Annotated in this window: 88 protein-coding genes, 4 tRNA genes, 3 pseudogenes and 1 riboswitch (1 of these 96 only partly in view); of the genes and pseudogenes, 30 read left to right on the top strand and 65 right to left on the bottom strand. The window is 73.2% G+C overall.

Annotated features, from left to right (window positions below; translation table 11 throughout):
* Window positions 1-105: pseudogene (locus tag AB0P06_RS11945) on the top strand (ABC transporter ATP-binding protein); the annotation flags it as partial.
* 46 nt (window positions 106-151) lie between these two features.
* On the top strand, window positions 152-2710 hold the full coding sequence (locus tag AB0P06_RS11940) for an FtsX-like permease family protein (protein WP_363607013.1): 2559 nt from the start codon (window positions 152-154) through the stop codon (window positions 2708-2710).
* A gap of 229 nt (window positions 2711-2939) precedes the next feature.
* Here AB0P06_RS11940 and AB0P06_RS11935 read toward each other — a convergent pair whose 3' ends face one another.
* The 7 genes from AB0P06_RS11935 to AB0P06_RS11905 all read right to left on the bottom strand — a co-directional run bounded on the left by AB0P06_RS11935 (window position 2940) and on the right by AB0P06_RS11905 (window position 11038).
* Window positions 2940-4310 (bottom strand): NAD(P)/FAD-dependent oxidoreductase, encoded by a 1371-nt coding sequence (locus AB0P06_RS11935; protein WP_363607012.1) that lies wholly within the window; start codon window positions 4308-4310, stop codon window positions 2940-2942.
* A 428-nt stretch (window positions 4311-4738) separates the two neighbouring features.
* Window positions 4739-5680, bottom strand: coding sequence for a Ppx/GppA phosphatase family protein (locus AB0P06_RS11930; RefSeq protein WP_363607011.1), 942 nt, complete (start codon window positions 5678-5680; stop codon window positions 4739-4741).
* Entirely contained in the window at window positions 5677-6354 is a 678-nt protein-coding gene (locus AB0P06_RS11925) for a DUF501 domain-containing protein (protein WP_363607028.1), read from the bottom strand. Before AB0P06_RS11925 ends, AB0P06_RS11930 begins: the two co-directional genes overlap by 4 nt.
* On the bottom strand, window positions 6326-6808 hold the full coding sequence (locus AB0P06_RS11920) for a septum formation initiator family protein (protein WP_363607010.1): 483 nt from the start codon (window positions 6806-6808) through the stop codon (window positions 6326-6328). Before AB0P06_RS11920 ends, AB0P06_RS11925 begins: the two co-directional genes overlap by 29 nt.
* Before the next feature lie 139 nt (window positions 6809-6947).
* The gene (gene eno, locus AB0P06_RS11915) at window positions 6948-8234 is read right to left on the bottom strand and encodes a phosphopyruvate hydratase (protein WP_363607009.1); all 1287 of its coding nucleotides are present in this window, start codon (window positions 8232-8234) and stop codon (window positions 6948-6950) included.
* A gap of 243 nt (window positions 8235-8477) precedes the next feature.
* Complete coding sequence (locus AB0P06_RS11910; protein WP_363607007.1) at window positions 8478-9368, bottom strand: transglycosylase family protein; 891 nt, start codon at window positions 9366-9368, stop codon at window positions 8478-8480.
* A gap of 5 nt (window positions 9369-9373) precedes the next feature.
* Window positions 9374-9545, bottom strand: a riboswitch (cyclic di-AMP (ydaO/yuaA leader).
* Window positions 9546-9769: 224 nt separating this feature from the next.
* Window positions 9770-11038 carry a cytochrome P450 gene (locus tag AB0P06_RS11905; RefSeq protein ID WP_363607006.1) on the bottom strand — a complete coding sequence of 423 codons (1269 nt, stop codon included), beginning with the start codon at window positions 11036-11038 and terminating at the stop codon, window positions 9770-9772.
* Window positions 11039-11194: 156 nt separating this feature from the next.
* Here AB0P06_RS11905 and AB0P06_RS11900 point away from each other — a divergent pair, with 156 nt between their 5' ends.
* Window positions 11195-11617: an SDR family NAD(P)-dependent oxidoreductase gene (locus AB0P06_RS11900; RefSeq protein WP_363607005.1), complete on the top strand. Its 423-nt coding sequence runs from the start codon at window positions 11195-11197 to the stop codon at window positions 11615-11617.
* A 46-nt stretch (window positions 11618-11663) separates the two neighbouring features.
* Here the strand turns inward: AB0P06_RS11900 and AB0P06_RS11895 are convergent, their stop codons facing one another.
* Window positions 11664-12683: a MazG family protein gene (locus AB0P06_RS11895; protein WP_363607004.1), complete on the bottom strand. Its 1020-nt coding sequence runs from the start codon at window positions 12681-12683 to the stop codon at window positions 11664-11666.
* 88 nt (window positions 12684-12771) lie between these two features.
* Window positions 12772-13368, bottom strand: coding sequence for a hypothetical protein (locus tag AB0P06_RS11890; protein WP_363607003.1), 597 nt, complete (start codon window positions 13366-13368; stop codon window positions 12772-12774).
* 197 nt (window positions 13369-13565) lie between these two features.
* Here AB0P06_RS11890 and AB0P06_RS11885 point away from each other — a divergent pair.
* A pseudogene (locus AB0P06_RS11885) lies at window positions 13566-14249 on the top strand (phosphatase PAP2 family protein); the annotation flags it as partial.
* A gap of 90 nt (window positions 14250-14339) precedes the next feature.
* On the opposite strand, the gene AB0P06_RS11880 reads toward AB0P06_RS11885, so the two are convergent.
* The 3 genes from AB0P06_RS11880 to mfd all read right to left on the bottom strand — a co-directional run bounded on the left by AB0P06_RS11880 (window position 14340) and on the right by mfd (window position 20367).
* On the bottom strand, window positions 14340-15035 hold the full coding sequence (locus tag AB0P06_RS11880; protein ID WP_363607001.1) for a response regulator transcription factor: 696 nt from the start codon (window positions 15033-15035) through the stop codon (window positions 14340-14342).
* A gap of 16 nt (window positions 15036-15051) precedes the next feature.
* A complete protein-coding gene (locus AB0P06_RS11875) occupies window positions 15052-16533 on the bottom strand; it encodes a histidine kinase (protein ID WP_363607000.1) in 1482 nt (493 codons plus the stop codon).
* A gap of 204 nt (window positions 16534-16737) precedes the next feature.
* Window positions 16738-20367, bottom strand: a complete 3630-nt coding sequence (gene mfd, locus AB0P06_RS11870) for a transcription-repair coupling factor (protein WP_363606999.1) — start codon at window positions 20365-20367, stop codon at window positions 16738-16740.
* Between the two features lie 585 nt (window positions 20368-20952).
* Between mfd and AB0P06_RS11865 the strand changes: the two genes are divergently transcribed.
* Window positions 20953-22266, top strand: a complete 1314-nt coding sequence (locus tag AB0P06_RS11865) for a nucleotide sugar dehydrogenase (RefSeq protein ID WP_363606998.1) — start codon at window positions 20953-20955, stop codon at window positions 22264-22266.
* 82 nt (window positions 22267-22348) lie between these two features.
* Here the strand turns inward: AB0P06_RS11865 and AB0P06_RS11860 are convergent, their stop codons facing one another.
* Complete coding sequence (locus AB0P06_RS11860; RefSeq protein ID WP_363606996.1) at window positions 22349-22741, bottom strand: beta/gamma crystallin domain-containing protein; 393 nt, start codon at window positions 22739-22741, stop codon at window positions 22349-22351.
* Window positions 22742-23128: 387 nt separating this feature from the next.
* Between AB0P06_RS11860 and AB0P06_RS11855 the strand changes: the two genes are divergently transcribed.
* On the top strand, window positions 23129-23809 hold the full coding sequence (locus AB0P06_RS11855) for a hypothetical protein (protein ID WP_363606994.1): 681 nt from the start codon (window positions 23129-23131) through the stop codon (window positions 23807-23809).
* An 18-nt stretch (window positions 23810-23827) separates the two neighbouring features.
* Here AB0P06_RS11855 and AB0P06_RS11850 read toward each other — a convergent pair whose 3' ends face one another.
* From AB0P06_RS11850 to AB0P06_RS11835, 4 genes and pseudogenes are all read right to left on the bottom strand, one after another.
* Window positions 23828-25087: a hypothetical protein gene (locus AB0P06_RS11850; protein WP_363606993.1), complete on the bottom strand. Its 1260-nt coding sequence runs from the start codon at window positions 25085-25087 to the stop codon at window positions 23828-23830.
* Between the two features lie 253 nt (window positions 25088-25340).
* The gene (locus AB0P06_RS11845) at window positions 25341-27734 is read right to left on the bottom strand and encodes an SUKH-4 family immunity protein (protein WP_363606992.1); all 2394 of its coding nucleotides are present in this window, start codon (window positions 27732-27734) and stop codon (window positions 25341-25343) included.
* Between the two features lie 96 nt (window positions 27735-27830).
* On the bottom strand, window positions 27831-28832 hold the full coding sequence (locus AB0P06_RS11840; RefSeq protein ID WP_363606990.1) for an SMI1/KNR4 family protein: 1002 nt from the start codon (window positions 28830-28832) through the stop codon (window positions 27831-27833).
* Between the two features lie 124 nt (window positions 28833-28956).
* Window positions 28957-29530: pseudogene (locus AB0P06_RS11835) on the bottom strand (DegT/DnrJ/EryC1/StrS family aminotransferase).
* A gap of 807 nt (window positions 29531-30337) precedes the next feature.
* On the opposite strand from AB0P06_RS11835, the gene AB0P06_RS11830 reads away from it, so the two are divergent.
* Window positions 30338-30799, top strand: a complete 462-nt coding sequence (locus AB0P06_RS11830; RefSeq protein WP_363606988.1) for a YwqJ-related putative deaminase — start codon at window positions 30338-30340, stop codon at window positions 30797-30799.
* Window positions 30800-30864: 65 nt separating this feature from the next.
* Window positions 30865-31389 (top strand): SUKH-3 domain-containing protein, encoded by a 525-nt coding sequence (locus AB0P06_RS11825; protein ID WP_363607026.1) that lies wholly within the window; start codon window positions 30865-30867, stop codon window positions 31387-31389.
* Between the two features lie 22 nt (window positions 31390-31411).
* Here the strand turns inward: AB0P06_RS11825 and AB0P06_RS11820 are convergent, their stop codons facing one another.
* Window positions 31412-32680, bottom strand: coding sequence for a histidine kinase (locus AB0P06_RS11820; protein ID WP_363606987.1), 1269 nt, complete (start codon window positions 32678-32680; stop codon window positions 31412-31414).
* Window positions 32681-33016: 336 nt separating this feature from the next.
* On the opposite strand from AB0P06_RS11820, the gene ppc reads away from it, so the two are divergent.
* Window positions 33017-35752 (top strand): phosphoenolpyruvate carboxylase, encoded by a 2736-nt coding sequence (gene ppc, locus AB0P06_RS11815; RefSeq protein ID WP_363607025.1) that lies wholly within the window; start codon window positions 33017-33019, stop codon window positions 35750-35752.
* Between the two features lie 170 nt (window positions 35753-35922).
* Here the strand turns inward: ppc and AB0P06_RS11810 are convergent, their stop codons facing one another.
* The 6 genes from AB0P06_RS11810 to AB0P06_RS11785 all read right to left on the bottom strand — a co-directional run bounded on the left by AB0P06_RS11810 (window position 35923) and on the right by AB0P06_RS11785 (window position 40815).
* Entirely contained in the window at window positions 35923-36231 is a 309-nt protein-coding gene (locus AB0P06_RS11810; protein WP_363606986.1) for a hypothetical protein, read from the bottom strand.
* Window positions 36232-36385: 154 nt separating this feature from the next.
* Window positions 36386-36967 carry an aminoacyl-tRNA hydrolase gene (gene pth / locus AB0P06_RS11805; protein ID WP_363606984.1) on the bottom strand — a complete coding sequence of 194 codons (582 nt, stop codon included), beginning with the start codon at window positions 36965-36967 and terminating at the stop codon, window positions 36386-36388.
* Between the two features lie 111 nt (window positions 36968-37078).
* Entirely contained in the window at window positions 37079-37669 is a 591-nt protein-coding gene (locus AB0P06_RS11800; protein ID WP_363606983.1) for a 50S ribosomal protein L25/general stress protein Ctc, read from the bottom strand.
* A gap of 283 nt (window positions 37670-37952) precedes the next feature.
* Window positions 37953-38930, bottom strand: coding sequence for a ribose-phosphate diphosphokinase (locus AB0P06_RS11795; RefSeq protein ID WP_363606981.1), 978 nt, complete (start codon window positions 38928-38930; stop codon window positions 37953-37955).
* Between the two features lie 201 nt (window positions 38931-39131).
* Window positions 39132-40589: a bifunctional UDP-N-acetylglucosamine diphosphorylase/glucosamine-1-phosphate N-acetyltransferase GlmU gene (gene glmU / locus AB0P06_RS11790; RefSeq protein WP_363606980.1), complete on the bottom strand. Its 1458-nt coding sequence runs from the start codon at window positions 40587-40589 to the stop codon at window positions 39132-39134.
* 155 nt (window positions 40590-40744) lie between these two features.
* Window positions 40745-40815 (bottom strand) — tRNA-Gln (locus AB0P06_RS11785).
* Window positions 40816-41188: 373 nt separating this feature from the next.
* Between AB0P06_RS11785 and AB0P06_RS11780 the strand changes: the two genes are divergently transcribed.
* Window positions 41189-42160, top strand: a complete 972-nt coding sequence (locus AB0P06_RS11780) for a fatty acid desaturase (RefSeq protein WP_363606978.1) — start codon at window positions 41189-41191, stop codon at window positions 42158-42160.
* A 173-nt stretch (window positions 42161-42333) separates the two neighbouring features.
* Window positions 42334-42936 (top strand): TetR/AcrR family transcriptional regulator, encoded by a 603-nt coding sequence (locus AB0P06_RS11775; protein WP_148643184.1) that lies wholly within the window; start codon window positions 42334-42336, stop codon window positions 42934-42936.
* A 44-nt stretch (window positions 42937-42980) separates the two neighbouring features.
* Here AB0P06_RS11775 and AB0P06_RS11770 read toward each other — a convergent pair whose 3' ends face one another.
* Window positions 42981-43772: a trans-aconitate 2-methyltransferase gene (locus tag AB0P06_RS11770; RefSeq protein ID WP_363606977.1), complete on the bottom strand. Its 792-nt coding sequence runs from the start codon at window positions 43770-43772 to the stop codon at window positions 42981-42983.
* Window positions 43773-43883: 111 nt separating this feature from the next.
* Between AB0P06_RS11770 and AB0P06_RS11765 the strand changes: the two genes are divergently transcribed.
* The gene (locus AB0P06_RS11765) at window positions 43884-44381 is read left to right on the top strand and encodes a MarR family transcriptional regulator (RefSeq protein WP_363606976.1); all 498 of its coding nucleotides are present in this window, start codon (window positions 43884-43886) and stop codon (window positions 44379-44381) included.
* A 216-nt stretch (window positions 44382-44597) separates the two neighbouring features.
* Here AB0P06_RS11765 and AB0P06_RS11760 read toward each other — a convergent pair whose 3' ends face one another.
* From AB0P06_RS11760 to AB0P06_RS11750, 3 genes are all read right to left on the bottom strand, one after another.
* The gene (locus AB0P06_RS11760) at window positions 44598-45614 is read right to left on the bottom strand and encodes a response regulator transcription factor (RefSeq protein ID WP_363606975.1); all 1017 of its coding nucleotides are present in this window, start codon (window positions 45612-45614) and stop codon (window positions 44598-44600) included.
* Window positions 45615-45802: 188 nt separating this feature from the next.
* On the bottom strand, window positions 45803-46087 hold the full coding sequence (locus AB0P06_RS11755; protein WP_363606974.1) for a hypothetical protein: 285 nt from the start codon (window positions 46085-46087) through the stop codon (window positions 45803-45805).
* Window positions 46088-46162: 75 nt separating this feature from the next.
* Entirely contained in the window at window positions 46163-46780 is a 618-nt protein-coding gene (locus tag AB0P06_RS11750; RefSeq protein WP_363606973.1) for an NAD(P)H-dependent oxidoreductase, read from the bottom strand.
* Between the two features lie 125 nt (window positions 46781-46905).
* On the opposite strand from AB0P06_RS11750, the gene AB0P06_RS11745 reads away from it, so the two are divergent.
* Window positions 46906-47565, top strand: coding sequence for a TetR/AcrR family transcriptional regulator (locus tag AB0P06_RS11745; RefSeq protein ID WP_363606972.1), 660 nt, complete (start codon window positions 46906-46908; stop codon window positions 47563-47565).
* Between the two features lie 133 nt (window positions 47566-47698).
* Here the strand turns inward: AB0P06_RS11745 and galE are convergent, their stop codons facing one another.
* The 4 genes from galE to AB0P06_RS11725 form a co-directional block, all read right to left on the bottom strand.
* Window positions 47699-48661, bottom strand: coding sequence for a UDP-glucose 4-epimerase GalE (gene galE, locus AB0P06_RS11740; RefSeq protein ID WP_363606971.1), 963 nt, complete (start codon window positions 48659-48661; stop codon window positions 47699-47701).
* A 171-nt stretch (window positions 48662-48832) separates the two neighbouring features.
* Window positions 48833-49501: a response regulator transcription factor gene (locus AB0P06_RS11735; RefSeq protein WP_363606969.1), complete on the bottom strand. Its 669-nt coding sequence runs from the start codon at window positions 49499-49501 to the stop codon at window positions 48833-48835.
* A 180-nt stretch (window positions 49502-49681) separates the two neighbouring features.
* Window positions 49682-49754 (bottom strand) — tRNA-Thr (locus AB0P06_RS11730).
* A gap of 76 nt (window positions 49755-49830) precedes the next feature.
* Entirely contained in the window at window positions 49831-50241 is a 411-nt protein-coding gene (locus tag AB0P06_RS11725; protein ID WP_363606968.1) for a helix-turn-helix domain-containing protein, read from the bottom strand.
* A gap of 163 nt (window positions 50242-50404) precedes the next feature.
* Between AB0P06_RS11725 and AB0P06_RS11720 the strand changes: the two genes are divergently transcribed.
* A complete protein-coding gene (locus tag AB0P06_RS11720) occupies window positions 50405-51010 on the top strand; it encodes a flavodoxin family protein (RefSeq protein ID WP_363606966.1) in 606 nt (201 codons plus the stop codon).
* A 20-nt stretch (window positions 51011-51030) separates the two neighbouring features.
* Here the strand turns inward: AB0P06_RS11720 and AB0P06_RS11715 are convergent, their stop codons facing one another.
* From AB0P06_RS11715 to AB0P06_RS11700, 4 genes are all read right to left on the bottom strand, one after another.
* The gene (locus tag AB0P06_RS11715; RefSeq protein ID WP_363606964.1) at window positions 51031-52371 is read right to left on the bottom strand and encodes an MFS transporter; all 1341 of its coding nucleotides are present in this window, start codon (window positions 52369-52371) and stop codon (window positions 51031-51033) included.
* A gap of 207 nt (window positions 52372-52578) precedes the next feature.
* Window positions 52579-53835 carry a S8 family serine peptidase gene (locus AB0P06_RS11710; protein ID WP_363606962.1) on the bottom strand — a complete coding sequence of 419 codons (1257 nt, stop codon included), beginning with the start codon at window positions 53833-53835 and terminating at the stop codon, window positions 52579-52581.
* 143 nt (window positions 53836-53978) lie between these two features.
* Window positions 53979-55643: a WXG100 family type VII secretion target gene (locus AB0P06_RS11705; RefSeq protein ID WP_363606961.1), complete on the bottom strand. Its 1665-nt coding sequence runs from the start codon at window positions 55641-55643 to the stop codon at window positions 53979-53981.
* Window positions 55644-55686: 43 nt separating this feature from the next.
* A complete protein-coding gene (locus AB0P06_RS11700) occupies window positions 55687-56370 on the bottom strand; it encodes a hypothetical protein (protein ID WP_363606959.1) in 684 nt (227 codons plus the stop codon).
* 258 nt (window positions 56371-56628) lie between these two features.
* Between AB0P06_RS11700 and AB0P06_RS11695 the strand changes: the two genes are divergently transcribed.
* Entirely contained in the window at window positions 56629-58617 is a 1989-nt protein-coding gene (locus AB0P06_RS11695) for an FUSC family protein (RefSeq protein WP_363606957.1), read from the top strand.
* 6 nt (window positions 58618-58623) lie between these two features.
* Here the strand turns inward: AB0P06_RS11695 and AB0P06_RS11690 are convergent, their stop codons facing one another.
* From AB0P06_RS11690 to rsmI, 7 genes are all read right to left on the bottom strand, one after another.
* Window positions 58624-60459: an ABC-F family ATP-binding cassette domain-containing protein gene (locus AB0P06_RS11690; protein ID WP_363606955.1), complete on the bottom strand. Its 1836-nt coding sequence runs from the start codon at window positions 60457-60459 to the stop codon at window positions 58624-58626.
* Between the two features lie 210 nt (window positions 60460-60669).
* Entirely contained in the window at window positions 60670-61596 is a 927-nt protein-coding gene (locus AB0P06_RS11685) for a 4-(cytidine 5'-diphospho)-2-C-methyl-D-erythritol kinase (protein ID WP_363606953.1), read from the bottom strand.
* The gene (gene rsmA / locus AB0P06_RS11680; RefSeq protein WP_363606951.1) at window positions 61593-62561 is read right to left on the bottom strand and encodes a 16S rRNA (adenine(1518)-N(6)/adenine(1519)-N(6))-dimethyltransferase RsmA; all 969 of its coding nucleotides are present in this window, start codon (window positions 62559-62561) and stop codon (window positions 61593-61595) included. The genes AB0P06_RS11685 and rsmA overlap by 4 nt, the downstream gene beginning before the upstream one ends.
* 266 nt (window positions 62562-62827) lie before the next feature.
* A complete protein-coding gene (locus tag AB0P06_RS11675; RefSeq protein WP_363606949.1) occupies window positions 62828-63703 on the bottom strand; it encodes a TatD family hydrolase in 876 nt (291 codons plus the stop codon).
* Complete coding sequence (gene metG / locus AB0P06_RS11670) at window positions 63703-65325, bottom strand: methionine--tRNA ligase (RefSeq protein WP_363606947.1); 1623 nt, start codon at window positions 65323-65325, stop codon at window positions 63703-63705. The genes AB0P06_RS11675 and metG overlap by 1 nt, the downstream gene beginning before the upstream one ends.
* Before the next feature lie 141 nt (window positions 65326-65466).
* Window positions 65467-65892 (bottom strand): hypothetical protein, encoded by a 426-nt coding sequence (locus AB0P06_RS11665; protein WP_363606945.1) that lies wholly within the window; start codon window positions 65890-65892, stop codon window positions 65467-65469.
* 301 nt (window positions 65893-66193) lie between these two features.
* Entirely contained in the window at window positions 66194-67063 is an 870-nt protein-coding gene (gene rsmI / locus AB0P06_RS11660; RefSeq protein WP_363606943.1) for a 16S rRNA (cytidine(1402)-2'-O)-methyltransferase, read from the bottom strand.
* Window positions 67064-67168: 105 nt separating this feature from the next.
* Here rsmI and AB0P06_RS11655 point away from each other — a divergent pair, with 105 nt between their 5' ends.
* Together AB0P06_RS11655 and AB0P06_RS11650 are read left to right on the top strand one after the other, a co-directional pair.
* A complete protein-coding gene (locus AB0P06_RS11655) occupies window positions 67169-69010 on the top strand; it encodes a phospholipid carrier-dependent glycosyltransferase (protein WP_363606941.1) in 1842 nt (613 codons plus the stop codon).
* Window positions 69011-69173: 163 nt separating this feature from the next.
* Window positions 69174-70943, top strand: a complete 1770-nt coding sequence (locus AB0P06_RS11650) for a penicillin-binding transpeptidase domain-containing protein (RefSeq protein ID WP_363606939.1) — start codon at window positions 69174-69176, stop codon at window positions 70941-70943.
* A gap of 45 nt (window positions 70944-70988) precedes the next feature.
* Here AB0P06_RS11650 and AB0P06_RS11645 read toward each other — a convergent pair whose 3' ends face one another.
* The 6 genes from AB0P06_RS11645 to AB0P06_RS11620 form a co-directional block, all read right to left on the bottom strand.
* On the bottom strand, window positions 70989-72398 hold the full coding sequence (locus AB0P06_RS11645) for a glycosyltransferase 87 family protein (protein ID WP_363606937.1): 1410 nt from the start codon (window positions 72396-72398) through the stop codon (window positions 70989-70991).
* Between the two features lie 137 nt (window positions 72399-72535).
* Window positions 72536-74023: an amino acid permease gene (locus tag AB0P06_RS11640; protein WP_363606935.1), complete on the bottom strand. Its 1488-nt coding sequence runs from the start codon at window positions 74021-74023 to the stop codon at window positions 72536-72538.
* Window positions 74024-74272: 249 nt separating this feature from the next.
* Window positions 74273-75790 (bottom strand): penicillin-binding transpeptidase domain-containing protein, encoded by a 1518-nt coding sequence (locus tag AB0P06_RS11635; protein WP_363606933.1) that lies wholly within the window; start codon window positions 75788-75790, stop codon window positions 74273-74275.
* The gene (locus tag AB0P06_RS11630; protein ID WP_363607023.1) at window positions 75790-77136 is read right to left on the bottom strand and encodes an FtsW/RodA/SpoVE family cell cycle protein; all 1347 of its coding nucleotides are present in this window, start codon (window positions 77134-77136) and stop codon (window positions 75790-75792) included. The genes AB0P06_RS11635 and AB0P06_RS11630 overlap by 1 nt, the downstream gene beginning before the upstream one ends.
* Window positions 77137-77259: 123 nt before the next feature.
* The gene (locus AB0P06_RS11625; protein WP_363606932.1) at window positions 77260-77844 is read right to left on the bottom strand and encodes a DUF1269 domain-containing protein; all 585 of its coding nucleotides are present in this window, start codon (window positions 77842-77844) and stop codon (window positions 77260-77262) included.
* Window positions 77845-77996: 152 nt separating this feature from the next.
* Window positions 77997-78131: a hypothetical protein gene (locus AB0P06_RS11620; protein WP_363606931.1), complete on the bottom strand. Its 135-nt coding sequence runs from the start codon at window positions 78129-78131 to the stop codon at window positions 77997-77999.
* Between the two features lie 154 nt (window positions 78132-78285).
* Here AB0P06_RS11620 and AB0P06_RS11615 point away from each other — a divergent pair, with 154 nt between their 5' ends.
* The gene (locus AB0P06_RS11615; RefSeq protein WP_363606930.1) at window positions 78286-79602 is read left to right on the top strand and encodes a VWA domain-containing protein; all 1317 of its coding nucleotides are present in this window, start codon (window positions 78286-78288) and stop codon (window positions 79600-79602) included.
* 2 nt (window positions 79603-79604) lie between these two features.
* Window positions 79605-80495: a peptidase gene (locus tag AB0P06_RS11610; protein ID WP_363606929.1), complete on the top strand. Its 891-nt coding sequence runs from the start codon at window positions 79605-79607 to the stop codon at window positions 80493-80495.
* Window positions 80496-80640: 145 nt separating this feature from the next.
* On the opposite strand, the gene AB0P06_RS11605 is transcribed toward AB0P06_RS11610, so the two are convergent.
* The 8 genes from AB0P06_RS11605 to AB0P06_RS11570 all read right to left on the bottom strand — a co-directional run bounded on the left by AB0P06_RS11605 (window position 80641) and on the right by AB0P06_RS11570 (window position 86922).
* Window positions 80641-80714 (bottom strand) — tRNA-Ala (locus AB0P06_RS11605).
* A gap of 81 nt (window positions 80715-80795) precedes the next feature.
* Window positions 80796-81821 carry a hypothetical protein gene (locus AB0P06_RS11600; protein ID WP_363606928.1) on the bottom strand — a complete coding sequence of 342 codons (1026 nt, stop codon included), beginning with the start codon at window positions 81819-81821 and terminating at the stop codon, window positions 80796-80798.
* 150 nt (window positions 81822-81971) lie between these two features.
* Window positions 81972-82580 (bottom strand): GNAT family protein, encoded by a 609-nt coding sequence (locus tag AB0P06_RS11595; protein ID WP_363606927.1) that lies wholly within the window; start codon window positions 82578-82580, stop codon window positions 81972-81974.
* A 14-nt stretch (window positions 82581-82594) separates the two neighbouring features.
* Window positions 82595-83098, bottom strand: a complete 504-nt coding sequence (locus AB0P06_RS11590; protein WP_363606925.1) for a MogA/MoaB family molybdenum cofactor biosynthesis protein — start codon at window positions 83096-83098, stop codon at window positions 82595-82597.
* Window positions 83095-83535 carry a cyclic pyranopterin monophosphate synthase MoaC gene (gene moaC, locus AB0P06_RS11585; protein ID WP_363607022.1) on the bottom strand — a complete coding sequence of 147 codons (441 nt, stop codon included), beginning with the start codon at window positions 83533-83535 and terminating at the stop codon, window positions 83095-83097. The genes AB0P06_RS11590 and moaC overlap by 4 nt, the downstream gene beginning before the upstream one ends.
* 175 nt (window positions 83536-83710) lie before the next feature.
* Window positions 83711-85054 carry a gephyrin-like molybdotransferase Glp gene (gene glp / locus AB0P06_RS11580; RefSeq protein ID WP_363606923.1) on the bottom strand — a complete coding sequence of 448 codons (1344 nt, stop codon included), beginning with the start codon at window positions 85052-85054 and terminating at the stop codon, window positions 83711-83713.
* 26 nt (window positions 85055-85080) lie between these two features.
* Window positions 85081-86001, bottom strand: coding sequence for a UTP--glucose-1-phosphate uridylyltransferase GalU (gene galU / locus AB0P06_RS11575; protein WP_363606922.1), 921 nt, complete (start codon window positions 85999-86001; stop codon window positions 85081-85083).
* A 51-nt stretch (window positions 86002-86052) separates the two neighbouring features.
* Window positions 86053-86922 (bottom strand): GGDEF domain-containing protein, encoded by an 870-nt coding sequence (locus AB0P06_RS11570; protein ID WP_363606920.1) that lies wholly within the window; start codon window positions 86920-86922, stop codon window positions 86053-86055.
* 60 nt (window positions 86923-86982) lie between these two features.
* Here AB0P06_RS11570 and AB0P06_RS11565 point away from each other — a divergent pair, with 60 nt between their 5' ends.
* Window positions 86983-87561: a 5-formyltetrahydrofolate cyclo-ligase gene (locus AB0P06_RS11565; RefSeq protein ID WP_363606918.1), complete on the top strand. Its 579-nt coding sequence runs from the start codon at window positions 86983-86985 to the stop codon at window positions 87559-87561.
* Between the two features lie 106 nt (window positions 87562-87667).
* On the opposite strand, the gene AB0P06_RS11560 is transcribed toward AB0P06_RS11565, so the two are convergent.
* Window positions 87668-90382 (bottom strand): penicillin acylase family protein, encoded by a 2715-nt coding sequence (locus AB0P06_RS11560; RefSeq protein ID WP_363606916.1) that lies wholly within the window; start codon window positions 90380-90382, stop codon window positions 87668-87670.
* A gap of 316 nt (window positions 90383-90698) precedes the next feature.
* Between AB0P06_RS11560 and AB0P06_RS11555 the strand changes: the two genes are divergently transcribed.
* From AB0P06_RS11555 to mscL, 4 genes are all read left to right on the top strand, one after another.
* A complete protein-coding gene (locus AB0P06_RS11555) occupies window positions 90699-92189 on the top strand; it encodes a potassium/proton antiporter (RefSeq protein WP_363606914.1) in 1491 nt (496 codons plus the stop codon).
* A 402-nt stretch (window positions 92190-92591) separates the two neighbouring features.
* A complete protein-coding gene (locus tag AB0P06_RS11550; RefSeq protein ID WP_363607021.1) occupies window positions 92592-93995 on the top strand; it encodes an MFS transporter in 1404 nt (467 codons plus the stop codon).
* Between the two features lie 136 nt (window positions 93996-94131).
* Window positions 94132-94458 (top strand): FmdB family zinc ribbon protein, encoded by a 327-nt coding sequence (locus AB0P06_RS11545; protein WP_363606913.1) that lies wholly within the window; start codon window positions 94132-94134, stop codon window positions 94456-94458.
* 673 nt (window positions 94459-95131) lie between these two features.
* Entirely contained in the window at window positions 95132-95551 is a 420-nt protein-coding gene (gene mscL / locus AB0P06_RS11540) for a large conductance mechanosensitive channel protein MscL (protein WP_363606911.1), read from the top strand.
* Window positions 95552-95584: 33 nt separating this feature from the next.
* On the opposite strand, the gene AB0P06_RS11535 is transcribed toward mscL, so the two are convergent.
* Both AB0P06_RS11535 and AB0P06_RS11530 read right to left on the bottom strand, forming a co-directional pair.
* Entirely contained in the window at window positions 95585-95818 is a 234-nt protein-coding gene (locus AB0P06_RS11535) for a hypothetical protein (RefSeq protein ID WP_363606910.1), read from the bottom strand.
* 224 nt (window positions 95819-96042) lie between these two features.
* Window positions 96043-97014, bottom strand: coding sequence for a sigma-70 family RNA polymerase sigma factor (locus AB0P06_RS11530; RefSeq protein WP_363606909.1), 972 nt, complete (start codon window positions 97012-97014; stop codon window positions 96043-96045).
* Between the two features lie 462 nt (window positions 97015-97476).
* Here AB0P06_RS11530 and AB0P06_RS11525 point away from each other — a divergent pair, with 462 nt between their 5' ends.
* Window positions 97477-98334 carry a phosphatase PAP2 family protein gene (locus AB0P06_RS11525; RefSeq protein ID WP_363606908.1) on the top strand — a complete coding sequence of 286 codons (858 nt, stop codon included), beginning with the start codon at window positions 97477-97479 and terminating at the stop codon, window positions 98332-98334.
* Window positions 98335-98398: 64 nt separating this feature from the next.
* Here AB0P06_RS11525 and AB0P06_RS11520 read toward each other — a convergent pair whose 3' ends face one another.
* The 3 genes from AB0P06_RS11520 to AB0P06_RS11510 all read right to left on the bottom strand — a co-directional run bounded on the left by AB0P06_RS11520 (window position 98399) and on the right by AB0P06_RS11510 (window position 102084).
* Entirely contained in the window at window positions 98399-100906 is a 2508-nt protein-coding gene (locus AB0P06_RS11520) for an ABC transporter permease (protein ID WP_363606907.1), read from the bottom strand.
* A 332-nt stretch (window positions 100907-101238) separates the two neighbouring features.
* A tRNA-Arg gene (locus AB0P06_RS11515) sits at window positions 101239-101311 on the bottom strand.
* A 428-nt stretch (window positions 101312-101739) separates the two neighbouring features.
* Window positions 101740-102084, bottom strand: a complete 345-nt coding sequence (locus AB0P06_RS11510) for a protease inhibitor I42 family protein (RefSeq protein WP_363606906.1) — start codon at window positions 102082-102084, stop codon at window positions 101740-101742.
* Between the two features lie 599 nt (window positions 102085-102683).
* On the opposite strand from AB0P06_RS11510, the gene AB0P06_RS11505 reads away from it, so the two are divergent.
* Window positions 102684-104174 carry a glycosyltransferase family 39 protein gene (locus AB0P06_RS11505; RefSeq protein WP_363606904.1) on the top strand — a complete coding sequence of 497 codons (1491 nt, stop codon included), beginning with the start codon at window positions 102684-102686 and terminating at the stop codon, window positions 104172-104174.
* A 122-nt stretch (window positions 104175-104296) separates the two neighbouring features.
* The gene (locus AB0P06_RS11500; protein ID WP_363606903.1) at window positions 104297-105283 is read left to right on the top strand and encodes a YhjD/YihY/BrkB family envelope integrity protein; all 987 of its coding nucleotides are present in this window, start codon (window positions 104297-104299) and stop codon (window positions 105281-105283) included.
* 96 nt (window positions 105284-105379) lie between these two features.
* Here AB0P06_RS11500 and AB0P06_RS11495 read toward each other — a convergent pair whose 3' ends face one another.
* On the bottom strand, window positions 105380-107782 hold the full coding sequence (locus tag AB0P06_RS11495) for a hypothetical protein (protein WP_363606902.1): 2403 nt from the start codon (window positions 107780-107782) through the stop codon (window positions 105380-105382).
* Window positions 107783-108080: 298 nt separating this feature from the next.
* Here AB0P06_RS11495 and AB0P06_RS11490 point away from each other — a divergent pair, with 298 nt between their 5' ends.
* The 3 genes from AB0P06_RS11490 (at window position 108081) to AB0P06_RS11480 (ending at window position 110650) form a co-directional block, all read left to right on the top strand.
* Window positions 108081-108827: a GPP34 family phosphoprotein gene (locus AB0P06_RS11490; RefSeq protein ID WP_363606901.1), complete on the top strand. Its 747-nt coding sequence runs from the start codon at window positions 108081-108083 to the stop codon at window positions 108825-108827.
* Window positions 108828-109580: 753 nt separating this feature from the next.
* The gene (locus AB0P06_RS11485; RefSeq protein WP_363606899.1) at window positions 109581-110444 is read left to right on the top strand and encodes a helix-turn-helix transcriptional regulator; all 864 of its coding nucleotides are present in this window, start codon (window positions 109581-109583) and stop codon (window positions 110442-110444) included.
* Entirely contained in the window at window positions 110441-110650 is a 210-nt protein-coding gene (locus AB0P06_RS11480) for a DUF397 domain-containing protein (RefSeq protein ID WP_363606898.1), read from the top strand. Before AB0P06_RS11485 ends, AB0P06_RS11480 begins: the two co-directional genes overlap by 4 nt.
* Before the next feature lie 123 nt (window positions 110651-110773).
* On the opposite strand, the gene AB0P06_RS11475 is transcribed toward AB0P06_RS11480, so the two are convergent.
* A protein-coding gene (locus tag AB0P06_RS11475; RefSeq protein ID WP_363606897.1) for an ADP-ribosylglycohydrolase family protein crosses the window boundary here: on the bottom strand, window positions 110774-111138 show its 3' portion. Its footprint extends 751 nt past the window's final position; only the last 365 of its 1116 coding nucleotides appear in the window; its start codon lies beyond the right edge, outside the window; its stop codon occupies window positions 110774-110776.

Genomic DNA, 111138 nt, shown 5'->3' with positions numbered 1-111138 from the left:
GTCTTCCTCGCCGACGGCCGCATCGTCGACGAACTCGTCAACCCCACCGCCGACACCGTCCTGGACCGCATGCGCCGCTTCGACGCCAAGGGCCGTACGAGCTGACGCTCCGCCGGCAGCCGCCCGTCCCTACCTGACCCCAGGACACCCCATGTATCGCACCGCACTGCGCAATGTGCTGGCCCACAAGGGCCGACTGCTGATGACGGCACTGGCCGTCATGCTGGGCACCGCCTTCGTGGCCGGCACCATGGTCTTCTCCGACACCTTCGGCAAGGCCATGCGGGACAGCAACTCCAAGAGCTACACCGACGTGTCGGTCCAGATCGTCGACCGGGCCGCGGGCTCCTCCGCCAGCGCCCGGGAGAAGAGCGACAAGAGCTCGGCCACCCTGACCGACGCCACGGTCCAGCAGCTCGCCGCGCTCCCCGGCACCGCCCAGGCCCGCGGCGTGGTCAGCGGCTTCACCGGGGTCGCCGACCGCAGCGGCAATCTGATCGGCAAGGCGTGGAGCGCCAAGGGCGCCAACTTCGCCCCCGGCCAGGACGGCAAGGACCCGCGTTACCCGATGGCCGAGGGCCAGGGCCCGAAGACGGCCAAGGAGATCGCGCTCGACCGCAAGACCGCCGACAAGGGCGGCTACAAGGTCGGCGACACCGTCCGGCTCGCCTCCAACGGCCCGGTGATCGAGGCCCGGCTGACCGGCATCTTCACCACCGACGACCCGGTGGTGAACACCGGCGGCACGCTCACCCTGTTCGACCGCGCCAGCGCCCAGCAGCTGCTGCTGGAGCCGGGCCGCTACAGCAGCATCGTGCTCGCCGCCAAGCCCGGCACCACCGAGGACGCGCTGCTCTCCCAGGTCCAGCCGAAGCTCCCGGCCGGCCAGCAGCTCAACGCCGAGACCGGTCAGCAGCTCAAGGACGACGAGCAGAAGATGATCACCAGCGGCACCGAGAGCATGCGCACCATGCTGCTCGCCTTCGCCGGGATCTCACTCTTCGTCGGCATCTTCATCATCGCCAACACCTTCACCATGCTGGTCGCCCAGCGCACCAAGGAGCTCGCGCTGCTGCGGGCGATCGGTGCCAGCCGCAAGCAGGTCACCCGGTCCGTGCTGATCGAGGCCCTGGCGATCGGTGCCCTGTCCGCCGCGGCCGGTCTGGTGGTCGGTGTCGGCATCGGTGCCGGGCTGCAGTCCCTGGTCGGCGCGATGGACAGCGGGATGCCCAGCGGCCCGCTGGTGATCAAGCCGCTCACCGTGGCCGTCACCCTGGTGGTCGGCATCGTGGTGACGGTGCTCTCCGCCCTGCTGCCCGCCATGCGGGCCTCCCGGATCGCCCCGGTGGCCGCGATGAGCAGCGGTGACCAGCCGAGCAGCCAGAAGAGTCTGGTGGTCCGCAACACGATCGGCTCGATCGGCGCCGCCGGCGGCGCCGCGCTGATCGCCTACGGCGCGTCCACCGGCAACGGCGACGGCCGGATGCCGGTCGCGGTCGGCGCCGTGCTGGCCCTGGTCGGCGTCTTCGTCCTGCTGCCGCTGCTCTCCCGCCCGGTCATCGCCCTGATCGGCCCGGTCCTCGGGAAGCTGGCCGGCATGCCCGGCAAGCTCGCCCGGCAGAACGCGGTGCGCAACCCGCGCCGCACCGCGGCCACCGCCGCCGCGCTCACCATCGGCCTGACCCTGGTCAGCGGTCTGACGGTGATCGGCGCCTCGGTCGGCGACGCGATAGACAAGGCCGTCACCAGCTCCCTGAAGGCCGACTACCTGGTCGGGGCCGCCAACGGCATGAGCCTCTCGGACAAGGTCCCGGCCGAGATCGCCAAGACCCCCGGGGTGACCGCCTCCTCGCCGTTCACCACCGTCTACTGGGACCTCAACGGCAAGAACCAGGAGATCACCGGGCTGAACCAGGACTCCTTCGACAAGCTCGTCTCGGTCAAGCTGACCAGCGGCTCCACCGCCGGGCTCGGCCAGGGCCAGATCCTGATCGACGAGGATGTCGCCAAGAACGGCAACCTCACCACCGGCTCGACCGTCAAGATCACCTACCCGGACGAGTCCACCGGCCAGGTCACCGTCGGCGGTGTCTACCAGAAGGGCGGGATGGTCGGCGGGGCCGCACTGGCCAACAGCGAGATCGTCAAGCACGATCCCCAGCCCTACATCAGGAACGTCCTGGTCAAGGGCGCCGACGGCGCCACCGACAAGCTGAAGCAGTCGCTCAAGGACGCCACCGGCGCCAACCCGGTGATCGAGGTCCAGTCCAAGCAGGACGTCCGCGACGAGTTCAGCCAGACCATCACCTTCGCGCTGAACATGATGTACGGACTGCTGGCGATGTCCGTGATCGTCGCGATCCTCGGGGTGATCAACACGCTGGCCATGTCGGTCTTCGAGCGCAAGCGCGAGATCGGGATGCTGCGGGCGATCGGCCTGGACCGCTCCGGCATCAAGCGGATGGTCCGGCTGGAGTCCGTGGTGATCTCGGTCTTCGGCGCCGGCATCGGTGTCCTGCTCGGCTGCTTCATGGCCTGGGCGATCAACGGCACGCTGAAGTCGAGCCTGCAGGGCCTCACCACGGTGCTCCCCTTCGGCCAGCTGCTGCTCTTCCTGGCACTGGCCGGCGTGGTCGGCCTGGTGGCCGCCTTCTGGCCGGCCCGCCGGGCCTCCAAGCTGGACATCCTGGAGAGCATCAAGACCGACTGACCGCCGGCCGGGGAAGGCCGGAAGCCGGGAAGCCGGGAAGCCGGGAAGCCGGGAACAGGAAACGGGAAGTCCCCCGCCGGAGGGTTCGGCGGGGGACTTCCCGTACTTCTTGTACTCCGCCCGGTCGCACGGGCCGGCTGAGCACCACGGAGGTCGTGGTCCGGCGGCGTTGCCGGGCGGAGGGCCTCCGACTCATACCCCGACGCTCCCACGCCGGGGTGTCAGTCGCTTACTTGCTGGCGAGTTCCTTGTCCGCGGCCGGCTTGGCCGCCACGGCGGGCTTCGGCGCGGGCGCCGTAGCCTCCTGGAACGCCTCGAACGGCTTCTCCATCTGCGACAGGCCGACGGCCTCGCGCTTCAGGAACACGGCCAGCGTCCAGTCGGTGAAGACGCGGATCTTGCGGTTCATGGTCGGGACCATGGCGCCGTGGTACAGGCGGTGGAACCACCAGGCCGGACGGCCCTTCAGCTTGTACTTGCCGAAGAGGATCGCCACACCCTTGTGCAGGCCGAGACCGGCCACCGCACCGAGGTTCTTGTGCTTGTACTCGGACTGCGGGAAGCCGCGCATCCCGGAGATGACGTTGTCGCCGAGGACGGCGGCCTGACGGACCGCGTGCTGCGCGTTCGGCGGGCACCAGGCGCCCTCGCCGGCGGCGAGGTCCGGCACCTGGGCGTTGTCGCCGGCGGACCAGACGTAGTCGAAGCCCTGGACCTGCAGGGTCGGGGCGGTGTCGACGTGGCCGCGCGGGCCCAGCGGCAGGCCGAAGTTGGCCAGCACCGGGTTCGGCTTCACACCGGCCGTCCACACGATGGTGGAGGCATCGGCCTCGACGCCGTTCTTCAGCACGACGTGCTGGTCGACGCAGGAGTCCATCGAGGTCTCGATGTAGATCTCGATGTTGCGCTCTTCGAGCTTCTCCTTGGTCCACAGACCGAGGTCCGGGCCCATCTCCGGGAGGATGCGGTTGGCCGCCTCCACCAGGATGAAGCGCATGTCGTCACGGCTGACGGTCCGGTAGATCTTGGCGGCGTCGCGCGCCATGTCCTCGATCTCGGCGATCGTCTCGACACCGGCGAAGCCACCGCCGATGACGACGAAGGTCAGCGCCTTGCGGCGGACCGCCTCGTCCGTGGTGGACTCGGCCTTGTCCAGCTGCGCCATGACGTGGTTGCGGAGGCTGATGGCCTCCTCGACCGTCTTCATGCCGATGCCGTGCTCCGCCAGACCCGGGATCGGGAAGGTGCGGGAGACCGAGCCGGTCGCGACGACCAGGTACTCGAAGGGCAGCTCGTACGAGTCGCCGGCCGCCGGCTGGATGGTGGCGACCTTGCGGGCGTGGTCCACACCGGTGACCGCACCGGTGAGCACCTCCGCCTTCTTCAGGGCGCTGCGCAGCGGGGCAACGAGGTTGCGGGGCGCGACGTTGCCGCCGGCCGCCTCGGGGAGGAAGGGCAGGTACGTCATGTACGACCGCGGGTCGACGACCGTGACGGTCGCTTCGCCGTAACGCATCTTCTTGAGGATGCGCATCGCGGCATACAGGCCGACGTAACCACCGCCGACAATGAGGATGCGAGGACGCTCCGTGGTGCTCATATCCGAAAGTATCCAGCACCGTTCGGAGCAGCCTTCGTGAGCCCAGTCACAAGCTTCTGGACACCCTGTGCTACACTTCGCGGCCCATTTCCCGGCTCAGGAGTACAGCCCCACCACCCACCGGAGCCCCGGGAGAGCACGCGCGTTCGAATGACCCGGCTGAGCAGCAACGATCCGTGCCGCGCCTGGGTTCCCGTGCATGATTTCGATTTTCAAACCCCCAGGGGAGCCTCACCTACGATCCAACGGTCGGCACGTCGGACGGACCTTTGGTCCCATATTTCGGACGGAGTGGGCCAACGACTGCGACGAATGACTGGATCGTCATGTGAAGAAATTCACGAACTTTCCCGCACGGCCCCGGGCGCGCCCCGGCCCCGGAGCCCCGATCGGGGCTCCGGGGCCGGAGAGGTAAGGCCCGCGGAAGGTCAGCGGGCAATACTCCAGGCGATGCCGTCCAGGATGTCGTGCTCGCTGACGACCACCTCGGCGGCGCCCGTCCGCTCCATGATCTCCAGCAGCTCCAGCGCGCCGGCCGCGATCACGTCCACCCGGCCGGGGTGCATCGACGGGATGGCCGCGCGCTGGGCGTGGGTGGCGGCCAGCAGCTCGTCGGCGATCCGCGCCACCCGCTCCCTGGTGATCCGCGAGTGGTGGATCACCTCGGAGTCGTACACGGGCAGGTCCTGGGCGATCGCGGAGACCGTGGTGACCGTCCCGGCCAGGCCCACCAGGGTGGCCGCACCGGTCAGCGGGACGGTCTCCTCGGCCTTGTCCAGCTCGGCCGCGATGTGTGCCCGGGCGGCGGAGATCTGCTCCGGCGTCGGCAGCTCGGCGCCGCCGAAGTGCCGCTCGGTCAGCCGGACGCAGCCGATGTCCACCGAGCGGGCCGCCTGCACGTCCCGCGTGCCCAGCACGAACTCGGTGGAGCCGCCACCGAGGTCGAAGACCAGATAGGGCGCCGGGAACTGACCACCGGTGAACTCCTTGGTGGCGCCCACGAAGGAGAGGTGCGCCTCTTCGTCGCCGCTGACCACCTCGGGCTCGACACCCAGGATCCCGCGCACACCGCTGATGTACTCGTCGCTGTTCTCGGCGTCCCGGGAGGCGCTGGTGGCGACGAAGCGGGTCCGGTCCGGGCCGACGCCGAGCCCGGAGATGACCTCCGCGTACTCGCGGCAGGCCGCGAAGGTGCGGGCCAGCGCGTCCGGGTGCAGCCGTCCTGTCCGGTCCACGCCCTGGCCCAGCCGGTTGATGACCATCCGGCGGTCGAGGTCGGTGATCTCCCCGGTCTCCGGGTCCAGGTCGGCGACCAGCAGCCGGATCGAGTTGGTGCCGCAGTCGATCGCGGCGACCCGGGTGACGCTCATGCGCCGGCCTCCCGGTCGTCCTGGCCGGCCTCCTCGGCGGCGCGCTTCTTCGCGGCGCGCTCCTCGGCCTTCCGCTGCTTGGCGGCGATCACGGCCTCGTGGTCGTGCTCCTTGGCGCGGTTGCGCGCGACCCGCCCACCGGCGGCCTCGACCTCGTCGGCGGAGACGCACGGGCCCTTGGCCCACCAGTCCTCCAGCATGCCGATCGCCTCGTCACCGAGCGGGTTGACGCCCGGTCCGGCCGCCAGCGAGTGGCCGACCAGTACGTGCAGGCACTTCACCCGGTCCGGCATGCCGCCGGCGCTCGGGAAGCCCTCCAGCACCTCGATGGCGTCCCGGCGGGCGATGTAGTCCTCGTGCGCCTTCTGGTAGGCGGCGGCCAGCTCCGGGTCCTCGGCGAGCCGGGCGGTCTGCTCCTTCATCACGCCGTCCGCCTCCAGGGTGCCGATCAGCGAGGCGGCCTTGGGGCAGGTCAGGTAGTACAGGGTCGGGAACGGCGTGCCGTCCGCGAGCCGGGGGGCCGTCTCCACGACGTCCGGGTTGCCGCAGGGGCAGCGGTGTGCGACCGCGCGCAGTCCGCGCGGGACCCGGCCGAGCTGCGCGGCGATGGCCGCGACGTCGGAGTCGGAGACGGTGGGGTGGTTCTCAGTGGTCATGGGGGGAGCTGTCTCCAGCGAGGGCGGGGGCGGGTGGAGAGGGCGGGGCCAGGGCGGCGGTGTCGGCTGTGTCGGCGGCGTCGACCGAGTCCCAGACGCTGGCGTACCAGGGCTTGGCCGCCGTCACCGGGCCGTGGGCCGCGCCCTCGGAGGGGGCGGGCGAGCTGACGGAGGACTTGGTGGCGCCCTGGCCGGCCGGGTCCACCGCGATGTACGGGGTCTCCCCCGGCATCGCGTAGTGCAGCCGGGCGCGGGCCTGCGCCTTGACGTACTCCGGGTCCTGCCAGCGGGCCTTCTCCCGGCGCAGCTGCTCGACCTGCTGCCGGGTGTGCTCGGCCTTCGCCCGCTGGGCGGAGATCTCGGAGCGCTGGGAGATGAACTGGCGGGTCGGGTAGGCGAGGATCGCCACCAGCGAGCAGAGCACCAGGACGAGGACGGTCGCCCGGCTCGTGAACCGGGGACGGGCCGCCAAGCCCGGAATCCTCCAGCCTGCCATCTCCCGATTCCCCTCCTGGTCGCGACGGTGCCCCGCCGTCCACCCTACGGGGTGAACGGCGGGGCACCGGTCAGGCGTGCGCTACCGGACGGCCGAGGGACCGGGCCGGAAGGGCTCAGCCCTCGTGCTTGAAGCGCGGGAAGGCGCCGCGGCCGGCGTACTCGGCGGCGTCGTCGAGGATCTCCTCGATGCGCAGCAGCTGGTTGTACTTGGCGACGCGCTCGGAGCGGGCCGGGGCGCCGGTCTTGATCTGGCCGCAGTTGGTGGCGACGGCCAGGTCGGCGATGGTGACGTCCTCGGTCTCACCGGAGCGGTGCGACATCATGCAGCGGTAGCCGTTGCGCTGGGCCAGCTCGACGGCGTCCAGGGTCTCGGTCAGCGAGCCGATCTGGTTCACCTTCACCAGCAGCGCGTTGGCGGTGGCGGTCTCGATGCCCTTGGCCAGGCGGACCGGGTTGGTGACGAACAGGTCGTCGCCGACCAGCTGGACCTTGTCGCCCAGCTTGACGGTCATGGCCTTCCAGCCGTCCCAGTCCGACTCGTCCAGCGGGTCCTCGATGGAGACCAGCGGGTAGGCGGCGACCAGCTCGGCGTAGTACTCGATGAGCTCGTTGGCCGAGAGCGCCTTGCCCTCGAACTGGTAGGCGCCGTCCTCGTGGAACTCGGAGGCGGCGACGTCCAGGGCGAGCGCGATGTCCTTGCCGGGGACGTAGCCGGCCTTCTGGATGGCCTCGACGATGAGGTCCAGGGCCTCGCGGTTGCTGTCCAGGTTCGGCGCGAAGCCGCCCTCGTCACCGAGGCCGGTGGACAGGCCGCGCTCCTTCAGCACGCCCTTGAGGGTGTGGTAGACCTCGACGCCCCAGCGGACGGCCTCGGAGAAGGACTCCGCGCCGATCGGGGCGATCATGAACTCCTGGATGTCGACGTTGGAGTCCGCGTGCGAGCCGCCGTTGAGGATGTTCATCATCGGGACCGGCAGGACGTGCGCGTTCGGGCCGCCCAGGTAGCGGAACAGCGGCAGGTCGCTGGCCTCGGCGGCGGCGTGCGCGACGGCCAGCGAGACGCCCAGGATGGCGTTGGCGCCGAGCGAGGACTTGTCCGGGGTGGCGTCCAGGTCGAGCATGGCCTGGTCGATCAGGCGCTGCTCGGTGGCGTCGTAGCCGACCAGCTCCGGGCCGATCTGCTCGATGACGGCCAGAACGGCCTTCTCCACGCCCTTGCCGAAGTAGCGGTTCTTGTCACCGTCGCGAAGCTCCAGCGCCTCGAAGGCGCCGGTCGAGGCACCCGACGGGACAGCGGCACGGCCGGTGCTGCCGTCGTCGAGGCCGACCTCGACCTCGACCGTGGGGTTCCCACGCGAGTCGAGAATCTCACGGGCTACGACGACATCGATGGACGGCACGAGGCATCTCCTAGCGGAAGCAGGGGTCCGGCTGACGGTGATGATGTCGGCGGGACGATTGCGGAGTCGTTACGACCAGAGCCTAACCGCACGGGCTCTCAGGGCCACGCTGACCTCGGTCCCGTCTCAGCGTGTGGCCTGCCTACCCACCGGTAGTTCACCTGGTTGCCCCATGGACGGGGCCGGAAGCGGGCGAAGGGGGCCGAATCCGGCCCCCTTCGCCCGCTGTCGCCTGTGCGGGACTCAGCCGAGGGTGAGCACCTGGCCGGGGACGATCAGGTTCGGGTTGCCGCCGACGGTGCCGCGGTTGCCGTCGTACAGCGCCTGCCAGCCGCCGGAGACGCCCTGGGCGGCGGCGATGGTGGACAGCGTGTCGCCGGACTGGACGGTGTAGCCGTGACCGCTCTTCGGCGCGGCGGCCGGGGCGCTCTGGGCGGCCGCCGGGCGGAAGTCCTGGCTCGCGGCCTGGCCGGCGTACTGCTGGTAGACGCTCTGGTGGCTGGTCCAGTACCAGGCGCCGTTGTTCTGGTACCAGTACACCTTCGCGTCGGCGTCCCAGCCAGCCTTGCCGGAGAAGCCCGGGGCCTGGGTGTTCTGCTGCGCGGGCTGGGCGGGCTTCGCGGCCGGCTGCGGGGCCTGCTGCTGGACGGGCTTCTGCGCGGGCTTCTGGGCCTGCTGCTGAACCGGCTTCGGCTGGGCCGGCTTCGGCGTGGCGGGCTTGGCGGCGGCGGAGGTGTCGACCGCGGCCGGGGCGCCGCCCTTGGTCAGGCCGGCCTTCTGGGAGCAGACCGGCCAGGCGCCCGGCCCCTGCGAGGCGAGGACCTTCTCCGCGACCGAGATCTGCTGGGCCTTGCTGGCCTGGTTGGCCTGCGCGGCGTACGCGTTGCCGCCGTACGCCTTCCAGGTGCTGGAGGTGAACTGCAGGCCGCCGTAGAAGCCGTTGCCCGTGTTGATGCTCCAGTTGCCGCCGCTCTCGCACTGGGCGACCGCGTCCCAGGTGGAGGCGGGGGCGGCCGAGGCACCGGAGGCGGTGAGGAGCGGCATCGCGAGTCCGACGCCGGCCACACCGGCGACGGCGATGGCCTTCTCGGCCTGGGTACGACGACGGTGACGGCCAGTTCCAACGAACAGCATGAAGATGTCCCTCTCCGCACGCCTGCGAGGTGAGCTGTCGGGTTCGGACCGGGAGGTGGCCCGGCCGCGTCACGCGGAACGTCTCGGCCCGCGCGGGCGGCTTCACCCCAAGCCGTGGGGGACGGCAACAAACCTGGTTCCCCCGCCCCTGCCCAAGGGTTCTGGTCGATTTCCCGTGACGCGGCGGGCAGGATTCGGCGTCCCGCGCACGAGGTCCGCAGCAGCGGACTCCAGGGAGGTTAGACAGATCATCACATCAATCACAAGCTCATATCGCCCACATCACACATAAATTACGGCCCGTGGTCATGCGCCTACCAACCGAGGTGCTATGTCCGGTTTAATGGTGATTCAGGCCACGTGGAGCGGGTCGACGGCACCCGACTGACGCGCCGGAAACCTCAGTCGACGGTCTCGGACGACGGCCTCTCCGGGGTGAATTCGACCGGCAGTTCACGAAGTCCACGCATGATCAGACCACCGCGCCACCGCAGATTCTCCGGGCTTTCGGCAAGCCGCAGATCGGGCAGCCGGGAGAGCAGCGTGGCCAGTGCGGCCCGGCCCTCCAACCGGGCCAGCGGGGCGCCGATGCAGTAGTGGATGCCGTGCCCGAAGCCGAGGTGCGGGTTGTCCGTCCGGGCCAGGTCGAGGGTGTTCTCGTCGGAGAACCGCGCCGGGTCCCGGTCCGCCGCCGCGAGCACCACCAGCACCGGGTCGCCGACCGGGATGTCCACCCCGCCGATGGTCAGCGGGGTGGTGGCGAAGCGCCAGGTGGCCAGCTCCACCGGGCCGTCGTAGCGCAGGAGTTCCTCGATGCCGGTCTCCAGCAGCGCGGTCTCGCCGCGGACGATCGAGTCCTGCAGCAGGGCCCGCTGGCCGGGGTTGCGCAGCAGCGCGTAGGTGCCGTTGCCGATCAGGTTGACGGTCGTCTCGAAGCCGGCGAAGAGCAGGATGAAGGCCATCGCCGCGGCCTCGTTCTCGGTCAGGTGCTCGCCGTGGTCACTGGCCCGGATCAGACCGGAGATCAGGTCGTCGCCGAGGTCGGCCCGCTTGCGGTGGATCAGCTCCAGCAGATACGCCCGCATCTTCCGTACCGCGCGCCCGACGCCACCGCGCTGACCGCCGCCGTGGCGGATCATCATGCCCGCCCAGTCCCGGAAGTCGTCCTGGTCCTCGGACGGCACGCCGAGCAGGTCGCAGATCGCGTAGATGGGCAGCGGGAAGGCGAACTCGTGGATCAGGTCCGCCGAGCCGCGCTCCGCGAAGCCGTCGATCAGCCGGTCGGTGAGCTGCTGCACCCGCGGCTCGAACTCGGCCACCCGGCGCGGCGTGAACGCCTTCGACACCAGCCGGCGCAGCCGGGTGTGGTCCGGCGGGTCGATGTTCAGCAGGTGCGTCATCAGATCGGCCTGCCGCTCCCCCGGAATGCCCACCCGGCCGGTGCGGTGCGCCTGCCCGCTGTGGTGGGCGGGGTTCTTGGAGAGCCTGCCGTCGGCGAGCGCCTGCCGCGCGTCCGCGTACCTGGTCACCAGCCAGGCCTCCACCCCGCTCGGCAGGGTGGTGCGGTGCACCGGCGCGTGCTCGCGCAGCCACGCGTACGCGGGGTACGGGTCGGCGGCGAACTCCCACGTGAAAAGCGGCGGGCGGGCGGAATCGGGCTGAACTGGCATGGGACGACCGTATCCGGTGGGTAAGTCCGGCCCGGCAGGCGTGAGCCTGGTCACCTGAGGGGTAATCCCTGTTGCGGAGGGTCAGGACGTGCCTACGATCCTCCAACGAAAAAATGTGGGCGACGGTGCGGTGCCGTCCACTGGAAGGAGCGCACCATGCGGGTAGCCGGGGCAGTCGTGGTCATCGCCGTACTCGACGGCGGGTCGGGTGCCGACCTCGCCCGCCGCTTCACCTCCGCCGGCGCCTCCGGGGTGCTCGTCGCCGACCTGCGGGTCGGCATCGCCGAGGACCTCGCCGCCGAGCTCGACCGGCCGGGCTGCCCGGTCGTCGGCGTCTGCGGCGACATCCACCGCCCGAGCGACATCGCCGCCCTGGTCGACACCGCCGAGAAGCACCTCGGCCCGATCGACCTGTTCTGTGTGGCCGGTCCGGACGGCGAGCGGATCATCTCGCTCGCCGAGCTGCCCGACCACCTCGACCTGGAACGGCTCGCCGAGCTGCTCGCCCTGGTCGGCGAGGCGATCGGTGAGGTCGTCCCGCCGCAGCGCCGGCCGGTGGAGAGCGTCCAGCCCGTCTGACCCCTGCCGGGACTGCCCGGGCAGCCGGCCGCCCGGGCAGTCCCGGCTACTCGGGCTTCAGCCCCTCGGCCGCGCGCACCGCGTCCCGGTAGCCGCGCGCCGCCGCCCGCAGCGCGGCGTCCACGTCCACCCCCGCGTCGTGCGCCCGCTGCGCCACCGCGAGCAGCAGCCTGCCCGCCGACTCCGCCGTGAGCTCGGCGGGCAGCTCGTACGGCTCGTCCGGCACGCCCGTGAAGCCCGCCCGGCGCGCCCGCGACACCAGCTTCGCCGCGTACGCCAGCGCGGGCAGCCCGGCCGGCACGCCGTCCAGCACCGACTCGCGCTCGGACTTCTCGGCGGCCTTCAGCTGCTCCCAGTTCGCCTCCACCTCGGCGGCGCCCTCGGCCTCGACGTCCCCGAACACATGCGGGTGGCGGTACATCAGCTTCTCGACGATGTCCCCGGCCACGTCGTCCACCGAGAACGGGTCGGTGGGGTGCTCCTCGGCGATCCGGGAGTGGAAGAAGACCTGGAGAAGGACGTCCCCCAGCTCCTCGCGCAGGGTGTCGCGGTCCCCCTCCTCGATCGCCTCGACCAGCTCGTACGCCTCCTCCACCAGGTACTTCACCAGACTGGCGTGGGTCTGCTCGGCGTCCCAGGGGCAGCCGCCGGGCGAGCGGAGGCGGTCCATCACGGAGACCAGGTCGAGCAGCCGGGCGCCCGGCAGGTCGTACGAGCCGGGCAGCACCTCGATCTCCGGCACCTCGCCCGCGTGCTCGACCGCGAGACGCGCCAGCGCGTCGGTCAGGCCAGGGTCGCCGTCCGGGCCGCCCAGCCAGACCGTCGGGCCCGCGCCGGGCGCCGGCTCGGTCAGCAGCCGGGCGAGGGCCGGCGCCGAGCCGGCCGGCACGAGGTCCACCTCGACCCCGGCCTGGCGCACCGCGGCCAGCTGGGGGTGGTCGGCGTCGGCCGCCAGCACGCGCCCGGCCGTGCGCAGCGCCTCCCAGGCGGGCCAGGCCAGCAGGCCGGGGGCCACCCGGTGGGTGGTGGTGAGCAGGATCAGCTTCGCGGGCGGAGGATTCGTCACCCTCCGAACCTACCCGGCCCCGGTGGCCCGCCGCGTCCCGGTTTCGGGCGGCGGGGCGGCGGGGCGGCGGGGCGGGGCGGGGCGGGCCCTACCGGGCCAGCCAGGGCGGGGCGTCGGGGAGCAGCACCGCCCGCTCCGCGTCCCAACCGCCGTAGCGGGGGTTGACCCGCAGGTGGAGCGTGGTGGCGGCATCGGCCAGCGCCCGGCGGACGGTGGCGTCGCCCGCCGGGGTACCGGCGTCCTGCCCGGCCGCGGCGGCGAGGCCGCGGATACCCAGCTGCCGCCGGTAGTAGGCGTCGGCCCCGGCCGCCGGGACGCCGCGCGCGACCAGCACCCGGGCCAGCGGACCGGCACCGCCGTACCGGCCCTCCTCCGCAGCCCGGACCGCCGCGACCTCGGCGCCGCCGACGGCCAGGCCGCGGTCGGCCACCGCCCGGGCGACCACCGCGTCGAGCACCAGGTCCGCGACGGCCCGCCGCACCAGCCCGTCCGCCTGCTGCCGGACGTCCGTCGACGCACCGCCGGACGCGGCCCGCAGCTGCGTCACCCGGGCCTCCACCGCGCCGACCGGGATCCGCCGGCCGTCCAGGACCACCGCCGTACCCGCCGTCAGGCCGTCGCTCCCGCAGGCGGCCAGCGCCGAGACGGCGAGCAGGACACCCGCGGCGGCGGTCCGACGGTGCATGGCTGGTCTCCGGGGGTGGCGGCGGGCCCGGCCGGGCGTTTCCCCGAGGGTAGGGCGGCCGTGCGCCCGACGCGCGGACCGTGGCCCGAACGGCTCAGCGGAGCGGGAGCCCGGCTGTCAACCCTGACGATCGTCCAGGGTCCCGTCTGACTTTCGGGCCGGGCCTCCGGCGTCGGCCGCTCCTACCGTCGGTGAGCATGAGGAGAACGGTCAGGACGTACACGACCACGACGGGAACGGCCGCCGCCGACACGGCCAGGACGACGGGTGCGACGGGTGCGAGAGTGGCGTCGGCGGTGGCCCTGCTGGGGGCGGGCGCCGGCGTGGTCGGGTGGCTCGCCCCGGCGGGCGGCGGCGAGGAGGCACCGGCCCGGGTGGTCGGCGGCCCGTCCGCCACGGGCTACCGGCGGGTGGTCGAGGCGGTCGCCGACGCACCGCACTGGCTGGGCTCGCTGATGGAGCCCGCCACCGAGGCCGGGCTGCTGGTGCTCGGTCTGCTGCTGGCGCTCCGCTGGTGGACGGCGCGCGGTCGGCGCGCCGCCGGACCGGTCGCGGGGGTCGTGCTCACCGGCCTCGGCACGGTGCTCGCGTACGGCACCAGCGAGGTGCTGAAGCTGATCGTCGACGAGGAGCGGCCCTGCCGTGCGCTGCCCGGGGTGCCGGCCGTCGCCGAGTGCCCGCCGCCGGGCGACTGGTCCTTCCCCAGTAACCACGCGACCCTGGCCGTCGCCCTGGCCACCGGCCTGGTGCTGCTGCGGCCGCGCTGGGCCCTGCTCGTCATACCCGTCGGCGGCGCCACGGCCGCGCTGCGGGTGGCGGCCGGGGTGCACTACCCGCACGACGTGGCCGCCGGGGCCGCCCTGGGCGCCACCGTCACGGCGGCGGTGGTCGTCGCGCTGCTCCCGCTCGCCACCGGGGCGGTGTCCGCGCTGGGCGGCGTGCCGTTGCTGGGGCCGCTGCTGCTGGCGCCGTCAGTCGCGCGGGCCACCCGCGCACGAACCGCCGACGGTCAGGCCGGCCTCGTGCGCGAGGACGGCGGCGGCCGCGCGGTTGGCCACGCCGAGCCGGGCCAGGATGGAGCTCACATGGGCCTTCACGGTGCCTTCCACCACGCCGATCCGGCGGGCGATCTGACCGTTGGACAGCCCGGCGGCGATCAGCGTCAGCACGTCGCGTTCCCGGACGGTCAGCCCGGCCACCTGGTCCCGGGCGGCGGTCCGGCGGTCGGCGGGCCCGCCCGCACCGCCCGCGGCGAGATGGGCGACCACCCGCGCGGCCACCTGGGGTGAGAGGTAGGCGGCGCCGTCCGCCACCGCCCGGACGCCGGCGATCAGTTCCTCCGGCTCGCCGGACTTGATCAGGAAGCCGTTGGCGCCGCCGCCGAGGGCCCGCAGGATGTAGTCGTCCTCGCCGAAGGTCGTCAGGATGACGATCCCGGTGGCGGCGCCGGTCCGGCGGATCTCGGCGGCGGCGGTGAGACCGTCCGCTCCGGGCATCCGGATGTCCAGCACCACGACGTCCGGCCGGTGCCGCCGGACCAGTTCGACGGCGTCCCGGCCGTCCCCGGTCTCGGCGACGATCTCGATGCCCGGGTCGGTGCTGAGCACCGCGCGCACTCCGGCCCGGACCATCGGCTCGTCATCGGCGATCACCACACGAATCGTCACCGCCCGCCTCCCGCGTTCACCGGAGCAGAGCATCGAGCGAGACCAGCACCTGCCCCTGGAAGCAGAGCCGGTACGCGTCGCCCGACCAGTCGACCAACAGATCCGCGGACATCGCGTAGTACTCGCATTCGACTCCCTCTCCCGACGGGGCCGGCGGCACCGCCGCCATGGCGGGCGGCCGGTAGGTGAGCTGACGCTCCGGCAGGACGCCTCGCACGGAGGCCCGGTCCTGACCGACCCGGAGCGACGCGTAGCCGGCCGGGTCCAGCACCGCCTGGCTGGTGACGTGGAAGGCCCATCCTCGCACGGCGAGCACCAGCACCAGGCCGGTCGCCAGCGGCACCAGAACCGCCGCCGCCAGCCCCCGGACCACCCGCCGCCGGGCGCGCCGGAGCTCCCCCGCCGTCTCCGCCGTCCGGGTCTCCGCCACCCGTACGGAGGACGCGGGACCAGGGGCGGAGCCAGGGCTGAGGGCGGAGCCAGGACCGGGGGCGGGGGCGGTGTTCGCGGGGCGGACCCGCGGCAGGCTCGCCACCACCTCGAAGCCGCCGTCGGGCCCCGGGCCGTGGGTGAAGACCCCGCCGGCCAGCCGGACCCGCTCGGCGAGTCCGATCAGCCCGCGCCCACCGGTCGCCGGCGCCGGCGCGGCCGGGGACGGCCCGTTGGCCACCCCGACCCGGGCCCCCTGCGCCGAGTACGCCACCTCGACGGTGACCAGCGCCCGCGGTGCGTGCTTGGCCGCGTTGGTCAGCGCCTCCTGCACCACCCGGTAGGCGGCGTGCTCGGCCGCCCTCGGCAGCCCGTCCGGCTCGCCCGTGACGGCCAGCCGGACGTCCAGGCCGGCAGCCGCGGCCTCGACGACCAGTTGCGCGATGGACGCGTCGGCCGGACCACGGGGGGCTCCCCCGTCGTCGTCCCGCAGGACGCCGATGACCTCGCCGAGCCGTTCCACCGCGACCGCGGCGCCCGCCCGGATCTCCTGGGCGGCCTCCCGGTGCGGCGGTGCCAGGCCGGGTGCGAGCTTGAGTGCCCCCGCCCGCAGGGCGATCAGGCTGAGATCGTGGCCGAGCGCGTCGTGCATGTCCTGGGCGATCCGGGCACGTTCCCGCAGCCGGGCCTGCTCCGCCACCAGCCACTGCTCGCGCTCCAGCCGCTCGGCCCGCTCCCACCCGGCCCGCACCAGCTCCTGCGACTGGCGCCAGAACCGCCCCAGCAGCCACGGCCCCATCGCGACGCACACCGAGAGCAGGACGAACCTCGTCCCGAGCACGAACCACCGCGGCACCACCGCCACCGCCACCAGCCCGACGGCGACCAGCCCGGCGAACACCGCGACGGCCGACCGGGCCCGCGCCGTCCGCCGCCCCGCCAGGAACGCGGCCGCCGTCGCGGGCAGCGCCCACCAGAGACTGAACACACTCCACCCGGTCGCCGCCGCCGCCACCGCCAGCAGCCCGCCGTCCAGCCACCCGTCCCACCGCTGTCCACCTGTTCGCACGGAGACGACAGTACGGAAGGGCGGCGCGGGGCGGATCTGTCGAAAGTCATGCCCGCGGGTGCGGGAGACCGGGGGGCCCGCCGGCAAGTCCCGGTCACTGGAGGAGGGTGCGCACGCGTGCCCCACCCGCGCAACACGCAACGGCGGCCCCGGGCAGTTCGCCCGGGACCGCCGCCCCCCCCGGGGGCAGACCCCCGGCGCCCGCTACTTCTTCGCCCCCGCCAGGTCGTCGAACATCGCCGACAGGAACTCACCGCACCAGCCCAGCAGTTCACGCCCGACCAGCGGCTTGCCGCCGATCCGGCCGGTCGTCGGCCGGGGCACCAGCAACTGCCGGGCGGCGGCCTTGACCTGGCTGCGCGGGTAGAGCCGGTTCAACCGCAGCTGCTGCGACTCGCGCAGCTCCACCGGCCCGAACCGGACGTTGGAACCCTGCAGGGTGATGTCCGAGATGCCGCACCGGCGGGCGTACAGCCGCAGCGCCGCCACCATCAGCAGGTTCTCCACCGCCTCGGGCAGCTTCCCGTAGCGGTCCACGAGTTCGTCGCGGACCTGGGTGATGTCCGCCTCCGAGTTGACCGCCGCGATCGAGCGGTACGCCTGGAGCCGCAACCGCTCGCCCGGCGCGTAGTCGTGCGGCACATGGGCGTCCACCGGCAGCTCGATCTTGACCTCCAGCGGCTCCTCCTCCGGCTCGCCGCCGCCCGCCAGCGACTCGCGGAACTCGGCCACCGCCTCGCCGACCATCCGCATGTAGAGGTCGAAGCCGACCCCCGCGATGTGCCCGGACTGCTCCCCGCCGAGCAGGTTGCCGGCGCCGCGGATCTCCAGGTCCTTCATCGCCACGTACATACCGGCGCCCATCTCGGTGTGCTGGGCGATGGTGGCGAGGCGCTCGTGCGCGGTCTCGGTCAGCGGCTTCTCCGGCGGGTACAGCATGTACGCGTACCCGCGCTCGCGGCCTCGGCCGACCCGGCCGCGCAGCTGGTGCAGCTGCGAGAGCCCGAAGGTGTCGCCGCGCTCCACGATCAGGGTGTTGGCGTTGGAGATGTCGATGCCCGACTCCACGATCGTGGTGGAGACCAGGACGTCGAACTCCTTCTCCCAGAAGTCGACGACGACCTTCTCCAGCTGGGTCTCCCCCATCTGCCCGTGCGCGGTGGCGATCCGCGCCTCGGGGACGAGGTCCTTCAGCCGGGCGGCCGCCTTGTCGATCGACTCCACCCGGTTGTGGATGTAGAACACCTGGCCCTCGCGCAGGAGTTCACGCCGGATCGCGGCCGAGATCTGCTTCTCGTCGTACGGGCCGACGAAGGTCAGCACCGGGTGCCGCTCCTCCGGCGGGGTGGTGATGGTGGACATCTCGCGGATCCCGGTGACGGCCATCTCCAGGGTGCGCGGGATCGGGGTGGCCGACATGGTCAGCACGTCGACGTTGGCGCGCAGCTTCTTCAGCTGCTCCTTGTGCTCGACGCCGAACCGCTGCTCCTCGTCCACGATGACCAGGCCGAGGTCCTTGAAGCGGGTCTCCGAGGAGAACAGCCGGTGGGTGCCGATGACGACGTCCACCGAGCCCTCGAACAGGCCCTCCAGGACGGCCTTCGCCTCGCCGTCGGTCTGGAACCGGGAGAGCGCCTTCACCGTCACCGGGAAGTTCGCGTAGCGCTCGGCGAAGGTGGAGAAGTGCTGCTGCACCAGCAGCGTGGTCGGCACCAGCACCGCCACCTGCTTGCCGTCCTGCACCGCCTTGAACGCCGCCCGCACCGCGATCTCGGTCTTGCCGTAGCCGACGTCGCCGCAGATCAGCCGGTCCATCGGGACGGACTTCTCCATGTCCGCCTTGACCTCGGCGATGGTGGTCAGCTGGTCGGGCGTCTCCGCGTACGGGAAGGCGTCCTCCAGCTCGCGCTGCCACGGGGTGTCCTGGCCGAAGGTGTGGCCGGGGGCGGCCATCCGGGCCGAGTACAGCTTGATCAGGTCGGCGGCGATCTCCTTGACCGCCTTCTTGGCCCGCTGCTTGGTCTTGGCCCAGTCCGCGCCGCCGAGCCGGTGCAGGGTCGGGGCCTCGCCGCCGACGTACTTGGTGACCTGGTCCAGCTGGTCGGTCGGCACGAAGAGCCGGTCGCCGGGGTGGCCGCGCTTGGCCGGCGCGTACTCCAGCACCAGGTACTCGCGGGTCGCGCCCTGCACGGTGCGCTGCACCATCTCGACGTAGCGGCCGACGCCGTGCGCCTCGTGGACGACGTAGTCCCCGGCGGCCAGCGCCAGCGGGTCGATCGCGTTGCGGCGCCGGGACGGCATCCGGCGCATGTCCTTGGTGGAGGACTTCTGGCCGGACAGGTCGGTCTCGGTGATCACGGTCAGCTTGAGCGCCTCGTCGACGAAGCCGTGCTCGATCGAGCCGCAGGAGACATGGACGACGTCCCGGGTGGGCGCCTCGGCGAGGTCGGCGACCAGCCGGGCCGGGATCCCCTCGTTGCCGAGCACCTCGGCGAGCCGGGAGGCCGGGCCGTGCCCCTCCGTGACCATGACGACCCGCCAGTCGGCGGCCAGCCGTTCCTTGGCGTCGGCGATCGCCCGGGCGGTGTCACCCCGGTACGCCTCGACCGCGTGCATGCCGAGGGTCAGCGTGTTGGCGTCGAACTCCAGGACGGAGTCCACCGAGGACTCGCTGGTGGCGAACGGGCTGACCGACCACCAGGGCAGGCCGATCTCCTCGGCGTGCTCGCGCACCTCGGCCAGCGAACGGAGCGAGGCGGCGGAGACGTCGATCGCCTCCAGGTCGATCGGCCGGTCCCCGCCGGCCGCGGCCGCCACCCACGAGGCGTGCAGGAACTCCTGGCTGGTCGCCACCAGGTCGGCCGCCCGGGTGCGGACCCGCTCGGGGTCGCAGACCACGGCGACCGAGCCGAGCGGGAGCACGTCCATCAGCAGTTCCATGTCGTCCACCAGGACGGGTGCCAGCGACTCCATGCCCTCGACCGCGATGCCCTCGGCGATCCTGTCCAGGATCTCGGCCAGCCCGGGGTGCTCGACGGCCAGCGCGGCGGCGCGCGTCCGGACCTCGTCCGTCAGCAGCAGCTCACGACAGGGCGGCGCCCAGAGGCCGAAGTCGGCGATCTCCAGCGAGCGCTGGTCGGCGACCTTGAAGTAGCGGATCTCCTCGACGTCGTCGCCCCAGAACTCCACCCGCAGCGGGTGCTCCTCGGTCGGCGGGAAGACGTCCAGGATGCCGCCGCGCACCGCGAACTCGCCGCGCTTCTCGACCAGTTCGACCCGGGCGTAGGCGGCGGCCGACAGCCGCCGGGCCACCTCCTCCAGGTCGTGCGACTCACCGCGCCGGACCGCCACCGGCTCCAGCTCGGCCAGCCCCTTCACCTGCGGCTGAAGCACCGAGCGGACGGGGGCCACGACGACCTGCACCGGGCCTGCCGCCGGGTCGTCCGCGCGCGGGTGCACGATCCGGCGCAGCACGGCCAGCCGGCGGCCGACGGTGTCCGAGCGCGGCGAGAGCCGTTCGTGCGGCAGCGTCTCCCAGGCCGGGAACTCGGCCACCGCGTCGGGTGGCAGCAGCGAGCGGAGCGAGGCGGCGAGGTCCTCGGCCTCCCGGCCGGTGGCCGTGACGGCCAGCACCGGCCGGCCGCGCTCCCCCGCCGCCTGCGCGGCGAGCGCGCGGGCCAGCGCCGCGACGGCGAACGGTCTGGCGGCGGGCGGGCCGACCAGGTCCAGGTGGCGGCGGCCGCCGGCGGCGGCACCGCTGGCGGTCGCGGCCTCGATCGCCTCGGCGAGGGCCGCGTCCCGCGCGACGACATCGAGCAGTCCGGTCAGGCTCATCTGGAGTCTCTTCTTCGTCCCGTGGCTGGTGCTGCCCCCGGGCGACGAAGGCCCGCCGGGGCAACGCGAACGGCCCGGCACGCCGTGCGGCCGGGGGTCTCCAGCCTACGCCGCGGCGCAGACGCGCACGCGGCGCACGGCCACGGCACGGCCGGGGCGCGGCCGGGGCGCGGACGAACCACCGGCCACCGGGCCGCGCACACGGCTTCGCGATCTGCCACGAACTGGACATACTCCTGTCACTGGCCGTCCATGGAGATCGCGCACCATGGTGAATGTGCCCGCCGCACCCAACCGTGGGGGATGGCTGTGGCGGCACAGTCGCACACCCGATGGGGGTCGGGGGTGCGAGGCCGGGCGACCCTGGGTGGGGGCGCCCGCCCAAGCGCCGGGAACCGTGGCGTCCTTTCCTGGAGGACGCCACGGGTCTCGGCCTCGTCCGCTCCGCGCCGCCGCGCCCGGACCGCCCGCCCGTTTGCCCGAACGCGCACGCCGCCCCGCCACCGCTCCCTACCCTGTTGTGAAGGCCGTGTGGGGACGCTCCGGAGGGGTCTGGGGGCGTCGCGATGGAGGGGGTTCTTCGTCATGCGCGTTGTCATCGCAGGCCAGGGCTATGTGGGGCTGCCGCTGGCGGTCCGCGCGGCCGAAGTGGGGCACCGGGTGGTCGGCTACGACGTGGACGAGCGCCGGATCAAACGGCTGGCGGTCGGCGAGTCGTACGTCGAGGACATCCCCTCCGAGCGGCTGCGCCCGCTGCTGGAGAGCGGCGGCTATCTGCCGTCCGCCGACCCGGCCGACGTGGCGGGCTTCGACATCGCGGTGATCACCGTACCGACGCCGCTGCGCGACGGGGTGCCCGACCTGTCCTGCATCGAGTCCTCGGCCCGGCTGCTCGCCCAGCACCTGCGGCCGGGGGCGACGGTGGTCCTGGAGTCCACCACCTACCCGGGCACCACCGAGGAACTGCTCGCGCCGCTGCTGGAGGAGGGCTCGGGCCTGACCGCCGGCCGGGACTTCCACCTCGGCTACAGCCCCGAGCGGATCGACCCGGGCAACCCGACCTGGCGGCTGGAGAACACCCCGAAGGTGGTCTCCGGTGTGGACCCGGCGGCCCTGACGGCCGTCGAGGGCTTCTACGGACAGCTGGTCGAGCGGACGGTACCGGTCTCCTCCTGCAAGGAGGCCGAGCTGACCAAGCTGTTGGAGAACACCTTCCGCCATGTGAACATCGCGCTGGTCAACGAACTGGCGATGTTCGCGCACGACCTCGGGATCGACGTCTGGGAGGCGATCGACGCCGCCTCGACCAAGCCGTTCGGCTATCTGCGTTTCACCCCGGGGCCGGGCGTCGGCGGGCACTGCCTGCCGATCGACCCCTGCTATCTGTCCTGGCGGGTGGAGCGGGCACTCGGCCAGTCGTTCCGCTTCGTCGAGCTGGCCAACGACGTCAACAGCCACATGCCCGACTACGTGGTGCGGCGGCTCGCCGAGGCGCTGAACGAGCGGCGGCGCTCGGTGAAGGGGTCGCGGGTGCTGCTGCTCGGGCTCGCCTACAAGAAGAACACCGGGGACGCCCGGGAGACGCCGGCCGCCCGGGTCGCCGAACTGCTGACCAGGATGGGCGCCGAGGTCCGGGCCGCCGACCCGCACGTGGTGGTCGGGGTGCACGTCCCGGAGCCGGTGATCCCCGGCCAGCGGGCCGCCGAGCAGGATCCGCACGGCGATCCGTTCGCCGCCGTCCGCCGGGTGGAGGCGACACCGGAGGAGCTGGCGGCGGCGGACGCGGTGGTGCTGCTCGCCGACCACGACGAGTTCGACTACGAGGCCGTCACCACGCACGCCCGGTACGTGCTGGACTGCCGCCGCCGGCTGTCGGGCGCCGCGGTCGAGGTGCTGTGACCGGGCCGGGAGGGCGACCACGGGATGGTGCCGGGCGTCCGCACCCGCCCGGCACCCCGTGGAGGACAACGGCTCGCGCCGGCTACCAGCGGGAGAGGTTGATGTCGTACATCATCACCTGGTGGCCCTGGTTGCCGTTGAAGTCGTACTGCTCCCAGTTGAAGACCGTCCAGGAGCCGAGCCCGCCGCCGAGGTACGTGATGACCCGGTTGTTACCGGCGTCGATCCGGTCGACGTTGTAGATACGGACCGACATCCACCCGTCGTTCGCGAAGCAGAGCTGGCCGCTGTAGCCGTAGTTGTACACCTTCGCGTAATCGGTGTGGTTACCGCAGTCGATCCGGTTCACGGCGTTCGCATCGGCCACCGGCAGCAGCGCGGCGGCGGTGGCGGCCAGAACGGCGAGCACGCCGATCCTGCTCGCCCTGATATTTCCCGTACGGCGATCCTTGCGGGGATTTGTGCGGCGAATCATGAAACCCCTCCATCGACAGCTGTTGCGACTCCAGAGATTTACATGGAGGCCTGCTACCGAACAGCTGTTTTCCGGCCAAGCCGTAGTACCGCGGGTACCCCCGAAACGAACCCAGGGGGAATGCGCTAGGGTCCGATCAGCCTTGCCGGGCCTGAGGAACGGAGCAGAAGCTTGGCACGTCCACCACATTTGGGACGATTCACCGCCATCGCCCTGGCGGCTGCTTTTTCGACCCTTTCGGCAAGTTGCACCGCTTTCCCCGGAGGCGGTTCGGCGGAATCCTCGCCGACGCCGCCGGCGATCGACTCGCCGAAAGCCCCGGAATCCGGTCGCAGCGGAATGACCGGACTGCCGCTCTCCGCTTATCAGGGCAATGACCAGAGCGCCGTGAAAGAGATTCAGGCCAGGAATGCGCTGGTCGTCTCGTGTATGCGGCGGGCCGGATTCACCGCGTTCGGCGGCGACGGCCTCCAGCCCGCGCAGGCGCCGGACAACGCGACCGCCCTGCCGGCCGGCGCCTGGGGGTATCTGGGGGCCGGGGCCGCTGCCGTGCAGGGATTCCACCCGCCGACGCGGACCGCACCCCGGCCGGTCGGGTCACCGGCCGGGTCCGGCGAGGCGTACGACGCCGCCCGGGTGGACTGCGACCGGCAGGCGGCGGAACGGATCGGCTCGCCCCCGGGCAACGGCACCGCACTGGTCAGCCGGCTGTTCGACGAGTCGTTCCGGGCGACCGGCCGCGACGAGCGGGTGGTCGCGGCGACCCGGAACTGGTCCGGCTGCATGGCCGCCGCCGGGTTCCAGGCCGACGACCCGGCGGTCCTGCCCGGACGGTTCCAGGGCGCCCGGGAGATCACCGCGAGCGAGATCGCGACCGCCCGCGCCGACGCCGACTGCACCGCGAGCAGCAACCTCGGCGGCATCTGGTTCGCCGTCCTGGCCGGCTACCAGCGGCAGCTGATCGACCGCAACGCGCAGGCCCTGACCGCCCAGCGGGAGGCGGTCAGGGCCCAGGACGAGAAGCTCGTGCGGCTGCTGGCGGGCGACGGCCCCTCGGCCGCGCCCTGAGGCGGGAACCGCCCGGGGTCAGCGCCGGTGGTAGCCCACGGTGTTCGGGCTGCCGTAGTCGCTGCCGTCGTCCACGATCACGATCTTGGGGATGATCCGGGTCTCCTCCTCCGGCCGCCTCTGCTCGCCGCCGGTCGCGCCACCGGAGGGCGCACCGCTCGGCGGCGAGGCCGGCCGCGGCGGCGCCCCGGCGGGCGCGACCGGCCCCGGGGTGACCGGGCCGGGCGGCACCGGCAGCACCGCCGTCGCCGCCTCGGCGGCGGCCGGCCGGACCCCACGGGCGACCCCGACCGCACCGTCCTTGCGCAGATTCGCCACCGCGATCTCGCCGGTGTCCGCCTCGGAGTCCACCTCCGGCGCGTCCCGCGCCCCGGCCCGCGCCGCCTCGGCGGGGTCGAGCGCGCCCACGGCCGCGCCGGTGAGCGAGGCGAGGGTGGCCTTGATGTGGTCCAGGTGCTGCTGCACCGTCTCCTGGCGGGTCTCGAACTCGCGCTGCTCGCGCTCGCTCGCCGCGTTGATCCGCTCGGCCTCGCGCCGGGCCTGCTCGATCAGCTGGTCCGCCCTGGCCTGCGCCTCGGCGTCCGCCTGCTTGATCTGGCCGAGCACGGTCTCCCGGTGCTGCTCGGCCTCCTTGACCCGGCGCTCGGCGGTCGCCGCCACCTGGGCGTCCGCGGCGTCCGCCTTGGCCTCGGCCGCGGCGAACGTCTCGTCGGCGCGGCGGCGCAGCTCGGCCAGTTTGGCCTCGGCCCGCTCGGAGGCCTCCGCCGCCGCGACCCGCACCTTGGCGGCGTGGGCGGTGGCCGCGTCCCGGACGGACCGGATGTCGCGGTCGGCGTCGGCGCGGATCGCCTCGGCCTCGGCCCGGGTGCGCTCGTCGGTGCGCCGGGCGGCCTGGTCGGCCTCCGCGCGGGTGGTCGCGGCGTACTCCTTGGCGGCGTGGGACAGCGCCTGGCCGGCCTCGTAGACGTCGTCCCGGTTGTCCTCGGCGTACCGCTCGGCGGCGTCGCGGACGGCCCTGGCCTCGTTCTCGGCCATCCTGGCCAGCGCCAGGGCCTGCTCGCTGAGCACCTCGTAGTCCGGCTCCGGGGCGTCGGCGGCGGCCTGCCGGATGTCGGCCAGCCGACGCTCCATCTCCCGGATCCCGGCGCCGAGCACGCTCAGCCGTTCCCACGCCTCGTCGCGCTGTGCGGTGAGAGCGGCCAGGGCTCGGTCGACCTGCTCGGGCGCGTAACCGCGCCGGGCAGCGGTGAAGCCGTGCTGGGGGACGGCGTCGCTCATGGGCTCTTCCCCTCGTGTCGCGGGCTGCGGAGCCCATGATCGGACGGATCGGACGGATCGGGAACCGAGTCTGGAACCGAACGTCTTACGGATCGAAACGCGGTGAGGACCGGCCGAATAGACCCATCCTCTTGACCTATTTTGCGCAGATCGTGGCGAAACCCCAATGAGGCAGAGCCGCAGCAGCACGGCGAAGGGGCCGTTCCGGACAGCGGAACGACCCCTTCCACCTGGGTGGACCGGGGGCGGTCCGCTACAGCAGACCGTCCCAGAACTGCTCCAGCAGCACGGCCCACCAGGTGTCCGCCGACTGGAGGGCCGCCGGGTCGACGGCGGCGAGCTGGGCCTGGAAGTCGGTTGTCCAGCGGCCGGCCTGATCGGGCGTCAGCCCGTACCGCAGCCGCCACATCCGGCCCAGCAGGGCCAGCGCGCGGACGAACTCCGGTACACCGCTGTTGACGAACCGGGGCGGCTCGCCGGTTCCGTCGACGTCCACCGCGACCACGTGCGCTGTGCCGTACTGCACACAGAGCTGGCGGCCGTAGTCGTTGCCGAGCACCAGGTAGCCGCCGAAGTCCGGGCCGGCCGGCAGGCCGCGTTCGACCGCCAGCTCGGCGAGCGTCGGGATCGGGCGGCCCTCCTGGGCCTGCGCCCAGAAGAACGGCCCGAACTCGCGCGGCAGGCCCGCCCACATCAGGGTCTGCGCCACCGGCTCGGGCACCCCCTGCCGGGCGACGGCGCGCTGCTCGAAGCGGAACACGTTCGGGCCGAAGGCCTGGCCGAGCTCCTGGGCGAGCTGCTGCGGTGCGAGCGGCGGCAGCGGCGGGACACTTCCCGGGGCGGGCAGCGGCACCCGGAACGGGCGCACCCGCTGGGCGCCGGAGGCCAGCTGGTGCAGCTCGTCCAGGTGGTCGAGCAGCTGGGCCATGCCGGCCTGCCGGGTGTGGTGGTCCCGGCCGTAGTCGGCGGTGTGGGTCAGCCGGACGTTCGGCCAGGAGGCGGCGATCATCCGGTGGCAGTAGCCGCCCGGAAGGTCGCAGGACTCCAGCTCGGTGTAGAGCTCCAGCACCTGCTCCGGCGGAACGTTCAGCCGCCGCAGGTCCTGGAGGATCTTCCACTCGGGGTGCGGGGTGCCGGGCTCGCTGCGGTGGAGCAGCTTCTGCTCGGAACCGTCCGGGCCGCGGTAGCTGAGCGCCGCGAAGTAGCCCGGGCCGACGGCGGGCACGCCGGGCGGCACCGGGGCGCCCTGCGGAGGGCCGGGGACGGGCGCCGGCGGAGCGGCCGGGGCCGCTGCCGGGGCCGGGGCCGGGGCGGCCGGCGGGGCCGGGGCGGCCGGGTAGCCGTAGCCGGACGCGGGCGCGCCGGGCCCCGCGGCGCCGGGTGGCGGCGGCACGGCCGGGCCCCCGGACGGCGGCGTGCCGGGGTCGCCGGGCACGCCCGGGGCGGCACCGGCGGCCGACAGGTCGATCGCGTTCGCGAGCTGGGTGCGCTCGTACGCCGCCCCGGCACCGGGCGCGGCGGGCGGAGCGGCGGGCGCGGCGGGCGGACCGTCGGCGCCGCGCAGGCCCGCCGGGGGCGGGGGCGGCGGGGCGGCGGCCGGGTTGCGTCCGCCGACGGCCGCCACGGGCGTGCCGCCGCCCGGGGTGTGCCGCAGCTCGCCCGGCGGGGGCGGCGGCGGGGCACCGACCGGGTTACGGCCGGGGACGCCCTGCGGCACGGCGGGCGCGGGCGCGGCGGGCGGTGGCGTCCCGGGCGCGCCGGGGCCTGGTACACCGGGGCCGGGCGCCCCGGGCAGACCCATCAGCCCGGGCAGACCGTCCGGCGAGGCCAGCACCGTCGGCGCGGGCTCCACCGCCGGACCGGCCGGCGGCGGGGACGGAGGCGTCCCGTAGCCGTCGGCGGGCAGCAGCACCGTGGCCGCCTCGGCACCGGGCCGGCCCGCACCGGGCAGACCGGCGCCGTTGGTGCGCAGGCCCTCGGGCAGCAGCACGGTGGCCGCCTCGGCACCGCCGACCGGCGGAGCGGCAGGCGGAGCTGTGGGCGGCGCGGCGGGATCGGCGGGATCGGCGGGATCGGCGACGGGGGCCTGCGGCGCCGGGCCGGGCGGCGGGGCGAGCATGGTCGGCGCGTCCCCGGCGGGCCGCTCGGAGGCCGGCGGCGTGGTCAGCACGGCGGGCGCCGGCGGAGCGGCGGCCTGCGGGACCGTTTGCGCGGCGGCGGCCCGCGGGGCGGCGGCCGTCCCCAGCCGCTCCGCCTCCGCCGCGATCGCCGCGGCGCCCGCCTCCTGGAGCCACTGCGGCGGGCTGAGCAGGAAGGACGTCGCCTCGACCGGCCCGGGCGCGGGCTTCGCCGCACCGGCCGGGTTTGCCGCGACCGGCCGCCCGTACACCTCCTCGTACTGCCGGACCACCTCGTTGACCGGCAGCGCGGGCCAGAGCGTGCTGGCCCCGGAGTCCCGGGCGATCACCAGCCGCGCCTCGCCCGCCGAACCGCCGGTCTCACCCGACGCCCGGTCGGCGGGCTGGACCGCCCAGCAGACGAAGCCCAGGTCGAACTCGCGGACCCGCACCTCACGCTGGAGCGGACGCGGCACCCCGCCGTTGATCCACTCCTCGGCGAGCTCCTGTGCCTGCGCGTACGTCACCACGCCCGGTTCACCCCTGTCCCCTTCGTCCCCGCTTGTTCCGCACCTGTCGCGCCCACCGCGTCCATCACTCCGGACACCGCCACCGCCGGGGCCACGTCAGCCCACCGGCACGGCGCGGGCGAACCCGCCGTCCACCATCAGCTCCGCGACCGTCTCCAGCTCCGGCGGGCTGCCGGCCAGCCGGAGCAGGAAGGCGTCGAAGTCCTCACCGCAGGGCAGCAGCAGCCGGGCGACCCGGTCCTCCGGGGCCTCGGCCGCGCCGTTGTCCCGGGCGTCGTCGTAGAGGCAGAACCAGACCGAGCCGACCCGGTCGCCGCGCACCTTGAGCGCCACGATGCCGCCCTGGGCGTAGGCGATGCCGAGGTAGTCCTTGGTGAGGTGGTCGCGCAGGCACTTGTTGGCGTACACGACGTCCTCGGTGCCGTACTCCTCGCTGAGGGTCAGGAACGGCTGGTCGAGCAGCAGTCCGAGCTCCGGGTCCAGCGCCACGCCGACCGGGGCACGGCCGCCGCCGAGCTTGAGGAAGGTGCGGTACGCGCCGGGCAGCCGGTAGCCGAGGCGCTCCTCGGCGCTCTGCAGCAGGTCCTCGGGGACGCCGATCGGGTCGCCGCCGTCCCGGGCGAGCGAGAAGTGCGCGGGCCGCCGCTCCTGCAGCGGGCGGGTGCCCCGGCGGCTGTGGTCGGCCGAGGAGGTGGCCAGCCCGCCGTGGTGCCGCAGCAGCGCCTTGACCTCGACCGGGACGAGTTCCATCCGCCGCCGGCCGGGCGCGGCCCGGCCGACCGCGTGGTGCCAGGTCCAGCCGGGCGGGGTGGCGACGGCGGTCTCCAGGTCGGCCCAGAGCGGGTGGCCCTGGGTGAACAGCGCGGCGTTGGCCGAGACGTAGTCGGTCAGCCGCAGCTCGTCCACGCCGAAGCCGTCCGGCGGGTCGGCGACCTCGGCCGCGGCGGCCGCGTACGGGCCGAAGTCCGGGTAGCCGTGCTCGTCCACCCGGACCCCGGCGGGGTGCCGCTCCGCGCGGACCGGATCCGGGAACTGCACCACCTGACCTGCGTACGCCGCGTTTGGCGCGGCGGCGACGCCGGGCCGACCTGTCGTCATCTGGGAGCCCCCACTGGCTGCTGCAAATTCTCGGTGCGCTTGCTGGACACCAGGGTAGGGGGTCTGCCCCGGCCCCGGACCCCCGCCCGGGAAGACCGGAACGGGGCCGGCGGCCGGTGGTGGCTCAGGCCGCGAGGGCCTTCGCCAGGGCTTCGGCGACGCGTTCCTGCTGGACCTCGGTGATCTGCGGGAACGGCGGCAGGGTGAGCAGTTCGCGGGCGGCCCGCTCGGCCACCGGGAAGGCCCCCTCGCCGTGACCGAGGTGCCGGAAGGCGGGCTGGAGGCGGACCGGGACGGGGTAGTGGACGGCGGCGCCGACGCCGGCGGCCTGGAGCGCGGCGAGGACGGTGTCCCGGTCGCGGCCCGGACCGATCCGCACCGCGTACAGGTGCCGGACGCGCTCGTTGCCGGGCGCCGTCCGCGGCAGGGTGACGCCGTCGAGGCCGGCCAGCAGCCGGTGGTAGCGCCCGGCGGGCGTCGTTCCGGGCGGGCGGCCGGCGCGGCTTGGCCCGCAGCACCACGGCCTGGAGGGCGTCCATCCGGGAGTTGAAGCCGAACCGCTCGTGCTCGTACTTGCGGCCCGAGCCGTGGTCGCCGATGAGCCGGACGGCGGCGGCCAGGTCGTCGTCGGTGACGGCGGCGCCCGCGTCGCCGTACGCGCCGAGGTTCTTGCCGGGGTGGAAGCCGGCGGCGGAGATCCGGCCGTGGAAGGCGCGGCCGTACTGCCTGGCGCCCTGGGACTGGGCGGTGTCCTCTCCACCACGGGCAGGCCGTCGGCCGCCTCCAGCAGCGGCGCCGTCGGGGCGAGCCGGCCGTTGAGGTGGACGGGCAGCAGCGCGACCACCCCGGGCCGCGCGTCGGCGGCGCGGGCCGGGGCGAGCGGCGGGTGAGCAGTTCGGCGGCGGGCAGCCGCACCCGGGCGGCGCCCTTGTACGGGGCCTCCAGGTGGGCGGCCACGATGCCGCGCCGGGCGGGGACGCCGGCCCCGGCGAGCCGGGCGAGCAGTTCGGCGCGGTCGGGGGCGCCGTCCGGCGGCAGCACCCAGCAGGACTGGTAGTTGGTGGTGCCGTGCGGCGGGTCCGCGACCAGCCGGGCGCCGGTGCCGGCCGGCGCCTCGTTGGCGGTTTCCGTCATCGCAAGATCCCCCTTGCCCGACGCCGGGACGCCCCCGCCACGGCGGCCTCAACGGCCGTGCTGAGCAAAGGAGTTGCCTTGACCGGCCAGCCATCCCCATGGCCCGGCCGCTCCCTCGGCCCGCTGCTGGAACGCTACCGGCCACCGCCACCGGCCGGGGGTGGATTCGGGTCCACCGGGGACGAGTCGTGACGATGGCGTGCGGATCCGGCCACGATCGCGTGCCCGCCCGGCCGGTCACCCCGCGAGCGGCCCTGACGACCACCCACCTCCGCACCCCGGTTGTGCGGATGGCGGGGATATTTGACAGGCTTGCCCCGGACTGACCCCATCAGCCGTGCCGTCAGCGGAAAACAGGAGGAGGACGACGCATGACCACCGGGGAACCGGACGGCCCGCCCCTGCTGCGCCACCACCGCGACAGTCTGCTGCCCGCCGTCGCCGCCGCCCTGTCGCTGCGCGGCGGCGAGGTGCACACCCTGGCCGGCGACAAGCCCGCCCGGCGCCCGGTGCTGCACCCGCTGGTCGGCGAGTTCCTGGACGGTCTGCCGGTCGAGCACCGCGAACGCTTCACCGGCCGCTGCCCGGAGGCCGTCCTGCTCTCCCAGTACCTCACCACCGTGGACGGCAAGCGCTCCAAGCGCGCCTCCCGCAAGCCGATGAGTCTGCACGAGGCCCGCAAGGCGCTCAAGGGGGCGCGGCTGACCACCGTCCGCATCCGCGAGGAGCACGACCCGGCGCACGGCACCCACGCCCCGCCCTGCCGGTCCTGCGTCCCGCTGCTGGAGCACTTCACCGTGCAGAGCGTCGCCGTCGGCCCGCCCGGCCGCTGACCGCGCCCCGCACGCCCCCCGTCCCCGAGCCCCCGGAGCCCGTCCTGAATCCGCCCAGCCCGCCGCTGCCGCCGCCGGCCACCCTCGGCGCGCCCGCCGGCCGGACCCGCCCCCGTTTCCCCGCCGACGTCGCCGCCGAGCTCAAGGCGGCCGGCTGGCACCCCGGCCGCTGGCAGATCCGGCAGGCCGAGGAGTGGGCCGACGCGCTGGTCGCGTACGGCAGTCCGGCCGGCGTCCAGCACGCGGTGTTCCCGGCCGCGGTCGAGGCCTGGGCCGAGTTCGGCGGCCTCGCCTTCGACCTGGGCGGACCGGGGCGTCAGCTCGCCCGCACCCCGTTCCTGGTGGACCCGCTCTGCGGCCTGCACCAGCCGCGCACCCTCGCCGACCTCGGCCGCGCCCTGGACACCCGGCTCGCCCCGCTCGGCGAGGAGACATACGGACAGGCGCTGCTCGCCATCGACGAGGAGGGCCGCGTCTACAGCCTGGACCACACCGGCGAGTGGTTTCTCGGACACGGCATTGACCAGGCCGTCTCCACACTGGTCCTCGGCACCGCCCCCGAGCGGCTGCGCACCGCCGACGAGACCTGACCACCCCGGCCGTGCCCGGCCGTCAGACCAGCCGCTCGGCCCGGACCACCAGCCGGGACGGCAGCACCGCCTCCACCCGGAACCCGCCGTCCCGCTCCGGACCGGCCGAGAAGGTGCCGCCCAGCGCGACCACCCGCTCGCGCATCCCGACCAGCCCGTTGCCGCCGCTGGGCAGCGCCGCCGCGCCCCGCTCCCCGCCCGGGCAGGCGTTCACCACGCTCACCCGCACCCCGTTCGGCGCGTACGCCAGCAGCACCGCGACCTGCGCGCCGCCCGCGTGCTTGTGCGCGTTGGTCAGCCCTTCCTGCACCACCCGGTACGCGGTCTGCTCGGCCTCGCCGGTGAACTCCTGACGGCTGCCGCTGACGGTCAGCGTCACCGCCATCCCGGCCGCCCGCGACTGGTCGACCAGCCGCGGCAGCCCGGCCAGCGAGTCCGGCTCCGGCGCCTGCTCGTCCGACATCCGCAGCACCCCGAGGATCTCCCGCAGCTCGTTCAGCGCCTGCCGGCCGACCTCGCCCATCAGCTTGGCGCTCTGCGCCGCCTTCTCCGGGTCCTTCGCGACGATCCGCTCCAGCGCCCCGGAGTGCACCACCATCAGCGACACCCGGTGCGCCACCACGTCGTGCATCTCCCGGGCGATCCTGGTCCGTTCCTCCAGCCGGGCCCGGCGGGCCCGCTCCCTGGCCTGCTCGGCCAGCAGGTCCAGCTCCGCCTCCAGACCGTGCGCGCGGTCCTGGAGCGATTCGATCAGCCGTCGCCGCGCGCCCACGTACAGCCCGGTCACCACCGGCGGCACCGTCAGCGCGACCGCCACCAGCACCGACAGCAGCACCTTCCCCCAGAGCGGCGGCTCGGGCATCGCCCCGCCGCCGGGCGTCACCATCGACACGAGCATCACGCCGGACGCCTCGACGAACGCCACCACCGACAGCGCCACCATCCGCAGCCGCCGCGACGGCCACTCCCAGGACTCCGCCATCGTGTACAGCGACATCACCAGCAGCAGCACGCCGAACATGCCGGGCACCGTCACCAGCGCCACCATCACCGGCACCGCCGGCCAGCGCCGCCGCAGCACCAGGGTGGAACCCGCCAGCGCCCCGGCCAGTGCGACCCCCACGATCGCCGGCAGCCCCAGGTCAAGCCGGGGTGCCAGGAAGGTGACCGCGCTGACCGCGCACTCCAGCGCCGCGAGCCCGGCCAGCCCGATGTCCAGGAGAGCGCTGCGCCGACGCTCCCACCACCAGAACGACCTGACCGGCACGCGCTCCCCAGGCGACTTGCTCATGGCCGACAGCCTAAGCCGCAACAGGGTCCTCTCCCCACCCGGATACGCCGCGACACTTCACCGGGGCCTCAAGTGGTCCAGACCACATGGGCTGTGTGTGATCTTGTCCGCCATCCGGCCACCTCGCGGACAGCGACCCTCCCGACACCTATGCTGGTCGCGTCGGACAGCGCGGTCCGCACGCGTCACACGCGCCACACGCGCGCGGAACTGTGACGATGAGCCGTTGCCGAACCCCACCACCACAGGGAGCCAGCCGTGACCGCTCCGGTCCCCACCCCGGCGGACAGCCCCAGCCATGTCGGCGCCGCCGGCCCAGTCGCGGACAACGCCGCCCTGCGCGCGGACATCCGCCGCCTCGGCGACCTGCTCGGCGAGACGCTCGTCCGCCAGGAAGGCCCCCAGCTGCTGGGCCTGGTCGAACAGGTCCGGCTGCTCAGCCGCACCAACGGCGAGGCCACCGCCGAACTGCTCTCCGACATCGACCTGGAGACCGCCGCCAAGCTCGTCCGCGCCTTCTCCACCTACTTCCACCTCGCCAACGTCACCGAGCAGGTGCACCGCGGCCGCGAGTTCGCCACCCGCCGCGCCCGCGAGGGCTCCCTCCTCGCCCAGACCGCCGACCAGCTCGCCGAGGCCGACCCCAAGCACCTCGCCGACACCCTGGCCCACCTGGCGGTCCGCCCGGTCTTCACCGCCCACCCCACCGAGGCCGCCCGCCGCAGCGTCCTCAACAAGCTCCGCCGGATCGGCGAACTCCTCGACCGCGTCCACCGCGACCAGCTCGCCTCCGGTCTCGCCGCCGCCGACCCGGCCCGCACCTCCTCCGCCAAGCGCCAGGCCGACCGACGCCTCGCCGAGGTCATCGACCTGCTCTGGCAGACCGACGAGCTGCGCATCGCCCGCCCCGAGCCCACCGACGAGGCCCGCAACGCCGTCTACTACCTGGACGAGCTCTACCGCGACGCCGTCCCCGAGGTCCTCGAGGAGCTGCACGAGGAACTGGCCCGGGTCGGCCTCAGCCTCCCCGACGGCGTCCGCCCGCTCACCTTCGGCACCTGGATCGGCGGCGACCGGGACGGCAACCCCAACGTCACCCCCCAGGTCACCTGGGACGTCCTCAACCTCCAGCACGAGTACGGCATCAAGGACGCCCTCGCCGCCGTCGACGACCTGCGCAACTCCCTCTCCACCTCGGAGCGCCTCGCCGGCGCCTCGGTCGAGCTGCTCGCGTCGCTCAACAACGACCTGCACGCGCTCCCCGAACTCAGCCCCCGCTACAAGCGGATGAACGCCGAGGAGCCCTACCGCCTCAAGGCCACCTGCGTCCGCCTCAAGCTGGAGAACACCCGCGAGCGGCTGTCCCACGGCACCCCGCACATCGACGGCCGCGACTACCTCGGCACCCGCGAGCTCATCGCCGACCTGCGCCTCATCCAGGACTCCCTGCGCGCCCACCGCGGCGAACTCATCGCCGACGGGCGCCTCGCCCGCGCCATCCGCACCATCGAGGCCTTCGGCCTCCAGCTCGCCACCATGGACGTCCGCGAGCACGCCGAGGCCCACCACCACGCGCTCGGCCAGCTCTTCGACCGGCTCGGCGAGGAGGCCTGGCGCTACAACGACATGCCCCGCGAGTACCGGCAGAAGCTGCTCGCCAAGGAGCTCCGCTCGCGCCGCCCGCTGGCCCCCACCCCGGCCCCGCTCGACGCCGCCGGCACCAAGACCCTCGGCGTCTTCAACACCATCCGCGAGGGCTTCGAGCGGTTCGGCGACGAGATCGTCGAGAGCTACATCATCTCCATGTGCCAGGGCGCCGACGACGTCTTCGCCGCCACCGTCCTCGCCCGCGAGGCCGGCCTGATCGACCTCCACGCCGGCATCGCCAAGATCGGCATCGTGCCGCTGCTGGAGACCACCGACGAACTCCGGGAAGCCGACCGCATCCTGGACGAGATGCTCTCCGACCCGTCCTACCGCCTGCTCGTCTCGCTCCGCGGCGACGTCCAGGAGGTCATGCTCGGCTACTCCGACTCCTCCAAGTTCGGCGGCATCACCACCTCCCAGTGGGAGATCCACCGCGCCCAGCGCCGGCTGCGCGACGTCGCCCACCGCTACGGCATCCGGCTGCGCCTCTTCCACGGCCGCGGCGGCACCGTCGGCCGCGGCGGCGGCCCCTCGCACGAGGCCATCCTGGCCCAGCCCTGGGGCACCCTGGAGGGCGAGATCAAGGTCACCGAGCAGGGCGAGGTCATCTCCGACAAGTACCTGCTGCCCTCGCTGGCCCGCGAGAACCTCGAACTGACCATCTCGGCCACCCTCTCCGCCTCCGCGCTGCACACCGCGCCGCGCCAGGCCCCCGAGGAACTGGCCCGCTGGGACGCCGCCATGGACCAGGTCTCCGCGGCCGCCCACACCGCCTACCGCGCCCTCGTCGAGCAGGACGACCTGCCGAAGTACTTCTTCGCCGCCACCCCGGTCGACCAGCTCGCCTCGCTCCACCTCGGCTCCCGCCCGTCCCGCCGCCCCGACTCCGGCGCCGGCCTGGACGGACTGCGGGCCATCCCGTGGGTGTTCGGCTGGACCCAGTCCCGCCAGATCGTCCCCGGCTGGTACGGCGTCGGCTCCGGCCTCGCCGCCGCCCGCGCGGCCGGCCTCGGCGACGTCCTCGACGAGATGTACGGCCAGTGGCACTTCTTCCGCAACTTCCTGTCCAACGTCGCCATGACGCTGGCCAAGACCGACCTGCGGATCGCCCGCCACTACGTCGAGCAGCTCGTCCCCGCCGAGCTGCACCACATCTTCGACCAGATCATCGCCGAGCACGAGCTCACCCTGCGCGAGGTCCTGCGCCTCACCGGCGAGAGCGAACTGCTGGAGCACAACCCCGTGCTGAAGCAGACCTTCACCGTCCGCGACGCCTACCTCGACCCGATCTCCTACCTCCAGGTCGCGCTGCTGCGCCGCCAGCGCGAGGAGGTCGCCGCCGGCCTCACCGAGGACCCGCTGCGCGCCCGCGCGCTGCTGCTCACCGTGAACGGCATCGCCGCCGGTCTGCGCAACACCGGCTGACCGGCCCCGCGACGACGGACGGGCCCCGTGGCATCACCCGATGCCACGGGGCCCGTCCGTCCCCCGCGCGACGCGGGCCCACGGTTCCACCACCGGACGTCGAACACGGTCGAACACGGCGGGGCCGGTGCCCGGAACCCGGACACCGGCCCCGCCGGACACCACGTGCGTTACTCCCCCGGATCGCCCGCACGACGGCGCTTCAGCCAGAGCGCCGCGCCGCCGGCCGCCACGACCAGACCGCCGCCGACCGCCAGCAGGCCCGCGTCACCGCCGACCGAACCGCCCAGCACCGGCCCCAGCTGCGCCGACACCGGCTCCGGGGACACCACACCCGGATCGGGCTCCGCCACCGACTCCGCATGTGCCAGACCGCCACCGGAGAGCAGCACTCCGGCCGCCCCCAGCGCACCGGCCGTACCCACCCGCCGTCCGAGCTGCCTCAGCCGCACCACTCGGACCGGCCGCAATCTCCGCATCGAGAACTCCCCAGGACCCGTTCGCGTACCCTCCCGACGCTATCCGATCGCGCACAGGTTTCTCACACCTATTCAGGTTTGGACGGCCAAGCGTTGTACGACTGTTGCGTACCCGCCCGGCGTGGCGGCCGCCGGGCTGACGCCCGGTCACCGCTCAGGAGTTGTACGTCCCCTGCGCCCGCTCCAGCCCCTCGGACAACAGCGCCTCCACCGCGTCCGCCGAGCGGTCCACGAACCACTCCAGTTCCTTGCGCTCGGTACTGGAGAAGTCCTTCAGCACGAAGTCCGCGACCTCCATCCGCCCCGGCGGACGGCCGATACCGCACCGCACCCGGTGGTAGTCGGGGCCCAGCGACTTGGTGATCGACTTCAGCCCGTTGTGACCGTTGTCGCCGCCCCCCAGCTTCAGCCGCAGCGCCGCGTAGTCGATGTCCAGCTCGTCGTGGACCGCCACCAGCGCCGACGCCGGCACCTTGTAGAAGTCCCGCAGCGCGGTCACCGGACCGCCCGAGAGGTTCATGAACGACATCGGCTTCGCCAGCACCACCCGCCGGCCGCCCAGCCGCCCCTCGGCCACCTGCGCCCGGCTCTTGTGCGCCTTGAACCGCGCGCCCATCCGCTGCGCCAGCAGGTCCACCACCATGAACCCGATGTTGTGCCGGTTCCGGGCGTACTGCTCACCCGGGTTGCCGAGCCCGACCACCAGCCACGGCCCCTCGTACGCGTCCTCGCTCATCCCACGCTCCTCGAACTCGACCCTCGTCGACATCATCCCGGACACACCGCTGCCCCGGCCGCTCCAGTACGGGAGCGGCCGGGGCAGCGGTGTCAGTGACTGGCGGGAGGCTCAGGCCTCGGCGCCGGCCTCGGCCTCCTCGGCCTCCTCCTCGGCCGGGGCGGCCTGGGCGCCGATGACCTGCAGCACGACGGCGTCGGCCTCGACGGCCAGGGTGACGCCGGCCGGCAGGGTGATGTCCTTGGCGTGGATCGAGGCACCGGCCTCCAGGCCCTCGACCGAGACGGTCACGGACTCGGGCAGGTGGGTGGCCTCGGCCTCGATCGGCAGGGCGTTGAGCACGTGCTCCAGCAGGTTGCCGCCGGGGGCCAGCTCGCCCTCGGTGTGCACCGGGATCTCGACGGTGACCTTCTCGCCGCGCTTCACCAGCAGCAGGTCGACGTGCTCGATGGTGCGCTTGATGGCCTCACGCTGGACGGCCTTCGGCAGCACGTACTCGTCCTTGCCCTCGATCGGCACGACCAGCAGGGCGTTCGGGGTCTTCAGCGCCATCATCAGGGCGTGGCTCGGCAGGTTCAGGTGAACCGGGGCGTGGCCGTGGCCGTAGACGACTCCGGGGACGAGGCCGGCGCGGCGGGCACGACGGGCGGCACCCTTGCCGAACTCGGTACGGGTCTCAGCGGCAATGCGGATCTCGGACACGACTGCACTCCTCGTGAAAATGGCGCGGGGGTGCAGGCAACGCGAAAAACCGCCGGGACCACACCCTCAGTACGTTCGGGGGTCACTCGGCGGTGCACGACCTCTGCCGGCCATCGGAAATCCGGCACCGGCAGCGCGTCGATCACGGAGCGGGCACCCGGCAAGCAGGCACACGGCATCCCTCGCCGAGCAGTTTCACGAGTCTAACCGCACCGGCGGCCTCCCGCGAAATCGGCGGCGGCCCCGGCCCGCGAGGGACCGGGGCCGCCTGCGCGGGGCTTCGTCAGTGCACGCCCTCGAAGAGGCTGGTGACCGAGCCGTCCTCGAACACCTCGCGGATCGCCGCGGCGATCGACGGGGCGATCGACAGCGTGGTGATCTTGTCGAGCTGGAGCTCGGCCGGCGTCGGCAGCGTGTTGGTGAAGACGAACTCGCTGACCCGCGAGTTCTTCAGGCGGTCCGCCGCCGGACCGGACAGCACGCCGTGCGTGGCCGCCACGATCACGTCCGCGGCACCGTTGTCGAACAGCGCGTCGGCGGCGGCGCAGATCGTGCCGGCCGTGTCGATCATGTCGTCGACCAGGACACAGACCCGGCCCTTGACGTCACCGACCACCTCGGCGGACAGGATGGTGTTCGCCTGCGTCATGTCACGGCGCTTGTGGATGATCGCCAGCGGTGCGCCCAGCCGGTCCGACCACTGGTCCGCGACCTTCACCCGGCCCGCGTCCGGCGACACGATGGTCAGCCGGTCCCGGTCCACCTTCGCGCCCAGGTAGTCCGCCAGCAGCGGCAGCGCGAACAGGTGGTCCACCGGGCCGTCGAAGAAGCCCTGGATCTGCGCCGTGTGCAGGTCCACCGCCATCAGCCGGTCCGCGCCCGCCTGCCGCAGCAGATCGGCGATCAGGCGGGCGGAGATGGGCTCACGGCCCAGGTGCTTCTTGTCCTGGCGGGCGTAGCCGTAGAACGGCAGGATCGCCGTGATGCTCCGCGCGGAGGCCCGCTTCAGAGCGTCGATCATGATCAGCTGTTCCATGATCCACTGGTTGATGGGAGCCGTGTGGCTCTGCATCACAAAGCAGTCCGCACCACGCGCCGAATCCAGGAAGCGGACGTAGATCTCCCCGTTCGCAAAGTCCAGCGCCTTCGTCGGAACCAGTTCGGTCCCCAGCGACGCGGCCACCTCGCTCGCCAGTTCGGGGTGGGCACGGCCGGAGAAGAGCTTCAGTTTCTTCTCACCCGACGTCGTGATCCCGCTCACTGCACCGTCTCCTCGCGTTGCTGACGCTGAACCCGTCCGCACCGCGGACAGGCACAGGCCCGCTCGCGACAGGGGTCGGGGGAATGTCGGTACGCCTTGACACGGGCGGTAAGCCCTATGGCGCACGTATGTCCCCAAGGTTACGCGCCCGCGCAGAAACCGTCCGCCCCGGGACCGGCCCTCGGAGCCCCGCCGGCCTCCTCAGCGCTCGTCGGCCCCGTCCGTCGCGGCGGCCGCGGCCTGCGCCGACGTGGTGCCCGGACGCTTGCGCTCCACCCATCCCGCGATGTTGCGCTGCTGCGCCCGGCTCACCCCCAGGGCGCCCGGCGGAATGTCTGCGGTGATCACCGAGCCGGCCCCGGTGTAGGCGCCGTCGCCGACCGTCACCGGAGCGATGAACATGTTGTCCGAACCCGTGCGGCAGTGGGCCCCGATCACCGTGCGGTGCTTGTTCACCCCGTCGTAGTTCACCGTGACCGAGGCCGCGCCGATGTTGGTGCCCTCACCGATCGTGGCGTCCCCGATGTACGACAGGTGCGGCACCTTGGCGCCCTCGCCCAGCTCCGAGTTCTTCACCTCGACATAGGTGCCGACCTTCGCCTTGCGGGCCAGCTTCGCCCCCGGCCGCAGGTACGCGTACGGCCCCGCGACGGCGAAGTCGCCCACCTCCGCACCGTCCGTCGTGGCGTTGCTCACACGCGCGCCGGCGCCGATCCGGGTGTCCTTGATCGTCGAGTTCGGGCCGACCTCGCAGCCCTCGCCGAGGTGGGTGGAGCCCTGCAGCTGGGTGTTGGGCAGCACCACCGCGTCCGGCTCGTAGGACACCTGCACGTCGAACCAGGTCGTCGCCGGGTCCACCACGGTGACGCCCTCGCGCATCGCCCGCTCCAGCAGGCGGTCGTTCAGCAGCCGGCGGGCCTGCGCCAGCTGCACCCGGTCGTTGATGCCCAGGATGTCCCGGTAGTCCGCGGCCACGACCGCGCCCACCCGGTGGCCGGCCGTCCGCAGGATCTCCAGGGTGTCGGTCAGGTACTCCTCGCCCTGCACGTTGTCCGTGGTCACCCGGGAGAGGGCCTCGGCCAGCAGCTTCGCGTCGAAGGCGAAGACCCCGGAGTTGATCTCGCCGATGGCCCGCTGGGCGTCGGAGGCGTCCTTCTCCTCGACGATCGCGGCGACCGCGCCGTCGGCCCCGTCGCGCAGGATCCGCCCGTAGCCGAACGGGTCCGGCACCACGGCCGTCAGCACCGTCACGCCGTTGCCCTGCTCGGCGTGCGCCTCGGCGAGCGAGCGCAGCGTCGCCCCGGTCAGCAGCGGCGCGTCCCCGGTGGTGACGATCACCGTGCCGTCCAGCTCCACCCCGTCCGCGGCCAGCGCCTCCAGCGCCGTCCGGACGGCGTGCCCGGTGCCGTTCTGCTCCTCCTGCACCACGGCCCGCGCCGCCGGGTAGAGCGCCGTGAGGTGCTCCCGCACCTTCTCCCGCATGTGCCCGACCACCACGACCAGCTGCTGCGGCGTCAACTCCTGGGCCGCCGCGACCGCGTGGCCCACCAGCGACCGCCCGCACACCTCGTGCAGCACCTTGGGCAGGCTGTTCGACTTCATCCGGGTCCCGCCACCGGCGGCAAGCACGACAACGGCGGCAGGCGAATTGGCACTCACGGGGGGAGGCTCCTCAGTCGGTTCACAGAGAGGGCAGTGCGGGCCGGGGAGCGGATCCGCACGTCTGCGCCCCGGCGCTTCGAGGATAGTGCGGGGCAGCCCGGCGCAACGCCAGCGCGGGTCTGCCCCGCACCGGCCACACGGCCTCTGAGGTGCTCCCGGAGGAGGATTCGAACCCCCATAAGCTGGACCAAAACCAGCTGTCCTGCCCTTAGACGATCCGGGACGGTACCGTCACCGCGCCCCGGTGCCGCCAGGGCGCGCTCGCCCAAGACTACGGGGTGAACGGCGCCGTAATCCACCTCCATTTCCCGACCGCCGCCCCGCGATCCACCGGTAGGGGTCCGCGCCGCCGGGGACGTTGACGGACAGGCACCCGGGCCCGCCCGCCCCGCCGTCGGGCCGGCCACCCCGGCCCGGACGCGGTGATCCGGTGGGCGATCCGTCCGGACACGGGCCCGGTCCCGGGTTCATCCATCCAGTCGAGTGAATTCACTAAAGCGCCCCCGGGTGCCGTATTTCCTTCGTGGCGGAGCGCAACCTACGATGCCGTAAGTTACGCAAACGTAGCCTCCGCCCCCTCCCCCAAGGGACACCCCATGACCATCCAGGCCGGCGAGGCACACGCCGATACCGCGCTCTCCGCCGACACCGCCCCGACCCTGCTCTCCGCCACCCGCGGCGGGGAGAAACAGGGGCTCGCCGAGCGGATCGCGCTCGGGCTGTTCATCGCCGTCCCCTTCACCGCGCTGCTCGCCGCCGCGCCGGTGGCCTGGGGCTGGGGGCTGGGGTGGACGGACCTCGCGATCGCCACCGCCATGTACTTCCTCACCTGCCACGGCATCACGATCGGTTACCACCGCTACTTCACCCACGGCGCCTTCAAGGCCAACCGGGCCCTGCGGCTGACCCTCGCGGTGGCCGGCAGCCTGGCGATCGAGGGACCGCTGGTGCGCTGGGTGGCGGACCACCGCAAGCACCACCGGTACAGCGACAAGGACGGCGACCCGCACTCGCCCTGGCGCTACGGGGAGAGCATCCCGGCCCTGCTCAAGGGCCTCTGGTGGGCGCACATGGGCTGGCTCTTCGACGAGGAGCAGACCCCGCAGCTGACCTATGCGCCGGATCTGGTCCACGACCCGGCCATAAGGCGGATCTCCCGGCTGTTCTGGCTCTGGACCGCGATCTCGATGCTGCTGCCGCCCCTGGTCGGCGGGCTGGTCACGCTCTCCTGGCAGGGTGCCCTGTCCGCGTTCTTCTGGGGCTCGCTGGTTCGGGTGGCACTGCTGCACCACGTCACCTGGTCGATCAACTCGATCTGCCACGCGCTCGGCGAGCGCCCGTTCCGCTCCCGTGACCGCTCCGGCAACGTCTGGTGGCTGGCCGTGCTCTCCTGCGGAGAGTCCTGGCACAACCTGCACCACGCGGACCCGACCTCGGCCCGGCACGGCGTGCTGCGCGGCCAGATCGACTCCTCGGCACGGCTGATCCGCTGGTTCGAGCTGGCCGGGTGGGCCCGCGACGTCCGTTGGCCGGACGCACAGCGGATCGCCGCCCGCCGCGCCGCATGAGGGCTCGCCTGCAGCATGATGTAGGGGTGAACGGGAGCAGCGCAGACAGCACAGGCGGCCACGAGAGCCCGCGGACGGACGCCGCGCCGGGTGCGGCGCAGGCCCGTCCGCGTGCCGCTGCCCCGACGGGTACCACCGCCCCGGCGCCCCGCCGCCGGGGCGGCCGGGTGCGGATGACCGGGAAGCAGCGGCGGGAGCAACTGCTGGAGATCGGCCGGTCGGTGTTCGCGGAGCGCGGCTACGACGGCACCTCGGTGGAGGAGATCGCCGAGCGGGCCGGGGTGTCCAAGCCCGTGGTGTACGAGCACTTCGGCGGCAAGGAGGGGCTGTACGCGGTGGTGGTGGACCGCGAGATGCAGCTCCTGCTGGACATGGTGACGGGGGCGTTGACGGGCGGGCACTCGCGGGAGCTGCTGGAGCAGGCGGCGTTCGCGTTGATGGACTACATCGACACCTCCACGGACGGTTTCAAGATCCTGGTCCGGGATTCCCCGGTGGCGCAGTCGACGGGAACGTTCGCGTCGCTGATCAGCGACATCGCGACGCAGGTGGAGGACATTCTCGGGCTGGAGTTCAAGGCACGGGGCTTCGACGCCCGCCTTGCCCCGATGTACTCGCAGATGCTGGTCGGAATGGTCGCGCTGACCGGGCAGTGGTGGCTGGAGGTCCGCAAGCCGCAGAAGGCGGAGGTGGCGGCGCATCTGGTGAACCTGGCCTGGCACGGCCTGGAGGGGATGGAGCGGCACCCGAAGCTGGTCGGCGAGCGGAAGGCCTGAGCGCCCGGCGGTGGGCGTACCGGCCCCGGAGGTACCGGCGATGCTCAGCGGCGGACGGCCACCGCGAAGATCCGCCGGAACGGGAAGACGGTGCCGTGCGGTCCCGCGGGGTAGGCCTCGCGGAGCAGGGCGCCGTACTCGGCGAGGAAGGCGGCCCGTTCGACGGGGTCGGTGAGCCGGGTGAGGACGGGGCGCAGGGCGGTGCCCTTGACCCATTCCAGGACGGGGTCGGCGCCGGTGAGCAGGGTGCTGTAGGTGGTCTCCCAGACGTCGACGGCGCAGCCGGCGTCGGCGAGGGTGGCCAGGTACTCGGCGGGCCGGTGGACGCCCGCGCGGGTGGCGTTGTCGCCGACGGCGTCGCGCCAGCGGGGGTCGCGGCGGAGTTCGGCGAGCAGGGTGTGGCTGGGTGAGCCGAAGTTGCCGGGGACCTGGAAGGCGAGGACGCCGCCGGGCCTGAGGGCGTCGGCCCAGCGCGGAAGCAGCGCGAGGTGCCCGTCCACCCACTGGAGGGTGGCGTTGGACACGATCAGGTCGGGCGCGGCGGTGGCCGGGTCGTAGTCGCGGGCGTCGGCGAGCCGGTAGTCGGCGGTGGGTTCGCCTTCGGTGCGGGCGGTGGCGAGCATCTCGGCGGAGTTGTCGATGCCGGTGATGCGGGCTTCGGGCCAGCGTCGGCGCAGGACGGCGGTGGAGTTGCCGGGGCCGCAGCCGATGTCGAGGATCGTGGCGGCGGGTTCGTGGGGAACGGCGGGGACGCGGGCGAGCAGATCGCGCAGCGGGCGGGTCCGTTCGTCGGCGAAGCGCAGGTACTGTTCCGGGTCCCAGACGGGGGTGCTCATGATCGTCCTCACAAGTATCTCGACATCAAGATATCCAGGCGCAGCCTCCACGCTACATTTCTCGATGTCAAGAGACTTCACATCGACACATCCCCCGATACACTGATCGTCATGGAGGACGAGGTCGACCGCCTGGTCGCAGCATGGCGCCGAGAGCGCCCCGACCTCGACGTGGAACCACTTGAGGTGCTCAGCCGGGTCAGCCGACTCGCCCGGCACCTCGACCGCGCCCGCCGGACCGCCTTCGCCGAGCACGGCCTGGAGCCGTGGGAGTTCGACGTCCTGACCGCGCTGCGCCGGGCCGGCTCCCCGTACCAGCTCTCCCCCGGCCAGCTGCTCACCCAGACCCTGGTCACCTCCGGCACCATGACCAACCGGATCGACCGTCTCACCGGCAAGGGCCTGGTCAAGCGCCTGCCCGACCCGGACGACCGGCGCGGTGTGCTGGTCCGGCTCACCGACGACGGGCGCGACCGGGCCGATCAGGCGCTCGCCGGGCTGCTCGCCCACGAGCGCGAGCTGCTCGCCCAGCTCAGCGCCGGGCAGCAGGGCGAACTCGCGGGGCTGCTGCGGCAGCTGGTCGCCCCGTTCGACAACATCCCGGGCTGAGCACACCCCCCGGCCGGCCCCCGCGCCGGCAGCCGGCTCCGACGATCAGGGTGCGTAGGCCGGTCGGGGGTACGGCGGCGGCGCTGGGACCGTTCCGGGTCGTTCCGGGCCGGGTGTGAGCCGTTCCGGACCGTATGCGGGCGTGCGGAAGTACGGTGCGGCGACATCTGCCCCCGGTTTTCCCTGACCTGACGAACCTGAGTCGGTACCGGGGTGTCACGGGGAGCCGGCGCCGGGAGCTGTGGTCGAGGCGACGGATGGTGGGGCGCTGGGGACGGCCGGTTCGGACGGGCTGACGCCCGCCCGGCGGGCGACCGCGACGGCGGCCAGGGTGGAGTGCACCCCGAGCTTGCCGAGGACGTTCTGCATATGGGTGCGGACGGTGTGCGGGGAGAGGTAGAGGCGTTCGGCGACGGCCTGCCGGCCGAGGCCGGCGACCATGCAGCGCAGGATCTGCTTCTCCCGCGGGGTGAGGGTGTCGACGAGGCGTTCGCTCTCGGTGCGGTCCCGTCGCGCGGTGGTGAGCTCCCGGATGACACCGGTGAGCAGGGCGGGCGGCAGGTGGGTCTCGTCGCGCAGGACGCCACGGATGACGGCCAGGAGGCGGGCCAGCGAGCTCTCCTTGGCGACCCAGCCGGTGGCGCCGGCGTGCAGGGCGCGGGCGGCGCGGTGCGGGTCGTCGGCGGTGGCCAGGACGATCGCCTTCAGGCCGGGGTGGTTGCGGCGGATCCGGGCGAGCAGGGTGATGCCGTCGGGCGCCGGGGGGACGGGCCGGTGCGGCTCCTGCCGGTACGGTTCCGGCCGCTGGATCTCCTGGCGGCGGAGCTCGGGCCGGTACGGCTCCTGCCGGTGCGGTTCGGACCGCTGCGGTTCGGCCGGGTGCGGGGCCTGGTGCGGGGGCGACGAGCCGGCGGGCGGTGCGGGTGCGACGGCCGGACGGCGGGGCGCGGGCACGCTGGGCGGCAGGCGCCGCCGCGCGGCATCGGGCGGGTCGGCGCCGGGCTGGCGGGGTTTGCGCGCTCCCCCGAGGACGCCCTCGCCGCCGAGGTCGGCGTCGATCAGGACGACGTGGAAGGCGCGGCCCTCGGTGGCGGCGCGCTCGAGCGCGCGCTCGGCGGCGGCCGCGCTGCCGGCGGCGCCGACCTCGACGTCGGGCTCGGCGGTGAGCGCCGCGGCCAGTGCCTCGGCGAAGATCCGGTGGTCGTCGACCACCAGGACGCGGATCCGCCCCATTGCCACTTCCCCCCTGCTAGACCCGGCCCGCGCCCGGGGCGACGGCCCAGACTCCGGTGCCGCGACCTGGGCACTTCTCCTCGGCCCACCCCCCGGACGGCCGGTCGGGCCCAGGCGCCGGCCCCCACCGGTACCGAATTCAGCGTACGGGGTAGGGGGCGGCCCGGCGGGGGTTTGGTGAAGTTTCGTCAGGAGGTGCGAATTTGCTGCAACTTGGCGCTCGGAAGCGGCCCGGGGCCGGTGGTTTCGGGGGTGTCGGTGCCTGGGGGCGTCAGCCCCCCGCCCCGGCCGCCGGCCGGCGTGGTGGACGGCGGCCGGGGGGCCTGGAAGCCCTCGGCAGGGCGGTTGAGGGCGACGTCGACGATCGTGGCGTCGAGGACGGTCACCAGCGAGCCGAGGGCCACGACCGCGGCGGTGCGCGGGCGGGGTGGGGCGGGTGCCGCGGTGGTGGCGGCGGGTACGGCGGCGCTCATCGGCCCCTTGGACGGTCGGGCTTCGGGGGCCCGGCCCGGGTGCGCGGCTCTTGACGGGTGGTCGGGGCGGGCAGGTCAGACCGCGTACGGGCGGGCGGTGCGGGCGTCCCGCAGGGCGTGCGCCCACCAGGTGAGCTGGTCGAGCATGCCCTTGGCGGCCCCGTTCGGGACGGCCGGGTCGACGGGCTCGCCGTCGTCGCCGAAGACGGCCCAGGCGCCGTGGAAGCTGACGGTGTCCCGGACGGTGACGGCGTGCAGCTCGGCGAAGACCAGCCGGAGCTGCTCGACCGCGCGCAGCCCGCCGCCGAGTCCGCCGTAGGAGACGAAGCCGACCGGCTTGGCCTGCCACTCGGCGCGGTGCCAGTCGATGGCGTCCTTGAGGACGCCGGGGAAGCTGTGGTTGTACTCGGGGGTGACCACCACGAAGGCGTCGGCGGCGGCCAGTCGCGGCGAGAGCGCGGCGAGCCGCCCGGCCTGCTCGGCGGTGGGCTCGTCACCCAGGCGGGGCAGCGGGTGGTCGGCCAGGTCGATGACGTCGAGGTCGAGGTCGTCCCGGCCCCGGGCGGTGCGCAGGAACCAGTCGGCGACGGTGGGCGCGAAGCGGCCCTGCCGGCTGCTGCCGACGATGACGGCGAGCCGGTACGGGGCCGTGGCCGGCGTCTCGGGCGTGGCCTGACGAAGGGTCTCGGGCATTGCGGTCTCCAGGGTTGCGACGTTTCACCGGACGGTCGCCGCCCGGCCGGACGGTACGTCAGGTAAAGTACAACGTGTATGGCAATGAGTAAAACGATGACTGCATTTTTCTCGGAGGAGCCTCGATGACCAGCCAGGACGAGACGACGCCACGGCCCCGCCGAGGGCTCGCCGAGAAGCGTCAGGCCATCACCCGGGCCGCCCGTACGGTCTTTGGTCGCGACGGCTACACCCGCGCCGGCATCGACGCCATCGCGGCGGAGGCCGGGGTCTCCACCCGGACCATCTACAACCACTTCGCGGGCAAGGAACTGCTCTTCCAGACCGTCGTCCAGGAGAGCGCGGGGCAGGTCAGGGACGCCCACCTGGAGGTCATCGGGCGCACCCTGGCCAAGGTCACCGACCTGGAGGCGGACTTCACCGCCCTCGGCCTGGCCTGGGTGAGCGCGCTCACGGAGTTCGCCGACCACTTCGCGCTGGTCCGGCAGATCAACGCCGAGGCCGGACATCTGCCGAAGGCCCTGCTGGACGCCTGGCAGCAGACCGGGCCGCGCCGGGCCATGGCCGAACTCGGCAGCCGGTTCGGCGAGTTGGCCGCTCAGGGCCTCCTGGACGCGCCCGACCCGGCGCGCGCCGCCCAGCACTTCGTGCTGCTGACCGGGACCGAGGTCACCCAGCGCTCGTACTGGGGCGCGCATCCGCTCACCGGGCAGGAGACGACGGAGATCATCACGGCCGGCGTACAGGCGTTCCTGCGCGCCTATGCCGCGCGCCCGGCGCACTGACTGCCACGCACTGACGGCCGCGCGCCGACGACCCGCATACCGACGACCGCACGCCGACGACCGGCGCCCGGACATGCCCGAGGCGCCGCCCCCGACCGGTGGGAGCGGCGCCTCGGACCGGAGCCTTCGAGCCTTACTGGCCGTTCTTCTCCAGGGTGAACTTCCAGGCGTCGGCGACGATGTCGTCCAGGTTCGGACGACGCGGGGTCCAGCCCAGCGCCTGGTGGGCGCGCTCGGCGGAGGCCACCAGCACGGCCGGGTCGCCGGCCCGGCGGCCGGAGGTCACCACCGGGATCTCCCGGCCGGTGACCCGCTTGACCGACTCGATCACCTCGCGCACCGAGAAGCCGCTGCCGTTGCCCAGGTTGCAGATCAGGTGCTCGCCCGGCTTGGCCGCGTCCAGCGCCAGCAGGTGCGCCTCGGCCAGGTCGGCGACGTGGATGTAGTCGCGGATGCAGGTGCCGTCCGCGGTCGGGTAGTCGTCGCCGTACACCGCGATGTGCTCGCGCTGCCCGAGGGCGGCCTGGAAGACCAGCGGGATCAGGTGCGACTCGGGGTCGTGCCGCTCGCCGTACGCGCCGTACGCGCCGGCCACGTTGAAGTAGCGCAGCGAGACGGCGGCCAGGCCGTGGGCGACGGCCTCACTGGTGATCAGGTGGTCGACGGCCAGCTTGGTGGCACCGTAGGTGTTGGTCGGCGAGGTGCGGGCGGTCTCGGCGATCGGGACAACCTCCGGCTCGCCGTACACGGCGGCGGTGGAGGAGAACACCAGCTTGCGCACACCGGCCTTGCGCATCGCGGCGACCAGCTCCAGCGAGCCGGCCACGTTGTTGCGCCAGTACTTCTCCGGGTCCGCGACCGACTCGCCGACCTGCGAGGAGGCGGCGAAGTGCAGCACCCCGTCGAAGGAGCCGTCCAGCACCGCGCCGGCGTCCTGAATGCGTCCGGACACGAACTCGGCACCGGCAGGCACGCCCTCGCGGAAGCCGGTGGAGAGGTCGTCCAGGACGGTCACCTGGTGTCCCGCCTCCAGCAGGTGGGCGGCGACCACACTGCCGACATAGCCGGCGCCACCCGTGACCAGGTACTTACTCATGATGAGACCTCCAGCGGGCGATGGTCCGCCGCCTCGGCGGGCCATCGGTGACGTACGTACGACTGGGGCCTATTCTCCCTGGCCGCCGGGGGTGCTCCGGACCACCCGGGAGCCCTTTCCGGACCATCCGGCCGCGACCGTCCGCCGGGCCCGGCCGCCGGAACCGCCCGCTCAGCCCTGGGCCATCCGCTCCAGCAGCCCGGTCCTGGCCGCGACCGCCGCCGCCTCCAGCCGGGTGCGCGCGCCGAGCTTCATCAGCACCCGCTGGACGTGGGTCCGGGCGGTGCTGGCGGCGATCCGCATCCCGGCCGCGATCGCCGCGGTGTCCTCGCCGTCCGCGATCCGGGCCAGTACCTGGACCTCACGGCGGGTCAGCAGCCGCAGCAGCCGGACGGCTTCGTCGTCCGGCTCGGCGGCCGGTCTCAGCAACTGGTCGAAGGCGCCCCGCAGGACGTCCACCGCGACCGCCGCCTCGCCCGCCCGGGCCCGGGCGATGGCCCGCTCGACCACCTCGATCCGCTCGTCGCTGGGCACGTAGCCCGCCGCCCCGGCCGCGAACGCGCCTGCCACACCGCGCAGTTCACCGACCGGCCCGAGCACGATGACGGCCACCTCGGGCCGCTCCCGGCGGATCCGGCGCAGCCCGTCGAAGGCGCCGGGTTCGGCCGGACCGGTTACCCCGAGCAGACACACCTCGGGTCGACGGCCGGCCACCAGGTCGGCGGCCGCGCCGGCCGGCGAGCCCACCGCGAGCACTCGGTGGCCGCGCAGCTGGAGCGCGGCGGCCAGCGCCTCGGCCAGCAGCCGGTGGTCGTCGACCACCACGAGTCGAACGCCCATGACGCCCTCCAGGTCGGGGTCCGGCCCGCGTCCACGCCCGTTGGGGCGGGCGGCCGATGACGCACCATCACAGCGCATTCCGGGCCCGGCCCGCTAGGCCGCGTCACGCCCCCGTACACCCCGACGCCGGTGCGGGGACACAAAAAAGACCCTCGCCGTTGGGCGAGGGCCTTTCACTTGAGCCCCCATGCGGAATCGAACCGCAGACCTTCTCCTTACCATGGAGACGCTCTACCGACTGAGCTATAGGGGCGAACCGGTCGAACAAGGAAGACATTACACGGCTGGCGGGCCGGAAGGGAAATCGGCTCCGGCCGGCCGCACCGGCCTCAGCCGTCGGCGTGCGCCCGGTCGAACTCCTCGCGGGCGGCGAGCATCAACTCGGTGCGCTCCTCGGCCCAGCGCCCGAGCGGCGCCACCAGCACGGCCAGTTCACGGCCGAGCGGCAACAGGTCGTAGACCACGCGCGGCGGCGTCTCGGGGTGCACCGTACGGCGCACCAGGCCGTTCCGCTCCAGGGTGCGCAGCGACTGGGTGAGCATCTTGCGACTGACCCCGTCGACCGCGCGCTGCAGTTCGGAGAAGCGCTGCGGGCCGAGTTCGCCGAGGCTCATCAGGATCAGCATCGACCACTTGTCCGCCAGCTCCGCGAACATGGCCCGGCTCGGACAGAGCTGAGCGAAGACATCGAGCTCATGGGCCCGCTCCGGCCCGGCCGGGGACCGCTCCTGCGTCGTCATGCCCTCCAGGGTAACGGGGAAGGTCTCCGATCCACCCTTGGTAACCAATAGAGACTTGGTCTATATTGGAGACCGTCGGGAGGCCGGGAACGCCGCCCCTTCCGGCCTGCCCTTCGAGCTTTCTCCCGTGCCCCCATCCCTCCCTCCCAGGAGCGCCCACGCCATGACCGCCATCCGCCCGACCGTCGCCATCGCCTTCCACTCCGGCTACGGCCACACCGCCGTCATCGCCGAGGCCGTGGCCCGCGGCGCCGCCGCCACCGGCGCCGAGGTCGTCTCGGTCGCCGTCGACACCATCACCGACGAGCAGTGGGCCCAGCTGGACGCCGCCGACGCGATCGTCTTCGGCTCGCCCACCTACATGGGCACCGCCTCCGGCGCCTTCCACGCCTTCGCCGAGGCCAGCAGCAAGCGCTGGTTCGGCGACGCCTGGCTGGACAAGGTCGCCGCCGGCTTCACCAACTCCGCCTCCAAGAGCGGTGACAAGGCCGGCACCCTGGGCTTCTTCCAGACCCTGGCCTTCCAGCACGGCATGAGCTGGGTCAGCCTCGGCCTCAAGCCCGGCTGGAACTCCAGCACCGGCACCGAGAACGACCTCAACCGCCTCGGCTTCTTCGCCGGTGCCACCGCCTCCACCCCCTCCGACCTCGGCGCCGACGCCGTGCACAAGGCCGACATCGCCACCGCCGAGCACCTCGGCGAGCGGGTCGCCAAGCACACCGCCGTCCTGCTGGCCGGCCGCGCCGCCCTGGCCGCCCAGGCCGCCTGAGCCCGGTCGCCCCACCCGCGTCACGCCGCCGGATCCGCCCCCAGCACGGGCGCCCGGCGGCGTCCGCCGTCCACCCCGACAGCCCCGAGCTCCGCACCGCTGGTCTCCGGCAGCAGCCGCAGACAGAGCAGCGCCACCGCCCCCAGCCCCGCCAGATACCAGCCGACCGGCTCCGCCGTCCCGTACGCCTCGGTCAGCCTGGTCGCGATCAACGGGGTGGTCGCCCCGCCCACCACACCGCCGAGGTTGTACGTCAGCGCCGCCCCCGTGTAGCGCACCCTGGTCGGGAACAGCTCCGGCAGGAACGCCGCCACCGGCCCCAGCAGACACCCCAGCACCACCATCGCCCCCGCCAGGGCCAGGAACATCAGTGGCCTGCGCACCGTCTCCAGCAGCGGGAACAGCACCAGCGACCAGGCCATCGCGAGCCCCGTCGCCATCTGCAGGGTGCGCCGGCGCCCCCACTGGTCACTGCGCCGTGCGCTCACCCAGACCGTCACCCCCTTCCCCGCGGCGCCCACCAGCAGCATCGACAGCAGCAGCGTGCTCGGCACCCCGAGCCCCGTCGTCGCGTACGCCAGCGCGTACGTGGTGGTCAGATAGAACAGCGCGTACCCCACGGTGATCGCGCCGCAGCCGATCAGCACCGTCCGCCAGTGCCCGCGCAACACCTCCACCACCGGCGGTCGGCCCCGCTCCTCCCCTGCCCGGAACAACGGCGTCTCCTCGATCCGCAGCCGGACGAACAGCCCCACCGCCACCAGCACCAACGACGCCAGAAACGGCACCCGCCAGCCCCAGGCGGCGAACGCCCTCTCGTCCAGCACCAGTTGCAGCACCAGGAACACCCCGTTCGCCAGCACGAACCCGCTGACCGGCCCGAGCTGCAGAAACGCCCCGTACCGCCCGCGCCGCCCGGCCGGCGCGTTCTCCGCGATCAGCAGCGCCGCCCCGCCCCACTCCCCGCCCAGCCCCACGCCCTGGCACACCCGCAGCACCACCAGCGCCACCGGCGACCACCACCCCCACACCTCGTACCCCGGCATCAGCCCCACCGCGGCCGTCGACAGCCCCATCAGCAGCAGCGACACCACCAGCATCCGCTTCCGCCCCAGCCGGTCCCCGAAGTGCCCGAACACCACCGCCCCCAGCGGCCGCGCCAGAAACGCCACCGCGTACACCGAGAACGCCGCCAACAGCGCCCCCACCCTGCCCAGTTCGGGAAAGAACACCCCGCCGAAGACGAGCGCCGCCGCCGTCCCGTAGAGAAAGAAGTCGTAGAACTCGATCGCCGTACCGATCAGCGCCGCGGCCGCCGCTCGCCGCAACTGGGCCGCCCGCCGGGCTTCCTGCGTATCCATACCGCCACCCTGACGACCCCCCGGCCCCACTGACAGCACCCACCCGGGTGACACCGGCGCACACCCCCACCCCGCACGCCCACCTCACGCACCCACGCGCACATCAGCCCACCGCGCCCCGGCTCCCCCGCCGGCCATCGACATCCACATCCGACGACCGGCTTCCCCTACCGCCACCGCGTGCACGGATCACCGCCCGACCACCGCCTACCGGGCAGCGGCCCGCCTCCGCACCACGAAGAACACCACCCCGGCCACCAGCACCAACCCGACAACCACCGCCACCACCAGCGGCACCACACTCCCGGAGCCGGACACCCCATCAGCCTCCGGCCGCACGGCAGGCGACCCCACCGGCGTACCGTCCTCGGCCGGCGCCGCACCCGCCCCAGCCGATGCGGCCGCCGAGGGCGTCTCGGCCTGGGACGGAACCACTGAGGCCGATGCGCCCGAAGGCGCTCCAGCCGACTGCTCCGAAATCGGGTTCACATCCGCCGGCCCCGGATCCCCCGGCTCCGTCAAAGCGACTCGGGGCCGGACGATCCCGTACCCAACAGCGTCATTCCGGCTCGACCCATCCGTCGGCTTACCAGCAGTGTTGACAAGGACACGTGCAATCTGATTACCAGTCCAATCGGGATGCACTGCCCAGACCAGTGCCGCAGACGCAGACACAAGTGCCGTGGCGTCGGACGTGCCATGTCCCTTGCAGTAACCAGAATTCGCGGTACAGGCGTTGTAGATCTCAATTCCTGGTGCGGTTAGATCAACCTGCGGCCCCTGCTCGGATTCTGCCGTGGCGAGTCCGTCTCGGTCCACGGCGCCAACCCCAACAACGCCGGGAAGCGCCGCTGGATACTGCACCGGGTTGCCCGATTGAGCAGAGTTCCCGACACCCGCCACCACCAGAGCACCCTTCGTGCTCGCGTGCGCCACGGCGGCCTTGAGACTCGCGATGTCGTCGGCCGATACCCGCACTGCGGATGTCGCCTGGGAAATACTGATGACCTTGGCGCCCTGATCGGCCGCGTAGACGATCCCCTGGCCGATTTGGTTGAGGAATTCCGCGGAACTCACTCCGGCAGCGTTGTCATTGTTCTTGATTTTGATTGGGAGAACCTTGGCCCCCGGCGCCAGACCATAAGCCCCATTGCCATTCAGCCCTTTTCCGGAGCCCACGACAAGGGCAGCCATCTCAGTGCCATGGCTTTCGGTATAGGCACCGACACCACCCGGGAGCCCGCTGAAGTCCTTACCTGGCAGCAATTGCCCCACCAGGTCTGGGTGGTCCAGCTTGAAGCCACTGTCGATCACCGCGACCGTGACACCTTGGCCTTTGCTGATCTTCCATATGTCCGACACCTTCATGGCATCGAGATGCCACTGTTGCTCACGAATCGAATCGGCCGCTGCGGCAGGAACTGCCGCCGGACCGACGACCACAGCCGTTACCAAGGACGCCACGGCGAAACGTCGCCCACGCACCCGCACGCCAGTCCGCCGCATCACAACTCCCTCGTCAGTCTCCCCGTCAGCCGAGGACCGCGCCCCGGACGGATCTGCCCGGCCACCGGGACGGACCCAATGGCCGGGCAGTTGTTCCACAACTACTCAATCACGCCCGGATTGCTCTGCGGAGTACCGCTGGTCCAGGTTTCCTCGTCCTCGTGCAGGTAGTCGGCCCGCTTACGACGGTCGCGCTCGTTCTTGCCCGCGCCACCCGCCATGCCGGGGCTCATCATGCCGTTCTGGCCCGAACGGGCTCCGCCCTCAGCTCCCGCGGCGGCGCCGGCCCGATTGCGCAGGCCGGTGCCGCCGGGCGTGAACTCGCCACCGACAACCGGGCCCTTGCGCCCGCCGACGGTGCCGCCGCTGGTCGAGGTCAGACCGCGCCCGCGCGCGCTGCCGCCCGAGCCGCCGGCACCGTGGCCGCCCATGCCCGGGTGCATACCGCCACCCATACCGCCCGCGCCCCCCATGCCACCGGCCGCTCCGGACCGGCCCGCCTGGGCCTCGCGCGCACCGAAGACCGTTCCACCACCGGTCGGCCCCGGGGCCCCGCCCTTCGCAGGCAGAGCGCCCCCACCGAAACTGCCGGCTCGGCTCGAAATCGAACCACCGCCGCCGCCCTTCGCCGGGACCGACCCGCCTCCGCCGGGTCCAAAGCCTCCGAGAGGAAGCGAACCACCGCCCGGATACCCACCGTCTGCGCCCGGGCCGCCAGGGAAACCGGGGCTGCCACCCGGACCGCTCGGAGGCAGGCTGCCGCCACCACCCGGCACGACCGGACCGGTCTGCCCAGGCAAAGTCGGCACGGACGGCAGGCTGTTGAGGTCGGTGCCGGGACGGTCGGTCGGGTACCAGGGCTGCGGCGACGGCCCGGGGACACCGGGGTCGTGCGGCAGCGACGGCGGCCCGTTGTGCGGCGGAACCGAGTCGATGTGACCCGACCCGTCGGACCCCTGTGGACCCGGCGCAGGCAGGTGAGGGGGAACCGACCCGCCGCTGTAGCCGCCGCCGGACGGGGTGTAGCTCCCACCACTGCCACTACCGCTGCCGCCCGTACGAGGAGTGCGAACGGTACCGCCGGAGCCGGTACTGCCGCCACCGCCGGGAGAGACCTCCTGGCTTCCGCCAATACCGCTGCCGTCGCCTGGCGCCCCCGGCAGGGTCGGCAGCTTCAGCCCGTTCAGTTTGGTCGTCGCCGCCTCGTACGCCTGCCCCAGCTTCTCCATCTGGTGGATGGCCTCCTGGTGCGCCGCCTCGACCCGCTTCTGAGCCGCCTGTGCCTCCGTCGCGGTGACCCAGTTGTGGTTGACCCGCTTCATGATGTCGTCGACGGACGGGGTCGTAGTGGCGCTCCCGAAGCCGTACACGGCCTGCTGAGTGGGCGTCACGTTCGGGCATGGCTGAGTGTTGCGCTTGTCGACCGTCGCGATGTCGGTCTTCGGCACCTCGGGTACGCCGGTCTTGGCGGTGCTGAGCGCCTCGCCGGCCTGGACCATGGCCTCGCCGGCGCCCTTCGAGTACTCGCTGATCATGGCGGCAGACTTGTTCAGGTCGCCAGCCCAGGTCTTGAAGTTGTCGGCGGCCGGCCCCTCCCACTGGATCTGGCCGAGGTGGGCGGCCAGAGCCCGGCTCAGGTCGTCCAGGACCCGACTCGCGGCCTTGAGCTGGTTGCCCCGGCTCGTGACCTTGGACGGATCGGTGTTGGCGACCATGGCCTTGAGATTGCCGTGCTCGAACCCTTCGAATTTCGTTCCGCCTGCCACCACTTACTCCCCGTTTTGCTGAGACTCTCTCCCCGGCCCACCATCAGTACGTACCGCCAACGCCACCCTGCCCCGGCGCCGGCCCGTTCGGTCCGGCCGCCGGGGTGTAGCTGCCAGCGTTCTTGGCCACGGTCTTCGCGGCGGCGGTCTGGTGCTCCTCGTTGGTCCCGTAGTTGCCCGCCGTCCGGGCCACCGCTTCGCTCATCTTCGCGATCTGATCGGCGAAGTCCTTCGAGAGCTGGGCGATCGCCGCGTGCGTCTTCTCGTAGGCCGCCATCAGGTCGGAGGACTCGGTGAACCCCGTCCCGAAGTTCCCCGGTGTCAGTTTCTGTTCCTGGATCTTGTGCTGTGCCGCGTCCGAGCCCTCCAGGGACGCCAGCAGCGCGTCGACCTTCTTCTTGAAGTTCGTCAGCGTGTCCAGCTCGATCTTGACGTCATTGGACCCGAACGCCGTCACCAGGGCGCTGGCGCTGACGTCGGTCTGGACCTGGCTGACCACTCTGCCGATCCAACTGTCATTGAGCGACCACGGCTTCACCTCGCCGTTGGGCCCGTCCGCCCAGCCCGCGCCGCCCGGTCCAGCCTCGCCAGCCACCGCAATCCACCTCTCCCCCGCGCGCGGGGGCGCCCTCTGGGCCGCCGCACCGCGACACACCGTCAACTTCTCGGTCGTACCGTCCTGCTCGGCGAACCGACCGTCCTGTGGGACGGTCGTCGCCCCGGCCATCGTAGTCATCACCTCTGTCGCACCGGCAGGGCCCATGGCACGACCGGGCGCGATCGGTACGAACTTGACACGCGCCCCGGGCCGGGGGGCTCGACCCGGGCCCGGACCACCCCGGGAATGCCGGGCGCCGGCCGGTAGACTGGCCGGGCCCGGTTCGACCGGGTACGACCTCATCTGCCGCGCAATGTCGCACAGCAGCGACCCCCGCCATCGTTCACCCGCACGGGGCGGGCCCAGCAGCGGAACGGACGTGATCACGTGCCTCCCGGGCAGCCCAGCACCCCCGGCCCCAGCACCCCCGGCCCGAGCCCCCGCCGGAGCGCCCCCTGGTGGGCCCGCGCCGCCCGCCCCGCCCGGCCGCCGCTTCCGCTGGCGCTGATGCTGCGCGCGGCGGTCGGCATGGCCGTCCCGCTGACGGCCGGCCTGCTCGCCCACCGTCTGGACCTCGGCGTCTTCGCCGGCCTCGGGGCGATGCACGCGACCATGAACGACCGCATCGAGCCGACCCGCCTGCGCGCCCCCAGGATCGCCTCCGCCGTCCTCGCCTCCGCGCTCGGCATGCTGATCGGGATGTCGCTCCAGGAGTTCCGGGCCGGCGCACTCACCCTCGGCGCGGCACTCACCGTGACGGCCTTCGCCTCCGGCGCGCTGAGCGCCACCGGGCCGCGCGGGTCCGCGGCCGGGATGCTCCTGCTGGTCTCCGCGGCGCTGGGCAGTGGCATGCCGATGGCCCGCCCCTGGTGGGCGGCGCCGCCGATGATGCTGGTGGGGGCGGCGTTCGTGGTCCTGCTCGGTCTGCCGCACCGGAGCTACCGCCGTCCTCGCGGGGATCCGCGCAACCGCGCCCTCGCGGCCGCGTACGACGCGCTCGGGCGCACCCTGGCCGACCTCGGCACACCGCGGGGCGCGGCCTCCCGCCAGGTTCTGACGGCCCGTCTGAACCAGCTCCAGGATCTTCTCCCCCCGCCCCACCCCCGGGTCCCCGAGTCCCCCCGCACCGTCCGGCTCCGCCGGATGTACGAGGCCGCGCTGGCCGCCACCGAGGCGGCGAGCGGGCTGCTCTGGGCCAGGCGGCCCGTCCCGCCGGAGGTCGCCGCGGTCCCCGGCCTGCTGGCCCGCGCGGTGGAGCGCGGCGGCGGCGAGGTGGCGGTGCCCGACTGGCAGCCCGACACGCCGTCCCGGCAGGCCCTGGACGTGGCGCTGCGCGCCGCCGCCGAGACCGTCGCCGGCCGGGAGGCCGTGCTCGGCACCGCGCCGCCCCCGCCGCCCGACCCCTGGCGGCTGCGGGTCCGGCTGCTCTCCCGCGGCTCGGTCCGGTACGGCCTGCGGGTGGCGCTGTGCATCGCGGTCGGCTCGGCGGCCACCGCGGCCTACCCGCTCAGCAAGAGCTACTGGGTGCCGATGACGATCGCGTTCGTCCTCAAGCCGGATCTCGGCTCGGTCTTCCTGCGCGCGGTCAGCCGCTCGATCGGCACCGTGCTGGGGGTGGCGGTGACGGCGGCCGTCCTCTCGCTCACCACCGACGAGTGGGCGCTGACCGCGATCGCCGCGTTCTGCGTGGCCCTGCTGCCGTACGCCACGGCGGCGCACTACGGCCTGAACACCGTCGTCATGACGCCGATGGCGCTGATCCTGCTGCAGCTCGGCGGGCAGAGCAGCGCGGCCGAGTTCTGGCCCAGGGTGCTGGACACCTCGCTGGCCAGTGCCATCGTGCTGCTCTTCGGCTATCTGCTCTGGCCGGAGCGCACGCGCCACCGGATCGAGCCCCGTCTGGTGGCCGCGACGACCGCCCTCCAGGCCTACCTCTCCTCGGTGGCGGGGCTCACCCGGGACGCACCGGCGGACGGGCCCGCCCGCCCCGGTCCGCGGCAGCCCGTCGCCGAGGTCTGGTTGCGCCGCACCGCCTACCGCGCGCTGGCGGAAGCCCACCGGGAGGTGCAGCAGGGGCTCACCGAGCCGCCGCCCACCGGCCGGCTGGCCGAGCAGTGGCTGCCGGCGACGGTCGCGCTGGAGCGCCTCAGCGGCGCGGTGGCGGCGTACGCGGCGCAGATCCGCTACGGCGGACGGGTGCCCGACCCGGCCGAGGTGGCCCGGGTCCGGCAGGCGCTGGACGAGCTCACCGCGGCCGCCCGGGAGCACCGCCCGCCGGCCGGTCCCGCGGTCCGCCCGACCAGGCCGCACGACCCGACGCGCAGCGCGCTGGGCCGTGCGGCGGACGAGCTGGAGACCCTGCTGGGCAGCGGCTGAACCGGGTCAGACCTGCTCGGCCAGCTCCAGCCAGCCCATCTCCAGCTCCTCCTTCTCGCCCCGGACGGCGCGCAGTTGCGCGTCCAGCTCCGCGACCTTGGAGAAGTCGGCGGCGTGCTCGGCGAGTTGGGCGTGCAGCTTGGCCTCCTTCTCGTCCAGCTTGGCGATCTGCCGCTCCAGCTTCTGCATCTCCTTCTTGGCCGCCCGCACGTCCCCGGCCGACATCGCCGGGGCCCCGGCCGGCGCTCCGGCGGAGTCCGCGGCGGCGGCGGACGAAGCGGCGGAGGCGGCAGAGGCGGCGGCCGCCGCCATCCGCGCCCGCCGCTCCAGGTACTCGTCGACGCCGTTCGGCAGCATCCGCAGCTTCTTGTCGCCGAGCAGCGCGTGCACCACGTCGGTCGTCCGCTCGATGAAGAACCGGTCGTGGCTGATCACGACCATGGAGCCGGGCCAGCCGTCGAGCAGGTCCTCCAGCTGGTTGAGCGTCTCGATGTCGAGGTCGTTGGTCGGCTCGTCCAGGAACAGCACGTTCGGCTCGTCCATCAGCAGCCGCAGCAGCTGGAGCCGGCGCCGCTCGCCACCGGAGAGGTCACCGACCGGCGTCCACTGCTTGTCCTTGCCGAAGCCGAACTGCTCGCAGAGCTGCCCGGCGCTCATCTCCCGGCCCTTGCCGAGGTCGACGCGGCTGCGCACCTGCTCGACCGCCTGCAGCACCCGGGTCGTCGGCTCCAGTTCGGCGACCTCCTGGGAGAGGTAGGCCAGCCGCACCGTCTTGCCGACCTTGATCACACCGGAGGCGGGCTGCACGTCGCCCTCGGAGGCGTAGGCGTCCCGCATCGCGCGCAGCAGCGAGGTCTTGCCGGCGCCGTTGACCCCGAGCAGGCCGATCCGGTCGCCGGGGCCGAGCTGCCAGGTGAGGTTCTCCAGCAGCAGCTTGGGGCCGGCCTTGACGGTGACGTCCTCCAGCTCGAAGACCGTCCGGCCCAGCCGGGCGTTGGCGAACTTCATCAGCTCGCTCTTGTCGCGCGGGTCCGGCACGTCGGCGATCAGGGCGTTGGCGGCCTCGATCCGGTAGCGCGGCTTGGAGGTCCGGGCGGGGGCGCCGCGGCGCAGCCAGGCGAGCTCCTTGCGGGCCAGGTTCTGGCGCTTCTGCTCCTCGACGGCCTCGATCCGGGAGCGCTCGGCGCGGGCGAAGACGTAGTCGGAGTAGCCGCCCTCGTACTCGTGCACCGAGCCGTGCTGGACGTCCCACATCCGGGTGCAGACCTGGTCGAGGAACCAGCGGTCGTGGGTGACGCAGACGAGCGCGGAGCGGCGGCCCTGGAGGTGCTTGGCGAGCCAGGCGATGCCCTCGACGTCGAGGTGGTTGGTGGGCTCGTCGAGGACGATCAGGTCCGGCGCGCCGAGGAGCAGCTTGGCGAGGGCGATCCGGCGGCGCTCGCCGCCGGAGAGCGGGCCGATGACGGTGTCCAGGCCGTCGGCGAAGCCGGGCAGGTCGAGGCCGCCGAAGAGGCCTTCGATGATGTCTCGGATCCGGGCGTCGCCGAGCCACTCGTGGTCGGCCCGGTCGGCGATCACCTCGTGCCGGATGGTGGCCTGGGGGTCGAGCGAGTCGTGCTGGGTGAGGACGGCCAGCTGGAGCCCGCCGGAGTGGGTGATCCGCCCGCCGTCCGGCTCCTCCAGCTTGGCGAGCATCCGGATCAGGGTGGTCTTGCCGTCCCCGTTGCGTCCGACGACGCCGATCCGGTCCCCTTCGCTGACGCCGAGGCTGACCCCGTCCAGAAGGGCGCGGGTGCCGTAGACCTTCGTGACGGACTCGATGGTGGCGAGGTTGACGGCCACGTGTGCTGCGCTCCTGGGTTCGGCGGTCTCGGGGCTGGCCCGAAATCTCGGGGTGGACCCCGATCCTTCCCAGCCTAATGCGCCGACACGGGCCCCCTGCCCCGCCGGACGCCGGTCCCCTGCCCGGCACCGGTCACGCCCGTACCGGGCCGCCCCGACAAGCCGCCCGCCCCACCTCGACGAGCCGCCCGGAACGGCCCTGGGCTCCCGTTACGCCGGGACGCCCGCCCCCGCCACCGGCCCGTAGGTGGCGTGCGCCGTACGGCACGCACCGGACGCGCGCAGGGCCTCGGCGACGGCGGCCGCCGAGTCGGCGTCCTTGGCGAGGAAGGCGCAGGTCGGGCCGGAGCCGGAGACCAGGGCGCCGATCGCACCGGCCTCGGTGCCGGCCCGCAGGGTGTCGGCGAGCGCGGGGCGCAGCGAGAGGGCGGCCTGCTGGAGGTCGTTGGCGAGCGCGGCGGCCAGGGCGACGGCGTCGCCGTCGGCGAGGGCGGCGAGCAGCGCGGGGTCGGCGTCGGGGGTGGGCACCTCGGTGTCGGTGGAGCCGGTGCCGGCCTCGTCGCGGAGGCGGTCGCACTCGCGGAAGACGGCGGGGGTGGAGAGCCCGCCGTCGGCGACGGCGAAGACCCAGTGGAACGTCCCGCCGACGGGCAGCGGCTCCAGGATCTCGCCGCGTCCCCGGCCGAGGGCGACGCCGCCGACCAGTGCGAACGGTACGTCGGAGCCGAGTTCGGCGGCGAGTTCCAGCAGGGTCTCGAAGGGGGTCCGCAGGCCCCAGAGGGCGTCGCAGGCGACCAGCGCCGCAGCGCCGTCGGCGCTGCCGCCGGCCATGCCGCCGGCCACCGGGATGGCCTTGGCGATGTGCAGGCGGACGTCGGGGGCGGCCAGTCCGTGGTGGGCGGCGAGCAGCCGGGCGGCGCGGGCGGCGAGGTTGCTGTCGTCGAGCGGGACGGCGGCCGCGTCGGGGCCGGAGCAGCTGAGGGTGACGCCCTCGCCGGGGGTGGCTGCGGTGGCCGTCACCTCGTCGCCGAGGGCGACGGCGAAGAAGACGTTCGCCAGGTCGTGGTAGCCGTCGGCCCGCAGTCCGCCGACCCCCAGCTGGACGTTGACCTTGGCGGGGACCCGTACCGTGATCACTGCTGCTCCGTCTTCTCCGACTGATCGGCCTGATCGGCCCGCTCCGTCCGGCCCGCCGCACCCGCCGATCCCGCTGGCTTCTGCTCGGCGATGGCGGCGAACTGCTCCACCGTCAGCATCTCGCCGCGCAGCTTGTGGTCGATCCCGGCGGCGGCGAGCGCCTGTTCGGCCGCGGCCGGGGAGCCGGCCCAGCCGGCCAGCGCGGCGCGCAGGGTCTTGCGTCGCTGGGCGAACGCGGCGTCGACGACCGCGAAGACCTCCTCGCGGCTGGCGGTGGTGCGCGGCGGGTCGCGGCGGATCAGCGAGACCAGCCCGGAGTCGACGTTGGGCGCGGGCCAGAACACGTTGCGCCCGATGGCGCCGGCCCGCTTCACCTCCGCGTACCAGTTGGCCTTGACCGACGGGACGCCGTACACCTTGTTCCCCGGCTTGGCCGCGAGCCGGTCGGCGACCTCGCTCTGCACCATCACCAGGGTGCGTTCGATGCTGGGGAAGGTGGCGAGCATGTGCAGCAGCACCGGCACGGCCACGTTGTAGGGCAGGTTGGCGACCAGCGCGGTCGGCGCCGGGCCGGGCAGCTCGGTGACGTCCATCGCGTCGCTGAACACGAGGTCGAAGGCGTCGGCCTTGCCGGGCAGCCGGGCGGCGACGGTGTCCGGCAGGTGGCGCGCCAGGACGGGGTCGATCTCGACGGCGGTGACGTGCTCGGCGACCTCCAGCAGCGCCAGCGTCAGCGACCCGAGTCCGGGCCCGACCTCGACCACCGAGTCCTCGCCCGTCACGTCCGCGGCCCGGACGATCCGCCGCACGGTGTTGGCGTCGGTGACGAAGTTCTGCCCGCGCTGCTTGGTCGGCTTCACGCCGAACGCGGCCGCCAGCTCCCGGATGTCGGCGCCGCCCAGCAGGGCGGCCCCTCCGGCCGGGGGCTGCGGGAGGCTGTCAGGGGTGGGATCGGTGGTGCTCACGCGCCAAGGATACGGGCGCGGCGGGCGCTCAGAGTTCGACGACCGCCGCGAGGTCGATCTCCACGGGGTACGGCCACGGAGGTGCGCAGCACCCCTTCGTGCCGGGCGACGGGCAGATAGACGCCCTTCTCCTCGTCCCGGTGGAACTCATGGACGACGGCTCGGCGGCCATCGCCACCTCCCCCACCGCACTCATGCCAACCAGCCTTACAGCGCCACGAGAGTGCCGAACCGTTTCCCCTGAACCGAATATTCGTGCGACCCGCTCAGTAGCCGAAGGCCCTGGCCGTGTTCGCCGCGATCGCCGTCGCGAGTTCGTCCTCGTGCAGGCCGAGCGTCCCGGCCATCGAGCGGACCGTGACCGGGATCAGGTACGGCGCGTTGGGCCGGCCCCGGTAGGGGTGGGGGGTGAGGAAGGGCGCGTCGGTCTCGACCAGGACGCGGTCGAGCGGGGTGGCGACGAGGGCGTCCCGCAGCGGCTGGTTGGCCTTGAAGGTGACCGGGCCGGCGAAGGAGAGGTACCAGCCGTGCTCGGCGCAGATCCTGGCCATCGCGGCGTCGCCGGAGTAGCAGTGGAAGACCGTCCGCTCGGGGGCGCCCTCCTCCAGCAGGACGGCGATGACGTCCTCGTGGGCGTCCCGGTCGTGGATCACCAGGGCCTTGCCGTGCCGCTTGGCCATCGCGATGTGGCGGCGGAACGACTCCTTCTGGATCTCCACGCCCTCCGGGCCGGTGCGGAAGTAGTCGAGGCCGGTCTCGCCGACCGCGACGACCTGCGGCAGCGCGGCGAGCGCGTCGATCTCGGCGAGGGCCGCGTCGAGCGTGGCCTGCCCGCCGGCCGGGCGCTGCTGCCCGGACCAGCCGTCGGGGTCGCCGAGGTAGATCCGGGGCGCCTCGTTGGGGTGCAGGGCGACGGCCGCGTGCACCTGCCCGAACTCGGCCGCGAGGTCGGCGGCCCAGCGGGAGCCGGGCACGTCGCAGCCCACCTGGACGACGGTGGCGACCCCCACCGAGGCGGCCTTGGCGAGGCCCTCGGCGGGGGTGCCGGACTGCATGTCCAGGTGGGTGTGCGAGTCGGCCACCGCCACCGCCAGCGGGGCGGGCAGCGGCGGTGGGGTCGACCGGTCGTCCGTCTTGGCCATCAGGAGGCGGACTTCTCTTCCAGGCGGGGGAACAGGATGTCGCCCTTGGTGACGGTGGCGCCGACGGGCAGCCGGCCCCAGTCCGCGACGGTGGCGACGGTCTGGCCGGCCAGCTCGCCGAGGCCCGCGTCGGCCGCGCCCAGCGAGGCCCAGAGCTTCTCGGCGGTGCTCGGCATCACCGGGTTGAGCAGGACGGCGGTGGCCCGCAGCGCCTCGGCGGCGGTGTAGAGGATGGTCGCGAGGCGCGCCCGGCCCTCCGCCGAGTCGTCCTTGGCGACCTTCCAGGGCTCCTGCTCGGTGAGGTAGCCGTTGACCTGCTTGACGAACTCGAAGATCGCCGTGAGGCCGCCGGCGAAGTCCAGCTCCTCACCGATCTTCCGGTCGGCGGTCGCCGCGGCGGCGGTGAGCCCGTCCGCGACGGCCTGCTCGGCGTCGCCGTGGGCGGCCGAGGCCAGCAGCACGCCGTCGAAGTACTTGCCGACCATGGCGGCCACCCGCGAGGCGAGGTTGCCGAAGTCGTTGGCGAGCTCGGAGGTGTACCGGGCGGTGAAGTCCTCCCAGGAGAAGGAGCCGTCCGTGCCGAACGGGATCGCCCGCAGGAAGTAGTAGCGGTACGCGTCCACGCCGAAGTGCGAGGTCAGGTCGGTGGGCGCGATGCCGGTCAGGTTGGACTTGGACATCTTCTCGCCGCCGACCATCAGCCAGCCGTTGGCGACGATCCGCTTGGGCAGCGGCAGCCCGGCGGCCATCAGCATGGCCGGCCAGATCACCGCGTGGAAGCGCAGGATGTCCTTGCCCACCAGGTGGACGGAGGCGGGCCACAGCTCGGCGAACCGCTCCGGGTCGGCGCCGTAGCCGGCCGCGGTGATGTAGTTCTGCAGCGCGTCCACCCAGACGTACAGGACGTGCTTCTCGTCCCAGGGCAGCGGCACGCCCCAGTTGAAGGTGGAGCGGGAGATCGAGAGGTCCTGCAGCCCCTGCTCGACGAAGCGCAGCACCTCGTTGCGGGCCGACTCGGGGGCGATGAAGCCGGGGTTCTCGGCGTAGAACTCCAGCAGCTTCGGGCCGTACGCGGAGAGGCGGAAGAAGTAGTTCTCCTCCTCCAGCCACTCGACCGGCTTCTTGTGGATCGGGCAGAGCTTCTCGCCCTCGGCGGCGCCGTCCAGCAGTTCGGCGGGGAGCTTGTACTCCTCGCAGCCGACGCAGTACGGGCCGGAGTAGCCGCCCTTGTAGATCTCGCCCTTGTCGTACAGGTCCTGGACGAACTCCTGCACCCGGTCGGTGTGGCGCTGCTGGGTGGTGCGGATGAAGTCGTCGTTGGCGATCTCCAGGTGCTCCCAGAGCGGCTTCCACGCCTCCTCGACCAGCTTGTCGCACCACTCCTGCGGGCTGACGCCGTTGGCCTCGGCGGTGCGCAGGATCTTCTGGCCGTGCTCGTCGGTGCCGGTCAGGTACCAGACCTTCTCGCCGCGCTGACGGTGCCAGCGGGTGAGGACGTCGCCCGCCACGGTGGTGTACGCGTGGCCCAGGTGCGGGCGATCGTTGACGTAGTAGATCGGGGTGGAAACGTAGTACGCCGGGGTCGGGGTCCCGGTGGTGCTGTGGTCTGCAGTGGCCGCCATGGTCGGAAATCTTAGTCGCGTGCGGGGCCGCCCTCGACCGGTCGGTCGAGGGCGGCCCGGCTCCGTCGGCCGCTCACGCCGCTGGACGGTCGCCGCCCGCCGCGGAGGGGGTCGCGGTCGCGGTCGGCGCCGTCGCCGCGGTCAGCCCAGCAGCCGCGACCAGAACCGCGCCCACCGGCCCTGCGGGCGGACGGTGTCGGTGGCCGCCGGGGCCCCGGCCGGCTCGGCGTGCGCGGGGTAGCCGGGGGCGTGCTGCCAGTGCCGTTCGGCGCTGGCCACCCGGCCCTCGCGCATGATCCGGACGGTGTGGCCACCACAGCCCGGGCAGGTCGGCTTGAGCAGCGGGGACGGCACCCGGACACCGTTGGCGTGGTACTCGAACACGACGTGCCCGTCCCGGGCGGGGTGGTGCTCGATGTCGTACGCCTGCTCCCAGCCGTACCCGCAGCTCAGGCACGCGAAGGAGTAGGCCTCCCGAACGGTCTCCACGGGAGTGTGCGGCCGGCCCGCCGGGCCGGGGTCGCTCAGCGCGTTACCACCGAGGGGGCTACCGATCGTCTCGCTCATAGCCGTCTCCCAGCGCCCGCCGGGCGCTCGCCCGGCTGGGTCTTTCCTTCCCAGGAAATGCCCGGACCGCCCCGGCCGATACCCGTCTTGTGAAGACTTGGACGCTGGTTGGGAATCCCTATACGAAAGGAGGGATCCTGTACGAAAAGCGCGCCCAAAGCTTCAGCTCAACGAGTGTTTACCGGGGCCTTCTCTCCAAGGTACGCGCCCTCCCGGCCCCGGGCACTCCCGGTTTCCACCCGTTTTCCGGGGCCCGCTCCGGGCCCCGTTCCCGGCGTTCCCGGCGCGGGTTCCGGCCCGGCTACCCGGCCTTCCCGGCCGGCTTCCCGGCCTCGTTCTTGGCGGCGACCACCGCGTCGAACACCTCCCGCTTGGGCAGCGCGAGCTCCGCCGCGACCGCCGCGATGGCCTCCTTGCGGCGCTCCCCCGCCTCCTCCCGGACGGCCACCCGGCGGGCCAGTTCGGCCGGGCCCAGCTCCTGCGGCGCGGCCGGCGGGGCGCCCGAGACCACCACGGTGATCTCGCCCCTGACGCCCTCGGCGGCCCAGGCCGCCAGCTCGCCGAGCGGTCCTCGCCTGACCTCCTCGTAGGTCTTGGTCAGCTCGCGGCAGACCGCGGCCGGCCGCTCGGCCCCGAACGCCTCGGCCATCGCGGCCAGCGCCTCGGCGATCCGGTGCGGGGCCTCGAAGAAGACCATGGTGCGCGGCTCGGCGGCGACCGAGGCGAGCTGGCGGGCCCGGTCCCCGGTCTTGCGCGGCAGGAAGCCCTCGAAGGTGAAGCGGTCCACCGGGAGGCCGGACAGCGCGAGCGCGGTGAGCACCGCGGACGGCCCGGGCACCGCGGTCACCTTCACGTCGGCGGCCACGGCGGCGGCCACCAGCCGGTAGCCGGGGTCGGAGACGGACGGCATCCCGGCGTCGGTCACCAGCAGCACCCGGGCGCCGCCGAGCAGCGCCTCGACCAGTTCGGGGGTCCGCCCGACCTCGTTGCCCTCGAAGTAGGAGACCACCCGCCCGGCCGGGGTCACCCCGAGCGCCTGGGTGAGCCGGCGCAGCCGCCGGGTGTCCTCGGCCGCGATCACATCCGCGGCGGCCAGCTCGGTGAGCAGCCGGGGCGGGGCGTCCGAGACGTCGCCGATGGGGGTGCCTGCGAGAACGAGTACTCCTGTCACGCCCCCATCCTTTCAGCTTCCGGCCGCCGGGCGCTTTTGGTGACGATTCGGGCAGCTTCGGAGGGAGCCGTTCCCCGGCCGGCGACCGCCCCTACGATGTGGCGGATGAACGGCGACACGGCGGCGCAGACGCCTACTGGTACAGACCACACCGCGCAGGGTGGCGTTGGCGTGCCGGTCCTGACGGACCAGCCGTCCCCCGCCGTCCCCGGCCCCCGCGAGCCCGGACCGGAGCAGCCCGGACCGGACCGGCCCGGTCCGCCGCGCCCGGCCTGGCTGCGCGGCCTGGTCCGGCACGGCTACACGCCCGCGCCCGCGGTCCCGCTGGCCGAGCGGCTGGTGCCGCCGATGCCGGACGGCCCGGGGGTGACGCCCGACCGGGTCGCGCCCTCCCCGCTGCTGCTGCGGCTCGGGATAGCCCTGCCGGACCGGCTCTGGTCCTGGCTCTGCCGCTGGGCGGGCTGGCTGGGCCCGCTGGCGGTGGCGCTGTTCGGCGGGCTGCTGCGGTTCACCGGCCTCGGCCAGCCGCACGCGATCATCTTCGACGAGACGTACTACGCCAAGGACGCCTACGCGCTCTGGCACGGCGGCTACGAGATCAGCTGGCCGGAGGGCGCCAACGAACAGATCATGACGCCGGGGGCGGCGGTGCCGTACCAGGCCGTCGCCAGCTATGTGGTCCATCCGCCGGTCGGCAAGTGGATCATCGGCGCGGGCGAGCAGCTCTTCGGGATGAACCCGTTCGGCTGGCGGTTCTCGGTGGCGTTGCTGGGCACGCTCTCCATCCTGATGGTGGCCCGGATCGCCCGCCGGCTGTTCCGTTCGACCCTGCTGGGCTGCGTGGCCGGGCTGCTGCTGGCGGTGGACGGTCTGCACTTCGTGCTCAGCCGGGCGGCGCTGCTGGACCTGATCGTGATGTTCTGGATCCTCGCCGCGTTCGGCTTCCTGCTGCTGGACCGCGACCGCACCCGGGCCCGGATCGCCGAGCGCCTCGGCGGCGTGGCGGACCCGGCGCTGGCCGGGCGGCTGAACCTGGGCTGGCGGCCGTACCGGATCGCGGCCGGTGTCTGTGTGGGGCTGACCTGCGCCACCAAGTGGAGCGGCCTCTACGTGGCGGCCGCGTTCGGCGTGCTGACGGTGCTCTGGGACGTGGGCGCGCGCCGGCTGGCCGGGGCGGGCCGGCCGCACCTGGCGACGCTGGTCCGGGACGTGGTGCCGGCCTTCGTCTCGGTGGTCGTGGTCTCGGTGGTCGTCTACATCACCTCCTGGTGGGGCTGGTTCGCCAGCAGCAACGCACCCGGCAAGGGCGGCTGGGGCCGGGACTGGGCGGTCGGCCGGGACGGTGCGACCTGGATCCCGGAGGGCCTGCGCGCGCTGTGGCACTACCACTCCACGGTGTACGAGTTCCACACCCACCTGAGCGACCCGCACACCTACCAGTCCAACCCGTGGAGCTGGCTGGTGCTGGGCCGGCCGGTCTCCTTCTTCTACGAGTCCCCGAAGCAGGGCCAGAGCGGCTGCACCGCGAGCGAGTGCGCCCGCGAGGTGCTGGGCATCGGCACCCCGCTGCTCTGGTGGGCGGGCGTGGTGGCCCTGGTCTACTGCCTGTGGCGCTGGGCGGCCCGCCGGGACTGGCGGGCCGGCGCGGTGCTCTGCGGCCTGGCCGCGGGCTATCTGCCCTGGTTCGCCTACCAGCAGCGGACGATCTTCCTGTTCTACGCGGTGGCCTTCGTGCCGTTCCTGGCGCTCGCGGTGACCATGATGGTCGGCGCGCTGATCGGGCCCCCCGGCGCCTCCCGGGACCGCCGGGTCATCGGCTCCGCGGCGGCCGGCCTGCTGGTCCTGCTGATCATGTGGAACTTCCTCTTCTTCTACCCCCTCTACACGGGGCAGGCGATCCCGATGGAGGACTGGCGCCGGCGGATGTGGTTCACCAGCTGGATCTGAGCGCGGGACCGGTACCGGCGTGGTACGCGACACGTACCAGATCCGTCACAAGACCCGGTCATTTCGTCGGCGTACGGAGTCCGTCTGCCTACGCTGAACCCGGAACCCGTATCCGGCCACCGTCGGCTGCGACCTGTCGCCAGACCCCAGGGGGATCAGCACCATGCGCAGAGGCGCGAAGATCGGCATCATCACCGGCGTGTCCGTCGCCATGCTGGCGGGCGGCGGCTACGGGGCGTACAGCCTCATCGGCGGCTCCGACGACGCCGACGCGCCGAAGGCCAAGAAGGCCCGCACCGTGGTCGCCGAGCCGCCCACGGCGGAGCAGGCCTCGGCCGGTGCCAAGGACTTCCTGGACGCCTGGGCCGCCGGTGACATCTCCAAGGCGGCCGGGCTGACCGACGACCCGGCGGCCGCGACCACCGCGCTGAACTCCTTCAAGGACCAGGTCAAGCCGAGCGGGCTGACCCTGACCCCGGCCGGTCCGGCCACCCCGGCCGCCTTCGCGTCCGCCACCGGCACCCCCGCGCCGACCGCCGCCAAGCCCTCCGCCTCCGGCACGCCCTCGGCGACCGGCACCGCGGCGGGCACCGAGTCGCCGTCCGCCGCCGCGGGCCCCGCCGGTGTGCTGATGGGCTTCAAGGCCCGGGCCGAGTTCGAGGGCACCAGCCGGGCCTGGGACTACAACGGCTTCCTCAGTGTCGTGAAGATGAGCGACAACACCCCGGCCGTGCACTGGGCGCCGACGGTGATCCACCCGCACCTGGGCCCGGGCGAGGTGATCGCCACCCAGCCGGTCTTCGCCCCGCCGTCCACCGTGGTGGACCGCAACGGCAAGGCGCTCCAGGGCGCCTCGATCACCCCGGCGCTGCTGAGCGCCCTGCAGGACAGCGCCCGCAAGATCCTCCAGGCCGACCCGACCAAGGACCAGAGCGACGCGGGCAGCGGCGTGGTGATCACCGACGCGGCCGGCAAGGGCGCCTCGGACAAGCTGTTCACCATCGTCGAGCCCAAGCCCGCCAAGCCGTTCAAGGTGACCATCGACAACGCGGCGCAGGCCGCGGCCGAGAAGGCGATGAGCGACCTCGCCGGCAAGTCGGGCTCGATCGTCGCGATCGAGCCGAGCACCGGTCAGGTGCTGGCCTTCGCCAACGCGCCCGCCAGCGGCCAGAACCGGGCCTTCACCGGCCTGCTGGCCCCCGGCTCCACGATGAAGATCCTCACCTCGGCCGCCCTGCTGGAGGCCGGCGTCAACCCCGACACCGTGGTGCCCTGCCCGGCGAAGAGCAGCAACCCGCAGGCGATCCCGAACTCCTTCGAGGACGTCTACCCGAACAACACCCTCAAGCAGGACTTCATGATCTCCTGCAACACCGCCTTCATCAATCAGGGCCTGACCAGCCTCAAGCCGGGCGCCCTCACCTCCACCGCCAAGGACGTCTTCGGCATCGGCCTGGAGTGGAAGACCGGCCTGCCCAACACCGACGGCCGGGTGCCGGACGCGGGCGGCAACAAGGACGAGCAGGCCATGCAGTACATCGGCCAGGGCAAGGTCCAGATGAACCCGCTGGCCATCGCCTCGGTCACGGCCACCGTGCAGAGCGGCGAGTTCAGGCAGCCGATCCTGGTCGCCGACCTGCCCCAGCAGAAGGCCGCCCGCAACCTCTCCCCCGACGCCGCCGGCAAGCTGCGCGACATGATGGCCGCCACCGCCAAGGACGGCACCGCCAAGGCCGCCATGGCCGGGATCTCGGACAACGCGGGCGCCAAGACCGGCTCCGCCGAGGTGGCCGGCATGGCCACCACCAACAGCTGGTTCACCGCCTACCGGGGCAACATCGCCGTCGCCGCCGAGGTCCAGGGCGGCGGCCACGGTGTCGACGCGGCCGGGCCGGCCGTGGCCGCCGTGATCAAGGCGGCCGGCAACCGCTGACGCGGCCCACGGGCCCGTCCGGTCCCCGTCCCGGTCCCGGTGTGCTCAGCTCCGGGGCAGGACGGGATCCGGGCGGGCCAGCAGACAGTTCACCGGGACGGGTCTGCGCCCGCTCAGCCGCCGGGCCGCCAGCCGGGGCCAGATCAGCAGCACCACCGGCAGCGCCAGGTACCCGAAGCGCCCGGCCGGCGCCAGCATGAAGGCGATCGCCAGCCCGCCCGCCAGCAGGTCGGCGGCGGCGATCGCGGAGACCGGCGGCCGGGCCAGCAGCCAGATCGTCACCCCGGCCCCGCCCACCGTCATCAGCGCCAGCGAGACGGTGTGCCCGGTCGGCCCCAGCCCGGCGAGCACCTTGCCGGGCAGCGGGCTGCCCGCCGGGGTGTGGATCGCGGTCAGCCCCAGCGGGAACCGCACCACCTGCTCGCGCAGCGCGTCCGCCCTGGCCAGGACGGACGGGAGGATCACCACCAGGCCCGCGCCGAGCGCGGTGAGCCCGGCCCGGGCGGCCGGCCGCCGCCCGTACAGCCGCCAGAGCAGCAGGACGGCCACCGGCAGCGCCGGCCACGCCGTCCACTTCAGGGTGCAGGCCAGGGCGAGCACCAGCCCGGCGGCGATGGTGCGGTCCCGCTCGGCCAGCGCCATGGCGAGGCAGCAGACCCCGATCAGCGGCAGGTCCACCCCGCCGACCACCAGCGCCAGCGCGATCAGCGGTGAGGCGGTGAGCGCGGCCAGCGGCAGCAGTGGGGCGCGGTCCCGGGACGGCCGCAGCAGCCGCCAGCTGGCCAGCAGGCAGCCCAGGAAGGCCAGCGCGAACCAGATCCGGGCGTCCCCGGCCAGCCGCGCCGCCGGACTGCCGTTGCCGAACAGGGCGCGGGGCATCCCGAACAGCGTCATCGCGGGCAGGTACGGGTCGTAGTCGGTGACCACCGCCGGGTGCGGCAGGTACGGGCTGCCGGTGGTGAGCAGCAGGTGCGCGGAGCGTTCGACCACCATCACCTCGGACTGGTGGCGGCCCTGGAGGGCCAGCAGCACCAGCGGCACCAGGACCGCCCCCAGCAGGGCGGCCACGGCGGCGGCACGGGCGGCGAACCGCCGGGGCAGGACCAGGCAGAACAGCCCGGCGACCGCGTACGCGGGGGCCGCGACGGTGCCCCAGAGCCGCTGGTTGGGCAGGTTCGAGACGAGGGGGAAGGCGGCGGCCCACCCCGCGGCGATCGCGCAGCCGAGCACCTGGACGCGGCGCAGGGAGGCGAGCCGGGCCGGGTTCAGCCGATCGGGCGGCGGGGCGGGGGCGCTCCCGCCGCGCTGGCGGGGGAACGGTCCGGGGGCCAGGCCGCGGCGCAGGCGTCCGTACCTGACCGACGGTCCGGCCGGTGCGGGCGGGGCCGGCGTGCCGCTACGGCCGGTGAAGCGGCCGCGCGGGCGGGAGGTGCCGGGCGTGCGGGTGCTCACCATGGTGGAAGGTTATGGGTGGGGGTGGCACCCTGTCGCCATGTCGGCGCGGGGTGTGTCCACCGGGACGAAAGGGACCGCCGGGGTGTCATGGCGTCCGGCGGTCCCCTCCTCGTGCCCCTACTCGTGGTTCTGCGGCCTCAGCCGGTCGCGCGGTCGGCGAGGGCGGTCTGCTCCGGCCGGTTCAGCCTGGAGTGCTTGACGCTGTACCCGAAGTACACGACCAGGGCGACGGCCAGGGCGATCGCACCGGCCCGGTAGGTGTCGGCGTGCAGGCCGGTGATCAGGTAGACGCAGAAGCCGACGCTGAGCAGCGGGACGACCGGGTAGCCGGGGACCTTGAAGCCACGCGGCAGGTCCGGCTGGGTACGGCGCAGGATGATCACGCCGATCGAGACGACCGAGAAGGCGATCAGCGTGCCCAGGCTGGTGATGTCGGCCAGGACGCGCAGCGGCACGAAGGCGGCGAGCGCGCCGACGCCGAGGCCGACCACGAGGGTGTTCCAGACCGGGGTGCCGGTGCGCGGGGAGAGCTGGGCGAAGCGCTTCGGCAGCATGCCGTCGCGGCCCATCGAGTACAGGATGCGGGTCTGGCCGTAGATCACCACCAGGGTGATGCTGAAGATCGAGACGATCGCGCCGATCGCGAAGACCACCGCGGGCCAGCTCTGGCCGGTGATGTCCTGCAGGATCTGGGCGAGGCCGGCCTCCTGGCCCTCGAACTTCTGCCAGGGCTGGGCGCCGATGCCGGCCAGGGCGACCAGGATGTACAGCAGGGTGACCACGACCAGCGAGATGATGATCGCCAACGGCAGGGTGCGGCGCGGGTTCTTGACCTCCTCACCGGCGGTGGACACGGCGTCCAGGCCGATGAACGAGAAGAAGATGCTGGAGGCCGCGACCTGGACGCCGCCGATGCCCAGCGGCATGAACGGGGTCAGGTTGCCGGAGTGGAAGCCGGTCAGGCCGATCCCGACGAAGAGCAGCAGGATGAGGATCTTGATGCCCACCATGGCCGCGTTGACCTTCACCGACTCGCTGACGCCGCGCACCAGCAGGAGGCAGACCATCGCGACCAGGATGAGCGCCGGCAGGTTGAACCAGTGGCCGCCGCCGGGCGCGCCGGACAACTGGGCGGGGATCTGCCAGCCGACGGTCAGGTCGAGGAACTTGTTCAGGTACTCGGCCCAGCTCACCGCGATGGCGGAGGCGGAGACGCCGTACTCCATCAGCAGGCAGATGCCGACGCCGAACGCGACGCCCTCGCCGAGAGTGGCATAGGCGTACGAGTACGAGGAGCCGGAGACCGGGATCGCGGAGGCCATCTCGGCGTAGCAGAGCGCGGTCAGGCCCGCGGTGACCGCGGCGATCACGAAGGACAGGATGACGGCCGGGCCGGCCGACGGAACGGCCGTGCTGAGCACGAAGAAGATGCCGGTGCCGATGGTGGCGCCGATGCCGATCGAGGACAGCTGCCAGAGGCCGATGGAACGCCGCAGGTGGATGCCGGAGCGTCCGCCCTCCTCGGGCGCACCGGCGGGGAGGGCGTCCCGGCCCTCGCTCTCGGCGATCAGGGTGGCGACGGGCTTGCGTCGCAGAAGACGCGCGCCAAGGGTGTTGCTGGTCAAAACGCGGATCCTTCTAGGCGGGGGAGGGTGTCCTAGGAGCCGGTCACTCGATCTGCCGTGGGGTGACATCAGGGACCAACCGAACAAAGATGGGACAGTACCCCCCGAAAGCACCAGTGTCGCAAACGAACAGTCTCGTCGCGCGCATTGGACGAATCGTCGTGCCAGACTGTACAAACCGGACACTTCGCAGACGGCGGATCTGCCACCGAGCAGCTAAGCGGCAGGTCGGCCGGGGTGCGAAGGCCCTCAGCCGGCCAGGACGGCCTGCATCACCGAGCGGGCGATCGGCGCCGCGAGTCCGCCGCCGGTGACATCGGTGGCGTCACTGTCCGCGATCACCACGGCGACCGCCACCGGCGCCACCTGGTCCGAGCCGGCCGGCCTGGCCCAGGAGATGAACCAGGCGTACGGCGTCCCGCTGTTGTCCACCCCGTGCTGGGCGGTACCGGTCTTGCCGCCGACCACCGCCCCGGCGATCCGGGCGTTGCGCCCGGTGCCGTTCTCCACCACGTCGGTCATCAGCCGCTGCACCTGCGCGGCCACCGCCGGGCTCATCGCCTGCTTGTACCGGGTGGGCCGGCTCAGCCGCACCGTGGTGCCGTCGTTCCTGGTCAGTTTCTCCACAAGCTGTGGACGCATCACCGTGCCGTTGTCGGCGACCCCGGCCGCGACCATCGCCATCACCAGCGGGGTGGCCGCGGTGTCGAACTGGCCGATGGCGGAGAGCGCGACCTGGGACTGGTTCATCTCGGTGTCGAAGTTGGAGCGGGCCGACCGGACCGGGATGTCCAGCCTGGGGTCGTTGAAGCCGAAGTTCTCGGCCATCGCCGTCATCCGGTCCAGGCCGGTCGACACCCCGAGGTGGCCCAGCACGCTGTTGCAGCTGTAGACCATCGCGGTGTCCAGCGACAGCCCGGCCCGGTCGCACGCCGAGGTGTCGTTGACCAGCGGGGTGGTGGTGCCCGGCAGGACGTACGGGTAGGGCGTGTCGGTCGGCGCGTCGATGTCGGTGACCACCCCGTTCGCCAGCGCGGCCGCCGCCGTGACCACCTTGAAGGTCGACCCGGGCGGGTAGGTCTGGCGCAGCGCCCGGTTGAGCATCGGCTGGTCGGTGTCGGCCTGGAGCCGGTTCCAGGCCACCTGGTCGGCGGCGGTGGAGCCGGCGAAGCTCCCCGGGTCGTACGAGGGGGTGCTGGCCAGGGCCAGGATCCGGCCGGTGGCGGGCTCGATCGCGGCGACCGCGCCCTTCTGGCTGCCGAGGCCGCGCATCGCGGCCTCCTGGGCGGCCCGGTTGATGGTCGTGTAGACGTCCCCGCCCGGGTTCTGCCGGCGCGCGACGGCGTCCCAGACCGCCCAGCTCGCCAGCCGGCCGTCGGTGCCGGAGAGCAGGTCGTCCTCGGTCCCCTCCAGCTGGGTGTTGCCGTACGCCTGCGAGGAGTACCCGGTGACGGCCGCGTACAGCGGGCCGTCGGTGTAGGTGCGCTTGTAGTCGTAGCGGCCGCCGGTGGGCGTGGAGCCGGTGACGGTGTCGGAGCCGACCAGGATGTTGCCGCGCGGCTGGGAGTAGCGCTCGATGGTGAGCCGCTGGTTGGCGGCGTTGTGGTCGAGTTCGTCGGCCCGGAACACCTGGATCCGGGTGGCCTGGGCGCAGAGCGCCACGATCAGCAGCAGGCAGAAGGTGCCCGCCCGGCGGCCGGTGACGGAGATCCCCGGCAGGCCCTGGGGCCCGTTCCCGGCGCTCTTCGGACGGGTGCGACCGGACATCAAACCTCCTCCGGGGCCGGGCGGCGGGCGATGTCGCTCATCCGCACCAGCAGGGCGACGATGATCCAGTTGGTGACCACCGAGGAGCCGCCCTGGGCGACGAACGGCAGGGTCATCCCGGTCAGCGGGATGAGGTCGAGCACCCCGCCGGCCACCACGAACACCTGGAGGCCGACGATCGCGGCCAGCCCGATCGCCAGCAGCCGCCCGAACGGGTCGCGCAGCGCGATGCCGGTGCGGAAGCCCCGGGAGACCAGCAGCGCGTACAGCAGGAACACCGCGATCAGACCGGTCAGCCCCAGTTCCTCGCCGATGGTGGCGAGGATGAAGTCGGACTTGGCGGCGAAGCCGATCAGGACGGAGTGCCCGTTGCCGAGGCCGGTGCCCAGTTCGCCGCCCCAGGCGAACGCGAACAGCGACTGGGCGATCTGGTTGGCGCCCCGCCCCGCGGTGATCGAGCCGAGCGGGTCCAGCCAGTCGGCGACCCGGCTGTGCACGTGCGGCGAGAGCCAGCCGACCCCGACCGCCGCCACCGCGGCCAGGAACAGCCCGATGGCGATCCACCCGCTGCGCGCGGTGGCCACGTACAGCATCACCACGAAGAGGCCGAAGAAGAGCAGCGAGGTGCCGAGGTCGGTCTCCAGCACGAGGATGCCGACGAAGGCCGCCCAGATCAGCAGGACCGGTCCGAGCACCCGTCCGGGCGGCAGCCGGAACCTCCACACCCGGCGGCCGGTGAGCGCCAGCGCGTCCCGGTGCACCGCCAGGTAGGCGGCGAAGAAGACCGCCAGCAGGATCTTGGCGAACTCCCCCGGCTGGAAGGAGAGCGGTCCGACGGTGATCCAGATCCGCGAGCCGTACACCGGTGGGAAGAAGATCGGCAGTACCAGCAGCACCAGGGCCACCAGCGCCCCGATGTACGCGTAGCGCTGCAGCCGTCTGTGGTCGCGCAGCAGCAGCACCACCGCGATGAACAGCGCCACCCCGAGCGTCGACCAGAGCAGTTGGGTGGGCGCCGCGCCGGCGCCGGGGGTGGCCCGGTCGAGGCGGTAGATGACGACCAGTCCGATCCCGTTGAGCAGGACGGCGATCGGCAGCAGCAGCGGATCCGCGTACGGCGCCCGTCGGCGGACCACGACGTGCGCCAGCAGGGCGAGCACGCCGAGCGCGGCGCCGTACTCGCCCGCGTCGGCGGGCACCGTGCCGTCGATGTTGACCCCGACCTCGGCGTAGCCGAAGACGGCGATCAGTACGGCGGCCAGGACCAGCGCGAGTTCGGTGGTGCGCCGGGTCCGCGCCGTCCGGCGCGGCCGGCCGGCGGTTCTCGTCGCGGCGGAGGGTGTCACCACGGACCGTCCTGCGTAGGGGTGTCCTGCGGGGGTGTTTCTGCCGGGATGGCGATCGGGGCGGACGGGCGGCGGGCCCGTCCGCCCCGACGTGAGCGGCTGGTCAGGTCAGGCCGGTACGGCTCAGGCGGACGCCGGCGCGGGCGGGGCGGGCGGCGCGGCGGGTGCGGGCGGCGCGGCCGGGGCGGGCGGCGCGGCCGGGGCGGCGGGGGCGGCGGCCGCCCGGGACGCCTCGACGGTCGCCTTCAGCTCGGCCTCCGCGGCGGCCGAGAGCGAGGTCTGGATGATCTGGCCGCCGTACCGGGCCAGCGCCGGAACGACCTTGTCCGCGGTGGCCTTGCGGACCAGCAGGAACACCGCGGCGGTGCCCGGCTGGAGGTGCCGTCCGACCTCGCGCATGAAGTCGTCGTCGACCCCGATGTCGGTGGAGGCGCCGACCGCCGCTCCGGCGGCGCCGCCGACCGCCGCGCCGAGGAACGGCATGAAGAACAGCAGGCCGATGACGCCGCCCCAGAGCGCGCCCGAGGCCGCGCCCGCTCCGGTGGTACTGACCTGCTGGTGCAGCTTGATCCTGCCGTCGTCGCGGCGCTCCACCACGACCGCGTCCTCCAGGTCGATCAGCTTCTGCGTCTGCAGCCCGACCGCTTCGTCGCGCACCGCCCGGGCGGTGGCCAGATCCGGGTAGGCGATCGCGAAGAGGTTGCTCACGTGCTGATCCTTCCAATCAGTCGGACATGCCGGCCGGGTCCGGACGCCGGTGCGGCGGCGCCCATGCCCTGTTCTGCACCCTAACGAGTGCTATCCCCATGTATCGGCTCTTCCGTCCGGTGTGTCCTGTTATTGGCGGCGCCCCGCCATGCTCACTCCGGGCGGCGCCCCGCCAGGGCCAGCAGCCCGGCGGCCAGCAGCAGTTCGGCCCACGGGTAGCCGAGCCGCCCGGTCCGGACCGCGGCGACCAGCCCGCGCACCGCCGAGTTCGCGGGCGAGGCGGCCACCACAGAAGGTCGGCCAGCCCCGGCAGGACCGGCGTGAAGCTCCGCGCCGGGCGCTCGATCTCCCATCGGCGAGCGGGAGTTCACGCCGGATCCGCACCACACGCGCACCTCCCCTCGTTGGCCATGGCGAACTGATGATCCCTAGGATCGGCGGGTGACTACCGGACGACGACCGAAGGCCAGGCTCGGCAGCCTGCTGGCCGCCCTGGCGATAACAGGCGGTGCGCTGCTCAGCGGCCTGCCCGCCCATGCCGACGAACCATCAGCCGGCTCCGCCGGCAAGGAAGCCCCCCGGGTCGACCTCGTGCTGGACGTCAGCGGCTCCATGCGGACCGCCGACATCCAGGGCAAGAGCCGCATCGCGGTGGCCCAGCAGTCCCTGAACGAGGTGATCGACGCGCTGCCCGCGGAGACCGAGTTCGGCATCCGCACCCTCGGCGCCAACTACCCCGGCGACGACAAGAACCAGGGCTGCCAGGACAGCAAGCAGCTCTTCCCGGTCGGCAAGACCAACAAGGTCGAGGCCAAGACCGCCGTCGCCACCCTGCGCCCGACCGGCTGGACCCCGATCGGCCTGGCCCTGCGCGGCGCCGCCCAGGACCTCGGCAAGGGCGAGACCACCCGCCGGGTGGTGCTGATCACCGACGGCGAGGACACCTGCACCCCGCCCGACCCCTGCGACGTCGCCCGCGAACTCGCCGCCCAGGGCATCCACCTGGTGGTGGACACCCTCGGTCTGGCCCACGACGACAAGACCCGCCAGCAGCTGCTCTGCATCGCCAACGCCACCGGCGGCACCTACACCGACGTCCGCACCCAGGAGCAGCTCACCGACAAGGTGAAGCAACTGGTCGACCGCTCCAACGACACCTACACCGTGACGCCCACCAAGACGGCGGGCACCGACAAGTGCGAGAACGCCCCGGTGCTCTCCCCCGGCGTCTACAGCGACCGGGAGAAGTTCTCCGAGCACCGCGTCTACCGCGTCCCGGTGAAGGCCGGCCAGGAGCTGCGCGCCTCGGTCAGCGTCTCGCTCGACCGCGCGGTCGCCCGTGACTACGGCGTCCTCCTCCAGGCCACCAGCACGGCCGGGCAGGAACTGGTCCGCGGCACCGACGCCGGCAACGGCCGGACGGACGTCATCTCCACCGGCCTGCGCTGGTCCACCAACGACTCCAAGGGCTACGTCACCGCGTCGCCGTCCAGCTCCGCGAGCGCCAAGCCGGAGACCACCGTCTGCCTGGTCGTCAGCAACTCGCTCGCGGCCCAGCCCGGCGTCCAGGCCGACCCCGGCATGCCGCTGGAGCTGACGGTCGACCTGGCCAGTGCCTCGTCCGCCCCGGACGGCCCGGCGATGGGTCTCGGCCGCGGCTGGATCCTGCTGCTGGTGCTCACCCTCGCCGGTCTGCTGGCCGGCCTGGTGTTCGGCTGGATCGCACGCTGGCGGATCGCTGTCTGGCGGGAGAACTGACCATGCCCATCTCGACACTTCGCGGCGCCTTCCGCGGCGCGCTCGCCGCGCTCGCCCTGTTCCCGGCCCTCGCGGTCGCGGCCCCGGCCGCCTCCGCCGCCTCGCCGTCCCCCTCGGCGAGCGAGAGCGGGACGCCGGCCCCGGCCACCAAGGCGGGGACGTCCTTCCTGACCGCCATCAACCTCGCCCCCGGCCAGGACGCCAACGTGGCCGCCTCCACCGGCGACTACCTGTACTGGGCGTTCGGCGCCTCCGAGGGCCAGACCGCGACGGTCGGCCTGACCGTCAACCTGGCCCCCACGCCCGACCGGCACGGGCCGCAGACCTGGAGCGTCGAGGTGTTCGACGGGCTGCGCCGCCGCCAGTCCTGCACCGCCGGCACCCAGAACGCCACCGGTGAGACGACCACCACCTCGCTCGCCCTGAGCTGCACCCTGCGCGAGGTCCGCTCCTGGGCCGAGCCGTGGTCCGGCGACCCGCTGCCGGGCACCTACTACGTCCGGCTCTCGCTCTCCGACGCCCCGCAGCCGGACCTCGGCCTCGCCGCCTCGGTCCAGCTGCACGTCAGCGCCAAGGGCGACGCGGACAACGCCCAGCCCGAGGGCGGCGAGCTGAAGGCCCCGCTGGTGCCCCCGGTCGGTGGCGGCGCCGCCACCGCCAAGGCCGCCGCACCGGAGGAGCCCGAGGAGCACTGGTACACCGGCTGGTTCTCCGGCTGGAACAGCCGCTGGTTCTGGACCGTCGGCGGCGGCATCCTGGCCGCCCTGGCGGGCGTCGCGGGCTACACCCTCACCCGCCACCCGCGCGGGTACCGCCCCGCCCGCTACGGGGCCGTCCCGCCCCAGTCCGGCGCCCCGCAGCCGGACCCGTACGCCGGCTCCGGCCGCCCCTGACAGCCCCGCCCCGAGGGCCGGCCGGACCACCTCCGGCCGGCCCTCGGCCGTCCCGCCCCAGCTGACCCCGGGTCACCCACCGCCGCACCCCAGACAACGCAGAAGTCCCGCCCGATCTGATGATCGGACGGGACTTCTTGTTGGGTGGAGCTGAGGGGATTCGAACCCCTGACCCCCTCGATGCGAACGAGGTGCGCTACCGGACTGCGCCACAGCCCCAACGAGAAGAAACTCTAGCACCTTTCGGAGGGGGTCCGTGACCACCCCCCTGGACGCGCTCCTGGTCGGGGGCGGGGCGGCTCACTCGTTGGCGGCGCGGGGGCGGGTCTCGGGGGCGGGGGCCTCGGCGTACTGGTCGAACAGCGGGGTGTTGTTGCGGGACTCCGCCGGGCGGCCGGCGGTCCAGGTTCCGGGGGCCGACAGGTCGAGGCCACGGCTGACCCGGGGAGCCACCGGGGCGGTGACATAGGTCGGCAGCGGGACGGGCACCGGCTCCCACGAGTCCGGACCGGCCGCACCGCGTTCGCGCATGCCGTCCACCCACTCCTCGTGCTCGGTCGCCTCCGCCAGGGCCGAGGCCGAGCCGGACGGACGCGCCTCCGCCGGGACCTGGTCGGCCTCGGTGGCGAGCCGCAGGTGCGAACGGCCGCGCCCGGCCCGGCCCTCGGGGGCGGGTACGGGCGCCGGGGCGGGCGCCTCGGCGCCCTCGGTCTGCCGGGCCTCGGCGCGCTGCCGCTCGCGCTTGCGCAGCCGCTCGGCGGCCTGGGCGGCCCGGGCCCGGTCGAGCTTCACCTCGTACCGCTGGCGCTCCAGCTTGCGCAGGTGGCCGATGTAGAGGGTGAGGAGGATCGCCGGCACGGCCGGGACCCAGAGGAAGGCGAGACCGGCCACCGCCGCGACGACCGCGCCGAGGGCGAAGGCCATGAAGAGGACGGTGACCATCCGGCGCCGGCGGGCCAGCAGCCGCGCCCGGCGCTCGGCGGCCTGGGCGGGCGGGCGCTCGGACGCCGGCTCCGCCGCGGGTTTCTCCTCGGCCCTCTCCTCGGTCCTTCCGTCGGCCCCGCTTCCGGGATCGCTGGAGGCGGCCTCGTCCCGTACGGGAGGACCGTCGTCATTGCTCTGCTCGTCGTCACGCGGTTCGTCGCCCAGGGTCCGGGACGCCCGCCGCTCCAGCGCCGAACGCCCGGCCAGCAGGCGGATGGCGGTGCTGAAACGCTCCGTGGGGCGCGCCTCGTTGAGCTCGTCCTGCCTGCGGAGCCACATTGGCACCAGATAGGCGGCCCAGGCCCCTACGATGACGGCGTAGATAAGGCCGCTACTGCTCACGTTTCACACCGTACGGGCGCCGGGGAAGGCCCGGCAGCAATTTGACACGGCGTGTCGTGCGATCAAGCTGATTCTCCGACTATTTTGCCGCTATTTGTGCCTGTCCGTCGCCACGGCGATGCCATATTGATATTTTTTTCGAACATATATTCAATTACCTGACTCACGGCCCGAACTGATCGCCCGCCACCGCTCCAGCATCCCCTCGGGGACCTCCTCGGCGGTGAGCGCGTACACCAGGTGGTCCCGCCAGTCACCGTCGATGTGCAGATAGCGGGGCCGCATTCCCTCCGAACGGAACCCGAGCTTTTCCACCACCCGGCGGCTCGGGCCGTTCTCCGGCCGGATGCAGACCTCGATCCGGTGCAGCCCCAGGGTGCCGAGGCAGTGGTCCACCGAGAGCGCCACGGCGGTCGGCATGATGCCCCGGCCGGCCACCGCCTCGTCGATCCAGTAGCCGACGTTGGCCGAGCACATCGAGCCCCAGGTGATCCCGCCGACGGTCAGCTGGCCGACCAGCTGCCCCTTGTAGAGGACCACGAAGGGCAGCATCCGGCCCGCCGAGGCCTCGCCGCGCAGGAAGCGGACCATCTGCCGGTACGTCGGGCGCGGACCGGCGCTCCGGCCGGCCGCGCCGGGCGGCACGGTGGCCTCCCAGCGCCGCAGCCAGTCCCGGTTGCGGAGGCTGACCTCCTGCCAGTCGCGCTGGTCGCGGGCCCGGATCGGGCGCAGCGTGACCTCCCCCTCGTGGAGCTCCACCGGCCAGCCGGCGTTCAGTGCGCCCTCCCGGCGGCAGGTGTGTCGGGCCGGGGGTGGTCCCCGCCGCCGAGCTGGTCGACGGCGTGCGCGAGCAGCGGCTCCAGGACCACCAGGCCGTCCTTCACACCGCCGGTGGAACCCGGCAGGTTGACGATCAGGGTGCGTCCGGCGAGGCCGGCCAGCCCGCGGGAGAGCGCCGAGGCCGGGACCTTCTCCCGCCCGTACGCCCGGATGGCCTCGGCGATGCCGGGGACCGGCCGGTCGACGACCCGGGCGGTCATCTCGGGGGTGAGGTCGGTGGGCGAGATGCCGGTGCCGCCGGTGGTCAGCACCACGTCGTAGCCGGCCGCGACGGCCTCGCGCAGCACCGCCTCGACCGGTTCGCCGTCCGGGACGACCCGGGGGCCGTCGGCGGTGAAGCCCATCGCGCGCAGGCCGGCCACCAGCAGCGGGCCGCCCCTGTCCTCGTAGACGCCGGCCGAGGCACGGTTGGAGACGGTGACGGCGAGGGCCCTCATTCCGCGGTCTCCGGGGCGAACCAGTCGCCGCTCTTGCCGCCGGTCTTGCCGAGCACCCGGATGTTCTCGATGGCGGCGGCCTTGTCCACGGCCTTGACCATGTCGATCACGGTCAGGCCGGCCACCGCGACGGCGGTCAGCGCCTCCATCTCGACGCCGGTGCGGTCGGCGGTCCGCACGGTGGCGGTGATCTCGACCGCCTCGTCGGTGACCGTGAGGTCCACCTGGACGCCGGAGACCGCGATCGGGTGGCAGAGCGGGATCAGTTCCGGGGTCTTCTTGGCGCCCATGATCCCGGCGATCCGGGCCACCGCGAGCGCGTCGCCCTTGGGGACGCCCTCGCCGCGCAGCAGCTCGACCACCCGGGGGGCGACCCGGACCCGGCCGGCGGCGACGGCGGTGCGCACGGTGACCGTCTTCTCGGAGACGTCGACCATCCGGGCCGCGCCCTGGTCGTCGACGTGGGTGAGGCGGTCGCCGGGGGGTGAGGTGGTCACGGGTGGCTCCAGGGGGACGCGCAGGTCGAATACCGCGCTACGGTACCCCTCCCCCAGGCCGGTGCGTGGGACGGGCCATGCCGGTGCGCGGGACGGCCCGGGGCAGGTGGGAGGCTCAGCCGCCCAGCAGCACGACGTCGACCTCGCTGCCGGCCGGCAGCTCGACGGCGTCCTCCTCCACGGTGATCAGGCAGTCCGCCCTGGCCAGCGCGCCGACCAGGTGCGATCCCGCCCCGCCGACCGGCTCGACCATGCCGTCGGCGGCCGAGTAGCGGCCGCGCAGGAACTGCCGCCGCCCGGCGGGTGAGCGCAGTGTCACCGGGCAGACGGCCCGGACCACCGGGCGGTGCACGTCGGCGGCGCCGAGCATGGTGCGGATCACCGGGCGGACGAACAGCTCGAAGGAGATGTACGCGCTGACCGGGTTGCCGGGCAGGGCGAGCAGCGGCACGCCGGCCCCGGCGCCGATCCGGCCGAAGCCCTGCGGCTTGCCGGGCTGCATCCGCAGCCGGCGGAAGTCGACCCCGCCGTAGGACTCGAAGACCTCCTTGACCACGTCGTACGCGCCGACGCTGACGCCGCCGCTGGTGACGATGAGGTCGGCCCGGCCGAGCTGGTCCTCCAGGACGGCGCGCAGCAGGGCCGCGTCGTCCGGCACACCGCCGACCCGGTAGGCGATGGCTCCGGCGTCCCGGGCGGCGGCGGTGAGGGTGAAGCTGTTGGAGTCGGGGATCTGGCCGGGTCCGACCGGCTCGCCGGGCTGGACCAGCTCGCTGCCGGTGGAGAGCACCACGACCCGGGGCCGGGGGCGGACCTTCACGGTGGCCCGGCCGATCGCGGCGAGCAGGCCGAGCTGGGCGGGACCGAGCCGGGTGCCCGCGTCCAGGACGCGCGCACCGGTGGCGACGTCGCTGCCGCGGCGGCGGATGTGGGCGCCCTCGGCGACCGGGCGCAGCACCCGGACCTCCTCGTCGGCGACGGGCGCGGTCATCGCGTCGGCGGCGCGGCCGGTGCCGGTGCCGCCGTCGGTCCACTCGACCGGGGCGACGGCCTCGGCGCCGGGCGGCACCGGGGCGCCGGTCATGATCCGGGCGGCCTGTCCGGGGCCGACCCTGGGCAGGGCACCGGCGCCGGCGGCGATGTCGCCGACCACGGTGAGCGCCGAGGGGTACTCGGCGGTGGCGCCCACGGTGTCGGCGGTGCGGACGGCGTAGCCGTCCATCGAGCTGTTGTCGAAGGGCGGCAGGTCGCCGTCGGCGATCACGTCCTCGTCGAGCCGGCAGCCCTGGGCGTCGAGCAGCTGGAGCCCGATCGCGGGCAGCGGGGCGACGGCCGCCAGGACGTCGGCGAGGTGCTCGTCGACCGTCCAGAGCCGGTCCGGGCGGGCGTCCGGTGCCGGGTCCGCGGATTCGTCGCAGCAGGCTGCGGCGGGGCTGGTGCTCTCCGTGGACCCGGTCATCGGCTCACTCACTCTCTGTCGGTGTGTCAGTCCTGCATCTCGGAGGCGACGAACTCACGGAGCCAGGAGCGGAACTCCGGGCCCAGGTCGTCACGCTCGGACGCCAGCCGGACGATGGCGCGCAGGTAGTCCGCGCGGTCGCCGGTGTCGTAGCGACGGCCCTTGAAGAGCACGCCGTGGACCTGGCCGCCGGTCTCCGGGTCACGGGTGGTCAGCTCGCGCAGGGCGTCGGTGAGCTGGATCTCGCCGCCGCGGCCGGGCTCGGTCTCCCGCAGCACGTCGAAGACCGAGGGGTCGAGGACGTAGCGGCCGATGACCGCGTAGTTCGACGGGGCGTCGGCGGTGTCGGGCTTCTCGACCAGGTCGGTCACCTGGAAGACGTCCTCGCCGAAGCCGTTCGCCTTGACGGCCGCGCAGCCGTACAGGTGGATCTGGGCGGGGTCGACCTCCATCAGGGCGACGACCGAGCCGCCGAGCTCCTGCTGGACCTCGATCATGCGGGCGAGCAGCGGGTCGCGCGGGTCGATGAGGTCGTCACCGAGCAGGACGGCGAAGGGCTGGCCGGCGACGTGCTGCTCGGCGACCGAGACGGCGTGGCCGAGGCCCTTGGGGTCGCCCTGGCGGACGTAGTGCATGTTCGCCAGGTCGACGGACTCGCGCACGCGGCGCAGCCGGTCCTGGTCGCCCTTTCGGGCGAGCAGCTCCTCCAGCTCGTAGGCGCGGTCGAAGTGGTCCTCGAGGGCGCGCTTGTTCCGGCCGGTGACCATCAGTATGTCGGACAGCCCGGCGGAGGCCGCCTCCTCGACGACGTACTGGATCGCCGGCTTGTCGACGACGGGCAGCATCTCCTTCGGCGTGGCCTTGGTGGCCGGGAGGAAGCGGGTGCCCAGTCCGGCCGCGGGTACCACGGCCTTGGTTACCGGAATTCGGGTGTTGGTCGTCGTCATGCGTTTACCTTACTAAGGCACGTTTTCGCCTGGCCGAGCGCGGTCGAACGGCTATGGCAGCACGTCGCGGGGCCCGGCCACAGTGGCATGCGTATGGGAAGTGACGGGGGAGGCGAGGGGGTCCCCTCCGACACAGGGCGACAGACTACCGGGCTTTCCCGAACGATCAGGTTCGGTCACGGAGCCGTTGTCCGACCGTGGGGAGACCACTGCGCGCCAGCAGTCGCCGCCCGCCGCGCGGGCCTCGGCGAGGGCCCCGTCGGCGGCTCTGAGCAGGACGGCGGTGTGGGTGCCGTGCTCGGGCAGGACGGCCACCCCGACGGCGGCGGTGAGCCCGTTGCCGTGCGGGGGGCGGCCCTCGCGCGGGCCGGAGGACCAGTCCAGCAGCAGGTGGCGGCGGACCGACCAGACCAGGCGTTCGGCGACCTGTGCGGCGCCCTCGGCCCCGGTGTCCGGCAGGACGATCAGGAACTCCTCCCCGCTGTACCGGCCGAGGGTGTCCGAGCGGCGGATCTCCATGCCGAGGCGCTGGGCGAGGTCCCGCAGTATCGCGTTGGCCCGGCCCCGGCCGTGCTCGGCAATGACCGCGTCGAAGCCCGCGATCTCCAGCAGCAGGACGGCCAGCGGGCGCGGCCCGCCCTGCTGGTCGGTCTGCTCGCCGCGGCGGGCCCGGCCGATCTCCCGGTCCAGGGTGAGCTGGAGGTGCCGGTAGTTCCACACCCCGGTGAGCGGGTCGCAGGAGGCGGTGCGTTCCAGCTCGGCGCAGCGGGCCTCCAGTTCGCCGACCCGTTCGCGCAGCCCGGCCTCGCGGACGGCGGCGGCGCCGTCCCCCCGGCGCAGCCGCAGCCCGAGCACGGTGGTGCCGGCCAGCGCGGGGACGCTGAGCGCGGCCAGGGCCTGGACCAGCAGCGGGGTGGACATCGGGGCGCCTTCCGCGTGTCAGGCTCTGAGCGTCACGGACCCAGAGCTGTGGAGGATCGCATGCACAACGAGAAGAGCGCGCTGAGGACACGGCTGCTGTCCGAGCGGCGTGCCCTGTCACCGCGGGCCCGGGAGGCGGCCGCGGACGCCCTGGCCGGGCACGCCGGGGAGCTGGCCGGGCCGGGTGCCACGGTGGCCGCGTATGTGTCGGTCGGGGCCGAGCCGGGCACCCGGCCGCTGCTGGACGCGCTGCGGGCGCGCGGGGTGCGGGTGCTGCTGCCGGTGCTGCTGGCCGACAACGACCTGGACTGGGCGGAGTACGAGGGGGCGGAGGCGCTCGCGCCGGCCGGGCGCGGGCTGGTGGAGCCGGTCGGCGCCCGGCTCGGCCCGGAGGCCGTCACCGGGGCGTCGCTGGTGCTGCTGCCCGGCCTGGCGGTGGACCGCCGGGGGCTGCGGCTGGGCCGGGGCGGCGGCTCGTACGACCGGGTGCTGGCCCGGCTGGGCCGTGCGGGGGCCCGGCCGCTGCTGGCCGTGCTGCTGTACGAGCACGAGCTGCTGGAGCGGGTGCCGGCCGAACCGCACGATCTGCCGGTGGACGTCGCGCTCACTCCGGCCGGGCCGCACCGGCTGGCGCGGTAGCGGGCGGGTGCCGGGCGAACGGGTGGCCGGGCGGCCGGGTGCCCGGCGGGCCGGAAACGACGGCGGCCCCGCCCGGGGTGGGCGGGGCCGCCGTGGCGGGGCGGGGTCAGCCGGTGGTGAGCACCAGCTTGTTCTTGGTCGCCTTCTCGACCGCGTCCGGCGAGTAGGCCCAGGTCAGCAGCTTGCCCTTGAGCCAGAGGTCGGTCTGGTCGTTGTAGTTGGGGTGGAAGGCGTGCCCGGAGGCGCCGCCGACGTTGACCCACCGCGAGGCGTCGAGGTCGCTCAGGTCGACGACCATCCGCATCGAGGGGATCCAGTCCACCTCGTACCCGGCGGCCGCGTTCCAGCCGGCCGCGTCGACCGCCGCCGAGCCGCCGGAGAGGCGGTACGGGCCGCGGTTGAGCAGCCGGTGGACCGCCCCGGAGGCGAGCGAGGAGTCGTCGGTGCCCAGGGTCTGCTCGCGCAGCGTCAGCTTGTGCAGGCGGCCCCAGCTCCAGGTGGAGACGTCCTTGCTGAGCAGCGCGGTGAGGTCCTGGCGGGCGTTCTTCATCGCCTCGGCGAGCAGGTGGTCGAGGCCCTTCTGCTCGTGGTGCTGCGAGTCGATGTACGTCCACCAGCTGCTGTCGGGCTTCTCCAGCTGCTGGCGCACCACCTCGGTCCAGCGGTCGCCGCCGTCCGGCTGGGCCTTGCCCGGGTCGCGGGTGCCGCACTCGGTGACGATGGGGGCGCTGGTGCCGGTGTCGGGCTTGGTCGGATCCGCCTGCTGACGCACCAGCAGACAGTTGCCCTTGGCCCGCAGGTCGGCCGGGAACTTCTGGCCGAAGGAGAGGCTGAGCAGCTGGCGCCAGACGCCGTTGTAGTAGGCGGCGGCCGCCGAGTCGGCGTCCTGGTGGTAGTTCCAGTCCTTCAGCAGGTCCTGCGCCTCACGCACGTACGGGTCGTCGATCGGCACCTTGAGCAGCAGCGGGACCAGCGTCTTGGCCAGGATGCTGGTGTTGTCGAGCTGCATCTCCTGCATGTCGTCCGGGGAGATCTTGCCGTTGTTCTTGAGCTTGGACTCGATCTGGTCGGTGATCTCCTTGGCCCGGGTGCCGTACTCCCAGTCCTTGGTCAGCAGGTACTTGTACGACGGATCGACCACGGCCTGGTTGGCGGTGACGATGTAGCCGGACGACGGGTTGATGCTGTACGGCAGGGCGCTGAAGGGGACCGAGCCCTTCCACTGGTAGGCCGAGTCCCAGCCGGGCGCCGGGTTGCTGCCGTCGCCCTTGCCGCGGATCGGGATGTTGCCCGGGGCCTGGTAGCCGATGTCCTTGGAGTCGGCGAAGATCAGGTTCTGGGCGGGGACGGCGAAGTCCTTGGCCGCGGCCCGGAACTCCTCCCAGTTCTTGGCGCGGTCCAGCTCGAAGACGGCGTCCATGGTCTTGCCGGGGCTGAGCGCCGTCCACTGCAGGGCGACGCCGTAGCCGCTGGTGGAGCGGTCCGGGGCGGCGCTGCCGTTCGGGGCGTACTTGCCGACGTTCTGCTGCTCGGTGCTCTGGTCGGAGATCAGCGGGGCACCGGTCTGGGTGGTGCGGACGGTGATGGTGCGGTCCTCGCCGCCGGCCACCTTGATGGTCTCCTTGCGCAGCTCGAACTTCACGTCCTTGCCGTCGACCTGGTAGGTGTCCGGGCCGGTGACCTTCTCCAGGAAGAGGTCGGTGACGTCGGCGCCGAGGTTGGTGAAGCCCCAGGCGATGTCCTTGTTGTGGCCGATCACCACGCCCGGCATGCCGGCGAAGGTGAAGCCCGAGACGTCGTACTGGCAGGTCGGCGAGACGGTGCGGCAGTGCAGGCCCATCTGGTACCAGACCGAGGGCAGGCCGGGGCCGAGGTGCGGGTCGTTGGCCAGCAGCGGCTTTCCGGTGGTGGTGTGGGTACCGGCGACCACCCAGGAGTTGGAGCCGATGCCCTGGCCCTGACGGCCGAGCATCTGCGGCATCGCGTCTATCCGGTCGGTGACGTCCTTGAGCATCGCCTTGGTGGCGGCCGCGCCCTGGGCGGTGGTCCCGGCACCGGCCTGGCTGGAGCCGTCGGCCGGGCGGTAGCTGTCGCCGACGACGGTGCCGGTCTTCACGATCGTGCCGTTGCGGGCGTACGGGTACTCCGGGTACAGCTCGGCGATCTTCTCCGGACTGAAGTCCTGGGCGAGCAGCGAGCGGTCGATCTCCTCCTGGAGGTTCCCGGAGAGGTTCCAGGCCATCGCCTTGAGCCAGGCGACCGAGTCGACGGGCGTCCACTGCTCGGGCTTGTAGCCGCTGTTGACGACGCCGAGCAGGGTGTACTCCAGCGAGGCGCTCTGGCCGCCGGGATGCTCGGCGAGCCAGGCGTTGACGCCGTCCGCGTACGCCTGGAGGTTCTTCTTGGTGTCCGCCGAGAGCTGGGTGTCGTACTCCTTCTGCGCCACCTGGCGCCAGCCCATGGTGCGGATGAAGGAGTCGGTCTCGACCTGGCCGTCGCCGAACATCTCGGAGAGCCGGCCGGCGGTGATGTGCCGTCGGACGTCCATCTCCCAGAACCGGTCCTGGGCCTGCACATAGCCCTGGGCGCGGAAGAGGTCCGCGGAGGTGTCGGCGTAGAGCTGCGGGATGCCGTTGGCGTCCCGCTTGACGTCGACCGGCGCGCTCAGGCCCGCCACCTTGACGCTGCCGTCGACCTCCGGGAAGGACGCGCGGACCGCGGCCACCCCCCGGTAGCCGCCGTAGCCGGCGCCGGCCACCAGCAGCATTACCAGCACGATCACGATCAGACGGGCGCGCCGGAACTTCTTCGAGCGGGGCATCTGGGTCCTTGCGGTCCTCGACTGGGGGGCGGGCGGGCGTGTCCAGGGCACTCGGCCATGGCAGGGCACCACATTAGGCCGAGTCGGCTGGCGGGCGTGCACGGGGGACGCTCACCGTGGGATCGGAGGAGGTCAACTGGGAAGCCCCGGACGCCCGATGAAGGCCTGTGTGAGAAGCGAAACTAAAGATATGGCAAAATGTTAGACTGAGTAACGATCCGCAAGGGGAGCATCGACCCTTGCCGGTCGGCTCCCCCTTCGGCCTCACCGCCGTCAGACACCCCGCCCGCCCCCAGCCCGCTCGAGGTGCCCCTGCGTGAATGTCGACCACCTGAACCAGCTGCTCCTCGAGTTCTCCGTGATCCTGCTGGTCGCGGTGGTTGCCGTGCGCATCTCGACCCGATCAGGGCTACCAAGCCTGCTGATCTATCTCGGGATCGGCGTCGCCCTCGGCCAGAACGGCCTCGGCGTCTCCTTCAACAACGCCGCACTGACCCAGGTGCTCGGCTACGCCGCCCTGGTGGTGATCCTGGCCGAGGGCGGTCTCAAGACGAGCTGGCGCGAGGTCAAACCGGTGATGCCGGCGGCCACCGTGCTCGCCACCGTCGGCGTCGGGGTGAGCGTCTTCGTCACCGCCGCGGGCGCGCACTGGCTGGTCGGCCTGGACTGGCGCACCTCCATGCTGCTCGGCGCGATCGTCTCCTCCACCGACGCCGCCGCCGTCTTCTCGGTCCTGCGGATGGTGCCGCTGCCCCACCGGCTGACCGGCCTGCTGGAGGCCGAGTCGGGCTTCAACGACGCGCCCGTGGTCATCCTGGTCGTCGCCTTCGCCACCACCGGCGAGCTGGACTCCTGGTACGTCCTGATCGGCACGATCGCCGCCGAGCTGGCGATCGGCGCGGCGGTCGGCCTCGCGATCGGCAAGCTCGGCGCGTACGGCATCAAGCACGTCGCCCTGCCCTCCTCCGGCCTCTACCCCATCGCCGTCATGGCACTGACCGTGCTCGCCTACGCCGGCGGTGCCCTGCTGCACGGCTCCGGCTTCCTCGCCGTCTACATAAGCGCCGTGATCCTCGGCAACGCCAAACTGCCGCACGGCCCGGCCGTCCGCGGCTTCGCCGACGGCCTGGCGTGGATCGGCCAGATCGGCATGTTCGTGCTGCTCGGCCTGCTCTGCACCCCCGGGACGATGGGCTCCGCCGTGGTGCCCGCGCTGGTGATAGGCACCGTGCTGGTCTTCCTGGCCCGGCCGCTGTCGGTGATGCTCACGCTGACCCCGTTCCGGCTGCCCGGCCGCGAGCAGGCGCTGCTGAGCTGGGCCGGACTGCGCGGGGCGGTGCCCATCGTGCTGGCCACCATCCCGATGGTGGCGGGCACGCCCAGGGCCCAGGACGTGTTCAACATCGTCTTCATCCTGGTCGTGGTCTTCACCCTGCTCCAGGGCCCGACCCTGCCCTGGGTCGCCAAGCGGCTGCGGATCTCCGAGGGCTCGATGGGCCAGGACCTGGGCATCGAGTCCGCGCCGCTGGAGAAGCTGCACGGCCACCTGCTGTCGGTGGCGCTCTCCCCCGCCTCCCGGATGTCCGGCGTGGAGATCGGCGAGCTGCGGCTGCCGGCCGGCGCGGCGGTGACCCTGGTGGTGCGCGAGGGGAACAGCTTCGTGCCCGACAAGGCAACCGTGCTGCGCGGCGGCGACGAGCTGCTGGTGGTCACCACGGACGAGGTCGGCGAGGCGGCGGAGCGGCGGCTGCGGGCCGTGGACAAGGGCGGCAAGCTCGCGGGGTGGCTGAACGGGCGGGGTGACTGAACGGGCGGGTGGCCGGCCGGGCGGTCCCGGGCGGTGGGCGCGGGGGCTTCTCCCCGCGTTCACCGCTGTTCACCGGCCCGGCACCTTCATCCGGCGGGACAGTTTTGGATCTGCCCTGTAAAGTGGGGGTCAGCGCGCTATCTACGCGCGTATACGTATGATGGTTGATACACACCCAGCATCTGCCTGATGCAGAGTTGGCGCGACCGCTCGGCGGCCGCGGCCCGGCCCTCGGCGCACCGCGCCGGCCCGGCCCGGTAACTACCCCGGTCGACGCGCGAGAGGACGACTCTCGGCGCCGTCGGGGCCGTCCCATGTCCCTTCCGCGCTACCAGGCAGCAGGAAGGACCGACCGTGACGGCCCGCCGAACGGTCGACAACACCGCGGACACCCGCGCCGCCCTGGACACCGCGGACGCCCGTACCGCCCCGGACACCGGTGCCGGCGCGCCCGCCCGGATCGGGTACGGCGCGCTGCTGCGCACGCCCGGCGTCTGGACGTTCCTGGCGCCCGCGTTCGCCGCGCGGCTCCCCTACGCGATGCTCAGCCTGGGCATCGTGCTGCTGGTCCTCGACACCCACGGCTCGTACGGCACGGCCGGCAGCGTCGCGGCGGTCTCGGCCGTCGCCCAGGCCCTCATCGGCCCGCAGACCGGCCGGCTGGCCGACCGCTACGGCCAGGCGGCCGTACTGGTCCCGACCGTGCTGGTGCACGCGCTCTCGGTCGGCGCGCTGATCGCGCTGGCGCTCGGCCACGCCCCGGTCTGGAGCCTGTTCCTCGCCGCCGCCCCGGCCGGCGCCAGCGTGCCGCAGGTCGGCGCGATGGTCCGGGCCCGCTGGGTCGCCAAGCTCTCCGCGGACGGCGCGCCCGCCGCCAAGCTGAACACCGCCTTCGCCTTCGAGTCGGTGACGGACGAGTTCACCTTCGTGATCGGTCCGGTGCTGGCCGGCGCCATCGCCACCTCGGTCAGCCCGTCCGCCGGGCTGATCGGCGAGGCCGCGCTGACCGTGGCCGGCGGGCTGGCCTTCGCCGCCCAGCGCCGCACCGCCCCGGCCCGGCACCCGCACCAGCCCGGCGTCCGTCGTGCCTCCGCGCTCGCCTCCCCGGGCGTCCGGCTGCTGGCCGGCGTGTTCCTGGGGGTCGGCTCCGTCTTCGGCGCCATGCAGGTCTCGGTGACCGCCTTCGCCGACTCGGTGGGACGGCACGGGGCCGGTGGCATCGTGTACGGGGTCTTCGCCGGCGGTTCGATGCTGGCCGGTGTGCTGTACGGTCTGGTCGCCTGGCGCAGGGCCGCGAGGCACCGGCTGCTCGCCAGTTACGCGCTGCTGGTGCTCGGCTGCTCGACGCTCTGGGCGATGCCCGACCTGGTCGCGCTGACGGCCGCCGGGCTGGTCTGCGGCCTCGCCATCGCCCCGACGCTGATCACCGGGTACACCCTGGTCGAGACGCTGGTCGCGGACGGCGCCAAGACCGAGGCCTTCACCTGGCTGACCGGTGCCATCGGCCTCGGTCTGGCGACCGGGTCCACGGTGGCCGGGCAGCTGATCGACGGGTGGGGCCCGTCGGCCGGGTTCCTGGTGACGGTGGCCGGTGCCGGGCTGGGCCTGGTGGCGCTGATCGCGTTGCGGCACCTGCTGGTCGCGCCGGGCGTGGCCGGTTCGGCGAACTCGGCGGGCACGCCGGACTCGGCGGGCGCGGTCGGTTCGGTGGACTCGGCGGGCGCGGTCGGTTCGGTGGACTCGCCGGGCGTGGAGGCGTCCGGGCGGACCGCGACGGCGCAGCTGGTGGGCGCGGTCAAGGGCTGAGCCGACCGGTCCGGGCGGTGGTCCGCGGTCGCGCCCCGGCTCATCTCACACCGGAGTCGCTGGACTGATCCAGCGGAATGCCGCATCATTGACCATCGTTAGCACTCATCAGGCGAGAGTGCCAGGAGGAAGACAAGTGCCCACGTACCAGTACCAGTGCACCGAGTGCGGCAACGGCCTGGAGGCGGTGCAGAAGTTCACCGACGAGGCACTGACCACGTGCCCCGACTGCCAGGGGCGGCTCCGCAAGGTCTTCTCGGCCGTGGGCGTGGTCTTCAAGGGCTCGGGCTTCTACCGGACCGACAGCCGTTCGTCCTCCAGCAGTTCGGTGGGCGCCGCTTCGTCGTCCCCGGCGGGGGGCCCGTCCTCGGTGTCGTCCGGCGCGTCGTCCCCGTCGACCGCCGCTTCGAACGGCTCGGCCCCCGCGGCGAGCCCGGCTCCCGCGGCGAAGTCGGCCGGCTGAGGCCGGAGCGGCTCAGGCCGGGTACCGCCGAACCTCTGGCACCCCGGCCGATCCAGGCATTCGAAAGGTCCGTTGACCCGTTTTTTGGCGGAGTCGGCGGGCCTTTCGCATTCCCGTCGCATTCCCGGAAACGGGCAGGCTCACCCGTGTGGGTGTACGAAGTTATCCACAACCCCGGGTTTTCCACAGGATCCGAAAGAGGGGTTCCGTCCGCTGTGGGCGCGGCGCAGAGTGTGGGTCACAAGAGACCGGCCCGGTTGGGGCCGGCGCCCTGCGACCACCGGTGGTGCCCGATGACGACCCCGAGCTTCACGCTCCCCCTCCCCCTCACTCTCCCGCTCTCGTCCCCGCTGCCCCGCGCCCCGCAGTCGGCTCCGGCCCGGAGATACACCGCTCCGCCGCCCGCGCCGGCCGTCCCGCCGCAGCGGGAGGTGCCCCGGTTTCCGCCGATCCGGCGCGGTGCCGGCGGGTGGCACCGGCTGTGGCACCCCGTACGGCGGCGGGGCGGGGTGCCGGTTCTGGTCCTGCTCGCCGTGGTCACCGCGCTCGCCAGTGGACCGGCGCGAGCGGCGCTCTGGCCACCGGGAGCCGCGGCCCTGCACCAAACGGGTTGCCAATTGGGAAAGGAGGAAGATCACCCGTAACCGGACAACGACTTCGTCGTTCACGCGACATGAAAGGCTTCAAGGAATTCCTGCTGCGTGGAAATGTCGTCGACCTCGCCGTCGCCGTTGTCATCGGTGCGGCTTTCACCAACATCGTCAACGCCTTCGTCAAGGGCGTAATCAATCCGATCGTCGGTGTTTTCGGAGCCAAGGATCTGGCGTCCTACAGTTCCTGCCTCAAGGGTCCCTGTGCGGTCAGCGCGACCGGCGAGGTCACCTCCGGCGTCTTCATCCTGTGGGGCTCCGTGCTCAGCGCGGCCCTGCAGTTCCTGATCACCGCGGCCGTCGTCTACTTCTGCCTGATCCTGCCCATGACCAGGTTCGCCGCCAAGCGCAAGAGCCTCGCCGAGACGCAGATCGAAGCCGAGGCCAAGGAGGTCGTCCTGCTCACCGAGATCCGCGACGCGCTGGTCACGCGGGAGCGCTGACCGCCCCCGCCGACGGCGGACCCGTCGACCCCTTCAGTCCCCGTGGTGCGGCGGGCGCTGACTCAGGTACCAGTCCAGCCCCCGTCCGCCACCGCCCCCGGAGCCTGCTCCCGGGCGGTCGCCCCAGCCGGCGTCGGTGTCGTCCCGGGACTGCTGGTCCAGCGGGTCCCGGAAGACCAGCCGGGCCTTCGGCGCCTTCTTGTCCTCGTTCCCGCCCTTGGCGCTCTCGGCGCTCTCGGCACCCCGTACCGAATCCTGCTCGCTCACCGACCCGCCTCCGTTGTTCACTGTCGTCCCGATCCCCTGCCGCTTCTACCCGTACCCCCACCTGCCCCTACAGCCTAGAAGCTCGCCGAGCCGCCGCCGTCGGGAGAGAACGGGCCTTGGTGCGGAGCGCTCCGCAGCACGGCCCGCCACGACGGTCACGGCACGCACAGCACACCCGCACGCGGCCTGCCGGCCGCTCCCCTCGGGCTGGGAGATCAGGCAGCTCAGGCAGCCTCGAAGCCCGAGTGGTCGGCGATCCGCTTCAGCTCGGCCAGCGCGTGCTTCTCGATCTGGCGGATCCGCTCACGGGTCAGCCCGTGCTGCTTGCCCACCTCGGTCAGGGTGCGCTCGCGGCCGTCCTCCATCCCGTACCGCGACCGGATGATCGATGCCGTACGGTCGTCCAGCCGCCCGATCAGACCGTCCAGTTCCTCACGGCGGAGCATGACCATCACGGCGTCCTCGGGGGAGGTCGCTCCGGTGTCCTCGACGAGGTCGCCGAACTGGGTCTCACCCTCGTCGTCGACCGACATATTGAGGCTGACCGGGTCCCGGGCCCAGTCCAGCACGTCCTTGATCCGCGCCTCGGTGGTGTCCAGCTCGGCCGCGATCTCGGCCGGCTCGGCCTCGCGGCCCAGCTCCTTGGACTTCTCCCGCTGCACCCGCCGGATCCGGCCCAGCTCCTCGACCAGGTGGACGGGCAGCCGGATGGTGCGCGACTGGTCGGCGATCGACCGGGTGATCGCCTGCCGGATCCACCAGGTGGCATAGGTGGAGAACTTGAACCCCTTGGCGTAGTCGAACTTCTCCACCGCCCGCACCAGGCCCGCGTTGCCCTCCTGGATGAGGTCCAGCAGGGGAAGGCCACTGCGCGGGTAACGGCGCGCCACAGCGACCACGAGACGGAGATTGGACCGGATGAAGACGTCCTTGGCGCGCTCGGCGTCCTCGGCTATCGCCTCCAGCTCCTTGCGCTTCACGCCTTTCGGCAGTTCGCCCGCTTCCAGCAGGTGCTGGGCGTACACACCGGCCTCGATCCGCAGCGAGAGCTCGACCTCCTCGGCGGCATCGAGCAGGGGCGTCCTGGCGATCTCGTCGAGGTACATACCGACCAGGTCGCGGTCGGCCTCAAGGTTGGTCGGGCGGGCCGCGCGAGTCCGGTCGGCCCTGTCGCGAACGACGGCACGGGTGGCCATGCTTGCTCCCTTTGCTGGTATTGCCGGGGTCTGCCTGCCTGCCCCGAGAGGGCAAGAAATGCGGGCCCCGCAGGGCTCACACGTAACGATCCAACGAACAGATTCCGGACAACATTCCCAAGTCGCTCAGATTCTTCCAGCGATGCAGTATCCTGCCGATTTTCACCCCGGTTTTGGACGGAGGGTGACCACCCCGACACATCGGGTGCCAATCGGGCGACCGATTCGGAACGGACACCCCGTTGCGGCACGCCGCTTCGCAACTCCTCCACATCGTGAACCCATGGGCCGCCGCCCACGTTCCCGCACCGTCCGGCCAACATTGCCGCCGGACCCGACGGCGAGCGCCTTCGCTTTCACCGGCGCACACACCCCGGCGTGCGCAAGTTCTCCGCACAAAAGATGCAAAATCGCTATCACCCCGCTGCCCGATCGGCCCGGCGCACTGGGAAGGTGTCAGCCATGCACCTGACCAACAGCGCATCCACCATCACCCCGCGTGACCGTCGCCTGCTCCGGTATTCGGCACTCGCGGTCGGCTGTGCCGCGTTGTTCGGCGTCCTGGCGGCCCTGGTGCAGACCGGCTGGCACCCGCTCAGCGCCCTCGACCACGGCTGGATCGACCGGATGCACCGCTACGCCCGGGAGCACACCGCCGGAACGGCCGCGGTGCAGACGCTCTCCGACATCGGCGGCACGATCACCATGCGTACGCTGCTGGGCATCGCCGCCCTCTGGCTCTGGCTGATCGGCGCGCGTGTGCTGGCCGGCTGGGTGGTCGCGCAGACCCTGGTCGGCTGGGGTGGCCAGTGGCTGCTGAAGCTCTCCTTCGACCGTCAGCGGCCGCACTTCAGCGACCCCGTCTCACACGCCGGCGGCCCGGCCTTCCCGTCCGGTCACGCGATGGCCTCCGCGATCACCTGCGCCGTCCTGGTCGGGCTGCTCTGGCCCCGGGTCGGGCGCGGCGGGCGCATCGCCGCCTGCGCCGTCGCCGCGGTGACCGTGCTGACGATCGGCTGGACGAGGACCGCCCTCGGGGTGCACTGGCCGAGCGACGTCCTCGGTGGCTGGCTGGCCGCCGGAATCGTGCTGGGTACGGTCACCACCGTCATCGAGCTCTGGCGCCCCGGCGCCCTGGCCCGGGACGTCCGACGGGTCAACTGGCGGACCAGGCCCCGGGTCCAGCGCGTCCTCGTCTCCCCGGCCGGCCCCGCCCCGGGTGGCCCGGCCCTCGACGGCACCCTCGGCAGCACTCTCGGCAATGCCTACGACAACGCCCTCGACGAGGGCACCGGCCACCCGGACAGCGCGGTCCGCTGACGCGCCTGCCGCGTGGCCGCTCCGGACGGCGGCCACGCGCTCGGCTGTCCTCGTCGGCCGGCCGTCAGACCGCCCGCATCGCGGCCACGACGGTCATCCGGCCGACCCGCCGGGCCGGCAGGACGGCGGCGGCGAGCCCGGTCAGCACCGTCAGCACCAGCGCCGCCAGCACCAGCAGGACCGGCGGGCCACCGGTCGTCCCCAGCGTGGAGGTGACCGACCGCGCGGCCGCCCAGCCGTAGGCCAGCCCGAGGCCGGTACCGACCAGCGCGCCCGCCGTCGAGAGCAGCACCGCCTCCAGGGTCAGCATCCGGCGCAGCTGCTGCCGGGACATCCCGATCGCCCGCAGCATGCCGATCTCCCGGGCACGCTCGCTGATGCTGAGCATCAGGGTGGCCGCGACACCGAGCCCGGCGATCAGGACCGAGAAGCCGAGCAGCGCCATGGTGATCAGCATCATCCGGTCGAGCAGCGAACGCATGGTCTCGGCCTGGGCAGCCGTGTCGACGACGTCGACGTGCGGATATCCGCCCAGCGCCCGGTCCATCGCCCGGCGGGCGGTGAGCCGGTCGGTGCCTTCGGCAGGGCTGATCCACACCGTGGTGACGGCCGCACCGGGGGCGAGCCGCTCCATGGTCGCCGGGGTCACGAACAGCGCGGCCCCGGTCTGGAGCGTGAACGGCAGGGCGCTGCGCCCGGGTTCGACCCGCAGGGTGGTGCCGGGCTGTCCCACCGCCCCCGCGACCTGGTGCGCACCGGCCGCACCGGTGCCCGCCGGACCGTCCCCGAAGCCGGTCAGCGCGGCGCCGTCGGCCAGCGCGCGGGCCCGGTCGACGCCGTCGGCGGTCGCGTTGAGCCGGGCCGGGTCGGCGCCGGCCACGAGCAGACTGCGGCCGTCGACCTCCAGGGTGGCCGAGCGGACGGGTGTGACGATCAGTCCGGGCTCCGCACCGAGCGCGGTGACCGCCCCGGCGGGCAGCGGAGTACCACCGGTGGCGGTGGCCGAGAAGACACCGGGCTGGCGGGCGGAGAACGCCGGCACCAGGGAGTTGGAGGTGATCTCCAGCGCGGTGACGGCGCTGACCATCACCGTCACACCGAGCAGCAACGCCGACCCGGTGGCCCCGGTCCGGGCCGGGTTGAGCCGCAACTGCTGCGTGGCGAGCCGCCCCGCCGTGCCGCAGAGCCGTCGGGCCGGTGCCCCCAGCGCGGCGACGACCGCGGGCAGCAGTCGGTGGCAGAGCCGCAGCACGCCGAAGAAGCTGCTGATCGCACCGAGGGTGACGGCGAGCAGCGACAACGGCGGTCCGGCCACCACCCCGGCCGCCAGCAGACCGACGCCCGCCACCAGCAGCAGCACGGACAGCGCGGCGGCGCGCAGCCGGGCCGTACCGCTGCCGGCGCTGTGCGCGCCGCCGAGCGCGGCGATCGGCGGCACCGCCGCGGCGGCCTTCGCCGGGCCGCGTACGGCGAGAACGGTGAGTGCGACGCCGAACAGCCCGGCCAGCACACAGGTGAGCGGGGACGGCATGAGCGAGAGGTGCACCGGTCCGAGGTCGACGGTGCCGGCCAGCGCCGTCCCGACCGCGCACAACCCGGTGCCGAGCAGCACTCCGGCGGCCGACGCGCCCGCGCCGAGCAACAGGCCCTGACGACGGATCAGTCGCCGGATCTGGGCACGGTCGGCGCCGACACACCGCAACAGGGCGAGCTGGCGGGTCCGCTGCGCCAGCACGACGGCGAAGGTGTTGCTGACCACCATGCGCGCGACGGCGAGGGCGATCAGCACGAACGACAGCGCGGCTATCAGCACCACCCCGTAGAGCGTGCGGCTCTGCTTGGTCGCCTCGGCGACGGAGGCCTCCCGGGTGCGGACCTCCGTCTGGCCGTCGAGGACGCCGCGCAGCGCCTCGGCGGTCTGCGAGCGGGAGGTGCCGGGAGCGAGGCGGAGGTCGAGCCGGGTGCCGCTGACGCCGGTCGCGTACCGCTCCACCTGCCCGTCCGGGACGGCGACCACGGGCCGGCCGGCGAAGCTGGGCGCGCCGCGCCCGTCCAGGGTCCCGACCAGCCGGACGGTGGCGGTGCCGCCGTCGGCCAGGGCCAGCCGGACGTCCGCACCTGGCGCGGCGTCGATCCGCCGCGCGGTCTCGGCGTCGAGCAGCACCTCGCCGGGGCCGCCCGGCCACCGGCCGTCCTTGAGCAGTTGCCACCGCAGGGCCGGGTCGGACGCCACGGAGCTCACCACGGCGGTCTCGTCCAGCGGCAGACCGGCCGGGGTCAGTACGCCGCCCCTGCCGGTCTGCCGCAGCGAGACCTCCGTCACCCCGGCCACCTGCCGCACCCGGGCGGCCGTCCCCTCGTCCAGCACACTCTGCGCCGTGGCCCCGGTCACCTGGAGATCGCCCGGCCCCACCTCGGCGGCCGCCGTCTGGCTGAAGGAGTCCACCAGCGCCCCGCTCCCGCTGACCGAGGCGATCAGAAAGGCCACGCCCATCGCGATCGCCGCCCCGGTGAGGAGCAGTTGCCGAAGCTGTCCGCGCAGCTCGGCCATGGTGTACCTGTACGTCGTCATCGTTCCTCGGTTTCACGCCTCTGATCAGCCATGATGCGCCGTCAGGATCATGAAGAGCCTACGGAGCGACAGCGTCCGCTTCCGTCGCCACAACGTCGGTTCCTTGATCATCCCCGAGGCGGACCCCGTCCCGTCCGGCCTCCTCCCCCGGGCGTAGGCCGACCCTCACCTCCCCCGAAACCCGGCCCGGGCCCACGGCCGGCGAACCGGCGGCGGGGGCGGCGGCGCTTCCCGGGCGGCCCCGCCCCGGCCACGTGTACCGCATGTGCGCCGGAACGCCACAGGCCCTCCAGCCCGGGTGGGCGGAGGGCCTGTGACCTGTGCGTTCTCTGTGCCCCAGGCAGGATTCGAACCTGCGACACCGGCTTTAGGAGAGCCGTGCTCTATCCCCTGAGCTACTGAGGCGGGGCTTGTCGAGGACCTTGCCGAAACCCGGAAGGGGCTTCGGGCTGGTTGGACAAACGCCCTGGTCAGGCAGTGGGCACGCGCTCCCGGCGACACCCGGGGAAGGGTGGCGCCCGTGTCCGCAGCGGGACAGCCGACTGACCGATGACAGACTAGCGGATCGGACTGCCGGAGATCTCCCCCCGCTGCGCCCCGGCCCCTGTTCTGTTTGTCGACACCTCGCTGATCTGCGTGTTTGCCGGCCGGGTGGCGCTGCCCGGGCGGTGACCCCGGCCGCCCAGGCGGAGCGGCTCCCCCGAGATCGCGGCCGCGTGCGGCCACGAGGTGGCGGCACCGCCCGGGTGGTCGGCGGTTCAACCGGGGGAGCGCCGCGGCGCCGGCCGGTCGAAGGCCCGGCTCCCGGGCGGTACCGCCCAGATCCCCCGAGCTCAGTCAGCCGGCACGATCTCGATGGTGAACAGGACCGGTTCCCCGTCCGGCTGGCCCTGCTGCTCATGCTCGAACCTCAGCTCCCCGGTTCCGGGCCGCACGGCACGGAACAGGAAGGAGTGGGCTCCCGACGAACCCGGGATCTTGCCGGACAGTTCGGCGTCGCTGAGCAGCTCGAACGACTCCGGGCCCCCGATCAGCGGCGTGTAGCGCCAGTCGGATCCGATGCTGGCGTTGGTCTCCAGGTCCACCACGACCAGCCCGTTGAGCTGGACCTGGAGCGGCCTGCCCAGGTCCGCCTGGGACAGGACGAGGAACTGCGTCGGCGCGGTGACAGACGTCATCGTCATTCGCTCCTTCCGAGAACGCGGGACCCGGACACGATCACGGGTTCACGAGAGCCGTGACCCTGCTCGTCCGATGTCTTCGGAGCGGCTTCCCCCGCGCGCCCCCGCATGCCGGTGACATGGTCCCGGGCGCAGCTCCGGCCCCGCGTTCCCCAGCGTAGGCACGCGGGCACCCGTCCTCATCCGTACCGGCCATTCGGGTGAACGGATGCCTGTGGGGCCTCGGCCGCGGGCGGATCGTCCTGGTGTCTCCGGTGCGGGGACCACCCACCCGGCGAGGCCGGAACCCACGACCGGCTCGACGTCGGTGCCGACGCGTTCGGCACGTCACCGGATCGACCGGCCGCTTCGGGGATCCGGCCGATCCGGCCCCGCCCCATCGTCACTGTCGGCCCTCGATCGGCCGCCGCTCGGCGGTTGTGCCGAGCGGATCCGGCGGGGCCGGACGGGACGGGCGGCTGGAGGGCCGGGTGGCGATGGGGCGTCAGGAGCAGTCCAGTAGCCTGCGAAGGACCCAACCGCTCCATCGCCACGACGAGGCCTGCCCGATGAGACCAGCTGCCGCTTCGAGCACGGTTGTCCGACTGCTGGGGCAGGTGTGGCTGTGGCCGGCGCTGGCCATGCTCGCGGTCGGGACGTACCGGCTCGGGACGCCCGAGCTGTGGCGGGACGAGGTGGCGACCTGGACGGTGGCCACCCGGTCGCTCGGTGATCTGCTCCGGCTGCTGCAGCACATCGATGCCAGCAACGGGGCCTACTACCTGCTGATGCACGGCTGGACGGCGCTGTTCGGCGACTCGGCGATCGCGCTGCGGCTGCCCTCGGTGCTGGCGATGGCCGGCGCGGCGGCGTTCGTGGCGCTCACCGCGGAGCGGCTGTTCGGCGGGCGGGTCGCGGCGATCGGCGGGGGGCTGCTGTTCACGGTGGTGCCGCTGGTCTCGCGGTACGCGCAGGAGGCCCGCTCGTACGCGCTGGTCACCTGCGCGGTCGCGGCGGCCACCTGGTTCCTGCTGCGTGCGCTGGAGCGGCCGGGGCTGCGGCGCTGGGCGCCGTACGGCGTGGCGATGGCGGCGGCGGGCGCGGGGCATCTGATCTCGCTCAGCACCCTCGCCGGGCAGCTGATGGTGGTGGCGCTGCACCTGTGGCGCACCCGGGGCGCGGTGGAGCGGCGGCTGTTCTGGCAGTACCCGCTGGCGGTGGGTGCGGCGGCGCTGCCGGTGGTGCCGGTGGTGGTGCTGGGCAGCCGGCAGTCGGGCCAGCAGCTGGGCTGGATAGGGACGCCCTCGCTGAGCGAGCTGTGGCACTTCGGTGAGCCGCTGTTCGGCTCGGCCTCGGTGTTCCACAGCTTCGTCCTGCTCGCGCTGCTGGTGCTGGTGCTGCCCGCGCGGCGGCTGCCCGCCCTCCAGCTGCTGCTGCTCGCGGTGGTGCCGGTGGTGGGCGTCTGGCTGGTGTCACGCGGCAGCACCTCGTACTTCGTCGACCGGTATCTGCTGTTCACGCTGCCCGCCTGGGCGGCGCTGGGCGGTGGCGGGGTCCGCGCGGTGTACACGACGGTGGCTGCCGCGGCCCGGCGCAGCCGGACGCCGGGGCAGCTCCGGGCCGCCGGGGCGCTGCTGGCGGTCGGGTTGCTCGCGGTGCCCGCGCTGGTGGCGCTGCCCAAGCAGTCCTCGGTGCGGTACGCGGGTTCGCACTCGCGCTCGAAGGAGCCCTACCGGGCGGCCGCCGGGCTGATAGCGGCCGGGTACCGGCCCGGGGACGGGCTGGCGGCCCCGCTCGGCGACCAGAGCTGGGCGATGATCTGGGCGGGTGTCTCCTACTATCTGCCGGACGGTGTGCGGCCGTCCCCGGTCTTCGTCGAGCGCAGCGCCCTCCAGGCGGAGGGCCTCTTCCCGGTCGGCTGTCCGCGGCCCGCCGAGTGCGTGGGGCAGGGGCAGCGCATATGGCTGCTGGTGCTCGGGGACACCGCCGATCCGCTGGCCGCGATGCCGGAGGACCAGGCGCGGGTGCTCCGGTCCCGGTACGGCGCGCCGGGCCGGGTGACGCCGCTCGGCGGGGTGACGCTCGCGCTGCTGGACCGTACCGGCTGAGCCTGCGGTCCGTTCGCGGGCGCGCGGCCCGGATGCGGGTGGCCGGGGGCCGGGTGACCATGGAGCCCGGTGATCAGGGCGCCCCGGACGCCCGTCCGGCGGCGGCCGAGGAGGACGAGCCCGTGAGCGAGCAGCCGACCGGTCCGCCCCCGGGCGACGACGGCAGCGGCGGGCGCGGGACCGGCGGCAGCGGCAGCGCAGGCGGGGACGGGAAGCCCCCGGACGGCGGGAAGTGGCGGCGGACGGCCCGGCTGCGGGAGCGGTCGGCGGAGCTGACGCGGTTCGCGCGCGGGCTGCCCGACCAGGTGCCGCTGGTGGGCCGGGCGGTCGGCCAGCTGCTGCGGGTGAACCTGCTGGACTGCGCCACCCGGCTGGCCGCCCAGGCCTTTCTGAGCGCACTGCCCGCGCTGTTCGTGGTGTCGGTGTTCGCCCCGACGGCGATCCGCACCGGTGTGCTGGACTCGCTCCGTACCGAGCTGGGCGTGCAGGGGGCGGCGCAGCAGTCGCTGCAGCAGCTGCTGGCGACGAGCCACGAGGAGGACACCGGCTTCGGGGTGGTCGGCGCGCTGGTGACGCTGCTGTCGGCGACGGCGCTCAGCCGGGCGATGCAGCGGGTCTGCGAGCGCTGCTGGGAGCTGCCGAGGGCGGGCACGCGCCTGGCGGCCTGGCGCTGGCTGGTCTGGCTGGCGGTCTGGCTGATCTGGCTGGCCTTGCAGACGCCGGTACGGGACGGTTTCGGCGCGGGCGCCTGGCTGGGGCTGCCGCTGGCCTTCCTGAGCACCACCGCGCTCTGGTGGTGGACGCAGCACCTGCTGCTGGGTGGCCGGGCGCGCTGGCTGCCGCTGCTGCCGGGGGCGCTGCTCTGCGGGGTGACGGTGATGGCCCTCGGGGTGGCGGCGCGGATCTATCTGCCGCACGCGATGGCGAAGAGCGTGGCGGAGTTCGGCGCGTACGGGGTGATCTTCACCGGTCTGTCCTGGCTGATCGTGCTGTTCGCCGGGTTGACGCTGGCGCTGGCGCTGGGCCGGGTGGTGGCGGAGGAGGAGCCGGTCGCGCACGTTCTGGGCACCCGCACCGAACCGGGCGTCTGGGGCGGCACCCGGTTCTGACCGCGCGTTCCGGCGGCGCCCGGGGCCGGAACGGCGGGAGGGGGAGCCGGCCGGGCCGGCTCCCCCTCCGTCAGGGCCTCAGGGGCCGGTGGCCGCTCAGAGCGTGCGGGTGAGCCGGGAGAGGATGGACGGCGGGGTCAGGTCGGACTGGAGGACCACCGGGACCTCGACCCGGTTGTCGCCCTCGCCCGAGCGCAGAACGCCGACCTCGGTCCCGGCCTGGGCCTTGTGGCCGATCTTCGCCGGGTCCAGGGTGAGGGTGGCGGTGATGCCGGGGAAGCCGGCCACCGTGAGGTCCTTGGCCGCGACGACCGGGACCTTGCCGCCGAGCCCGTCGTCGACCTGGCCGACCACGTCGCCCTGCTTGACGGGGGTCTGTCCGGTCAGCCCGTTCTGGGCGGCCTGGATCTGCTTGGCGCTGACGTTCTGGACCACCTTGAGGATGCCCTCGGTGGCGGTCGCGGGCTGGCCGAGGGTGACGCCGAGGATCAGCCGCCTGACGCCGCCGATCTCCTTGTACGCGGCCCACATCAGGCAGCCGCCGGCCGGGGTGCTGGAACCGGTCTTGACACCGATGATCCCGTTCTTCGGGGAGATCAGCTGGTTGGTGTTGTAGATCTTCTGGCCGTTGAAGGTGGTGTCGGGGGTGGAGACGATCTGCCGGAAGACCTCGTTCTGCATGACCCGCTCGGCGAGCTTCAGCTGGTCCTTGGCGGTGCTCTTGGTGTCGGCGATGAACCCGGCCGGGTCGGCGTAGACGGTGTTGGTCATACCGAACGCGGCGGCGGTGTCGTTCATCTTCTTCACGAACGCCTCCTCCGAGCCGGAGTCCCAGCGGGCGAGCAGCCGGGCCACGTTGTTGGCGGAGGGGAGCATCAGCATCTCCAGCGCCTCGTACTGGGTGAGCTGCTGGTTCTCGACGAGGGTGACCTTGGACTCGTCGACGTTGCCGGACTCCTGGGCGGCCTGCTTGTCGACGGTGATCTTCGGGCCGCTCTCCCCCTTCTTCAGGGGGTGCGCCTGGAGGATCAGGTAGGCGTTCATGACCTTGGTGACGCTGGCGATCGAGGCCGGCGTCTCCGGGCCGGAGCTGCCGAGGCTGCCGACCCCGACCACCTCGGCGGCGGACTGCCCCTTGGCGGGCCAGGCGAGGTCGAGCGGGTCGCCGCCGAAGGCGAAGCTGCCCGGGGAGGTCGACTTCACCCTGGTGTTCGGCAGCGGCCGGAGCAGCTGGGCGGTCGCCACCGCGCCGAGGACGACGGCCAGGAAGACGGTCCAGATGGTGATCCGCTTGAGCGCGCGGCGAAGCGGCGAGACCGGGCGGGCGTTGAGCGCCGCCAGGACCTCCATGGCCTCGGCCGTCGTCTCCGGCCTCGGCATCGGCTCGGGGACGGGCAGCGGCTCGGGCCTCGGCAGCGGCGGTGCGGGCGGCACCGGCTGCCGGTCGGGCGTGGGGAGCGGCTCGGGGACCGGGACCGGTACGGGCTTCGGGGCCGGCTTGCGGGCGGGCTCGGGCTTCGGTGTCGGCTCCGGCTCGGGCGTCGGCTCCGGCTCGGGGACGGGCTCGGGGACGGGCTCCGGCTCGGGGACGGGCTCGGGAACGGGCTCGGGCTCCGGCCCGGGAACGGGGGCCGGACCGGGCAGCGGCTTCGGCGCCGGCGGTTCGGGGACGGTACCGGCGGCGGGGGCCCGGGACGCCCGGGCCTTCTCCGGTTTCCCGGCCGGCTCGGACTCGGCGGGCTCGGCGGGCTGCTCGGGCTGTTCGGCGGCCTCCGTCTCGGCCTGGTCCGCGTTCCGAACGTCCTCGGCCTTCTCGGCCTTCTCCGTTTCCTCTTCCTCGGGCTTCTCGCCCTTCTCCGCCTTCTCGACGTCCGCGGCCTCGGCGGCGCCCTCGGCAGCTCCCCCGGCGCCCGCGGCACCCCCGGACCGGTCCGCCTCCGGTGCGTCGGCCGTCTTCTCCACCGCCTTCGCGACCCCTCCCGCCCCGGCCGCCACGGCCGTCCGGATCGCAAGACGCGGATCGACGGCGGCCGGGCGCTCGGCCGGCGCGGCGGCGGCACCCGTCGGCGTTCCGGCCGCCTCTTCACCGCTCTCACCGCCGTCACCTGCGGAACCGTCAGGGCCCACCGGCCTCAGCACCTCATCGGGCAGGCGCAGCGCGGTGGTCGCGTTGTCGACCGGCAGGCGCAGCATGGTGGTTCGGGTGTCCACATCCCGGACACGGAGCTGCACGGTCGAGCCGGCCTTCGCCGCTCGCGGCGCACCGCCCGCCGCGGGTTCGGCGGCGCCGTCGGCCCCGGTTCCGTCGGCGGCCCCGGTTCCGTCGGCGGCCTCGGCTGCGTCGGCGTCGTCCGGCTCGGCCGGAGCCGCGGCCCTCGCCGCCGAAGCGGCGGCCGGAGCGCCGGCCGGAGCGGTGCCGGTGCCGACACCGGCCCGCTCGCGGTCCCGCTCCTGCTCCCGCTCGCCGTCCCGCAGCACCCTGTCGGGGGACTCGCCCACGTAACCCAGCCTCCTCAACGCCCGGCGGGGCACCGGCAGACCCGATTTCGGGAAGCCGACGCCCCGCCCCATGTACCAGTACAGTCTCCGCCACCGGCGGCCGTTCCGACCGCCCACACCCCGCCCGACCGGCGCGTATTGTCGCCGCACGGCCGCACTCCGGGCTGTCCCCCGGTCAGACGCCCACCCTGCCGCCGCCGGTTCCCCGGCCCCGCCGCAAGGTCACGATTCGGAGGCGTACTCGACAAGCCCGTGTGAGAGGCGTCACGCTGTCATTCATCCACGCGGGGAGGCTTGGATGGGCAAGAGCCGCAGAACTGTTCCCGAGGAACTCTTGTTGCTCGCTTTGGACCCGACCACGGGCACCACGGCGCAGCCGCAGACCCTCGACCTCGGACTTGCCGGGGCACAGCTCGTCGAGCTGTCCCTGGCCGGACGGATCGTCCCGGAGGGAGACCGGATCGCCGTGGTGCTGCCACGGCCGACCGGCGACCCGACGCTGGACCACGCACTGGAGTTGCTGCGCCGACGCGGCAGCCCGGTTCGCGCTGCGCACTGGATCGGCGGGCCCCGGCTGGGGCTGCGGCAGACCTATCTGGCGCACCTGGAACGGTGCGGCATGGTGACCGCCGTGCCGGGCCAGGTGTGCGGGGTCCTGCCGACGACGCGCTATCAGGCGTCCGACGACTGCACCAACGCCGCGATAAAGCAGCGGCTGGACACCGCGATCCGCACCGGCGTGCCGCCGGACCCGCGGACGGCCGCGCTCGCGGCCCTGGCCCACTCGGTGGGTCTGGGCAAGCACCTGTACCCCGGCAACGAGGGGCGGTCGTCGCGGTCCCGGCTGCGCGATCTGATCCGCTACGACCCGCTGGGCGGGATGGTCGCGCACGCCGTGATGGACGTGCAGAACGGCCTGCCGGCCCAGCAGAACCGCTCGCCGCAGGGCGGCGCCCCGGCCGGCACCGGCCGTCCGGGTCAGCGCACGGCGGGTCGCGGCGCGGCAGGCGGGCGGGCCACGCCGTCCCGCGTCGGCGTCCGCTGACGGAGGCTCCCGAGGGCTCCGGCCGCACCACCGACGCCGACCGCGTCACCGACCGCACCGACCGCACCGACGGCCGTGTCGACAGACGCACCGGCCGTCGGTCGTCGGGCCGGTCCCACGGCCCGACGAACCGGTCCCATGGCCCGCACGGCCCGTCCGGCGGCCCGTACGGCCGCGCAGGTTCCCGGCGGGAACGTCGTCCGGCGCGCGAGGCGGCGCGCGGCGCATCGCTCGCGCCGCCAGTCCGCGGCGGGCTCCCGAGTGAGTCACCCGGGTGAGCAACCCCGGTGACAGCGGCGGGACCGAGCAGTACCCAGCAGGGAAGAGGGGCGATCGCCCGCGACGGAAGTCGCCCGGCGACCGCCCCTCTGCCGTCCCCGCACCCGGCCCGGATGCCATGGCGGAGACCGGTCCACAACACCCGGGCACGTGCCATCAGCATGTGCCTCAGCGGATACCGTCTCCGCAACACCCGTTCACCGCCACCGCGGCCCGGCCGCGGCACCACCACCGCCATCGCACCATCACCGCACTACCGGATCGAGCCGCACCACCGCCATACCATCCGGAGGCACCCGCCGTCTCGCCGAAGCGCTTTTCTGATGATCCGATCTACCGCGCTCATGCGATTCCCCGGCGCCGACCTGATCCAAGGTGACATGCTGCTCCAAGTCAGGGGGGTTGGTCCCAATTTCAACAGTGTTCCGAGGGCTGCCGGTCCAACGATCACCCGAGGTCCGGCCGGAGGTCGACGTGTCCGCGAACATCAATCCCACCGTGCGCCGCAGGCGCCTTGGTTCCGAACTCCGCAAGCTGCGCGAGGGCCTGGCGATGACGGCCGAGGAGGTGGCCGGCCGGCTGATGGTCTCCCAGTCGAAGATCAGCCGCCTGGAGAACGGCCGCCGCAGCATCAGCCAGCGCGATGTGCGCGACCTCTGCGACGTCTACAACGTGACCGACGAGCAGATGCGCGCCAGTCTGATGGAGATGGCCAAGGAGTCGCGCCAGCGCGGCTGGTGGCACGACTTCAACGACATGCCGACCCCGTACAGCGTCTACATCGGGCTGGAGGCCGAGGCCTCCTCGATCCGCGCGTACGAGTCCTCGTTCGTCCCCGGCCTGTTGCAGACCGAGCAGTACGCGCAGGCCGTGGTGGAGGGCACCCAGCCGGACACCGACGCGCTCTCCGTGCAACGGCGGGTCCAGGTCCGGATGAAGCGCCAGGACCGCGTCCACGGGGAGAACCGGCTGGGCAGTCTCTGGACGGTGATAGACGAGGCGGTGCTGCGCCGGGAGGTCGGCAGCCGTGAGGTGATGGCCGGCCAGCTGAAGCACATGCTGGAGCTGAGTCAGCGCTCCAACATCACCATCCAGGTGATCCCGTTCTCGCACGGTGCCCACCCCGGTATGACCGGGACATTCTCCCTGTTGGAGTTCCCCGAGTCAGCCGATTCGACGGTTGTCTACTTCGAAGGGGTGACGAGTGATCTCTACCTCGAGAAGGACGCGGACGTGCGCCGCTATACCAGTCTCTACGACCACCTGCGCGCAGCGGCGCTCGGAGTGGCGGAGAGCCGGTCACTGATAGCCACGATTGAAGAGGGATACCACGAATGAGCACCACCTTCGAGAACAGGACGGCCTGGCGGAAGAGCAGTCACAGCGGCGGCAACGGCGCCTGTGTGGAGATCGCCACCCCGCTGGCGGACGCGGTGTCGGTCCGGGATTCCAAGGATCCGGAAGGCCCGCAACTGCACTTCTCGTCCGACGCCTGGAATGCCTTCGCCACCGCCGCCGGGACAGGGGCGTTCGGCGGATTCTGATCCTGGCCCGGTCCCGTCCGGGTCCGGGGGTCCGTTCTCGGCCCAGTTGCCCGTAGCGGTGCCCGTCGTCCTCCCCCGGCGACGGGCACCGCTACGGGCAACTGTGCGTCCTGGAAGCGGCGTTCAGCCCAGCACCGGATAGCGGGTGGCCCAGGCGGCGCCCTCCGGGGTCTCCTGGCCGTGCAGTTCGGGGCCGTGCATCAGTTCCAGGACGAAGTCGTCGGCCAGTTCCAGGATCGCCCCGCGCCCCTCCACACCGGCCACCAGGCCGGGCGGCAGCGCGGTGTCACCGTGCAGCACCCCGAGCAGGTTGCCGCAGATCGCGCCGGTGGAGTCGCTGTCCCCGGAGTGGTTCACCGCCAGCAGCAGGCCCGACCGCACGTCGTGGGCGACCAGCGCGCAGTACACCCCGATCGCCAGCGCCTCCTCGGCGACCCAGCCCTCCCCCAGCGCCTCGACCCGCTCGGCGGACGGCTCGCCCGCCCGGA

The sequence above is a fragment of the Kitasatospora sp. NPDC088351 genome (assembly GCF_040685575.1).
Classification (GTDB): Bacteria; Actinomycetota; Actinomycetes; order Streptomycetales; family Streptomycetaceae; genus Kitasatospora.
This window is presented reverse-complemented; position numbering and strand designations above follow the sequence as displayed.

Coding starts and splice junctions, on each gene's coding strand:
- AB0P06_RS11940 (WP_363607013.1), top strand. CDS start 152: ATGTATCGCACCGCACTGCGCAATGTGCTGGCCCACAAGGGCCGACTG.
- AB0P06_RS11935 (WP_363607012.1), bottom strand. CDS start 4,310: ATGAGCACCACGGAGCGTCCTCGCATCCTCATTGTCGGCGGTGGTTAC.
- AB0P06_RS11930 (WP_363607011.1), bottom strand. CDS start 5,680: ATGAGCGTCACCCGGGTCGCCGCGATCGACTGCGGCACCAACTCGATC.
- AB0P06_RS11910 (WP_363607007.1), bottom strand. CDS start 9,368: ATGCTGTTCGTTGGAACTGGCCGTCACCGTCGTCGTACCCAGGCCGAG.
- AB0P06_RS11905 (WP_363607006.1), bottom strand. CDS start 11,038: ATGCCAGTTCAGCCCGATTCCGCCCGCCCGCCGCTTTTCACGTGGGAG.
- AB0P06_RS11900 (WP_363607005.1), top strand. CDS start 11,195: ATGCGGGTAGCCGGGGCAGTCGTGGTCATCGCCGTACTCGACGGCGGG.
- AB0P06_RS11890 (WP_363607003.1), bottom strand. CDS start 13,368: ATGCACCGTCGGACCGCCGCCGCGGGTGTCCTGCTCGCCGTCTCGGCG.
- mfd (WP_363606999.1), bottom strand. CDS start 20,367: ATGAGCCTGACCGGACTGCTCGATGTCGTCGCGCGGGACGCGGCCCTC.
- AB0P06_RS11865 (WP_363606998.1), top strand. CDS start 20,953: ATGCGCGTTGTCATCGCAGGCCAGGGCTATGTGGGGCTGCCGCTGGCG.
- AB0P06_RS11860 (WP_363606996.1), bottom strand. CDS start 22,741: ATGATTCGCCGCACAAATCCCCGCAAGGATCGCCGTACGGGAAATATC.
- AB0P06_RS11850 (WP_363606993.1), bottom strand. CDS start 25,087: ATGAGCGACGCCGTCCCCCAGCACGGCTTCACCGCTGCCCGGCGCGGT.
- AB0P06_RS11840 (WP_363606990.1), bottom strand. CDS start 28,832: ATGACGACAGGTCGGCCCGGCGTCGCCGCCGCGCCAAACGCGGCGTAC.
- AB0P06_RS11830 (WP_363606988.1), top strand. CDS start 30,338: ATGACCACCGGGGAACCGGACGGCCCGCCCCTGCTGCGCCACCACCGC.
- AB0P06_RS11820 (WP_363606987.1), bottom strand. CDS start 32,680: ATGAGCAAGTCGCCTGGGGAGCGCGTGCCGGTCAGGTCGTTCTGGTGG.
- AB0P06_RS11810 (WP_363606986.1), bottom strand. CDS start 36,231: ATGCGGAGATTGCGGCCGGTCCGAGTGGTGCGGCTGAGGCAGCTCGGA.
- pth (WP_363606984.1), bottom strand. CDS start 36,967: ATGAGCGAGGACGCGTACGAGGGGCCGTGGCTGGTGGTCGGGCTCGGC.
- AB0P06_RS11780 (WP_363606978.1), top strand. CDS start 41,189: ATGACCATCCAGGCCGGCGAGGCACACGCCGATACCGCGCTCTCCGCC.
- AB0P06_RS11775 (WP_148643184.1), top strand. CDS start 42,334: ATGACCGGGAAGCAGCGGCGGGAGCAACTGCTGGAGATCGGCCGGTCG.
- AB0P06_RS11770 (WP_363606977.1), bottom strand. CDS start 43,772: ATGAGCACCCCCGTCTGGGACCCGGAACAGTACCTGCGCTTCGCCGAC.
- AB0P06_RS11765 (WP_363606976.1), top strand. CDS start 43,884: ATGGAGGACGAGGTCGACCGCCTGGTCGCAGCATGGCGCCGAGAGCGC.
- AB0P06_RS11760 (WP_363606975.1), bottom strand. CDS start 45,614: ATGGGGCGGATCCGCGTCCTGGTGGTCGACGACCACCGGATCTTCGCC.
- AB0P06_RS11755 (WP_363606974.1), bottom strand. CDS start 46,087: ATGAGCGCCGCCGTACCCGCCGCCACCACCGCGGCACCCGCCCCACCC.
- AB0P06_RS11750 (WP_363606973.1), bottom strand. CDS start 46,780: ATGCCCGAGACCCTTCGTCAGGCCACGCCCGAGACGCCGGCCACGGCC.
- AB0P06_RS11745 (WP_363606972.1), top strand. CDS start 46,906: ATGACCAGCCAGGACGAGACGACGCCACGGCCCCGCCGAGGGCTCGCC.
- galE (WP_363606971.1), bottom strand. CDS start 48,661: ATGAGTAAGTACCTGGTCACGGGTGGCGCCGGCTATGTCGGCAGTGTG.
- AB0P06_RS11735 (WP_363606969.1), bottom strand. CDS start 49,501: ATGGGCGTTCGACTCGTGGTGGTCGACGACCACCGGCTGCTGGCCGAG.
- AB0P06_RS11725 (WP_363606968.1), bottom strand. CDS start 50,241: ATGACGACGCAGGAGCGGTCCCCGGCCGGGCCGGAGCGGGCCCATGAG.
- AB0P06_RS11720 (WP_363606966.1), top strand. CDS start 50,405: ATGACCGCCATCCGCCCGACCGTCGCCATCGCCTTCCACTCCGGCTAC.
- AB0P06_RS11715 (WP_363606964.1), bottom strand. CDS start 52,371: ATGGATACGCAGGAAGCCCGGCGGGCGGCCCAGTTGCGGCGAGCGGCG.
- AB0P06_RS11700 (WP_363606959.1), bottom strand. CDS start 56,370: ATGGCCGGGGCGACGACCGTCCCACAGGACGGTCGGTTCGCCGAGCAG.
- AB0P06_RS11675 (WP_363606949.1), bottom strand. CDS start 63,703: ATGGCCAAGACGGACGACCGGTCGACCCCACCGCCGCTGCCCGCCCCG.
- metG (WP_363606947.1), bottom strand. CDS start 65,325: ATGGCGGCCACTGCAGACCACAGCACCACCGGGACCCCGACCCCGGCG.
- AB0P06_RS11665 (WP_363606945.1), bottom strand. CDS start 65,892: ATGAGCGAGACGATCGGTAGCCCCCTCGGTGGTAACGCGCTGAGCGAC.
- AB0P06_RS11655 (WP_363606941.1), top strand. CDS start 67,169: ATGAACGGCGACACGGCGGCGCAGACGCCTACTGGTACAGACCACACC.
- AB0P06_RS11650 (WP_363606939.1), top strand. CDS start 69,174: ATGCGCAGAGGCGCGAAGATCGGCATCATCACCGGCGTGTCCGTCGCC.
- AB0P06_RS11645 (WP_363606937.1), bottom strand. CDS start 72,398: ATGGTGAGCACCCGCACGCCCGGCACCTCCCGCCCGCGCGGCCGCTTC.
- AB0P06_RS11635 (WP_363606933.1), bottom strand. CDS start 75,790: ATGTCCGGTCGCACCCGTCCGAAGAGCGCCGGGAACGGGCCCCAGGGC.
- AB0P06_RS11610 (WP_363606929.1), top strand. CDS start 79,605: ATGCCCATCTCGACACTTCGCGGCGCCTTCCGCGGCGCGCTCGCCGCG.
- AB0P06_RS11590 (WP_363606925.1), bottom strand. CDS start 83,098: ATGAGGGCCCTCGCCGTCACCGTCTCCAACCGTGCCTCGGCCGGCGTC.
- moaC (WP_363607022.1), bottom strand. CDS start 83,535: ATGGTCGACGTCTCCGAGAAGACGGTCACCGTGCGCACCGCCGTCGCC.
- glp (WP_363606923.1), bottom strand. CDS start 85,054: ATGACCGGGTCCACGGAGAGCACCAGCCCCGCCGCAGCCTGCTGCGAC.
- galU (WP_363606922.1), bottom strand. CDS start 86,001: ATGACGACGACCAACACCCGAATTCCGGTAACCAAGGCCGTGGTACCC.
- AB0P06_RS11570 (WP_363606920.1), bottom strand. CDS start 86,922: ATGTCCACCCCGCTGCTGGTCCAGGCCCTGGCCGCGCTCAGCGTCCCC.
- AB0P06_RS11565 (WP_363606918.1), top strand. CDS start 86,983: ATGCACAACGAGAAGAGCGCGCTGAGGACACGGCTGCTGTCCGAGCGG.
- AB0P06_RS11560 (WP_363606916.1), bottom strand. CDS start 90,382: ATGCCCCGCTCGAAGAAGTTCCGGCGCGCCCGTCTGATCGTGATCGTG.
- mscL (WP_363606911.1), top strand. CDS start 95,132: ATGAAAGGCTTCAAGGAATTCCTGCTGCGTGGAAATGTCGTCGACCTC.
- AB0P06_RS11530 (WP_363606909.1), bottom strand. CDS start 97,014: ATGGCCACCCGTGCCGTCGTTCGCGACAGGGCCGACCGGACTCGCGCG.
- AB0P06_RS11525 (WP_363606908.1), top strand. CDS start 97,477: ATGCACCTGACCAACAGCGCATCCACCATCACCCCGCGTGACCGTCGC.
- AB0P06_RS11520 (WP_363606907.1), bottom strand. CDS start 100,906: ATGACGACGTACAGGTACACCATGGCCGAGCTGCGCGGACAGCTTCGG.
- AB0P06_RS11510 (WP_363606906.1), bottom strand. CDS start 102,084: ATGACGTCTGTCACCGCGCCGACGCAGTTCCTCGTCCTGTCCCAGGCG.
- AB0P06_RS11490 (WP_363606901.1), top strand. CDS start 108,081: ATGGGCAAGAGCCGCAGAACTGTTCCCGAGGAACTCTTGTTGCTCGCT.
- AB0P06_RS11480 (WP_363606898.1), top strand. CDS start 110,441: ATGAGCACCACCTTCGAGAACAGGACGGCCTGGCGGAAGAGCAGTCAC.